Here is a 112559-nt window from a genome sequence, read left to right on the forward strand (position 1 = left end):
GCAACACGTCCGAGCACCTTGTCGGTGGCGTCAATCACAAACCACTCGTGCGTCACTTCGGCCGGCTTGGCGCTGAAGGTCTTCATGAGGTTCTTTCGAATGGCTGGTCCTTGGCGGACTCAGCAAGATGTGGCTCAATCGCTGAACTGGCCCCGAACTTTCGGTGCTGCTTGTTCCGGCAGCCTCTCAAGGCCTGGCAGTCGCGCGCGGCGCGATCGAAATCGACAGCCGCCTTTTCCCTGAGCCGAATGGGAAAGCCTTCTATTCTAGCTGAAGCGACGATTTTTGAGCGAACAACCTTGCGGGCGCCACAGCGCGGCCCTCACAGGCGAATCGCACGTGCGTCATAATCCTAGGGTTTTTACCTACACGAGATCCGCATGAATGGCACCGGCACGCCCCCCACACGCTCCGTTTCGGGTGAAGGCGCACGCCAGTCCTGGGTGCCGATTCGCACGCTGGCACCTCGCCATCGCGAGCGAATCTCAAGGCATTTGCTGGCACTTGGCGAGAGTGACCGCTATCTTCGATTCGGCTACCCCGCCACCGACGAGCAGATCGAACGCTACGTGGAAGGGCTGGATTTCGAGCGCGACGAGGTGTTCGGCATCTTCAACCGCCGGCTCGAACTGATCTCCATGGCGCATCTGGCCTACATGCCGGTGAGTGGCGCGCCGGGCGAAACCGCCACGGCCGAATTCGGCGTATCGGTCTCCAAACATGCCCGCGGCCGCGGCTACGGCGCACGGCTTTTCGATCGCTCGGTCCTGCATGCTCGCAACCGGGGCTGCGAGCGGCTCTTCATCCACGCCCTGAGCGAGAACGCCGCCATGCTCAAGATCGCGCGCAATGCCGGTGCGCTGGTCGAGCGCGACGGCTCCGAATCCGAGGCCTGGCTGAAGCTGCCCCCGGACACGATCTCGTCGCAGGTCGATGAGATGCTGGGCGAGCACTTCGCCGAGTTCGACTACCGCCTCAAGGTGCAGGCGCACTGGCTCAACGACTGGCTGAACACGGTGGCCGAGATCAAGGGGCGCATCGGAAACTCCGGCGGCGCGGCGTCGGAATAGCGCCAAACCGGCAAAACCGCACAGGCCAAGTGCCACGCCTTATCACCCCACACCCATGTCGGGGATGTGACGGCCGGAAGGCGGTCGTTAGCATCGATTTCAGTCCCTCTCGTCTGGCGTCTCGTTTGCGCCGTGCTGGCTTCTTCTGAGTTCGTGCCGTGACATCGCCCCTCCTCACCTGGCTCCCCTGGGCCGCACTTGCTGCGGTGGCGCTTCTGGCTTGCGTGCTCGGGGTGATGATCCTGCGCATCCGCAAGGCGGGCCCCAAGCCGCTGCCGATGGAATGGGCCCTGGCCGGCCGGCCGGTATTCAGCACCGATGAACGTCGCATTTATCGGCTGCTGCGCGAAGCACTTCCGCACCACATCGTCCTGTCCAAGCTGCCACTGGTTCGCTTCTGCCAGCCCACCGACCCGAGCAATGTGCGCTACTGGTACGACCTGCTCGGGAACATCCACGTGACCTTTGCGGTGTGCAGCGCGAACGGCCGCGTGCTGGCGGCCATCGACCTCGACTCCGAACGTGGCAGTTCCTCGCGCATCCAAAAAATCAAGCAGTCGGTGATGGAAACGTGCCGCGTGCGCTACCTGCGCTGCCCGCTGGACCACCTGCCCTCGGTGGCCGAGTTGCAGCTGCTCGTGCCGCACAGTGGCGCGGCTTCGCGTGCACCGCAACCGATGCCCACGCTGCACCAGGCGCGCGACACGTTGGCCAATACGGTGGCGCACCGCCGCGCCGAGCGCACGGCGCTCTGGCAAGACTCCACGCTCTTCCAGGATTCGTTCTTCGCACCCGACAGCCGCCTCGACGGGTTCGGCGCAAGCGAGTTCTCTTCGCTGTCGGAGCGGCCCTCGTCGCTCATCGGCGGCAACCCGGACGATCGCGATGACGTCGGTGGCGTCGTGGTCGACACGCCGGCAGCTTCCTCCGCTGCCAAGCGCTGACGCAGGCGCAGCGCAGGCGGCGCGTACGATGCGCCATGCACGCATCCGTTTCCAGCCAAGACGACGACACCCCCTATGCCGGGCTCACGCCCGAGGCTGTGCTCGATGCCCTGGATGGCGTCGGCCTGCGTGGTGACGGCCGCCTGATCCAGCTCAACTCGTACGAGAACCGCGTCTACCAGGTGTTCCTGGAAGACAGCCGCGTGGTCGTTCCGAAGTTCTATCGCCCCAAGCGCTGGACGGACGCGCAGATTCTCGAAGAGCACCGCTTTGCGGGCGAACTCGCTGCGGCCGAGATCCCGGTGGTGGCGCCTTGGGTGCTGGATGGCAGCACGCTGCCGACCGCTCACATCGCGGGCCACCCGTATCGCTTCAGCGTCAGCCCCCGCCAATCCGGCCGCGCGCCCGAACTCGAAGACCCCGCCACGCTCGAATGGCTGGGCCGCTTCATCGGGCGCATTCATGCGATCGGCGCGACGGCGTCGTTCGAGCACCGCCTCACGCTCGACATCGCCACCTACGGCGAGGCGCCGCGCGACTGGTTGCTCGCCTCCGGGGTGATCGCCGTCGAAGCGGTCGATGGTTGGAAGCGCGCCGTCGACCAGGTGCTCGACGAAGTGCGCCGCTGCTTCGACGCCGCCGGCGCGTTCCGCCCGATCCGCCTGCACGGCGACTGCCACCCCGGCAACGTGCTCTGGACCGACGCCGGCCCCCACTTTGTCGACCTGGACGACGCGCTGATGGGCCCGCCGATGCAAGACCTGTGGATGCTGCTCTCCGGCGATCGCCAGGCGATGCAAAGCCAGCTCTACGCGCTGCTGTCGGGCTACGAGGACTTCATGGAGTTCGACTGGCGGCAGCTTCAACTCGTCGAGGCGCTGCGCGCGCTGCGCATGATTCACTACAGCGCATGGATTGCGCGGCGCTGGGCGGACCCGGCCTTCCCCGTGGCCTTCCCGTGGTTTGGTGGGCGCTCCTACTGGAGCGAGCAGACCACCCGCATGCACGAACAGCTCGATGCGCTGCGGCAGCCTGCGCTGGGCGGGCTGCCGCTCTGAGACATCGCGGTCAGGCCGTCAGCAAAGCGTTGACGCGCTTCACGTAAGCCGCAGGGTCTTCGAGCTGGCCGCCTTCGGCGAGCAGCGCCTGGTCGAAGAGGATGTGGGCCAATTCGTCGAAGTGCGCACTGTCCTCCAGCCGCTTCACGAGCGTGTGCTCGGCGTTCACTTCCAGCGTAGGCAGCGACTTGGGCGCCGCTTGACCAGCCTGCTTGAGCATGCGCGCAAGGTGCCCGCTGATGTCGCCTTCGTCGACGACCAGGCAGGCAGGTGAGTCGACCAGGCGAGTGGTTACGCGCACGTCCTTCGCGCGGTCCTTCAACGCCTCCTTCAGGCGATCGAGCACCGGCTTGAACGCGGTAGCTGTCTCTTCGGCCTGCTTCTTCTCGGCCTCGTCCTGCAGCGTGCCCAGATCGACCGCGCCCTTGGCCACGCTTTGCAGCGCCTTGCCTTCGAACTCAAAGACGTGGCTGAGCATCCACTCGTCCACGCGGTCGGTCAGCAGCAGCACCTCGATGCCCTTCTTCCGGAAGATCTCGATCTGCGGGCTGCTCTTCGCGCCGGCCAGGGTGTCGGCCGTGACGTAGTAGATGGCGTCCTGGCCCTCCTTCATGCGCGATACGTAGTCGGCCAGTGCCACACCCTCGTCGGCGTGTGTCGACGCGAAGCGGAACAGCTTCACCAAGCGCTCCTGGTTCGAGTGGTCCTCACCGACGCCTTCCTTCAGCACGGCGCCGAAGTCCTTCCAGAACGCGGCGTACTTCGCGCGTTCGGCTTCGTCTTCGCTGTTGGCCAATGACTCCAGCATGCCGAGCACCCGCTTGGTCGATCCTTCGCGGATGGCCTTCACGTCGCGGCTTTCCTGCAGCAGCTCGCGGCTCACGTTGAGCGGCAGGTCGGCGCTGTCGATCACGCCCTTCACGAAGCGCAAGTACACCGGCATCAGTGCCTCGGCATCGTCCATGATGAAGACGCGCTTCACGTAGAGCTTCACGCCGCCGCGCTTGTCGCGGTTCCACAGGTCGAACGGCGCCTTGGCCGGCACGTACAGCAGCTGCGTGTATTCGCTCCGCCCTTCGACGCGGTTGTGCGTGTAGGCGAGCGGCGCTTCGGAGTCGTAACTGATCTGCTTGTAGAAGTCGTCGTACTGCTCGGGCGTGATGTCGCTCTTGCTGCGCGTCCACAGCGCCGCGGCCTTGTTCACGGGCGCCCATTCGTCGGGCTTGAGAGTCTGCTCGCTCTTTTCCGGGTCCCACTCTTCCTTCTGCATCAGGATGGGCAGCGAGATGTGGTCGGAGTACTTGCTGATGATGGACTTGAGCTTCCAGGTGCTCAGGAATTCGTCCTCGCCTTCGCGCAGGTGCAGGATGACGTCGGTGCCGCGCTGCGGCTTGGTGATGGTTTCGACCTCGAAGTCACCACTGCCGTCGGAGCTCCAGCGCACGCCCTCTTCGGGCGCGAGGCCGGCACGGCGAGACTCCACCGTGATGCGGTCGGCCACGATGAAGCCCGAGTAGAAGCCCACGCCGAACTGGCCGATGAGTTGAGCGTCCTTCTTCTGATCGCCTTCGAGTTTGCTCATGAACTCGCGCGTGCCGCTCTTGGCGATGGTGCCGAGGTTGGCCACAGCCTCTTCGGCCGACAGGCCGATGCCGTTGTCGCGGATGGTGATCGTGCGCGCGGCCTTGTCGTAGCTCACGCGCACTTCGAGGCTGGGCTGGTCTTCGTACAGCGCTGCGTTGTTCAGCGCCTCGAAACGCAGCTTGTCGCAGGCGTCTGATGCGTTCGAAACCAGTTCACGCAGGAAGATCTCCTTGTTGGAGTACAGCGAATGCGTGACGAGATGCAGGATCTGCTGGACCTCTGCCTGGAAGGAAAGTGTTTGCTTTTGCATGGTGTCTGGTAGGTCTGACAAGCTGGCTTTCAAAGCCGGGCGCGCAAGGACATGGGGGCCACCGCGATGATTTCAAGCGGGCCGCGTCCACGAGGGGCGGATCATAAAGATATGCCCCTCGGTCACACACGGGGACAGCCCGGCACGCCGGATGCCCTCGGCTACCATGCGCCGCTCTTTCACGGACCGGCGCATGCTCGAAACCACCTACATGCCCTTCATGACTGCGCTTGAGACTTGGTTCTCACCGGCATCCTCCGCCCCTGGCGCGGCCCCGCTGTGGACGCTCGACGGCTTGCGCGGCGCCGATCCCGTGCTGGGTTTCGCGCTCGTGATGCTGGTGGCCGTCGGCCTGGCCGAGTTGCTGCACCGCAAGCTGCGCCTGCCACGCATGGTGGGCCACATGATCACCGGCGCACTGGCCAGCCCGCTCGCGTTGCGCCTGCTCGAACGCACGGACCTCGACCCCTGGAAGCCCCTCATCGACCTCGCCATCGGCGTGCTCGTGTTTGAACTGGGTAGCCGCATTCGACCGCGCTGGTTGCTCGACAACCCCTGGCTCGCGCTCACGAGCGTGCTCGAAGGCGTACTGGCCGGCTTGTGCGTGACTGCCGGGCTGGCCTCGCTGGGTGTGCCGCTGACGTCGGCGTGGCTCGCGGGCGCGGTGGCGATGTCGACCTCGCCCGTCATCACCCTGGTGCTGGTGCATGAGCTGCGCCCACGCGGGCAGGTGACCGAACGTCTGCTGATCATCACGGCCGTCAACAGCGCCCTGACGATGATCGCGCTCAAGGTGTGGCGCGTGCTGGCCGCGGCCGACACCAACAGCATCAGCTCGGAGCTCCTGCCCGTGGCCGCCGATGCGGTGTTCGTGGTCGGCGGCTCGTTCCTGCTCGGCGTGGCCGCAGGCTGGGTGCTCGCCAAGTTGTCGCAGCCGCTGCGCGGTGTGGCGTCGGCCACGCCTGTGTTGCAGATCGCGTTGGTGATTCTCGCGGCGATGCTGGCCGCGCAATGGAAGCTCTCGCCACTGCTTGCGCTGCTCGTGGCCGGCATGGTGGCGCGCTCGCGCATGGGCCATGCGCTCACGGTCGAGCCTCAGCTCGGCTCGGCCGGTGCGGTGCTGACGGTGCTGCTCTTCATCGCGCTTGGCATGTTGTTCACGCTCGACGGCATGCTCGAACTCTGGCCGTGGGTGTTGATGATCCTGGTGGCACGTTTCGTCGGCAAGGGCATCGCCGTCGCCGTGCTCGCGCGCCTGAGCGCGTTGGGGTGGCGGCAGTCGATGGCGCTCACGCTGGCACTTCAGCCCATGAGCAGCCTTGCCGTACTGCTGGCGGCCGACACGTTCGGCTGGACGTCGCAACTGCCCGGCGTGACCGGCAGCATGCTGCAGGCGCTCTTGATCGCCACCACCGTGATGCACCTGATCGGTCCGCTGCTCACGCAGTGGTCGTTGACCTCGCTGGCCGGCGAGTGCCCGCCTCCGCTGGCCAAGGAAACCTGACATGTCACTGGCCGAGTTCACCTCTTCCGAAGCGCTGACCCTGGGGGTCGAGTTGGAGCTGCAGCTCGTCAGCATGCACGACCACGACCTCTCGCCGCAGGCGCAAGACCTGCTGCGCGAGCTCGACAAGCACCCGGGTGCGTGGGACGTCAAGCCCGAGATCACGCGCAGCATGATCGAGATCGGCACCTCCATCCAGCGCCAGCACGCCCCGCTGCTGGCCGAGCTCACCGACCTCAAGCAGCAGCTCTCGCGTGCCGCGCGAAAGCTCAACATCGGCATCGCCGGCGGTGGCACGCACGCCTACCAGCACTGGAGCGAGCAGCAGATCTACCCGACCGAGCGCTTTCACTACATCAGCGAGCTGTACGGCTACCTGGCCAAGCAGTTCACCGTGTTCGGCCAGCACGTCCACGTGGGCTGCGAGAACGGCGACACCGCGCTGTGGCTCCTGCATGCGCTGTCGCGCTATGTGCCGCACTTCATTGCGCTCAGCGCCTCGTCGCCCTACGTGCAAGGGGTGGACACCGGCTTTGATTCCGCGCGCCTGAACTCGGTGTTCGCCTTTCCGCTGTCGGGCCGCGCTCCCTTCGTCACCACCTGGGACGGCTTCGGCGAGTACTTCGACAAGATGACGAGCACCGGCGTCGTGCAGTCGATGAAAGACTTCTACTGGGACATCCGCCCCAAGCCCGAATTCGGCACCATCGAGCTTCGCGTGTGCGACACGCCGCTCAGTGTCGACAAGGCCGCGGCGCTTGCCTGCTACCTGCAGTGCATCTGCCGCTACCTGCGCGAAGAAAAGCCCTTCGAGCCCACCGAAGACGACTACCTCGTCTACACCTTCAACCGCTTCCAGGCCTGCCGATTCGGGCTCGATGGCGAGATCGTCGACCCCAAGACCAAGCAGCGCCTGAAGCTGCGCGACGACATCCTGCGCACACTTGCCCGCGTCGACGAGCACGCGCTCGATCTGCAGGCGCTCGAGGCCAGCAACCTGATCCGCGACACCCTCTTCGAGGGCAACGATGCGAGCTGGCTGCGCAGCCGCCGTCAGGTCGGCCTGCCGCTGTCGGCCGTGGTCGAAGACGCCACGAAGCGGTGGATGACCTGACCCGGCTGTTCCTTGCAAATAAAGTCGAAAACAGCCCCTCAGCAATCATGCGGCTTCGCAACGTGGCAGTTCGGCCACAGCAACACGCAAAGTCGACAACATGGTGAGAGCTCGACTGCTCAAGCAGATCGCAAGCTGGTGGGATGACCGCTCCGCAGCGGTTGCGGTAGTTCGGCGCCGAGCCTCGTAGGCGTAGTCAAGGTCACCTGCCAGTCATCCGCTCGCGCGGGCAGGTGCCAAGCGAGCAACCGGTTCCGAAGGGGTTGCTGACCTTCGTTTCGCGAGACGCGCTGCAGGCTCGATAGGCGCTCGAACGGCAGCTCTTGTCGGTCACCTACTCACGCACGCGACCCAAAGCGGACCTTCGCTGTTTTGAATACGCAGCGCTGGAGCGGCCGTCCAATTGGCGTGCCGAAGCACCCCTTGATCGACGATCGGACCCGCGGCGTCATCGCAGGGGCCAGCCTCGCAATCCGCTTCGAGGAGCGCGCGACAACCTGCCTCCGGCTTCACTATCCAGCAGGGCTTGGAGTTGCTTCCCCAGCCAGTTCATCCAGCACAGCAAAGACCCCATCGAGATCGTCACGATAGAAGGCTGTGTAACTAGGCATAAAGACGCATCGCCCGCTGTCTTTGAGGGCCAGCCCCCGAACGTGATCGCCATGCGTCAGCCAATACCTTCCCACAGCCTTCGGATCCAACCCGCCTGGTAGTCCAGACTTGGTTGCGACATAGCCCCCTTCGTCTCGCCCCGTATGGAACGGGCTGCTCAAGTGGGCGAGGCAATGGTCAATAAACAGCAGCGCGTTGTTAACGTCGACGGCCGGGCTAAAGCAGAAGCCAAAGACGTACTCGTTCATCAACATGGAGATGCCGCCGCCGTCTTCGGCACCGCTTTCATCGTAGTAACCGCATCCAACACCAGAGCCATTCGGGGGCAGCGAATTGCTGAGCTGATAGATGACGAACGACGCGGCAGCGGACCGTGCGGCCGCAATTCGACGGGCAATCGTTGTATCGCCGTGCTCGGATGCGGGGTCGAGCGAAGCCTGCTCATGAAGATTAACAAATGCCTGACCGAGGAACGCATCGACAGACACTTCACGCGCTTCAGCGAAGAAGTTCCGTCCGCTCTCAATGTAAGTGCGCTTGAAGTGCGCGAAGACCTGCTGAGACAACGTCCTCATCCCCATCAGCGCCAACTGACTGACCAACCCGGACCTTGGAGCAGACATGTCCTGGTGGACGATGAGCGCAGTGTGCAGGTTGTACAACTGGCCACCGCGATCCGCTGAGCACTGCAACCTGAAGAGCATAAGGTCGTTCCAACCCAGAACGCCGCGGTCTGGGCTAGCAAGCCGCTCCAGCAGGCCTCTTCCAACGAAGGCGTGCTCGCCAAAGATGCGCCACGCGATCTCGATGACGTTCTCCGGACTGTTCACGCGTCGCCGGCCCGCAGTACGGCCCCAGCCCGCGCGATCCATCAGCCGCAATAGCGAGTAGATAGACCTCGGCCGCAGTCCACGGTCATCGTTGTCAAACGACGAGTAGCGTGGCAGGTACTCAACGAGCGTTTCGATGGCGTCTTCTGCGGTAGAGCTGGTGAACTCGTGGGCCTGATTGACCAGTACCCGCCAGAACTGGTCGTGTGCGGTCTCTGCTCGCTCCAGGCCAAACTCAGCCTCCGCGAGAACCGAGACAATTGACCGACCCTTGCGAACCCGATCTACCGCTGTTTGGTAGAGAACAAAGGTCTCCTGCGGCTCCGGCGTGGCAAAGCGAACGATGAGCTTCAGAAAGCCCTCCAGGTTTCTGGTATCGCCCTTGTTGAAGCACGCCCGAGACCGAAGAACGGACTCTTCAATGTTGCGCCCGTCGCCCAGGTCCAAAACCTCCACGTCAAACAACTGCTCCAGCAAGAACCTGGCAGAACCTGGGTGCTCTTCCTTGACCTCTGCAAAACCATCGGCGTTCTTGAAATCTGGTTCGTCGTACTTGCGCCGAATCGAGAAAGTACCACTGCGCCCCTCTGTCTCCTCGGCGTATATGCGCCTGAACAACCCTGGATAGTTCAGGTGCAGCAGCATCAAATTGATGAGGTCACGCTTGTTGAAGTCGGTCCGGCCCAGATTGGTCTTCTCAATCTGCATGAGCAAGATCGCGTTGATGAAGCGCTTGACCTTGCGCAGATCACCGAGCAAAGGCAGGTACTTGGCGGCAAGATCACCGCTCAAGATTTCCGCTAGCACATTTAGAACGGCACCAAGCTTCAACATCGTGTCCGATGGCACGGACCCGAGCTGGCTTTCGCTCTTCTCCCAGTCGCGTTGCAAGAAGTTGCGGATGCTGGAGCTGTCCACGAACAGGCTCAGTTTGACTGTCACAAACTTCTCAAGGAACTCACGCGCCCTGGATCCTTCCTCTTTGCCACCGGCCAGTACCTCGGTGTCATAGCAAAGAACGTAGGTCGCTTGCGACAGCTTGAAGGTGCGTCGCGTTGCGAATAGGACGTTGTTGACGGTCTTCGCGTCGAGACGATCCAGGTCGTCGATGACTACGATCACACGTCGACCGATACGTCGAAGGACCTCGTCAATGTCGTCGAGCAACTCATCGACCGTTTCCTGGGAAGGCTCCAGCGAGAGCTTGAAGCCCAGGAACGAAACGTCAGCCTTACCCTTGATGAGCCGAGAGTATCGGGAGGCCGCGGGACGGAACTCGGGTGCAAAGACCTTGCTCTGAATCGCGGCGGACAGGTCGCGAATCAAGCGATCAGCGAGATCTGGCTCGGATGCGTATCGAAGGGGCTCAAACCGACAAACAATCACCTTGTCCGCGGCTTGCTCCCAGTAGCGTTCGGCAAGATTGATGAAGCTTGTCTTGCCTACGCCCCAGGGTCCATCCACACCGAACACCAATCCTGCGTGAGCGCCGCTCGCGATGACGGTTTCCGCGAACGACTTCGCTTGTGACTCGTTGGAGAGCAAGTCGTCCGTCTCGCGCCCGATTTCCTCGTCCGCAAGGAACTGGAGCTGCGAGGCGGTCTGCCGTTTCCTCGGCCAATGACGCTGAACGAGCGGCGACAACAGCACCGTGGAGAGCAGCAGAAGAGCAACTGGTGCCCAATGCGGATTTGCAGCCTTCAAGGCAGCGTGAAACTTGGAAGGCCAAGGCATGGTCAACTCGTTCGCCCAAGCCCCAAGACAAACTGCTATGAGTAGGTCGAGACGGATGCTCCGACCCATTTGTACGACGGCGGTGTGTGCGCCACGATTCACCGCGTAGACCACACAGATCGCCAGTCCGGCGAGAACCGCGCTGCCTCTTGCCCAGACATCCAGATCATCCACTGCCGGCGCGAATGCGGTCCCCAGGTAGTAGGCCGCCCTGCAGAACTCAGCGCCAACCAAGCCAACGACGAACGTCCTGGCGAAGACCAGGAGTTCGGGCATCTTCATCGTTGGCTTGGTATCCGCCATTCACCTTTCCTCCCTATGCAGCGTGCACGCTGTAGCCAACCTGCCATGTCGAGGCGCGTTCTGCGCCCCCTATTTACTCAGTGACTACCTAGCCTAAGTCGCGCGGCAAGCAGCAACGCGTTCAATCTGAGTCGCGACCTCTGCCGCTGCGACTAGTGCCAGGGTTCCGGGCGCGGCGGCACCGTGACTGATATACGTGCTCATCCAGAAAGTCGACCCATAGGTTCTCCAGGGCGTTCCTTATGAGGTGCCCGACCGCTTCTATGGGTTGCTGCGCTGCATGCTTTCGCCTCGGTTGGCGCTTCGGGTGGCTTCATACCCATAACAACTCTGCTCGGCCAACATGCCGCTTGCGCGCGGATTGACGAAAGTTTACGTTCTGTCGGAGGCCATGGCTGTGGCACGCTTCCGCCAGCGCATGATGGAGCAGACTCGACCGGATTGCGGTAGCGACAGGACGTTCCGTAGCTGCCGCTCGTCGATAGCCGTTAATGGCCGAAAGCGGGCGATCAGCACGGACTGCTGGCGACCTTGTTGGGTGCTCCGCGCCGCGCTTTCTCCGGGTCGACACCGTAGAGCCGTGCGAACCGCTCGTCGGAGACAACGCGGTCGTTGGGGACCTCCCAGCCTCAGGTCCCAATGCCGCGCCCGGAGGACAAGTCCAATTGCAAACGGCGCTCGCGTTCTTGCAGGCGTGCGAGCGCGTCGGAGTTTGTGTCCGCTGCGGCGCGGTCAGGAGCTGATGAACTGCCTTCGAACTTAAAAGCGGAACCCTCTAAGGCATTCAATGCAGTGGCGTTGTCGTCGAGCAAGGCCTGGTGCGTCCGAGCCATGTTTCGATGCACGCTGCATCTTGATGATGACCATGTTGCATCCCACGTCGCCCTCTGTACCTTCCGCTGGGGGGGTTTTCTGTCGCTCCAAGGCACCGCGGGCAAAGCACGGGCATTTCAACTCTGACTTGGCGGCGGACCAGTACCATGAGCCCTTCGCGCCGGACGCTATCGCTCTGGACAAAGCAGAATTGGCAAGCCATGTCGAAGCTCGAGAAGTATGAAGAAGGCCTCAGGGACCTCAAACGGGCTGTTGCAGCGGCCCGCGCAGGCGAATTCCTTCCGGCACGTGTCGCGATTCCGGGTGGCGGCGCACCAGACTCAACGACCTCGGCCTTCAATGTTTTCAGCAGCTTGTTGGAGACTGACGGCATTCGGTCCGCGCTGTACGCCGTGCTGCGTCGCTCCGAATATCGTTTCATCAGCATTTTTCGCTTCAAGGATGGCAAGGCCACGTCCGCGGTGCACATTGATCGCGAAGACTTAACGGTGACTCAAGCGGGGCAGGTGCCGGACACCGCGACCTATTGCTGCTACGTGCGTGAAAGTGGCGACTCGTTCGTCGCCGCGAACACGCTGTTGGACCCACGGACCATCTCCCACCCCGCGCGTGATGCGGTGCAGTCGTACTGCGGCATCCCAATCTTCGAGCCTGAAGGCGAATTGATCGGCACGCTATGCCACTATGACTTGGTGCCCAGGGACCCAGAGCAACTGAACCTCGAACTCCTGCTCCAAGTCTGTAGTGCGCTCGCGCGGTCTGGGTTGGTGCCTCCCTATCCGGATGTGGGTGGGGCTTCGAACTAGTGACTCCCTCCACAGGGCCGTAGGCACCCGTCTGAGCATTCAGCCCTGCGAGTGCCTGGGCAGCAGACGGTCGGTCTCGCGCTTCACCACCGCATAGCACTCGCAACACATCGACTCGAGCCTTGGGCGGTCCAGTAACGTGATGCGGCCTCGTTGGTTCCGGGTGACGCCTGCAGCCTGGAGGATTGCAGCCTCGACGGCGACGCCTGAGCGCCAGACCCCCAGCATGTTGCCAATCAACTGTTGCGTCATGAACATCTCGCGCGGTCGTCATGCAGCACAAGACACAACGGCCCGTGCAGCTTTGTCTCTCCGCGACTTCATTTGCAAGGAACAATGACCCGGCACGCTCGTCACCGAGGTGACAGCCACCCCAAGACGACTGGTCATATTCTTCGGCGCATGCCCCGCACCGCCGACCCGACCGACATTCCCGAGCGCCTTCTTGCCGCCGGGCTCGATCTGTTTCTGCGCCAGGGGTACCACGCCACCGGCGTGCAGCAACTGACCGACCACGCGGGTGTGCCCAAGGGATCGTTCTACAACCACTTCGCCAGCAAAGAGGCGTATGCCGCGGAGATCGTCACGCGCTACGCACAGCAGATGCAGGCGTCGTGGGAACGCATGATGGCCAGCGCCCCCGCGGAGCCCATGGCGGCCATCCGCCATGTGTTCACGCAGATGACGCGCCACCATGAGCGGGCCGATTGCCACGCCGGTTGCCTCATCGGCAATTTCGCCGCCGAACTCGCGCTCACCAGCGACGCCTGCCGGCAAGGCCTGCTGGTGGCGCAACTCGCCTGGCGTGAGCGCCTCGCCGGCTTGGTGGCGGCAGCACAAGCCAGCGGCGAGATCCGCTCCGACATCGATCCGACCGCCCTCTCCGCCCTGGCCTGGGCCGCGTGGGAAGGCGCCTTGCTGCGCATGAAGGTCGAGCACACCACCCAGCCGCTGCGCGATGCGATCGCACTCATCTTCGATCAGCTCGCGCGGCCTTCTTCGTTCAACCCCACCACGTCTCGCTGAGCACACACCATGGGCACACCCACCGATTCCTTCGTCACCGACGCCTTGTTCCAGCCCATCAAGCTGGGCCGCATCGAACTGGCCAACCGCATGGCGATGGCGCCGCTCACACGCAACCGCGCCGCCGCCGGCAACCTGCCTTCGCCGCTCGCCGCCGACTACTACAGCCAGCGCGCAAGCGTCGGCCTGGTGATCGCCGAGGCGACCCAGGTCTCGGCCACGGCGCAGGGCTACGACGCCACGCCCGGCCTGCACACGCCCGAGCAGATCGCCGGCTGGAAGAAGGTGACCGACGAGGTGCACGCCAAGGGCGGCAAGATCTTCGTGCAGCTGTGGCACACCGGCCGCATCGGCCACCACCGCTTCCAGCCCGACAACCAGCAGCCGGTCGCGCCCTCGGCCATCCTGGCCGCCGGCAAGACCTACATCATTGGTGAGGGCTTCGTGCCCACCACCGAGCCGCGCGCCCTCACGACCGAAGAAGTCGCCGGCGTGGTGAACGACTTCCGCACCGCTGCCGCCAATGCCATCAAGGCCGGCTTCGACGGCGTGGAGGTGCACGGCGCGCACGGCTACCTAGTCGATGCCTTCCTGCGCCGCGGCTCCAACCAGCGCACCGACCAGTACGGCGGCAGCATCGAGAACCGCGCACGCTTCCTGCTCGAAGTGATGGCCGCCGTTATCGGCGAGATCGGCGCCGACCGCTCGGCGATCCGCCTCTCGCCGGTGTCGCCGGTGAACGATTCGAACGAGCCCGATCCGCAGCCGCTGTTCGAGCACGTCGTGCGCGAGCTGGAGAAGCTGCACCCGGTGTACATCCACGTCGTCGAAGGCCACACCGGTGGCCCGCGCGACAACGCACCCTTCGACTACGAGGCGCTGCACCGCCTGTACTCAGGCGTGTGGATGCTCAACAACGGCTACACGAAAGAGATGGCGGACGAAGCCATCTCGAGAGGCCGCGCCGACATGGTCTCCTTCGGCCGCTGGATGATCACCAACCCCGATCTGCCGCGCCGCTTTCGCGAGAACCAGCCGCTGAACAAGCCGTATAAAGACGCCTCGCTCTACGGCGGCGAAGGCCCGCACGGCTACACCGACTACCCCGCTCTGGGCTGACCCAATGAGCGCCAAGCTGCACGGCAAGGTCGCGCTCGTCACGGGCGGCGCAGGCGGCATCGGCCGCGCCACCGCGCTCGCCTTCATGCGCGAGGGCGCTAAGGTCGCGGTGGTCGACATCCACACCGGCGCCGCACAGGCGGTGGCCGACGAGATCAAGGCCGCGGGTGGCGATGCCATCGCCATCGGCACCGACATCTCCAGCCCCGATCAGGTGGCCGCAATGGTGGCGCAGGTGGTGGCTCACTACGGCCGGCTGGACATCGCCTTCAACAACGCCGCGCTCGACCTCGAACACGAGCCGCTGCACAAGACCAGCGAAGAGATGTTCGACCGCCTGGTCAACGTGAACATCAAGGGCACGTGGCTGTGCATGAAGCACGAGATCGAGCAGATGCTCAAGCAGGGTGGTGGCGGCGCGATCGTCAACACCGCCTCCATCGGCGGTGTGGGCGCTGCACCGCGCCAGCCGATCTACGGTGCCACCAAGCACGCGGTGGTCGGCATGACGCAGTCGGCGGGTGTCGAGTACGGCCGCAAGGGCATCCGCGTGAATGCCGTGTGCCCGGGCGTCATTCGCACCGGCATGATGGAGCGCGCCATCGAGCGCGACCCGCGCCGTCAGCAGCACGTCGACCAGATTCACCCGATCGGGCGACTGGGTGAGGCCGAAGACATCGCGCGTGCGGTGGTGTTCCTGTGCTCGGACGAAGCCTCGTTCATCGTAGGCCACGCCTTGCCGGTTGATGGCGGCTACCTTGCACGCTGAAGCGCGAGCGAAGCAAGCGCACCATCAAGCAACGTCCGCGGAGCAGGCTTTGCCGGTCCGCCAGGCGGGCGCCCCTTGGGGGCAGGAGCGCAGCGACTGGGGGGCCGTCAATGAAGCTTGATCCGGGGTCGGTAGGTGCGGTCCAGCATCTCCGACAGCGTGATCAGCATCGTCTTGCGCACACCACCGAGCGCAAACTGGTGCTGCTTGTGCAGTGACCAGTACATGATCTGCGCGAGGCGGCCTTCGATGAAGAGGCTGCCGCGCGTCAGGCTGCCCATCAGGCTGCCGACCGACGAATACTCCGAGAGCGACACCAGCGAGCCCTGGTCCTTGAAGACAAAGGGCACCACCGGCTCGCCGCGCATCAGCTTCGGGAGCGCCTTCACGAGGTACATCGCCTGCTGATACGCCGCCTGCGCACGCGGCGGCACCCAGGTGCCGTCGGGTTGCTGGCAGGCCGCGCAGTCGCCGAAGGCGAAGATGTGCTCGTCGCGCGTGCTGCGCAGGTTGCCATCGACCACCAGCTGGTTGAGCTTGTTGGTTTCGAGCGGCGCATCACCGCCGATGCCCTTCAGGAAGTCGGCCGCCTTCACGCCGGCCGCCCACACCGTGATGTTCGATCCGATCACCTTGCCGCTGGCCATCCTCAGGCCCTCGGCCGTGACCTCGACCACCTTCTCGTTCGTGTGCACCTCGATGGCGAGCTTGCGCAGCTCGCGCACGGCCGATTCGCTGAGGCGATCGGGCAGTTGCGAGAGCAGGCGCGGCGCGGCTTCCACCAACACGATCTGCAGGTCTTTCTCAGGGTGGATGTGATCAAGGCCGAAGTTGGCCAGCATGCGCGCCGACGCGTGCAACTCGGCGGCCAGCTCCACGCCGGTCGCGCCACCGCCGACGATGGCCACCGTAAGGCGCCCACTGCCAGCCTGGCGCGGCACGCTCTGCGCACGGATGCAGGCATTGATGAGCCGCTCGTTGAACCGCTTGGCGGCCTTGGGGCTGTCGAGCTTGATGGTGTGCTGCGCCGCGCCGAGCGTTCCGAAATCGTTGGTCTGGCTGCCCACGGCAATCACCAGCGTGTCGTAGCCCAGCTCCTGCGCGGGCGTGATCTCCAGGCCGGCTTCGTCGTAGCTCGCGGCCAGCTGGATGGTCTTGGCCGCACGGTCCACACCCACCAGGCTGCCCAGGCGAAAGCGAAAGCCGTTCCAGCGTGCCTGCGCCAGGTACTCGATCTCTTCGGCGTGCGTGTCGAAGCTGCCCGCGGCCAGTTGGTGCAACAACGGCTTCCACACGTGGGTGCGGGCCGAATCGACCAGCGTCACCTGCGCCAGCTTCTTGCGGCCCAGGCGCTTGCCCAATTGCGTAGCGAGGGCCAGACCACCCGCCCCACCCCCCACGATCACGATGCGATGCATGTGGCTTGCTTCCCTTGTTCGAGTTGTGTCGTCGCTCCCGAGGCGGCGCGCGCAAACCTGACGCGCCGCTGACAGCGAGGCCATCATATCGGAGCGGTCGAACGACCGTGCTTTTCTCTCCGGCGACCGCCCGGGGCGGCCTGATTCGCTAAGCCGACTGTTGCCGGGCGACGGCGTCCAACCCGCCCAGGGCGAAAGCGTGAAGGTGCTCGACCAGGCTTTGAGCCGACATGCCCCCGAGCTTGCCCAAGGGGCCAGGGAACCCTCCGCCGGCCATGATCAGCATCAGGCAAGGCGCCACGGTGCTGATGAGGCATCGAACGAGCGCCGGGTCGCTCGGCGGTATGCCGGTGATCTGACTCAGGATCTTCACCACCACGGCGATCTTGGGTAGCGCCGCTTCCTTGAACGCCGCCTTGAGGTGAGACGAAGGCGACAGCAGTTCGCGCGCGAAGAGCCGCGCCTGCCAGGCCGAGCGGCTCTTCGCCGCCTCGATGAGCATGGTGAAGACACGCTCCAGCTTGTCGCGCGCAGGCAGGTCCTCGCGATCGAGCTGCAGCAACACGTCCAGGCTGATCAGGCGCCGATGGCCCTCGACGAGCACGGCCTGGTAGAGCCCGGCACGGCTGCCGAAGTGGTAGTTGATGGAGGCGAGATCGACACCGGCCTTGGCCGCGATCTCCTTGCCGGTGGCCTCGGCATAGCCCAGCTTGGCGAAGAGGCGGCCCGCGGCTTCGAGGATGCGCGCGCGGGTCTGCTCGCCATCGGAGCGCGTTGCACGTGTTGTACGCGGCGCACCGGCGCGGCGTGACCCTGTCTTTCGCGTGGGGGTGGCGGTTGAGTTTGCACGTGCCATACGTTAAAGTGAATTTAAACTAATTCGCGCTGTGCCGCCACATGCCGCACTGGGCGCCCGAGGGGTCTGCGCATGAAGAAGCCACTGATCGCCGCTGCTGTGCTCGCCGTTGCCGCCCTCGCCGGCGGCGCCTACTGGTGGAGCACGCGCGACACCGCCGACGCGAGCGGCCTCACGCTGTATGGCAACGTCGACATCCGCCAGGTATCGCTCGCCTTCGAAGGCAGCGGGCGGGTGGCGCAGATGCGCGTGGACGAAGGGGCGCAGGTCAAGGCCGGCGACGTGCTCGCCACGCTCGACACACGCACCCTCGCCCTGCAGGCCGATCAGGCCCGACACCAGATCGAGGCGCAACGGCAGACGCTGCTCAGCCTGAAGAACGGCGCGCGCCCCGAAGAAATCGCGCAGGCCCGCAGCAGGGTGTCGGCCGTGCAGGTGCAGGCCGATCAGGCGCGGCACGACCTCGCGCGGCTTGAAGACATCAACGCGAAGACGCAGGGGCGCGGCGTGAGCGCCCAGAGCCTGGACCAGGCGCGCAGCGCCATGAACGTGGCGCAGGCGCGCGTGGCCGAGCAGCGCGACGTGCTGCAACTGACTCAGCAAGGCGCCCGTGCCGAAGACGTCGCGCGCGCGCAGGCCCAGCTCGATGCCTCGCGCGCCCAGCTCGCCTTGCTGCAGCACCAGATCGCGCTCGGTGAACTGAAGGCGCCGAGCGACGCCGTCGTGCGCTCGCGCCTGCTGGAGCCCGGCGACATGGCCACGGCCCAGCGCCCCGCCTACGCGCTCGCGCTGACCCAGCCCAAGTGGGTGCGCGTGTACGTCACCGAGACGCGGCTCGGGCAGGTCAAACCGGGCATGGCGGCCCAGGTCTTCGTCGACAGCCAGGCCGGTCAATCGATCGCCGGCAAGGTGGGCTACATCTCCTCGGTCGCGGAGTTCACGCCCAAGACCGTGCAGACCGCGGAGCTGCGCACCCGGCTGGTCTACGAGGTGCGGGTGCTGGTCGACGACCCGGGCAACGCGTTGCGACTGGGCCAGCCGGCGACCGTGCGGCTCGCATTCGACCGGGCCTCATGAGCGAGGCCAGCGCGGCGGGCGAGGCCACCAGCCCGCTGGTGGCCGAGGGCCTGAGCAAGGCCTTCGCTTCACCTGGCGGTGGCACGCTGAAGGCCGTGGACGGCATCTCGCTCACCGCGCGCAGCGGGGCGCTCACCGCCATCGTCGGCCCCGACGGCGCCGGCAAGACCACGCTGCTGCGCATGGTCGCCGGCCTGCTGCCACCGGATGCGGGGCGCCTGCGCGTGCTCGGCATCGACGTCGCGGCCGACCCGCAGGCCGTGCAGGACCGCATCAGCTACATGCCGCAGCGCTTCGGCCTCTACGAAGACCTGAGCGTGCAGGAGAACCTCGACCTCTACGCCGACCTGCACGGCGTGCCGCAGGCGGTGCGCCGCGAACGCTTCGCGCGCATGCTCGAGATGACCGACATGCAACGCTTCACCGAGCGGCCGGCCGGCAAGCTCTCCGGCGGCATGAAGCAGAAGCTCGGCCTGGCCTGCACGCTGGTCCGCTCGCCCGACCTGCTGCTGCTCGACGAGCCCAGCGTGGGTGTCGATCCGCTGTCGCGGCGCGACCTGTGGCAGATCGTGCAGCAGCTGGTCGATGCGGAGCGGCTCAGCGTCATCGTCAGCACCTCCTACATGGACGAGGCCGAGCGCTGCGCCCAGGTCTACGTGATGCACCAGGGCCGCGTGCTCGACCAGGGCCCGCCCGACGCGCTGCGCGCGCGGGCGCGCGGCCTGACCTTCGTGGCCCGGCCGCCCGCGAACACCCCCGCGCGCGAACTGCAGGCGCGGTTGATCGATGCGGACGCGCTGGTGATCGACGCCGTGCCGCAGGGCGGCGCCGTGCGCTTCATCCGCCAGCCCGAGGCCGATGCCGGCTCGCTCGATGCGCTGCTCGCCGGAACCCCACCGCAGCCGCGTGCCGAAGAACTGGAAGACGCCTTCATGATGCTGCTCAAGCAGCACCACCCACAAGGCGCCAGCACGGCCCCGGAGGCGGCCCCTGCCGAAGCGAAGCCGGCGGACGACGAAGCGGTGATCAAGGTGAAAGACCTGGTGCGCACCTTCGGTGACTTCACCGCCGTCGCCAGCACCTCGTTCGAGGTTCGCCGCGGCGAGATCTTCGGGCTGCTCGGCCCGAACGGCGCCGGCAAGACCACCACCTTTCGCATGCTGTGCGGCCTGCTGCCGGCGAGCAGCGGCCACCTGGAGGTGGCAGGCCTCAACCTGCGCACCGCGCGGGCCGAGGCGCGCGGCCGCATCGGCTACGTGTCGCAGAAGTTCGCCCTCTACAGCAACCTGTCGGTGCGCGAGAACCTCGAGTTCTTCGGCGGGGCCTACGGCCTGCGCGGCCAGGCCCTGCGAGCCCGCATCGACGCCGTCGAGCAGGAGTTCGACCTCGACCCACGCGCACGCAGCGGCGAGCTGCCCGGCGGCTACAAGCAGCGCCTCGCGATGGCGGCCGGCCTGCTGCACGAGCCGGAGATCCTGTTTCTCGACGAACCCACCAGCGGCATCGACCCGCTGGCGCGGCGCGCCTTCTGGCGGCAGATCACCGCCCTGGCCCAGCGCGGCGTGACCATCATCATCACGACGCACTTCATGGAAGAGGCCGAGTACTGCGACCGCATCGCCATCCAGGACGCCGGCGAGCTGCTGGTGCTGGGCTCACCGCAGGAGGTGCGCGAGCAGGCGCAGAGTGACAACGAAAGAGAGGATGGCGGTGACATGAACAGCGCCTTCATCGCCATCGTCGAGCAGGCGCGCGCACGGCGCTCGCACACCACGGTGCGGGAGGCCGCATGAGCGGCACGCGCCAGCGCCTCGTCGCCCTGCTGCGCAAGGAGATGCGCCAGATGCTGCGCGACCGCAGCAACCTGGCGGTGGGTCTGCTGCTGCCGGTGGTGCTGATCCTGTTGTTCGGCTACGGCCTCTCGTTCGACGTGACCGATGCGCCAGTGGCCGTGGTGATGGAAGACAGCTCGCCCACGGCGCGCGACGTGGTCTCCAGCCTGCAGGGAACACCCTACCTCGCCCCGGTGTTCACGACCAGCGTGGCGCAGGCCGAGCAGTTGATGCGGCGGGGCGAGGTGGTGGCCATCCTGCGTGTGCCCATCGATTTCTCGAGCCGCCTCGCCGCGGGCGAGGCGCGCCTGGACCTCTGGGTCAACGGCATCGACTCCACCACCGCCTCCAGCGTCGAAGGCTACGTGGGTGGCGCCCTCGCCACATGGGCGGCACACCAGGCCGATCGCAGCGGGGCCGCGCCACCGCGTGCCGGTGTCACCGTGGTCCAGCGCATGTGGTTCAACGAATCGGGCACCAGCACCTGGTACCTCGTGCCGGGGCTGATCGTGCTGGTGATGACGCTGATCGGCGCATTCCTCACCTCCTTGCTCATCGCACGCGAATGGGAGCGCGGCACGCTCGAATCGCTCTTCGTGACGCCGGTGCGCCCGCTGGAGCTGGTGCTGGCCAAGGTGGCGCCGTACTTCGTGGTGGGCGCGATCGACCTGGTGTTCTGCCTGCTGGCGGCGAAGTTCCTGTTCGAGGTGCCGATGCGCGGCTCGCTCGCGGTCATCTTCTTCGCCTCGCTGCTCTACCTGGTGGTGTCGCTGCTGCTGGGCCTCTTGATCTCGGGTGTCACGCGCAGCCAGTTCGAGGCCAGCCAGATGGCCTTGCTCGCGAGCTTCATGCCGGCGCTGATGCTGTCGGGCTTCGTGTTCGACGTGCGCAACATGCCGGTGGTGGTGCAGGTCATCAGCCAGATCCTGCCCGCCACCCACTTCATGGCGCTGATCAAGAGCCTGTTCCTGGCCGGCAACGACTGGCCCCTGATCGCACGCGACTGCGCCATCCTCGGCGTGTACGTGGTGGTGCTGGCCTTCCTGACGCGCAACACCTTGCGCAAGCAGCTTCGCTGAAGCGACAACGAGACGCCGATGTCGAACCTGATCGCCACCCTGCTGCGCATCGCCTTCCTGTGCCGCAAGGAACTGCTGAGCATGCTCAAGGACCCATCGAGCCGCGCGATCCTGCTGGCGCCGGCGCTGGTGCAGTCGCTGCTCTTCGGCTACGCGGCGAGCTTCGATCTCAGCCACGTGCCCTATGCCGTGCTCGACCAGAGCCGCAGCCGGGCTTCGACCGAGCTGCTGGCGCGCCTGGACGGCACCGGCGTCTTCGAGCGCCGCGCCGACCTGCAGTCGCCACAGCAGATCCCCGACGCCGTCGAGCGCGACGGCGCGCTGCTGGTGCTCGGCATCCCGGCCGACTTCGAATCGCGGCTGGCCTCCGGCCAACCGGCGCCGCTGCAGGTGATCCTCGACGGGCGCAACTCCTCCACCGCCGCTGCCGCATCCGCCTACGTGGGCGCCATCGTCGGCGACTACAACCAGTCCATCGGCCTGCGAAGCCCCATCACGCTGGAGCGGCGTGCGCTCTACAACCCCAACCTCGAATCGCGCTGGAACCTGATGCCAGGGCTCATCGCCGCGCTGAGCATGCTGCAGACCCTCCTGCTGGCCGCCCTGTCGGTGGCGAGAGAGCGCGAGCAGGGGACCTTCGACCAGCTCCTCGTCACGCCGCTGACACCGATGCAGATCCTGGTCGGCAAGGCCTTGCCGGCCATGCTGGTCGGGTTGGTCCAGTCGACCATCATCTTCCTCATCATCCGCTTCTGGTTCGAGATCCCGATGAGCGGGTCGGTGGGGGTGATGTACCTGGGGCTGGTCGTCTTCACCGGCGCCTCGGTGGGCGTCGGGCTTTCGATCTCGGCGCTGTCGCTCAACATGCAGCAGGCCATGCTCTACACCTTCCTGCTGATCATGCCGCTGATGCTGCTGTCGGGCCTGCTCACGCCGGTGCGCAACATGCCGTGGGTCCTGCAGGTGGCCACCTACGCCAACCCGCTGCGCTTCGGCATGGACCTGGTGCGGCGTGTCTACCTCGAAGGCGCCACGCTGAACGAGGTGGCCTTCAACTTCGTGCCCATGCTGGCGATCGCAGCCGTGACGCTGCCGCTGGCCGCGTGGCTGTTCCGCAATCGTCTTTCCTGAGAGGAGCCCCCGATGAAGACCCGCTTCCTCCATGGGCCGCCCGTGGCCCTCGCCGTGTTGCTGCTGGCCGGCTGCGCGGTCGGCCCCAACTTCGAGAAGCCGACTCCCGAGAGCCCGAATGACTGGGCGGCTTGGCGAAGCAGCGATCCGAGCTTGAATGCACCGGTCTCGAGCGCCTCGGCGCTGCCGACGCCATGGTGGAGCCCGTTCAACGACCCCGTGCTCGACCAGCTCGAGCAGCGCGCCCTGCGCGCGAGCCCTGACCTCGCCACCGCCGCACTGCGCTTCGCGCAATCGCGCGTGCAGCGGGCCACCACCGAGGCGCAGCGTGGGCCGCAACTCAACGCCAATGGCGGCGTGTCACGCCGCGCCGACAGCGAGTGGGGCCCCGGCACGCGGCTCATCGACGCCATCACCCCCAACCGCCAACCGCTGATCGACATCCTCTCGGCGCCCTACACCGTGTACCAGCTCGGCTTCGATGCCTCGTGGGAGCTCGACCTGTGGGGACGCGTGGGTCGTTCCATCGAAGCGGCCGATGCGGACATCGCCAACCAGGCCGCCCTGCTGCGCCTGGCGCAACTGAGCGTGAGCAGCGAGGTCGCGCGCCACTACCTCGAGCTGCGCACCACGCAACGCCAGATCCGGTTGCTGCGTGAAGACATCGCCGCCATCGCCGACCGGCAGGGCTTGCTGAAGGCCAAGGTCGACGCCGGCACGCTGGATCACTTCGACCTGGATCGGCAGAGCGGCGAGCTCGATGGCGTGAAGGCGCAGCTGCCGGCCCTGCTGGCGCAGGAGTCGGTTGCCGCCAACCAGATCGCTTTGCTGCTGGGCGCGCGCCCCGGCGACTTGCGCGAACTGCTGGCAGCGCCGGCCGACACGGCGACCGCCGAGGCCGCACCCGAGCTGCCCGACCTGAGCCTGGGGCTGCCCGCCGAAGTCACCACGCGCCGGCCCGACATCCAGGCGGCGGAAGCCGCGTTGCGCCGGGCCACCGCGAGCATCGGCATCGCCACCGCCGAGCTCTACCCCAGCGTGCGCATCGGTGCGCGCTTCGGCTACGAGTCGTACCGCGAGAGCGAGTTCGCGACCGCGGCCGCCAACACCTGGTCGCTCAGCCCCAGCTTCGACCTGCCCCTCTTCGATCACGGCCGGCGCCGGAGCGTGGTGCAGTTGCGCGAGCTGCAGCAGAAGGAAGCGGCGATCAACTTCCAGCGCACCGTGCTCAAGGCCTGGCAGGAGATCGACGATGCCTTGAGCGGCTATGCCGCCGAACAGCAGCAGGCCAGCCTGCTCGAAGGCCGCATGCGCCATGCCCGCAGCGCCTACGAGCTGGCCCAGGCGCGCTACGACGGCGGCACGGTGGACTACACCGCCGTGCTCGACAGCCAGCGCAGCTACCTGCAGGCGCGCCGCGACCTGGTGAGCAGCCAGGGGCGCCTGGGCGGGCGCTACGTGGCGGTGAACAAGGCGCTGGGCAACGTGCCGGATGCACCAGCGGCCGCCAGCCAGCTGGGCATGAAGTAGCGCGGGCTCAGTTCGCGAACGCGGCGATGCCCGTCTGCGCGCGGCCGAGGATCAGCGCGTGCACGTCGTGCGTTCCCTCGTAGGTGTTCACCACCTCGAGGTTGACCAGGTGACGCGCCACGCCGAACTCGTCGCTGATGCCGTTGCCGCCCATCATGTCGCGCGCCAGGCGGGCGATGTCCAGCGCCTTGCCGCAGGAATTGCGCTTCATGATGGAGGTGATCTCCACCGCGGCCGTGCCTTCGTCCTTCATGCGGCCCAGGCGCAGGCAGCCTTGAAGGCCGAGCGTGATCTCGGTCTGCATGTCGGCCAGCTTCTTCTGGATCAGCTGGTTGGCGGCGAGCGGGCGACCGAACTGCTTGCGGTCGAGCACGTACTGGCGCGCACGGTGCCAGCAGTCTTCGGCCGCGCCGAGCGCGCCCCAGGCGATGCCGTAGCGCGCGCTGTTGAGGCAGGTGAACGGACCCTTCAGGCCACGTACCTCGGGGAAGGCGTTCTCCTCGGGGCAGAACACGTTGTCGAGCACGATCTCGCCGGTGATGCTGGCGCGCAGGCCGACCTTGCCGTGCACCGCGGGGGCCGAGAGGCCCTTGGCACCCTTCTCCAGCACGAAGCCGCGGATCGCGCCTTCATCGTCCTTGGCCCAGACCACGAACACGTCGGCGATGGGGCTGTTGCTGATCCACATCTTGGCGCCGGTGAGGCTGTAGCCGCCGGCCACCTTCTTGGCGCGCGTGACCATGCTGCCGGGGTCGGAGCCGTGGTCGGGCTCGGTCAGGCCGAAGCAGCCGATCCATTCGCCGGTGGCGAGCTTGGGCAGGTACTTCTGCTTGGTCGCTTCGTTGCCGAACTCGTTGATGGGCACCATCACGAGCGACGACTGCACGCTCATCATCGAGCGGTAGCCGGAGTCGACGCGCTCGACTTCGCGCGCGATCAAGCCGTAGCTCACGTAGTTGAGGCCGGCGCCGCCGTACTGCTCGGGGATGGTCGGGCCCAAGAGACCCAGTTCACCCATCTCGCGAAAGATCGCCGGGTCGGTCTTCTCGTGGCGGAAGGCCTCGAGCACGCGCGGTGCGAGCCGGCCTTGGGCATACGCGTGGGCGGCGTCGCGGATCGCGCGCTCGTCGCTGGTGAGTTGCTGGTCGAGCAGCAGGGGGTCGTCCCACTGGAAGGCGGCTTTGTTGGCCATGGTCTGTCTCCGAAATGTGTTCAGGCAGCGAGCGGGATGTCGCGCTGGGTAAGCGCAGCGAATCGCTGAAGGTGGGTGTCAGTGTCCCCGAAGCTGAGCTCGATCGCCATCAGCCGCTTGAAGAAGTGGCTGACGTTGAGCTCTTCGGTCATGCCCATGCCGCCGTGCAGCTGCACGGCCTGCTGGCTGATGAAGCGGCAGGCATTGCCGACCACCACCTTGGCGGCCGAGAGCGTCTTCAGGCGCTGGGTGTCGTCGGCCAGCTGGCAGTTCATCGCAGCCAGGTAGGCCATCGAGCGCGACTGCTCAAGGTGAAGCAGCATGTCGGCCGTGCGGTGCTGCAGGGCCTGGAATCGGCCGATGGGCTGGCCGAACTGCTGGCGCGTCTTGAGGTACTCGATGGTCGCGTTAACGGTGGCTTCCATCACGCCCAGCGCCTCCGCGCAGAGTGCGGCCAGGCCGATGTCGAGCGCGCGATCGATCGCAGACGCGGCGTTCGCGGTGGGCGCACCGAGCAGGGCGCCGGCCGGGAGCTTCACGTCGTTGAGCAACACGTCGGCGGCGCGGTGGCCGTCGAGCGTCTTGACCTCCCGCAGGCTCAGCCCGGCAGCGCCCTTGGGCACGCGGAACACGGCCACCCCTTCGGCATCGGCGGGCTGGCCGCTCAGGCGTGCCGAGACCAGCAGTTCGTCGGCCGCGGGAGCGAGCGTCACCATAGCCTTGTGGCCGTTGAGCACGTAGCCGTCGCCGGCCTGCCTGGCACTGGCCTCAACCCACACCGGCAGGCCACGCCCGGCCGCTTCGGTGTGCGCAAGCACGAGGATGCGCTTACCCGAACCCAGGGCCGGCAGCAGCTCGGCGCGCTGCTCGGGTGTGGCGAAGTCGCGCACCAGCGCGGTGGCCACCACGGCGCTCTCGAGCAACGGCTCGCACAGCAGCGCGGGGCCGGCCGACTGCAGGGCAAGCAGGGTCTCGATCGGGCCGTAGCCCAGGCCGCCGTCGGCCTCGGGGATGTTCATCGCCAACACACCCAGATCGGCCAGCCCCTGCCAGGCCTCGCGGCTCCAGCCTTCGGGGCTCTTCAGGATCTTGTTGCGGCGCTCGAAGCTGTAGTCGCCCTGCACGAAGCGGGTGATGGCGTCTTGCAGTTGTTGCTGCTCTTCGCTGAAGGAGAAGTCCATGTCGTTCGTCTCGCTGATCAAAGGCCCAGCAACTGCTGGGAGATGATGTTCTTCTGGATCTCGTTGGAGCCGCCGAAGATCGACAGCTTGCGCATGTTGCAGTAGTGCGCGCCGAGTCCGGCGGCGTAGCGCGGGCCGATGTCGCCCTCTTGGTCGCTCGCCGTTTCTTCCTTGTAGGGCAGCGCGTACGGGCCAACCGCCGCCACCAGCAGCTCGGTGATCGCCTGCTGGATCTCGGTGCCCTTGATCTTGAGGATTGATGCCGCCGGGCCGGGGGCCTTCTCGTTGGCTTCGTCCGACAAGACGCGCAGGTTGGTCATCTCCAGCGCCAGCAGGTCGACCTCGACCTGCGCGATGCGTGCGGAGAACAGCGCGTCTTCGAGCAGCGGTCGGCCGTTCTTCTGCTCGGCGGCGGCCACGCGCTTCACGCGCTCGATCTCGCGCTTGCTGATGCCGATGCCGGCGATGTTGCTTCGCTCGTGGCCGAGCAGGAACTTGGCATACGTCCAGCCCTTGTTCTCTTCGCCGATGAGGTTCTCGGCCGGCACGCGCACGTCTTCGAACCAGACCTCGTTCACCTCGTGCGCGCCGTCGAGCGTGATGATCGGGCGCACAGTGATGCCGGGCGTCTTCATGTCGATGAGCAGGAAGCTGATGCCTCGCTGCGCCTTGGCCTGCGGGTCGGTGCGCACCAGGCAGAAGATCCAGTCGGCGTGCTGGCCGAGCGTGGTCCAGGTCTTCTGGCCGTTGACGACGAAGTGATCGCCGTCCTTGTCGATCCCGCGCACGGCGCGCGTCTTGAGCGAGGCGAGGTCGGAGCCGGCGCCCGGCTCCGAGTAGCCCTGGCACCACCATTTGCGTGCGCTGCTGATGTCGGGCAGGAAGCGCTTTTGCTGCTCGGGTGAGCCGAAGGCCATGATCACCGGCGCCACCATCTTGATGCCGAAGGGAATCAGGCGCGGGGCACCCGCTGCGGCGCACTCTTCTTCGAAGATGTACTGCTGCACCGCGTTCCACCCCGGGCCGCCGTGCTCCTTGGGCCAGCCGGGGCCGCCCCAGCCGCGCTCGTGCAACGTGCGCTGCCAGGCGACGTGGTCATCGCGCGTGAGGCGTTGGCTGTTGAGCACCTTGTGGCGCAGCGCCTCGGGCAGCTTCTCGCGCAGGAAGGCGCGCACTTCCTCGCGGAAGGCTTGTTCGTCGGGGGTGAAGGTCAGGTCCATGACGATCTCTGAGGTGAGTCTCTGAGTGGAGGGGGCGCCCCAGGCTCGACGACCACGTCGACGAGCCCCCGGAACGCCTGACGGGTCGCTAGAAGTCTTGACATTTCGTACCGCAATGCAGAACAATATTCCGCACACGGAAACAAGAGCGGGATTGTTGATCCCCCCATTTGGGCTGTCAACTTGCGGTCTCCACCGAGGCTTCCCCGCATGGTTTTCCCAGGCATTTGTGCACGCGCGTACGAAAACAGTGCGTGAAATCGGGGAATGTCTCGAATGCCGAATTGCAGATTTATGTTCCACTTTGCGCATCACCGCAGGGACGGTAGGAGACGATGAACGCACTCAACAAGCACGCGGCCGCCGCGCGTCACGCCACCGCGGCGCGGCCGGCACCCAAGTCGAAGGAAGACCGCCACTTCGTCACCGCGCTCGCGCGCGGGCTCGACGTGCTCGCGTGCTATCGCTCGGGCGACAAGGCCCTGGGCAACCAGGAGATCGCCCAGCGCTGCCGCCTGCCCAAGAGCACGGTGTCGCGGCTCACGTCCACGCTGACCAAGCTCGGCTACCTGATCCAGGTCGAGGAAAGTGGCAAGTACCGCCTGGGCACGGCCACGCTCTCGCTGGGCAGCGCGATGCTGGCGCGCCTCGACGTGCGCCAGATCGCCCGCCCGATGATGCAAGAGCTGGCCGACGTGTCGCGCTCGATGGTGTCGCTGGGCACGCGCGACCGGCTCTCGATGATCTATGTGGAGAACTGCCGCAGCTCCGCCGCGCTCACCTTGAGCCTGGATGTGGGCTCACGCATCCCTGTAGCCACCTCGGCCATCGGACGCGCGTGGCTCGCGGCCATTTCCGAGCGCGAACGGCAAGACTTCATGGAGCGCGTGCAGGAGCTCGATGAAGTGGCGTGGCCCGACATCCGCGACGGTATCGACCACGCGCTCGACGAGTACGACCGCCTGGGCGTGACCTGCTCCTTCGGCGACTGGCAGAAAGACGTGAACGGCATCGCCCGCGCCTTCCAGCCCGGCGGCGGCCTGCCGCCCATGGCCATCAACTGCGGTGGCCCGTCGTTCAACTTGTCGCAGGACTTCCTGCTGAACGAAGTGCGGCCTCGCCTGATCGAGATGGTGTCGCGGCTCGAGACCTCGCTGCTGCGCTGATCTGCTGATCGGCCTCGGCTGACCTGTCGGCCGCTCAGTGCGCGGCGCTGCGGCCGCCCTGAGACCGCGCAGCCGGCCCGCCTGCGCGCTGCGCAGCGAATGCGCGGCGCACCCCCTGCTCCAGTTGCTCGACGCGGATGGGCTTCACCCAGTATTCGTAGGCGCCCAGGCTCATCGCCTTGATGATGTCGATGGAGAGGTGGTCGGCCGTTACCAGCGCCACCATCAGCCCCTCGGAAATCTCCACGTTCAGGGCACGCACCACCTCCAGCCCACCCATGTCGGGCAGGTGCATGTCGAGCAGGACGAGATCCGGCCGCTCGGCACGCACCATCTGCACGCCCTCGGCGCCGGTGCCGGCCGTGAGGAGCCGCACGTGCGGCAGCCTGGCGGCGAGCTGGGCCTCCACCAGCATCTGGTTCATCTCGACGTCTTCGATGTAGAGAACCGTGCCGTGCAGGTCTTCGAGGGGTGCAGAACTGTCGTTGGCCATGGGCTGATGAGTTTGTTGCACCGCACAAGCATAGGCCCCTCAACTCTGGGCACAAGGTATCTGGCGCCTGTAAGAGGGTCTTGCCGGTGGCGCTTGCCCTGCGCGCGGCGGTGGCAAACCCGGTGAAAACCCCGGCGACATCACGGCGCTTGCCCTCTTGTAATTATGAATTACGGGGTCTAGAGTGGCCTCGCCTCCCACCCGCCCAAGCGCTTCAGCCCATGGTCGAACCCACCCCCTTGCGCCCGGCCTCGCTGCACGAAGAAGTCGCCTCGCGGCTTCGCCACATGGTGTTCGAGCGGCAACTCGTGCCGGGCGAGTGGATCGACGAGCTGGCCCTGGCCGGTGAATGGCAGATCAGCCGCACCCCGCTGCGCGAGGCGCTCAAGGTGCTGGCCGCCGAGGGCCTGGTGCAACTGGTGCCGCGCCAGGGTTGCCGCGTGACCGAGATGTCGGAAGACGACGCCGACGAACTCTTCCCGGTGATGGCCCTGCTCGAAGGGCGCTGCGCCTACGAGGCCGTGCGCAAGGCCACGCCGGAGGGCATTGCCACGCTGCGCCGCCTGCATGACGAGCTGGAGCACCACGCCGCCGCCAACGACGTTGACGGCTACTACCGCGCCAACCACGCGTTCCACAGCACCGTGCAGTCGCTGGCCGGCAACCGCTGGCTCGACCGCGCCACCAACGAGCTGCGCAAGTTCCTGCGGCTGCTGCGCGGGCGGCAGCTCAATTGGCCCGGTCGCATTGCCGAGTCGATTGGCGAGCACCGCGCGTTGATCACCGCCATCGAGCAACGCAACGCCGAGCGCGCCGAACGGCTCATGCACGACCACCTGATCGCGCAACTTGCCGCTCTCAAGGCTTTGCGTGCTCATGAGGAAGCCTCTTCGGGAACCATAGGCAACCCAGAGCAGAACCCAGGAAAGGCAGGTCAGCAGCATGCTTGAAGAACTCCGCTCCGCGGCGCGGCGCGTGGGCAATGACAGGCAGCTGCGCAGCCTGCTGATCGACTGCAGGCGCCTGCTGTCCGAGCGCGGCGAAGCCAACAGCGTGGTGATTGCACGCCAGCTCGTCGCGCGCTTCAGCACGCTGCCCGACGAGCAGCAAGCAGGCTTCTTCGACCGCCTCTCGCGCGACTTCAGCCCCGACCCGGCCGCTGTGCTGTCTGTGGCGCAGGCCTATGCCGACGAGCCCACGGCCGAGAACCTGATCCGCTTGACCCACCTCACCGAGCCGCCGCGTCAGGAGCTGCTTCGCCGCATCAACCGCACGCCGGGAGGCACCGCGCAGATCGTGGCCATGCGCCGCAAGCTGCTCGGCCGGCTGAACGCACAACCCGAGCTGCGTGCGCTGGAGAACGACTTCCTGCACCTGCTCTCGTCGTGGTTCAACCCCGGCTTCCTGCAGATGCAGCGCGTGGACTGGAACTCGCCCGCGCAGCTGCTCGAGCAGATCATTCGCCATGAGGCCGTGCACGAGATCGACGGCTGGGACGACCTGCGCCGCCGGCTGCAGCCCGACCGCCGCTGCTTCGCGTTCTTTCACCCGCAGTTGCCCGGCGAGCCGCTCATCTTCGTGGAGGTGGCCCTGCTGCCCGAGATGCCGGCGGCGATCGCGCCGCTCATCGACAAGCGCGCCGAACCGCTCACGCCCGACCAGTTCAAGGTGGCGGCGTTCTACTCGATCAGCAACTGCCAGCCCGGTTTGCGCGGCGTGTCGCTCGGCAACTTCCTGATCAAGCGCGTGGCCGAACATCTGCACCGCGAATTGCCGCAGATCCGCCGCTACTGCACGCTCTCGCCGATCCCCGGCTTTGCCAAATGGCTGCAGGCCGAGCCCGCATGGCCGAGCGCGCTGCGCAAGAACACGCTCGATCGCCTGGGCGCCGCGCGCGAGCTGCTGCTCACGGCGACCGGCGGTGATCTCTCGGCGCTGGCCAACGCCGCGCAACTCCAGTCGCTCGACGAAGACCAGCAAGAAGCCCTGAGCCGCCTGTGCGCGGCCTACCTGGTGATGGCGAGCCCCACTGCACACGGCGACGCAGTGGCGCGCTTTCACCTCGACAACGGTGCGCGGCTGGAGCGGCTCAACCCGCTCGGCGATCTCTCGCGCAAGGGCTTGAAGCAATCCTTCGGGATGATGGTCAATTACCTCTACGACCTCGACAAGGTCGAAGCCAGCCACGAGCAATTCGTGAATGGCGAAGTTGCGCACTCGCGCGCCGTCGCCAACCTCATCTGATCCTGTCCACGCCAAACGACGACACACCACAACAACGGAGACAACCGACCATGCAACACACCACCACCCGCCGCCGTGCGCTCCAGTCCACCCTGCTCGCCGCCACGGCACTGGCTGCCCCCTGGGCTCTGGCCGAGCCTGGCTGGCCGAACCGGCCCGTGACGATCGTCGTGCCCTTCCCCGCCGGCGGGGGCACCGACGCGTTCGCCCGGCCGCTCACGGCGATCATGACCAGGAACGTGGGCAAGCAGTTCATCATCGACAACAAGGGTGGCGCCGGCGGCACCGTGGGCGCCACCGTGGCGGCGAAGTCGGCGCCCGACGGCTACACCTTCTTCATGGGCGCGGTGCATCACACCATCGCGCCGTGGATGTACCCGAAGCTCGAATACAACCTGGAGACCGACTTCATCCCCGTGGGCCTGATTTCGAGCGTGCCGCAGGTGATCGTCGTCAACCCGAAGAAGGTGCCTGTGAACGACCTCGCCGGCCTGCTGGAGTACGTGCGCAAGAACCCGGGCCAACTCAACTACGCCTCGGCAGGCAACGGCACCTCGCATCATCTGGCCGGCGAGTTGTTCAAGCTGCAGACCAAGACCTTCATCACGCACATCCCCTATCGCGGCGCGGGCCCGGCACTGCAAGACCTGATCGCCGGCCAGGTCGACATGATGTTCGACGGACTCGGTTCGTCGGCCGGGCACATCAAGGCCGGGCGCATCAAGGCACTGGCAGTCGCGGCCGACAAGCGCGCACCGGGCTTCGCCGACGTGCCCACCAGCATCGAGGCGGGCGTGCCCACCTACCAGGTGGCCACCTGGTATGGCCTGTGGGCACCCAAGGGCACGCCGAAGGAGGTGGTGGATGCAATGCGCACCGAAATGCAGAAGGCGCTCAACTCCGACGAGCTGCGCAAGAGCTGGAACGGCCTCGGCGCCGAGACGCCCAATCTCTATGGCGAGGCCTTCGGCAAGTTCGTCAGCAGCGAAACCAAGCGCTGGGGCGAGGTGGTGAAGCGCTCGGGCGCGGCGCTCGAATAAGCTGCACGCCGCTCCAACCGACTTCCTGCCCGACACACGATGAACCAGAGCCTTTTCGCCGCCCTGCGGGGCGGCTTTCCGCATGACCTCGACCGCGTCGCCATCGAATGTGCCGACGGCCCGCCGCTCACTTACACCTGGCGCGATCTCGACCGCGCGAGCGCCATGATGGCCAACCTGCTCGCCTCGCTCGACCTGCCGGAGGGCAGCCGCGTGGCGGTGCAGACCGAGAAGTCGGTCGAGGCGCTGATGCTCTACCTGGCCGTGCTGCGCGCCGGCTACGTGTACCTGCCGCTCAACACTGCCTACCAGGCGGCCGAGATCGAGTATTTCGTCGGCAATGCCGAGCCTGCCGTCGTGGTGTGCTCGGGCAAGAACTTCGGCTGGGTCAGCCAGATCGCGTTCAAGGCCGGCTGCGCGCATGTGTTCACGCTGAACGAAGACCGCAGCGGCAGCCTGCTCGAACGCGCCACCCACCATAGCGACCAGCACACGCCGGCCGTGAAGCAGGCCGACGACCTCGCCTGCATCCTCTACACCAGCGGCACCACCGGGCGCAGCAAGGGCGCGATGCTCACGCACGGCAACATCGCGAGCAACGCGCGCATGCTGCACGGCTACTGGGGCTGGCGCAGCGACGACGTGCTGGTTCATGTGCTGCCGCTGTTCCACGTGCACGGCCTGTTCGTCGCCGCGCAAGGTGCCTTGATCAGCGGCGCGACGATGATCTGGTTCAGCAAGTTCGAACCGCGCGCTGTCGTCGAGCGGCTGCCGCAGGCAACCGTGTTCATGGGCGTGCCCACGCTGTATGTGCGCATGCTGGCCGAGCGCGGGCTCACGCGTGCAAGCTGCAAGAACATGCGCCTCTTTCTCGCCGGCTCGGCGCCGCTCTTGATCGACACCTTCAACGCCTGGAGCGAGCGCACCGGCCACACCATCCTCGAACGCTACGGCATGAGCGAGACCGCCATGCTCACCTCCAACCCCTACGAGTCGAAAGACGGAGAACGGCGCGGCGGCACGGTGGGCTTCCCGTTGCCCGGCGTGGGCCTGCGCGTGCGCGACGACGCCGGTGCCGCCTGCCCGGCCGGTGAAGTCGGCGGCATCCAGGTGAAAGGCCCGAACGTGTTCGCCGGCTACTGGCGCATGCCCGAGAAGACGAAGGAAGAGTTCACCGCCGACGGCTGGTTCAAGACCGGTGACGTCGGGCGTGTGGATGCCGACGGCTACGTGACCATCGTCGGCCGCAGCAAGGACCTCATCATCTCCGGCGGCTACAACGTCTACCCGGCCGAGATCGAAGGCTTCATCAACGAGATGCCCGGCGTGGCAGAAAGCGCGGTGGTCGGCGTGCCACACCCCGACTTCGGCGAGGCCGGCGTGGCGATAGTCGTCGCTCACCCCGGTGCCGCATTCGATGGCGACTCGATCCTGCAAGCGCTCAAGCAGCGCATCGCCAACTTCAAGGTACCCAAGCGCGTGTTTGTGGTGAACGAACTCCCGCGCAACACGATGGGCAAGGTGCAGAAGAACCTTTTGCGCGAACAACACAAAGGACTGTTCACAAGCGCTTGAGTGGTAAGCAGACGCGTCGCCGCGCGCTGCGTCACACACGGCGTAACAACCTGGCGCGCGCGCGGGCGCCCGGCGCGATGAAATCGCGGCTTGACCTGCACGCCGCGCGCAATCGCCAGCCCTGCCATGAACCCATTCGAACGCATTCCCACCCGCTGGCTGCTCACCGCCGCCGCACTCGGCTGCCTGGCGCTGTGGGCCGCCCCCGGCTTCGCGCAGGTCAGCGGCGACCCGGTGCAAGGCAAGCGGCTGTTCGAGAACACGCCCGACGAATCCGGCAACAGCCAGCTCACCGCCTCGTGCAACGGGGGCTGCCACGGTGATGTCGCCAACCGCCGCGAGCGCATCGCCACCCGGCTCGGCCTGCCCGGTGGCGCCTTTGCCGACATCAGCATCGACGTGGCCAACACGCGCATCCTGAATGCAACCAACAACGTCTCGCCGATGAACCAGTTCAGGCCGCCTTCGGGCCTGAGCAACGAACAGATCGCCGACATCGCCGCCTACGTGGCCGACACGCCCAAGGTCACCTCGCCCGAGCTCGCCACGGGCAACGTGCTGGCGTTTGCGGCCTCGGCGTCTGGCGTGTCGGTCACGCAGAACCTGACGATCCAGCATTCCACGACATCCACCGAGAATTTGCGCATCACCGGCATCAACTTCGCCGCCGGTGCCACGGCCTTCACGCGCAGCACGAGCTGCGCGGCCAACATGCAGCTCACGCCCTCGGGCGGCTGCACCTTCTCGGTCACCTACCGCCCCACCAGCACCGCGGGCGAGAGCAAGGTTCTGACGGTCTCTCTCATGCAGGGCACCAACAGCTTCACCCGCACGGTGACGCTCAACGGCACGGTCGGTTCCAGCAGTGGCGGCGGCAGCAATGGCGGTGGGAGCACCCCGCCCCCGCTGGCCAGCAGCGGCAGCGAAGATTCGGGCGGCGGCGCGCTGGGCTGGGTGTGGCTGAGCGGCCTCGCCCTGGCAACCTGCGTGTTGGGCCGCCGGCGCCGCACGCGCTGACCCATTGACCTGTGACCCCTGACGACAACGCCGCCTGCCCACGCTGCGGCGGCACGTTCTACTGCGGCGTCCATGCGCCCGGCCCCTGCGCGTGCGGCCAATATGCTCTTGCGCCCCAGACCTTGCAGTTGCTGCGCGAGCACTACGACCGTTGCGTGTGCATGGCATGCCTCGCGCAATTGCAAGCCGACGCAGAACAAGCAGACATAAAAAAGCCGGCTCAGTCGTGAGACTGGCCGGCGGCGCCCGAAAGGCGCGCGTCGCGATTACATCGACGCGGCAGAAGCCGGGGCTGATGCAGGGGCTACAACAGACGAAGCAGCCGCAGAAGCCGGCATGGCAGACGGCTCCGAAGCGGCGGCCGGTGCATGCGAGGTGTCCATGCCGTGCTTCTCACCGCTCATGTCGATGTCACCGCCCTTGCTGAGCAGCCAGAGCGTGAGAGCAGCCACGACCACGAAACCTACGACGATCTTCCACATGCTGGTAATCCGTTATCCGAGAGTTGAAAGAAAAACGGAGCCCGCCTGCGCAGCGGGCTCCGTGGGCTGACCTTGGGAGGTCAGTCGCGGGCGTAGATGTCCACGTCCTTGGTTTCCTTGACGAACAGCACACCGATCACGAAGGTCATCAGCGCGATGATGATCGGGTACCACAAGCCGTTGTACATGTTGCCGGTGGCCGCCACGATCGCGAAGGCCGTGGTCGGCAGCAGGCCGCCGAACCAGCCGTTGCCGATGTGATACGGCAGGCTCATCGAGGTGTAGCGGATGCGGGTCGGGAACATCTCGACCAGCATCGCGGCGATCGGGCCGTAGACCATGGTCACGTAGATCACGAGCAGCGTCAGGATCGCCACCACCAGGACCTTGTCCACCTTGGCGGGGTCGGCCTTGGCCGGGTAGCCCGCGGCGCGCAGGGAGTCGGTGACTTCCTTCTTGAACGCAGCGATCGCTTTGGCGCTGGCCTCGTCGAACTTGTGGTTCGCAACCGTGGCGGCCGGCGACGTGATGACCTTGTCACCCACCGAGATGGTGGCCGGGCCGGTGCCAGGCTTGTTCTCGTAGCTGACCGAGCTTTGTGCGAGGTAACGCTTCGCGATGTCGCACGAGCTCTTGAAGTCGATCTCGCGGGCGATCGGGCTGCCCTGGAACGAGCAATCCTTCGGATCGGCAGTCACGACGACCTGGGTCTTGGCTTGCGCCGCAGCCAGATCCGGGTTGGCGGCCTTGGTCAGCGCGCCGAACAGCGGGAAGTACGTGAGTGCGGCGATCAGGCAGCCGGCCATGATGATGGGCTTGCGGCCGATCTTGTCCGACAGCGTGCCGAACACGATGAAGAACGGCGTGCCGATCAGCAGCGAGATGGCGATCATGATGTTCGCGGTGGCAGCATCGACCTTCAGCGCCTGCGTCAGGAAGAACAGCGCATAGAACTGGCCCGTGTACCAGACCACGGCCTGGCCGGCGGTCAGGCCGACGAGCGCCAGGATCACGATCTTCAGGTTCTTCCACTGGCCGAAGGATTCAGTCAGCGGCGCCTTGGAGGTGCGGCCCTCTTCCTTCATCTTCTTGAAGGCAGGCGATTCGTTCATCGAGAGTCGGATCCACACGCTGACACCCAGCAGGAAGATCGACACCAGGAACGGAATGCGCCAGCCCCAGTCGCCGAAGGCCTCTTCGCCCATGGCGGTGCGGGTGCCCAGGATCACGAGCAGCGACAGGAACAGGCCCAGCGTCGCGGTCGTCTGGATCCACGACGTGTAGGCGCCTCGCTTGCCGTGAGGCGCATGCTCGGCCACGTAGGTGGCGGCACCACCGTACTCACCACCCAGTGCCAGGCCTTGCAGCATGCGCAGGCCGATCAGGATGACCGGTGCGGCCACGCCGATGGTGGCGTAGGTGGGCAGCACGCCCACGATGAAGGTCGCCAGACCCATGATCAGGATGGTGACCAGGAAGGTGTACTTGCGGCCGATCATGTCGCCCAGGCGGCCGAACACCAGCGCGCCGAACGGGCGCACCAGGAAGCCGGCTGCAAACGCGAGCAGCGCGAAGATGAAGGCGGAGGTCGGGTCCAGGCCCGCGAAGAACTGCTTGGCGATGATCGGCGCCAACGAACCGTACAGATAGAAGTCATACCACTCGAACACCGTACCCAGACTGGAGGCGAAGATGACCTTCTTCTCTTCCCCAGTCATGGGCGCACTTGCTGCGCTTGCAGTTGCCATGAAGCTCTCTCCTCGATTGGACCCCACCCGATTGATAGGGATTGCGCATCTTCAAGGCAGGCTCTGACCGCGTGCTGACACGACGCTGATACGACGCTGACAAACTCAGTGGGAACCCTGTGGTTCCATTTCTCGATGCGAGATCTACAGGGCTTGCGAGATCAGGGTTTTCGCTGCGCACCCACCGGGATGCGTGCCGCTTCGTCCCACGCGGGGCTGTCGAACCAGGCGCCACTGCGCAGGTAATCGGACAGCATGTCGAGGCCGTCCAGGCCCCAGAACAGCCGGCCGTCGACCTCGATCGTCGGCACGCCGAAGACACCGAGCGATGCCGCCTGGGCGGTAGCGGCCTTGAGGTCGTCCTTCACCTCGGCACCGGCCGGGTCGCGCTTCGGTGCAAGCGTCCGGGCCAGGGCTTCGAGGCGCTGCGCGTCGCCCGCATCGGCGCCGCCACCACACCACACGTGGCGCAGCACCTGCTCGCAGGCCCAGCGGTTGGGCGTGCCGCCCGCCGGCGCGCAGGCCAGCAGCAGCCGCAGCAGGGCGAGCGAGTTGAACGGGTGCAGTGCGGGCATCTGCAAAGGGATCGCATGCCGCTGCGCGAGCCAGCCGATCTGGCGGTAGGTCCATTCGCGCTTGGGCGCGATCTCGGCCGGCCCCTTGCTGCCCCAGTGTTGCAGCAGGCCCGCGAGCAGCACGGGCTGGTAGCTCACTTCGACGCTCAAGCCCTCGAGCACATCGGGCAGCCGCTCGAAGGCGAGGTAGGCGTAAGGCGAGATGGGGTCGAAGCTGAAACGAAGGTGCTTCATCGCGTGGGTGCTCCGGTACCGGCCAGGGCCGGCATGCGTTGCTTGCGTTGCTCGATGCGCTGCCACAGCGCGCGCTTTGCATCGTCGCTCAGCGTGGCCCAGGCCGCGATCTCGTCGATGGCACGCCAGCAGCCCACGCACAGGCCGCTGGCGTCGTCCATGCGGCACACGCTGACGCAAGGGCTGGGCACGCGCGTGGTCGGTGGCAGGGCATCGCTCACGAGGCACCCCCCGGCGTCACGTCGGCCAAGGGCGCGCCAGTGAGCACCTGCAGTTGCGTGGGGCTCAGCTTGAACACGCCATTGGGGTGACCGGCGGCCGCCCAGATCTCGTCGAAGCGCAGCAGTTCGCGGTCGATCAGCGTGACGGGCGGCGTGAGGTGCCCGACCGGCGACACCCCACCGATCGTGAAGCCGGTGGCGGCCTTGACGAAATCCGCATCGGCGCGGCCGACGGGGCCCGTCAGCCCCGCGACCTTCTCGACGTCGACACGCAGGTCGCCCGAGGTCACGACGAGCACCGCCACGCCATCGTGCTTGCGCTTGAAGATCACGCTCTTGGCGATCTGGCCGAGCTGCACGCCCAACGCATCGGCCGCTTCCTGCGCGGTGCGCGCGGTGATCTCCAGGTACAGCGGGGCATGCGGGTGGCCTTTCTCTGCCAGCAGCGCCGTCACGCGGCGGAATCCTTCAGGCTTCTCGTTCAGAAGATATTGATCGCTCATGCGCTTGCCTTCTCGCGTTTGGCCAACAAGGCCTTGCCCACCCGCGAAGCCGGCGCTCGCCCGATCGCTTCGCAGATGTACGCACCGGCATCGACGAGCTTGTCGATGTCGATGCCCGTCTCGATGCCCAAGCCATTGAGCATGAAGAGCACGTCTTCGGTCGCCACGTTGCCGGTGGCGCCCTTCGCGTAGGGGCAGCCGCCAAGGCCGGCCACACTCGCGTCGAAGGTGTGGATGCCGAGCTCCAGGCAGGAGTAGATGTTGGACAGCGCCTGCCCGTACGTGTCGTGAAAATGCCCGCTCACCTCGGCCAGCGGGTAATGCTTCAACGCGCGCTCCATCGCGCGCTGCACCTTGCGCGGTGTGCCCACGCCGATGGTGTCGGCCACGCCGCAATGATCGACGCCGATCTGCTTCATCAGCAGCACCACGTGCTCGACTTCGTCCGCACTCACCTCACCCTGGTAGGGGCAACCGAGCGCACACGAGATCGCGCCACGCACCTTGATGCCGTGCGAATGTGCCGCGGCCACCACCGGCGCGAAACGCTCGAAGCTCTCGGCGATGCTGCAGTTGATGTTGCGCTGGCTGAATGCCTCGGTGGCGGCGCCGAACACCACGATCTCGTCGGGCTTGTCGGCGAGTGCGGCCTCCAGGCCTTTCATGTTGGGCGTGAGCACCGAGTAGCGCACACCGGCTCGGCGTGAGATGCCGCTCATCACCTGCGTGTTGTCGGCCATCTGCGGCACCCACTTGGGGCTCACGTAGCTGGTGACCTCGATCTCGCGCAGGCCGGCGTCCTGCAGGCGCTGCACCAGGCCGATCTTGTGCGCCGCATCGACGACCTGCTTCTCGTTTTGCAAACCGTCGCGCGGGCCCACGTCGACCAGCGTCACGTGGCTCGGGAAGGACACAGATGACACAACGGATGACGCGTGAACCATGACTTATTCCTCACTGTCGTTGACTGAAGTCACAGACCCCTTTGGTAAGGGATGTGCGGCTCCGGGTCAGAGTTTGAAGATACCCGAACTGCCAGGAGTTTCACGTGTCCACCCCCGTCCAACTGCGCATTGCCACGCGAATCCACTTTCTGCTCAAGCGCGACTTGGGCGAAGGGATCAACGTGGCCGCCATGCTGAGCGACGAGAACGAGGCGCGCGAGGTGCTGTACGTGTGCCAGGCGTCGGGCAATGTCGAACTCGGCGCCCTGGCGCGCCAGTTCGTGAACGCCGCCAAGCTGGCCAAGCCGGCTGCCGATGAAGAGCCCGAAGGCCCGCAGGACGCCGTCTGGGCGCGCAACTCGTCGGGCTTTGGCGTCGCTCCCCGCGCCGACGTGGCCGCGGCAGAGCCCTCCGAGCGAAGCTGGCGCAGCGCCACCCAGTGGCTGCGCCGAAGCGCCGGCCGCGTGGCGCGCTGAGCGCTACCCCCACCCACACCACGGCCCACCCACACCGCGGCCCGCATCACAACCCGGTCAGGCCACCGCCGCAAGGCGCAACAGCTCACCGCCCTCTGCCACCTGGTCACCGGGGGCGTACAGCAGTTCTTCGACCGTGCCATCGCGCGGTGAGGTGATGGTGTGCTCCATCTTCATCGCCTCCATCACGGCCAGTGCCTGGCCCTGCTTCACCGCCTGCCCGGGCTGCGCAAGAAAGGCGATCACCTTGCCCGGCATCGGCGCGGTCAGCCGGCCGCCTTCGGCCGCGCCCTCGCCGGCATGCGCGAGCACATCGACATGCAGCACCGTGGCCGAGCCATCGGGTGCGAACACGCTGACGCGTTCTCCTCGCGCGTACACGTTCAGCGGCACGCGGCGCTCGCCGAGTTGAACCTCGTGCAGAGCGCCGCCGCGCGTCGCTGCCGCGAACGGCCAGCGCTGCTCACCGATCACGAGCGTCATCGCATCGCCACGGTGATCGCGTTCCAGCGTGACGACTTCATGGCGGCCGTTGAGTTCGAGGTCGAAGCGTCGACGCGCACCGCCAAAGAGGCGCCAGCCATCGCGGCGCGACCAGGGGTCGTCACCCTGCTGCGCGAACTCGCTCGCCAGCACCTGGGCAACCACACCCGCCGCTGCGACTTCGGCTGGCAGCGGCGGCGCGCCGAACAGGGCGGCGCGTTCGCGCTCGATGAGCGCGGTATCGAGGTCGGCCTCGCTGAACGAGCGGCTGAGCACGACGCGCCGCAAGAAGGCCACGTTGGTGTGCAGCCCCACGATGTGCGTCTGTGCCAGTGCTGCATCGAGCCGCGCCAGCGCCTGCGCGCGGTCGGCACCCCAGACGATGAGTTTGGCGATCATCGAGTCGTAGAAGGGCGAGATGGCGTCGCCCTCGCGCACGCCGGCGTCGACGCGCACATCCGATCGCTCGAAGCTGCTGCATGTGGGCGTGCGATAGACCTGCAGGTTGCCGGTGGCGGGCATGAACTGCTTGTCGGGGTTTTCGGCGCAGATGCGCGCCTCGATGGCGTGGCCGTGGATGCGCAACTCGTCTTGCCTGAGTGGCAACGGCTCGCCGCTGGCCACGCGCAGTTGCCACTCGACGAGATCGAGCCCGGTGATGGCTTCCGTCACCGGGTGCTCCACCTGCAGCCGCGTGTTCATCTCCATGAAGTAGAAGCGCAGGTCGCCATCGGCCGTGGGCTCGGCGATGAACTCCACCGTGCCCGCACCGACGTAGCCCACCGCCTTGGCCGCCGCCACGGCGGCCGCGCCCATCTCGCGGCGGCGCGCCTCGCTCATGCCCGGCGCGGGCGCTTCCTCGAGCACCTTCTGGTGGCGGCGCTGCACCGAGCAGTCGCGCTCGAAGAGGTGGATGCAATTGCCCTGCGTGTCGCCGAAGACCTGGATCTCGATGTGCCGCGGCCGCGTCACGTAGCGCTCGATCAGCACCGCATCGTCGCCGAAGCTGTTGATCGCCTCGCGCTTGCACGAGCCCAGCGCCTGCGCGAACTCGCCCGCCGCGGTCACCACCCGCATGCCCTTGCCACCGCCACCCGCGCTGGCCTTGATGAGCACCGGGTAGCCGATCGCATCGGCCTCGCGCTGAAGCAGAGCCGGGTCTTGATCCGCACCGTGGTAGCCGGGCACCAGCGGCACGCCGGCCTTCGCCATCAGGCGCTTGCTCTCGGCCTTGAGGCCCATCGCCTGAATCGCCGAAGCCGGCGGGCCGATGAAGACGAGGCCGGCGTCGGCACAGGCCTGCGCGAACTCTTCGTTCTCACTCAGGAAGCCATAGCCCGGGTGGATGGCCTGCGCGCCGGTGGCCTTGGCCACTTCGATGATGCGGTCACCGCGCAGGTAGCTTTCCTTCGGCGCCGGGCCGCCGATGTGCACGGCTTCGTCACAGGCCTGCACATGCTTGGCCCGCGCATCGGCGTCGGAATAGACAGCCACCGTGCGAATGCCGAGGCGCCTTGCCGTCGCCGCGACGCGGCAGGCGATCTCACCTCGGTTGGCGATCAGGATCTTCTTGAACATGCAGACCTCAATTCAAGGGCTGAGCGGCACCGAGCCACACCGACACCCGGCGCGCCAGCTGGCGCAGAAACTTGGAGAGCAGCCACAGCGTGAAGCCCATCACCGCGAGGGCCACGCCGAGCAGCACGAAGAAGACGAGCGGGTGCTCCCACGAGAGCCACAGCATCACCGGCACCACGCTGTCGCCGATCAGCGAGAGCCCGATGTTGCTGAAGGGCTCGGGCGAGGTGTTGGCCGCCACGCGCGTGGTCGCCTTGGCAGCGTGGCTGGTGGCCGCGAGCGCACCGCCGAGCAGCGCGGCCACGGCAGTGGCCGTTGCGCCGTCGGCGCCGAACACGCCCGCCGCCAGCGCGGCACCGGCGGGTACGCGGATCACGGTGTGCAGCACGTCCCACACGGTGTCGATGCCGGGGATCTTGTCGGCGAAGAACTCGACGAAAAACATCAGCCCGCTGGCACCCAGCGTCAGCGGGTGCTGCAGCAGTTGCAGCCCCGAGGGCAGGTCGACCCAGCCCATGTAGCCCGCCGCGCCGGTGAGGAACACGACCGCGTAGAGCCGCAGGCCGCTGGCCCAGCCCAGCGCCGCCGCGATCGCCATCAGTTGGGTGGTGTCGAGGTTCACTTCTCTTGCAACCAGTTCGGCTTGCGCTTGTTCAGGAAGGCTTGCACACCTTCGCGCCCTTCGTCGCTGGCGCGGATGTCGGCGATGCGACGCGCGGTGTCGGCGCGCAGTTCATCCGTGATCGGCTCGCCGGCCACGTCCTGCACCAGGCGCTTGCAGGCCCGCACCGCCATCGGCCCGTTGTCGACCAGCGAGGCGACGATCTCGTCGACCTTGGCGTCGAGCGCGTCCAGCGCGCACACCTCGTGCACGAAGCCCAGCGCCTGCGCGCGCGCCGCGCTGAAGCGCTCGGCCGTCACGAAGTAACGCCGGGAAGCCTGCTCGCCCAAGGCGCGGATCACATAGGGGCTGATGGTGCCGGGCAGCAGGCCGAGCTTGGCTTCGCTCAGGCAGAAAGCGGCCACGTCGGCCGCGATGAGCACGTCGCACACCGCCGCCAGGCCCACACCGCCGGCATAGCAGTCGCCCTGGACGCGGCCCACCACCGGCACCGGGCAGCTGTAGATGGCCCACAGCATGTCGGCCAGCGCCTGCGCGTCGGCGCGGTTCTGCTCCCAGCTGTAGTCGGCCATCGCACGCATCCACGACAGATCGGCCCCGGCGCAGAAGGCCTTGCCGTGGCCGCCGAGCACGATGGCGCGCAGCGAGGGGTCGGCGCCGAGCTCGGTGAAGGCCTTCGTCAGTTCGGCGATCACCTCGTCGTTGAAGGCGTTGCGCACGTCGGGGCGGTTGAGGAAGACGCGGGCCACCGGGCCCTGGCGGGTGATTTCGATCGTCATGAGCGCGGCTCCCACTGGAAACCCTGCTCGCGCAGGAAAGACTCCACCTCGGGCTTCCACACGGCGGGGAAACGGGTGAACAGGCTGTGGCCGTCGTCGCCGTGCGGCGGGAACTGCACCATGCGCGCCGGTGCACCGCCGGCCTGGTAGGCGGCAAACCACTGCCGCGGGTACTCGGGGCCCATGAACATGTCGTTCTCGACGTAGATCCAGAGCGTGGGCACCTTGGCCGTGCGGCCGTAGCCGCGGAACATGTGTTCGAGCTGGGCGGTGCCGCAGGGCCGCTGCGGCTGCATGCTCGGGTTGCCGCCACCACCGCCCGCGAAGTTGATGCCTGCCACCACGCCGTCAAGGTTGAGCGAGGCCACCGTCAGCGCGACCGCGCCGCCGTACGACTGGCCAGCGACCACCGTGCGATCGCTGCGCGCGTCGGCGCGCGAGTCCTTGATCACCTGCAGCACGGCGCGCGTCTGCTCCGCCGCCGCCAGATAGCCTGCGGGGTAGCGCTTGCTCTGACAGGTGCCGCTGTCCTCCACGTCCTCCCCGCCGCTGACGCCGTAGCCCACGCGCGTGGGCACGGCCACCAGGAAGCCCAGGCCCGCGAAGTAGCGTGCGTTGTCGCTGTAGCGGGCGCGCCCGAGCTTGGCGCGCTCTTCCGGGGTGACGGCACGGCCGTGGTTGAGCACGAGGATGGGGTGCGGCGCGGGCGTCGCATCGTCGACGAACACGGTGACGCGGATGGGCTGCTCGATGGCCTTGCCGTAGGTGTCTTTCACCGACACCGGCACGTCGATCTGCGTTTCAACGAGCTTGGCCGACACCGGCAGCACGCAGGCCAGCGCCAGTGCGAACACCCAGAGCTTCATGCCGCTGCGCATCACATGCGGAACACGCCGAAGCGTGCGTCCGGGATCGGTGCGTTCAGGCTCGCGCTCAGGCCCAAGGCCAGCACGCGGCGCGTGTCGGCCGGGTCGATGAGACCGTCGTCCCACAGGCGTGCGCTGGCGTAATAGGGATGGGCCTGCTCTTCGAACTGATCGCGGATCGGCTTCTTGAATGCGGCTTCCTCTTCGGCGCTCCACTTGCCGCCCTTGGCCTCGATGCCATCGCGGCGCACGGTGGCGAGCACGCTCGCGGCCTGCTCGCCGCCCATCACCGAGATGCGCGCGTTGGGCCACATCCACAGGAAACGCGGGTCGTAGGCGCGGCCGCACATGCCGTAGTTGCCGGCACCGAAGCTGCCGCCGATGATGACGGTGAACTTGGGCACGTTGGCGGTCGCCACCGCCGTCACCATCTTGGCACCGTGCTTGGCAATGCCTTCGTTCTCGTACTTCTTGCCGACCATGAAGCCGGTGATGTTCTGCAGGAAGATCAGCGGCACCTTGCGCTGGCAGCACAGCTCGATGAAGTGCGCGCCCTTCTGTGCCGATTCGGAGAACAGCACGCCGTTGTTGGCGACGATGCCCACCGGCATGCCCTCGATGTGCGCGAATCCCGTCACGAGCGTTTGCCCATAGCGCGCCTTGAACTCCTCGAACTCGCTCGCATCGACGATGCGGGCGATGATCTCGCGCACGTCAAACGGCTTGCGCGTGTCGGTCGGGATCACGCCGTGCAGCTCGGCCGCATCGAACAGCGGCGCGCGCGGCGCGACGGTGGCCAGCGGCTGCGGCTTCTTCCAGTTGAGGTGCGCCACCGCATTGCGCGCAATGGCCAACGCGTGCGTGTCGTTCTGCGCCAGGTGGTCGGCCACGCCAGAGAGGCGCGTGTGCACGTCGCCGCCGCCCAGCTCCTCGGCGCTCACCACCTCGCCGATGGCGGCCTTCACCAGCGGCGGGCCGGCCAGGAAGATGGTGCCTTGCTCCTTCACGATGATGGATTCATCGCTCATCGCCGGCACATAAGCGCCGCCGGCGGTGCACGAGCCCATCACCACCGCGATCTGCGGGATGCCCTGCGCGCTCATCTGCGCCTGGTTGAAGAAGATGCGGCCGAAGTGGTCACGGTCGGGGAACACCTCATCCTGGTTGGGCAGGTTGGCGCCACCGCTGTCGACCAGGTAGATGCAAGGCAGCCGGTTGGCCTGTGCGATCTCCTGCGCGCGCAGGTGCTTCTTCACCGTCATCGGGTAGTAGGTGCCGCCCTTCACGGTGGCGTCGTTGCAGACGATCATGCAGTCGACACCACTCACGCGGCCGATGCCGGCGATCACGCCGGCGCCCGGCGCAGCGCCGTTGTACATGCCGTGCGCGGCGAGTGGCGCCACTTCGAGGAAAGGCGTGTCGGGGTCGAGCAGCATCTCCACGCGGTCGCGCGGCAGTAGCTTCCCGCGCGCGAGGTGCTTGGCCCGCGGGCCCTCGCCACCGCCTTGCGCCACCTGAGCGAGCTTGGCGTTGAGATCGTCGACCAGTGCCCGCATGGCGGCCGCATGGGCCTTGAAGTCGTCGGAACGCGGGCTGAGCTTGGAGCTGAGGACGGGCATGCGGTCTCCGGTCGGCTCGGGGGTCGAACCGCTCTGATTTACGTATACGTAAATTCTAGGGGCTAAATTGACGTATACGTCAATGGCCGCTCATTCGGTCGGCTTGGGCGGCCGCGCGGGCCGAGCCTGCACCGGGCCGCCGGCCTGCTTCCAGGCGGTGAAGCCGCCGTCGATGTGGGCCACGTGCGCCATGCCCATGTCCATCAGCGTCTGCGTGGCCAGTGCCGAGCGCCAGCCGAGCGCGCAGAACAGGATGTACTGCTTGTCCTGCGCGAGCTCCTGCTGGTGATAGGGCGACTCGGGGTCGGCCCAGAACTCGAGCATGCCGCGCGGGGCATGGAAGGCACCGGGGATGGCGCCCTCACGCTCCAGCTCGCGCACATCACGCACATCCACGAACTGCACGCCGGGCTGGCCGTGCAGTTCACGCGCCTGCTCCACGGTGTAGGTGGTGACGCGGCCCATGGCTTCGTCGACCAGGGACTTGGCGGTCTTCTTCATGGCGCGGCCTCCTGTTCAAGGCGTGGCTGCGGTCTCGGCCGTGGCGCGAGCAAATGCGTGGGCCCGGGGCCAGCGTCAGTACGGCCCCGACTGCAACCAACGCTCCATTTGTACACGCCTGTCATTGCCCCAGAAGGGCTCGTTGTCTATCAGGAAGAACGGCGCGCCGAACACGCCGGCGGCAATGGCGTGCTCGTTCGCCTGCTTGAGAGCTGCCTTCCAGGCCGGGTCGTTCCACACCGCCTCCGCCTCGTCGGCGGCGAGGCCGAACTCTGCCGCCGTGCGCTTGAGCGAGTCGACATCGCTCAGGTTCACGCCGCGCGTGAAGTACGCGCGCAAGCCGTGGCGCGCCCAGGCCGTGGCGCGCTGCGGCTCTTGCGCGTGCAGCCACCAGAAGACGCGCGCCGCATTCTGGGTGGCGATGGGGAAAGGCGTGGGCATGGTCAGCGGCACGCCGTCGAAGCGTGCGGAGCGCTCGAAGTCGAGCATCGCGTAGTCGCGCTTGATCGGGTACGACACCGGGCTCTTGAGCTCGGCCGCCTGGAAGGTCGCCCCCAGCAGGATCGCGTGCCAGCGCACGGTGCGCCCATGGCGCGCCGCCATCGCCTCCACCCATTCGGAGGCGATGTACGAGTACGGCGACGAGAAATCGAAGTAGAAGGCGATCGGTGCGCGATCTCGGCGGAGCTCGATCATTGCTTGGTCAGATTGCCCCGTCACTTGTAAAGAACCGCCGGCAACCACAGGCCAATGCTCGGGAACATGTACAGCAGCACGATAGCGAGCACCTGGATCGCCATGAAGGGCAGCATGCCGCCGAAGATCTGGTTCAGCGTGACGTGCGGCGGGCTCACGCCCTTCAGGTAGAACGCCGCCATCGCCACCGGCGGGCTCAGGAAGGCAGTCTGCAGGTTGAGCGCCACCAGCAGCCCGAAGAACAGCGGGTCGACGCCGAAGTTGTCGAGCAGGGGGATGAAGATCGGCATGAAGATCACGATGATCTCCGTCCATTCCAACGGCCAGCCGAGGATGAAGATGATGAACTGGCTGAGGATCAGGAACTCGACCTTGGTGAGGTTCATGCCGAGCACCCACTGCTCCACCAGTTCCTGACCACCGAGCAGCGCGAACGCCGCCGAGAAGATCGCCGAGCCGACGAAGAGCCAGCACACCATGGCCGAGGTCTTGGCGGTGAGGAAGACCGACTCCTTCACCATCGTGAAGTTGAGTTGCCGGTAGGCCGCCGCGAGGATGACGCCGCCAAAGGCGCCGACCGCAGCCGCCTCGGTGGGCGTGGCGAGGCCGAACACGATCGAGCCCAGCACCGACATGATGAGGATCACGAGCGGGAAGAAGCTCGCGAGCAGCATCTTGAAGATCTCGAGCCGCGCGAAGCTCAGCACCAGATAGAACGCAGCGAGTGCCACGGCGCCAGCGCCCACGCCGATCCAGTAGCCCACGGGTGCCGAGGTCGGAGCGGCCGCCGGGGCGGTCTCCGGCGGTGCCGCGGGCTCGGTCACAGCGGCGGCAGGCGCTTCGGCCGTCACCGAGGCAGCTTCTGACGCGGGCTCGGCAGGCGGCTCCGACAGGCTCTCGGGTTCGGCGGGGGGCTCGGAGAGGCCGCCTTGCTGTTCGTCCGCTGGTGGCTCCGCCAAGCCACCTTCGCTTTGCGGCTCTTGCAGCCCGCCAGGGGCTGATACGTTCTCAGGCTCGGCTGAACCCACCCCAATCTGCTGCAGCCCGGCCACCTCGTCGGATGGCGCCACGCGCGTGGCTAGGTGGTAGCTGCCGATCGACGCGAGCACGAACACCGCGAGCGGCAGCAGCGCAATGCCGAGCTGGCGCAGCAGGTAGCCGGTGGCCACGCCGTGGTTGCGCTGGCCCTTGATCGCACCGATCAGCGCGGGCACCGCGCGACGCTCGCCACTCGCGCCCGCCTGCACCAGCGGCGCAGGCAGGGGCACCGCACGCTCGGCCTCCGACAGGGGCGGCGCCCATTGGGGCTTGATCTTGGCGATCAGGATCACGTAGACGATGTACAGGCCCGCGAGCATCAGGCCCGGGAAGAACGCTCCTGCGTAGAGCTGCACCACCGACACCCCGGCGGTCGCGCCATAGACGATCAGCAGCACCGACGGCGGGATCATGATCCCCAGACAGCCACCGGCGGTGATGGCTCCTGCCGACAGCGAGACGTTGTAGCCCGCGCGCAGCATGGCCGGAAAGGCCAGCAACCCCATCAGCGTGACCACCGCGCCGACGATGCCGGTGGCGGTGGCGAACACCGCGCAGGTGACGAGCGTGGCCACCGCCAGGGAGCCCGGCACGCGAGCGAGCGAGAGGTGCAGGCTCTTGAACAGTTTCTCGATCAGGTTGGCGCGCTCGACCAGGTAGCCCATGAACACGAAGAGCGGCACCGAGATGAGCACATCATTGGCCATCACCTTGTAGGCCGACTGCACCATCAGGTCGAGCGTTCGGTGCCAGTCTTTTTCGTACGCGAGCCAGGTGAAGAGCATGCCCATGCCCATCAGCGTGAACGCCGTCGGGAAGCCCAGCATGATGGCCACCACCACCAGCGAGAGCATCAGGAGACCGATGTGGCCGTTGGTGATGACAGGCGCGCTCAGCAGCATGTAGAGCGCACAGGCGACGATGATCGCCATCAGGCCGAAGCCGAACCACAGTTCGCGGCGCAGCTTCATGCCTTGCCCTCTTGCCGCTGGGCGTAGGTGTCGAGCGCGGCGATGTCGGCGTCTTTCACGTGGACCATCTCCTTGAGCTTGTCGACGTCGACTTCTTCCACGTCTTCTTCACGCGAGGGCCACACGCCATCGCGCAGGCAGATCACGCAGCGCGCGATCTCGACGATGCCTTGCAGCAGCAGCACCGCACCGGCAACCGGAATCACGAACTTGAACGGGTAGAGCGGCAGCGGGTCGGCGTTGAAGGTCTGCTCGCGGATCGCAAGCGACTCCTGCGCGAACGTCCAGCCGGCCCACGTGAGCGCCACGATGCCGGGCAGGAAGAACACGATGTAGAGCACGAGATCGATGCTCGCCTGCGTGCGCGGGCGGAAGAAGCCGTAGAGAACGTCGCCGCGCACGTGCCCGTTCTTCGCGAGCGTGTAGGCGCCCGCGGTCATGAACAGCGCGCCGTAGAGCATGATCTGCGCGTCGAGCACCCAGCCGTGCGGCTTGTTGAGCACGTAGCGCGAGAACACCTCCCAGGTGATCAGCAGCGTGAGCACCACCGCCGACCACGCGAAGGCCTGGCCTACCCAGGTGGAGAACCGGTCCACCGCCAGCAGAAGCTTCTGCATCGTCTTCGTCGCCTCCGACACCTTCAAGTAAAAAGGGCGCCCAGCCCGGGCGCCCCTGAGACACGCGCAAATCAGGCCTTCTTGCCACCGCTCTTGAAGTAGCGGTTGTAGGCCATGTTGAAGTCGACCATGTAGTCGTTCTGCCAGCCCTTGGCCCGCTGCGCGAAAGCCTTTTGCGAATCGAGCACCTTCTGGAAGAGTGCGTTCTCGCTGCCCTTCTTCTTGATGATGGCGTCCCACGCGTCGAGCTGGGCCTTCAGGATGGCATCGGGCGTCTTGTAGAACTTCACGCCAGCCTTCTTGAGCTCGTCGTAGTCTTTCGAGTTGCGGTCGATGGCCTTCCAGCTCATGTCGGCGCTCGCGGCCTGCACGCCATAGTCGACCATTGCGCGCAGCTCGGCCGGCAGCGCGTTGAGCTTGCCCTTGTTGAAGAGGATCTCGAACTGCTCGCCGCTCTGGTGGAAGCTTTGCAGCATGCAGTTCTTGGCGACATCGGGGAAGCCCAGCACGCGGTCGCTCGATGCGTTGTTGAACTCGGCGCCGTCGATCAGGCCGCGATCGAGCGCGGGCACGATCTCGCCGCCGGGCAGCGGGTTCACCGCCGCGCCCATCGACGAGTACATGTCGACCGCCAGGCCGACGGTGCGGAACTTCATGCCCTTCACATCGGCCGCCTTGGCGATCGGCTTCTTGAACCAGCCGAAGGGCTGCGTGGGCATGGGGCCGTAGAGGTACGAGACCACGTCCATGTTGATGGACTTGTAGATCTCTTCGAGCAGCGCCTTGCCGCCACCGTAGTTGTGCCACGCGAGCACCATGTTCGGGTCCATGCCGAAGGCCGGGCCCGAGCCCCACAGCGCGAGCGCCGAGTTCTTGCCGTAGTGGTAGGCCACCACGCCGTGGCCGCCATCGAGCGTGCCCTTGTTGACGGCCTCGAGCAGCTGGAAGGCGGGCACCACCGAGCCGGCGGGCAGCACCTCGATCTTGAGGCGGCCACCGGCCATGTCGTTCACCTTCTTGGCGAAGTCGTTGGCGTACTCGTGGAAGATGTCCTTCGCGGGCCAGGTGCTCTGGAATCGCAGCGCGGTGGTCTGCGCGTTGGACACCATGGGCGTGGCGATGGCGCCTGCGCCGGCAGCGGCGGCGGTGGCGGACTTGAGGAAGCGGCGGCGTTGCGGTGCGGTCACGTTGTGTCTCCTACTGATGGGATCGATCAAACAGGACACACCCTTCCTTGCGTCGAGATGAATGGAAGGGCGATCACGCATCGTAGGCAGCGCGCGCCTGAACATGTCTGGCGGAAACCCGCGGAGTGCGCGTGTGGAAACTGCTTATGCGCGCCACCGCCATTGCGAAGGCGACGCACCCGCTCGCGCGATCTTCGCGTGCTTTAAGACGCGGGTGCTGTCGGCTCGGCCGGAGCGAGCGCATGCTCCAGGGCGTCGCGAAGGGGCTCACGCAGCGCCGAGGCCATGGCCTGCTGGTCGGCATCGCTTGGGCCACGCAGGTCCCAGGCATGCGCCCATTCCGAGCGGCGCGCCTCCACCGCTTCGGTCAGGGACTCTTGCGTCTCGGCCGGCAGGGGGCCGGTCAGCATCGCCGCCCCGCGCTGCAGCAGCGCGGTGGTGATGGCGCGCAGCGCGGTCTCGTCCCAGTTCACACGGCTGCCGCGCAGCACATTCAAACCACGCGCGGCACCGGCGGCGCTCAGCGCACCCAGCAAGCCACCGGCAAGCGCGCCGGCACCCATGGTGAGGCCGCCGCTCAGCACATCGGCCTTGAAACCGGCCGCCGCGCCGCTGAGCAGGCCGCCCACCATCGCCGCCTTGCGCTCGCCCACGCGGCCGCGCAAGGCCACCTCGGCACCCGGCACGGCGGCGCTCGCCGAGGCCTCGTGATCCGGCTGGACGCGGCCCATGATCGCAAGGAGCCGCGTACGGTGTGCGGTGAGTTCGCGATCGAGCGACGCCAGCAGCGCCACGCGGGCCGCCTCGCGGGCGCCTTCGGCCTCTGTGCGCGAGCCGCCGAGCAGGCCACCGGCGTCGGCGACCAGTTCGCGCATGGCCGCCACACGGGCCAGGGTCTGCGCGATCTCGTCGATGCCGGCTTCGACCAGGGCATGCTGCCGTTCGGCCCAGCTCGCGGCCAGGCGCGTGAGGCGCACATCGCCGTCGAGGCGCTGCCCAAGCGCCTTCAGCAGCAGGCCATCGGGAATATAACCATCGGCCAGGCGGCGCAGCGGCAGCGCGGGCGGCTCGGCGGTGTCGGCATCGCGCAGCACCAGCACAGGGGTGTGGGCCTGCAGGGCCGCAATGACGGCCGGCGGTTGCGCGGTCGAGGTGTCGCCCACCCAGAGCAGCGCATCGACCCGCGGTGCGGCGGTCGCCGCCGCGCTGCGCCAAGGCTTGCCCAGGCGCGACCACCAGCGCTGCCAGCCGGCGGGCAGGTCCGCTTGTGTCGCGGGAAGGCTGTCGGGCGTTGGCGCGAGTTGCAACTCGTCGCCTTCCTCGCTGCGCAGCAACGACAGCGGCGCCTTCAAGTCACCGTGCACGGTGTGGCCGAACAAGCTCAGTGGTGCCAGGTCAGGCGGCGCGACCCACGCGAGCTGCACGACACGCGACTCGCCCGGCCGCATCGCGGGGTGCAGCGCCTCGAAGTACGGCGTGTCGAGCGCGAGTGGAAACCTCTCGGCCAGCGCCTGCGCGCGCCAGGCCGCCCACCACGCGAGCAACAACCGCGGCAGCACCACCCACAAGGCCAGCGTCGCGGCGTACAGGTGGATCCATGGTGCGGCGCTCGCCTGCGCCGGCGCGCCCGGCCCCACGCGCAGCGGCACCACATCGGGCACGGCGATGCCGGTGAGCACGCTGGCCGGTGCCAGCAACGCGTTCAGCAGCGCCTGAACGGTGGCCGCATCGAGGAAGGTGCTCTGCCACCCGGCCCGATAGTCGAGCACCAGGCCACGCAGGTACATGCCGGTCATCAGCCCGAGCGCGAGTGCAGCCGCGCTCACATGCATGACAAGCGCAGCGCGCTTCATCGACAGCGGCGCGGCCTGCTGCGCCCACAGCAGCGAGGCCGACTGGGAGGCCCCACGCCCGCGCCGCGACAACCACGGCCCGAGTTGGCTGCCGAAACCGCCGCCCCAGGGCAGCAGGGCCGCGATGTAGACGCAGAGGTTCCAGAGCACCACCGCCCACACGGCGGGCGCGAGCAGGTTGACGTGAGCCGGATCGCCGAGCCGGTCGACCACCATGCCGGTGATGAAGGCCAGCAATGCGCCGAAGCCTACCCAGACCGGGTGCCAGGCACGGCGTTCGAGCCAGCGCCGCGCAGCAGCATCGCGCGGCAACAGGCGCTGCATGGCCACACTGGCCCGCGCCACCACGAAGCGCTCGGGCGAGGTCTTCTCGCCCACCAGCGCAGCGGCCTGGCGGGTAGCCCAGCGGCCGTCCTCGGTGGACCAATGCTTGCCGCGCTCAGCCTCCAGGGCTTGCAGCAGCAGGACCTGGCGTGCTTCCTGTTCTGTCATGCCGGCGGACTTTACGCGCGCACCGCCCACGCTGAGCCGCGTCAGGCCAGCGCACGCCCGATCAGGATCTTCTGCACATCGCTCGTGCCTTCGTAGATTTGGCACACGCGCACGTCGCGGTAGATGCGCTCCACCGGGAAGTCGCTCACGTAGCCGTAGCCGCCATGGATCTGGATGGCATCGGAACACACGCGCTCGGCCATCTCGCTGGCGAACAGCTTGGCCATGGCCGCCTCTTTCAGGCAGGGCTGTCCAGCATCACGCAGGCTCGCGGCATGGTGGATCAAATGGCGCGCCGCTTCGATGTGCGTGGCCATCTCGCCCAGGCGGAACTGCACCGCCTGGTGTTCGAAGATGGGCTGGCCGAAGGCGACGCGCTCTTTCGCATACTTCAGTGCCGCCTCGAAGGCCGCTCGCGCCATGCCCACCGATTGCGAGGCGATGCCGATGCGCCCGCCCTCCAGGCCCGAGAGCGCGATCTTCAGGCCCTGGCCTTCGTCGCCGATCAGGTTGGCGGCCGGCACGCGGCAGTTCTCGAACAGGATCTGCGCGGTGTCGCTCGCGTGCTGGCCCATCTTGTCTTCGAGGCGCGCCACGGTGTAACCGGGCGTGGACGTCGGCACGATGAAGGCGCTGATGCCCTTCTTGCCGGCACTCTTGTCGGTGACCGCCATCACGATCGCCACGTCGCCGTTCTGGCCGCTGGTGATGAACTGCTTGACGCCGTTGATCAGGTAGTCGCCACCCTCCTTCGTCGCCGTCGCCTTCAAGCCATCGGCCTGCGAGCCGACGTGCGGCTCGGTGAGGCAGAAGGCGCCCAGCATGTCGCCCCGCGCCAGCGGCGTCAGCCACTGTGCCTTTTGCGCCTCGTTGCCCCACGCCACGAGGATGGAACACACCGGGCAGTTGTTGACGCTCACGATGGTGGAGGTGGCGCCGTCGCCCGCGGCGATCTCTTCGAGGATCAGCGCGAGGCTCAGGTAGCCGAGCCCCGCCCCGCCCCACTCGGTGGGCACAGCCACGCCGTAGCAGCCGAGCGCGGCCAGGCCCTTGAGCTGCTCGGCCGGGAAGTGATGGCTCTTGTCCCACGCGGCCGCGTGCGGTGCGATCTGCTCCTGCACGTAAGCGCGCACGGCGTCTTGAATCGCGCGGTGGTCTTCAGACAGCAGCATGGCGGGTGATCTCCGTGAGGGCGTTCACGAGGGCGTCGCATTGCGCGTCGGTGCCCACGGTGATGCGCAGGTGGTCGGCGATGCGCGCAGGCTTGTCGAAGCGGCGCACGAGGATGTTGCGCTCGCGCAGGGCCGCGGCCAATGCCGCGCCGCCGTGCGAGGCGTGGCGGGCATAGACAAAGTTGGCCTGCGAGGGAAGCACCTCGAACTGCAGCGCACGCAGTTGCGCGGCCAGGCGCTCGCGCGTGGCGATCACCGCATGGCGGGTCTGCTCGAAGTAGGCGGTGTCGTCGAGCGCCGCGATGGCCCCCGCCGTGGCCAGCCGATCGAGCGGGTAGGAGTTGAAGCTGTCCTTCACCCGCATGAGCGCCTCGATCAGCGGCGCCTGCCCCATCGCATAGCCCACGCGCAGGCCGGCGAGCGAGCGTGACTTCGACATCGTGTGCACCACCAGCAGGTTCGGGTGGGTGTCGATGAGAGGCACGGCAGACTCGGCGCCGAAATCCACATACGCCTCGTCGATCACCACCACAGCATCGGGCCGCGCGCGCAGCAGTCGCTCGATCTCGGCGCGCGGCAGCGCACGACCGGTGGGCGCATTGGGGTTGGGGAAGATGATCGCGCCGGCATCGGGCTGCAGGTAGTCGTCGATGTTCAACGCGAGTTGCGCATCCAGCGGCACAGTGCGGTGCGTGATGCCGTACAGGCCGCAGTACACGGGGTAGAAGGCATAGCTGATGTCGGGGAAGAGCAGCGCGCGCGGTGCGTGGTTGAGCAGCCCCATGAACACATGCGCCAGCACCTCGTCGGAGCTGTTGCCCACGAACACCTGCTCGGGCTCGAGCGCCATCTGCCGCGCCACCGCCGCGCGCAAGGCCTTGCCCGTGGGCTCGGGGTAGAGGCGAAGTGCATCACCCGCCTCGGCGCGGATGGCCTCGATGGCACGCGGGCTCGGCGGGTACGGGTTCTCGTTGGTGTTGAGCTTGACGAGGCCTTCGACCTGCGGTTGCTCACCGGGCACGTAAGGCACCAGGCGATGGACAACCTCGCTCCAGTACTTCATGACAACCCCTCATCCGCTGAGTACATCGGCCGATCCCCCGTGGGGATCGCGGGCCGGCTCGGGGCGGCCCGGCGCTCGACCCGCTCGCGCTGTTGGAACATGGTCATGAGCGTCACCAGGGAAGGGGGCTGCCGTCGTGGTCGAAGAAGCCGCCGTGCTCGGCGGGGGTGAGACCGGCGATCGTGCGGCGCATCAGCGCCACGCTGTCGGCCACATCGAGCGTGGCCTCGGGCCCGCCCATGTCGGTGCGCACCCAGCCCGGGTGCATGCTCACGCAGATCGCACGCCCTTGCAGCGCGATGGACGCGTCTTTCAACACCGAGTTCGCCGCCGCCTTGGAGGCGCGGTACAACCAGCCGGCGTTGCTGCTGCGCTGGCCGAGCGACCCCATGCGAGACGACAGCACCACGAGCCTGGCGCCCGGCGCGAGCGCATCGGCGAGCTGCGGAATCACGCGCATCGGCCCGAGCACGTTGGTGCGCATCACCGCATCGAAATCAGGCTCGCTCGGTGTTTGCAGGCCGTCGCTGCGAGGGCCGTAGAGACCTGCGACCACGATGGCGACATCGAAGGCCGAACCGTCGATCTGCCAGGCCAGCCCGGATGCGCTGGCGGCACTGGCGACGTCGAGCGACAAGGCGGTGGCCCCCAGCTCGCGCAGCGCCTGCAGCGATGCCTCGCTGCGCGCGGTGGCGGTGACGGCCGCGCGCTCGGCGCGGTACTGGCGAACGAACTCGAGGCCGATGCCGCGCGAGGCGCCGATGATGAGGGTGTTCATGTGAGATGCGATGGCAATGGGTGGCGTGTTCCCCAGGCGTGCTGCTGGACGGTCTTCCAGTCGGCGCGCATCAGGGCTTCCTTCTTGGCGCGGGACCAGCCTTTGAGCTGGCGTTCGGCGGCGAAGGCTTCGTGGCGGCTTGGAAATTCTTGCGACCACACCAGCTCGACGGGACGGCGATGGCGGGTGTAGCCAGGGTAGGTGCCAACATGGTGTTGAGCCATGCGCTGCTCCAGGTCGTCGGTGTGTCCGACGTAGTAGGACTTGTCGGCGCAGCGAAGCATGTAGGTGAAGAAGCTCATGCGAGTTCGGAGTGGGCCTTCGATACCTCAGGCTGAGCGGGCTGAGTGTGTTCATGGGTATGTGCAAGCCACCAGCCGCTCAGCCTGAGGTATCGAAGGCCCGCACAAACACCCGCGCGCATCAAACCAACTCCACCCCCAACGCCGTCGCCTCCCCCCCACCAATGCACAAGGCCGCCACCCCGCGCTTCAACCCGCGCTTGCGCAGCGCCCCCAGCAGCGTGACCACGATGCGCGCCCCGCTCGCCCCGATCGGGTGGCCCAGCGCGCACGCCCCACCATGCACGTTGACGATCTCGTGCGGCAGCTTGAACTCGTGCATGGCCGCCATCGTGACCGCGGCGAAGGCTTCGTTCACCTCCCACAGGTCCACATCCTTCGCCGCCCAGCCGTTCTTCTTGAGCAGCTTCTCGATCGCGCCCGCCGGCGCCGTGCTGAACCACGCCGGCGCCTGCGCGTGGACCGCGTGACCGACGATGCGCGCCACGGGCGCGAGCTTCATCTGCCGCGCGGTGGATTCACGCATCAGCACCAGCGCCGCCGCGCCATCCGAGATGCTCGACGCATTGGCCGCGGTGATCGTGCCGTCCTTCTTGAACGCAGGCTTGAGCCCCGGGATCTTGTCGAGCCTGGCCTTGAACGGTTGCTCATCGAACTTCACGACCGTGTCGCCCGCCTTGCCCTTCAAGGTGACCGGTGCGATCTCCCAGTCGAAGCTGCCGTCTTCGTTGGCCGCCTTCGAGCGCTGGGTGGAGGCGATCGCGAACGCATCCTGCGCTTCGCGGGTGAACTGGTACTTGGCCACGCAGTCTTCGGCAAACACACCCATCGCGCGGCCACGGTCGTAGGCGTCCTCCAGCCCATCCATCGCCATGTGGTCGAACATCTGCGTCGCGCCATAGCGCACGCCCTTGCGTGCGAAGACGAGGTGCGGCGCGTTGGTCATGCTCTCCATGCCGCCGGCAACGACCACCTCGGCGCTCTCGGCCTGGAGCATGTCGTGCGCGAACATCATGGCGCGCATGCCCGAGCCGCACATCTTGGACAAGGTGACGGCCCCCGCCGATTGCGGCAGGCCGGCGCCGAGTGCCGCCTGCCTGGCTGGCGCCTGGCCCTGGCCGGCCATCAGGCAGTTGCCCATGAGCACCTCGTTCACGGCGTCGCCCGGCACGCCGGCGCGCTCGATGGCCGCCTTGATCGCCACCGCGCCGAGTTCATGCGCAGCCAGAGCGCTGAAATCGCCCAACATGCCGCCGATGGGCGTGCGAGCCGCGGAGACGATGACGATGGATTCAGAGGTCGACATGGCAGGGACTCCTTGCGAATGTTTGGGCAACGCTGTGCGGGCAATGAACGTGCTGGCAATGAATGAACGAGAAACCTCAGGCCAGGCTGTTGTCGGTGAATGATGTGTCGCCCGCGCCCGACTCGGCCGGTGGCTCGAACGCGGCGCGCGCATGCTGGCCGTCGCGCACGCGCCGCATGGTCTTGAAGCGCTTGGTGGTGTCGTAGGGGAACACGTCGTGCACGTGGCCGGCAAGGATGCGCTCCTTGTGGCCCTGCCAGAACGCGACGTCGAGCAGGTCGCCGTGGTACTTCATGAAGACCTCGCGCACGGCCGTGTTGCCCAGCAGGAACGGGCCGAAGGTCTCGGGGAACACATCGTGCTTGCCCACGCTGTACCAGACCTCGCCCGACATCTCTTCTTCTTCGTTGCGGGGCTCGGGCACCTTGCGGAAGTTGCAGTCGGTCAGGTACTCGATCTCGTCGTAGTCGTAGAACACGACCTTGCCGTTGCGGGTCACGCCGAAGTTCTTCCAGAGCATGTCGCCCGGGAAGATGTTGGCCGCCACCAGGTCCTTGATCGCATTGCCGTATTCGATCACCGCATGCGCCATCCGCTCGTGCTCGGCTTCGTGCAGGTAGATGTTGAGCGGGATCATGCGCCGCTCGATGTAGACGTGGCGGATGACCACGTCGTTGCCGTCTTCTTCGAGCAGGCTCGGGCAGAACTGCTTCAGCTCGGCGATGAGCTCGTCTTCGAAACGCGCCCGCGGAAACGCCACGTTGCTGTACTCCAGCGTGTCGGCCATGCGCCCGACGCGGTCGTGGGTCTTCACGAGCAGGTACTTGCTCTTGATGATCTCGCGCGTGGTGTCTTTCTGCGGCGGGTAGAAATCCTTGATCACCTTGAACACGAACGGGAACGAGGGCAGGTCGAACACCAGCATGACCATGCCCTTGATGCCGGGCGCGATGCGGAAGCGGTCGCTGCTGTAGCGCAGGTGCGCGAGAAAGTCGCGGTAAAAGATGTTCTTGCCCTGCTTTTGCAGGCCGAGCGCGTTGTAGATCTCCGAGCGCGGCTTGCGCGGCATCAGCGAGCGCAAGAACTGCACGTACGCCGCCGGTATCTCCATGTTCACCAGGAAGTAGGCGCGCGCAAAGCTGAAGAGCATCTGCAGTTCGTCTTCGCCGAAGAGCATGGCGTCGATCGTGAGTTGCCCGCCGCTGGATGACGACCCCAAGGCACCTTGGGTGCCGGCCCCCGAGGGGCTCTCCGCCGTCTTGGGGCGGCCCGGCGACGGCGGCGTGTGCAGGATCGGCAGCGCGAACGGCGTTTCCTTGAAGCCGTTGATGATCCGGCCGACGATGTAGGCCCCCTTGTTGCGGAAGAACAGCGAACTCAGCACATGGATCTGGAAGTTCGCGCGCGCGCGAAAGTCGCCGAGCTGCTTGTGCATCTCGCACAGCACGTGGTCCACGTCGCGCCCCAGGTCCTCGAACGCCATCTGCAGCTGGAAGTTGTCGATGAGCCGGATCCAGGTCTCGCGCAAGGTCTCCTTGGTGGGGTAGTAGGCGCGGTAGGTCGGCATGGACGCCGGTTCGGCGTTCTCGATGTACTCGGTGGAGACCGCGGGGCGCAGGAAGATGAAGTCGTTGTGGAAGTAGCTGCGGTGCAGGATTTTGGTCGTGACCGAGTTGAAGAAGGTCTCGGCGAGCTCGGGCTGGCTGTGGTTGGTGAGCAGGCCGATGTAGTGCAGCTTGATCTGCTGCCACACGTCCATCGACAGCGTGCTGGCCTTGAACTCGGTCTGCAGCCGCTCGGCGCATTCGTCCACGCGCAGGTCGTAGAACTCGATGCGCTCGCGCTGCGCGCGCTGCTGGCCGTGCCAGTCGGCCTCTTCGAAGCGCCTCTTGGCGTGCGCGCTGGTCTCGCGGAAAAGCGTGTAGTGGCGATCGAAGCCGTCTAGCATCGCGTTGGCGATGTCGAAGGCGCGCAGGTCGGTCAGCTCCTGCGGGAAGACGGCCATGCGCATCAGTTGGTCTCGCTCGCTGCGAGGCCCGGCGTGTAGCGCGCGCGGATCTGGTTGATGGCCGCCTCGTAGGCGGGGTGCAGCCCTTCGGCGCTGCACACGGTCATGTGCAGGTCTTGCAGCTGCCCGTTGTGCAGGCCATAGACCCAGCCGTGGATCACCAGCTCCTGGCCGCGTTGCCAGGCGTCTTGCACGATGGTGGTCTGGCACGCGTTGAGCGCCTGCTCGACCACGTTCAGTTCCACCAGCGCATTCACGCGCTGCGATGCGTCGACGGCCTCTAGCCACGCCTGATGCCGGTTGCGCACGTCCTGCACGTGGCGGATCCAGTTGTCAGCGAGGCCCACGCGCGTGTCATGCAGCGCCGCCGCCACGCCGCCGCAGTTGGAGTGGCCGACGATGATGATGTGCTTGACCTTCAGCATGTCGGTTGCGAACTGCATCACCGACAGGCAGTTGAGATCGGAGTGCACCACCACGTTGGCCACGTTGCGGTGCACGAACAGCTCGCCGGGCAGCAGGCCGACCAGGTCGTTGGCGGGCACGCGGCTGTCGGCACAGCCGATCCACAGGTACTGCGGCGCCTGCTGCTTGAGCAGGCTGGTGAAGAAGCCCGGCGAACGGGCCTCGGTGTCGCGCGCCCAGCGCAGGTTGTTTTCGAAGAGTTCTTTGAGGTCGGTTGTCATGGCGCAATTGAACCAGAGTCACATGGTTTCGGCGAACAGCTCACGGCCGATCAGCATGCGGCGGATCTCCGACGTGCCCGCCCCGATTTCGTAGAGCTTGGCGTCACGCCAGAGACGGCCCAGCGGGTACTCGTTGATGTAGCCGTTGCCACCGAAGATCTGCACACCTTCGCCAGCCATCCAGGTGGCCTTCTCGGCACACCAGAGGATGACGCTCGCGCAGTCCTTGCGCACCTGTCGCACGTGCTCGGCGCCCAGCATGTCGAGGTTCTTGGCGACCGTGTAGGCGAACGAGCGCGCCGCCTGCAGCACGGTGTACATGTCGGCCACCTTGCCCTGGATGAGCTGGAACTCGCCGATGCTCTGGCCGAACTGCTTGCGGTCGTGGATGTAGGGCACCACGTTGTCCATTACCGACTGCATGATGCCCAGCGGCCCGCCGGTGAGCACCGCGCGCTCGTAGTCCAGCCCGCTCATCAGCACCTTGGCGCCGCCATTCACGCCGCCCAGCACGTTGGCTGCGGGCACTTCGACGTTCTGGAACACCAGCTCGCCGGTGTGGCTGCCGCGCATGCCGAGCTTGTCGAGCTTTTGCGCGATGCTGAAGCCCTTCATGCCTTTCTCGATCAGGAAGGCCGTCACGCCGCGTGCACCCAGCTCGGGTTCGGTCTTGGCGTAGACGACCAGCGTGTCGGCATCAGGACCGTTGGTGATCCAGAATTTGCTGCCGTTGAGAACGTAGTAGCCGCCCTTGTCCTCTGCCTTGAGCTTCATGCTGATGACATCGGAGCCCGCATTCGGCTCGCTCATCGCCAGCGCCCCCACGTGCTCGCCGCTGATCAGCTTGGGCAGGTATTTCTTGCGCTGCGCCTCGCTGCCGTTGCGCTTGATCTGGTTCACACACAGGTTGCTGTGCGCGCCGTAGCTCAGGCCGACGCTCGCGCTGGCGCGGCTGATCTCCTCCATCGCGATCATGTGGGCCAGGTAGCCCATGTTGGCGCCGCCGTACTCCTCGGGCACCGTGATGCCGAGCACGCCGAGCGAACCCATCTTCAGCCACAGGCCCATCGGGAACTGGTCGCTCTTGTCGATCTCGGCCGCGCGTGGCGCGATCTCGGCCTGCGCGAACTCGCGCACCGTGTCGCGCAGCGCGTTGATGTCTTCACCGAGCTGGAAGTCGAGGCCGGGCAGATTCATGGTGTCTCCAATGTCGTCGTGTGGGGTCGGTTCAGGCAGACTTCTTTTCGGCCGCGGCCAGCAATCGCCGGGCTTCTTTCTCCTGGGCGCGCACCTCGTCGAGCGTGCCCTGCAGGTCGGCCATCTGGTGCTCGAGCTGCTCACGGTGAGCACCCAGCACGGCCAGGAACTTCTTCAGCTGCGGCAAGGTGTCGCGTGGCGATTCGTACATGTCGACGATCTCTTTCGCCTCGGCCAGCGTGAGCCCTAGGCGCTTGCCACGCAGCGTGAGGCGCAGCCGGGTGCGGTCGCGCGCGGTGTAGACGCGGTTGCGGCCCTTGCGCTGCGGGTGCAGCAGGCCGCAGTCTTCATAGAAGCGGATGGCGCGGGTCGTGAGATCGAACTCGCGTGCCAATTCACCGATGGTGAACGTGGCGCCTGACGCGGTTGATACCTGAGTGACAGCTTCGGGGGGCATGGCTACCTAGAATGGCCGATCAGTTGACGTTTACGTAAAGTGTAGCCAACCCGGGCGCCGCCATGAATACCCTCGAACACCAGTTGAGTTACCCGCTCGCTGACACCCTGCCTGAGCCGGGGCGCGCGATCGAAGTGGCACCGGGCGTGCGCTGGGTGCGCATGGGGCTGCCTTTCGCGCTGGACCACATCAACCTCTGGCTGCTGCGCGACGAGATCGAAGGCCCGAACGGCAAACAGGCGGGCTGGACGATCGTCGACTGCGGCATCGCCAACGAGGCCACACGCGCCGCCTGGGATCAGGTGTTCGCCACGCAACTCGACGGCCTGCCGGTCCTGCGCGTGATCGTCACCCACCTGCACCCCGACCACATCGGCCTGGCCGACTGGCTCACCGAGCGATGGACCACGCCCGAGCACGAGTGCCGCCTGTGGATCAGCGGCACCGACTACAACGGCGCGCGCATGTCGAGCAACCCGGCCACCAAGGCCAACGTGATCACCTCGGGCTTCGCCCGCCGCCATGGCATCACCGACAACACGGTGCTCGAGATGATCGACGCGCGCGGCGGCCACTACGCCGGCCTGGTGCCGAAGGTGCCGGATCAGTTCCGCCGCATGGTCGATGGCGATGTGATCCGCATTGGCGCGGGCGACAACAAGGCGGATTGGCGCTGCCACGTCGGCTACGGCCACGCACCCGAGCACATCTCGCTGCATTGCGCTGCGCTCGGCGTGCTGATCTCCGGCGACATGGTGCTGCCGCGCATCTCGACCAATGTGGGCGTGCACGAGAACGAGCCCGAAGGCGACCCGCTGCGCCGCTACCTCGATTCGATCGAGCGCATGCGCGCCTTGCCGGCCGACAGCCTGGTGCTGCCCTCGCACGGCCGGCCCTTCACCGGCCTGCACACGCGCATCGACCAGCTCCAGGCGCACCATGCCGAGCGACTGGCCGAGGTGATGCAGGCTTGCGCCGAATCACCGCAAAGCGCGGCCGACCTGCTGGCGGTGCTGTTCAAGCGCAAGCTCGATCTGCACCAGACGACGTTTGCGATGGGCGAGTCGATCGCCCACCTGCACACGCTGTGGCATGAGGGCAAGCTGCGCCGCCATCTGGACGCGGCCGGCGTGTACCGCTTCAGCCCCACTTGAGGTGCTGATTCACACGCCCAGGTAGCGCCCGGGCTTGTGGTTGAGCGTGAGGATGGCACCGATCGCCACCGCCCCCACCACAGACTGCAGCACCCGCATCGGCGACACGACGAAGAACGCCGCCAGCACGACCACGATGTCGACCGACATCTGGATCTTGCCGGCGCTGTAACCGCGCGTCTGCTGCAACCACTGCGCCACGATGTTGACGCCGCCCACGCTGGCTTGGTGGCGCAGCAGTGCCAGCAGACCGAAGCCGATCAGGAAGCCGCCGAGCACCGAGGCCACCCAGGGGTTGAGCAACTCGAAGCGCACCACCTGGGGCGCCACCGCCGTGCAGGTGGAGACCAGCACCACCGCAGCAAAACTTTTGATCGTGAACCCGCGGCCCAGGCGCTGCCACGACAGCCAAAAGAACGGCACGCTGAATGCAAAGAAGCACAGCGCGAGGCTCCAGCCGGTGGCGTAGCTCACAAGAAAGGCGACGCCCGCCACACCGCCGGTGAGCAAGCCGGCGTGCGAGAACATCGTGAGACCCAGGGCGACGAAGAGCGCACCGGCGATGAGTGCATGGGCGTCGTCGAGCCAGTTGTGGAATTGCGGCGCAGGGGTGGGGGAGTTCATGCGGAGGGGCAAGCAGGCGGCGTGCCGTCGGCCCGTCATGCCGAGGGCAGCGTATCAGCCCAGCGCCTGCCGGCGGCCAGCACCTGCTCGACCGCACCAGTGGCAGGCGGGTGGAAGGCGAGGCCGATGCTGCGGCGCAGGCCACGCAGTTCGGCGCAGTCGGCGCGCACCACCACGCCCGGCCGGGGCGTCACCGAGTGCAGCGGTGCGATCGTGAGGCCCACCCCGGCAGCGACCAGGCCCTGCGCCCACTCCTCGCTCTGCGCGCGGGCGCGCACCTCGGGCTGGGCGGTGTCGCGGCCGAGGGCTGCGCGCCAGCTGTCGTGCATCTCGCAGTGGCTGCGCTCGACGAAGGGCTGCTGGTGCAGGTCGGCCAGACCCACCTGCTCCTGCACCGCGAGCGGGTGCGCTTCGGGCACCAGCAGCACGTAGGGCTCGTCCCAGAGCGCGACGAACTCGGTGTCTTCGTCGGCGCAGGTGGAGGTCGTCAGCGCCAGGTCGCACGGCTCTCCCGGCCCGACCACGCTCAGCGCAAGCGACGGGATCTCGCGCCGCCATTCGCGCAGCAAGGCCTCGGTGCGCGAGAGGCTCAGCGAGGGAAGAACACGGAGCGCGAGCGGCACCGCCTCGGCCTGGCGGAAGCTCGCCGCGATGGCCTCGGTGTCGGCCAGCAGCTTGCGCGCCAGGCGATACAGGCGCTGCGCCGCCGGCGTGGGCTCGAGACCGCGGTGCTGGCGCAGGAAGAGCCGCACCTGCAGCTCTTCCTCGATCGCAGCGATGGCCGCCGAGATGGCGGGCTGCGTGACGAAGCTCACCCGCGCAGCACCCACGGTGCTGCGCTCTTCGAAGGCGGCGCAGAAGTAGCGCAGGTTGCGCAGGTTCAGCATGCGGAGCTCACTCCTGGAAGCGAGGGAATTGCGGCAAGGCCTTGGCCAGGCGCTCGTCGTGCGCCGGCACCACCACCAGCGCAGGGTGACGCTGCATCAGCCGATGGATCTGCACGATCACGCGCTCGTTGGCGGCGTTGTCGTCATCGACGTGGCCCACCGTGCGCGTGAGCCAGGGGCGAGTCGCCGGCCACTGCAGGCCTTCGAGCGTCCAGGTCGTGTCGCCGACGAAGAAGTAGCGCTGACCCGAAGGCAAGCTGAGGAAGAGCCCCACCTGCCCGACGGTGTGCCCTTGCAGCGGCACCAGCACCACGGAGCCGTCGCCAAACCAGTCGCGGCTGGCGGCAAAGCCGGCATACGGCCCGGCATCGAAGCGCAGGTCACGCCAGCGCGTCACGCGATCGAACTGCGAGGCGATGAACGCTGGCGGGTGGCTGTGCGCCGCACGCGCGCGCTCGGCGGGCTGCACCCAGACATCGACGTTCGGGAAGTCGTGCAGGCCGCTGATGTGGTCCCAGTGCATGTGGGTCGGGATGATCGCGGCGAGATGCTCCGGTGCGATGCCATGGCGCTGCAGCTGCGCCACCGCGGGCTCCTCGGCGCGATAGCCGAAGAGCTGCGCGTCGAGCGCGCTGTTGGCTGCGAACTGCTGCGCCACCTCGCGGCCGAGGCCGGTGTCGATCAACAACAAGCCGCGCGGATGACGCACCAGCACCGCGTTGTGTACCGGGCGGCGCGGGGTGAACCAGCTGCCGCCCGCCACCACCAGCGACTCGAGCGTGCCCGCCGACTCGCCGGTGCGCAGCACCGAGAAGCCCAGCCCCGCGGGCGGGCTCGCCGCCGGCCAGGTGCCGGGAACCTCGGGCAGATCGGGGTAGTTCGCGGCTTGCAGGCGCCGATCCGCCCATGCCAGCCCGACCACCGCCACCGCGATCAGCACCAACAGACCCGATGCCACTCGCCCCACCCAGCCTCTGCCTCTCATCGCCATGCCCCTCGTGAACTGAAGGTCGGCACGGTAGCGGGCCGACATCCATCAGGGAAATCATATTTCCAGAGAACTTGCCAAAGTTTTTCCAATATGAGGCTGAGTTCACGCCTCGCCGCGGTAGGCCTTGAATACATCGTTCAGCGCCGGTGCCACGCGCGCCGTGGGCTGCGAGAGCGACTTCTCGATCTCGTTGAGATGCCGCCGCATCTCGGTGCCAGCCGCCCCGGGCGAGCCGCCCTGGCCGATCACCTTCAGCAGCGAGCGGTGGCTGTGCGCGACGCACATCGGCTCGCCCGGCGCCTTGTAGAGCGCCATCAGCAGCGAGGTGGTGGGCAAGAGCTCTTCCAGCAACCTCACGAAGATGGGGTTGCCGCTCATCTGCGCCAGCTTGAGGTGGAACTCGCCCGAGAGGCGGATCGCCTCCTGCTTGTTCTGCAACCGTGTGGCGCGCGCTTCGGCCTCGACGATCTGCCGCAGCTCGGCCAGTTGGGCCGTGCTCAGATTGCCGGCCAGGCGGCGCGCGACCTCGCACTCGACCACGCGGCGCGCATCGAACACATGCTCGCCGTCTCGACGCGTGGGCTCGGGCACCTGCGCACCGCGGTTGGGGCGCAGCACGATCACGTTGTCTTGCGCCAGCCGGTGCAGGGCCTGGCGCACCAGGGTGCGCGAAACAGCGAAGGTCTCGGCCAGTTCTTCTTCGCGCAGGCGCGTGCCCGGCGCGAGGCGATGGTCGATCACGGCGGCGTAGATGGCCTCGTAGACGCGATCGGCGGGCATCACCGGACCACTGCCGACCTCACGTTCGGGCAGGTCGTCTGTCTTCTTGCGTGCAGGCATGCGGCATTGCCGTCAGCGCACCGGCTTGCGTTTGAGCAGCTTCATCAGGGCCAGCGTGCCGCCCATCACGGCAAACGACACCACCGTGGTCACGGTGCCCAGTGCATAGATGGCCGGCGTGGTGACGGTGCTGGTGAGGCCTTGCAGCTCCAGCGGCAGAGTGTTCACGTCGCCGATGGCCTGCGAGGTGCGGGCGATCTCGTCCCAGCTGAGCGTGAAGCCGAACATGCCCACGCCCACCAGGCTGGGGGCGATCAGCGGCAGCACCACGTGGCGGAACCTCTGCCACGGCGTGGCACCCAGGTCACTCGCCGCCTCCTCGAAAGCCGGGTTGAAGCGGTTGAAGACGGCCAGCATGATCAGCAGGCCGAAGGGCAGCGTCCAGGTCAGGTGGGCCCCCAGCGCCGAGGTATACAGCCCCATCGCGGTACCGTAGTCTTCGAGCCAGGACCCGAGGCCAATCGCTTCGAGACCGCTTTTCACCAGGGTGTCCACGAGGCGGAACTGCAGGCCGATGCCCAGCGACACCACGATGGACGGCATGATCAGGCTGGCCACCGCGGTGTAGAACAAGAGCCCGGAGCCGGCGAACTTCTTGCGAAACGCGAGGCCCGCACTCAGCGACAGCAGCACGGTGAAGAGCATCACCACCGTGCCCAGTGCCACCGAGCGGCGGAAGGCCGCAGCAACGTCGACCACGCCCATGCCTTCCCACAGCTTGCCGAACCAGTGCAGCGAGACGCCGCGCATCGGGAAGGTCAGCCCGCCTTCGGGCCCCTGGAAGCTGAGCACGAAGATGGTCAGCATCGGGCCGTAGAGAAACAGCACGAAGAGCGCGAACAGCAACGCCAGCGCGTAGAAGGAGGCGGGGCGCGTGCCTTCGTTCATCACAGCTCCTTGCGGATGTCGACGAGCCTTGTCAGGCCCCAGATCATCATGAGCGTGACGATCAAGAGGATCACCGCATTGGCCGCGGCCATCGGGAACTGCAGGTAGCTGGTCTGCACCTGAATGATCTTGCCGACGGAGGCGATCTGCTGCCCGCCCATCACGCCGATGGTGACGAAGTCGCCCATCACGATGGTGATGACGAAGATCGAGCCGATGACGATGCCGGTGCGGCACAGCGGCACGATCACGTTCCACACCGTCTGCCAGCCGCTCGCGCCGTTGTCGCGCGCAGCCTCGAGCAAAGCGCGGTCAATGCGCATCATCGAGTTGAAGATGGGCACGATCATGAACATCGTGTACAGGTGCACGAAGGCAAGCACCACCGAGAAGTCGCTGAAGAGCAGCCACTCGATGGGGCTGTCGATGATGTGGGCCCCCATCAGTGCCTGGTTGATCACGCCGTTGCGCCCGAGCAATGGCACCCACGAGATCATGCGGATGACGTTGGACGTCCAGAACGGCACGGTGCACAAGATGAAGAGCAGCGTCTGTGCGCCCACCGAGCGCACGTGAAACGCCAGGAAGTAGGCCACCATGAAGCCGATCACGAGCGTGATCAGCCAGACCAGGAAGCAGAACTTGAGCGTCGAGAGGTAAGTCTTGAGCGTGACGCACAGCTCGCCGGTGCTCGAGCAGCCGCTGAAGACATCGATGTAATTCTGGGCGGTGAAGGCCGGGATCAGCTCGTAGTCGGTGGCGCGCCACAAGCTCACCGCCGCCACCAGCACCAGCGGCAGCACGAGAAAGAGCACGAAGACCAGCGTGAACGGCGTGGCTTGCAGCCAGGCGCTCAGGCGGAGGGTCTTGGGGGTGCTCATGCTGGGTGGGTGAAGCGACAAACGAGTGGAACCCGCGAAGGAGGAAACCGCTCAGGCTGAGGTATCGAAGCCCGGTGCGGCCTGAGCGGGCCTTCGATACCTCAGGCCGAGCGGTTGGTGGTGCGCACAGGCCAACGCACCACCCGATTCGCGATCAAGCCGCGACGAACTCGTTCCACTTCTGCACCATGTACGCGTTCTCATCCATGATCGCGTTCCAGCACGCAATGCCGCCCATGCGTTGCTCATAGCTGCCGCCGTCGCGCACCGCGCCGGCCTTGGCCAAGAGATCGCCGTTGGGTGACTTGATGTCCTGTGTGGCGGGCTTGCCCTCCATCCAGTAGGCCCACTCGTAGGCTTCCATCTTGGCCTTGGCCGTGTCGAGCACGGCGCTGTAGTAGCCCTGGCGGTTGAGGTAGGCGCCGGCCCAGCCGTCGAGGAACCAGTTGATGAATTCGTACACCGCGTCGGCCTTCTTGCCGGTGACCGACTTCGGCACGCCGAAGCCCGCAGCCCAGGCACGGTAGCCCTCCTTCAGCGGCTGGAAGGTGCAGGCGATGCCCTTGGTGCGCACGGCCGTGACGGCCGGCGACCACATGGACTGGATCACCACCTCGCCCGAGGCCATCAGGTTCACGCTCTCGTTGAAGTCTTTCCACAGCGCGCGAAACTGGCCGGCCTTCTTGGCCTCGATCAGCGTCTTGATCGTGAGGTCGATCTCCTTCTTGGTCATGTTGCCCTTGTCGGGGTACTTGTAGAGACCCATGGCCTCCACGACCATCGCCGCGTCCATGATTCCGATGCTCGGGATGTTGAGGATGGCGGCCTTGCCCTTGAACTCGGGGTTGAGCAACTCCTTCCACGATTCGATGGGCCGCTTGATCAGGTCGGGGCGAATGCCCAGCGTGTCGGCGTTGTAGACGGTGGGGATCAGCGTCATGAACTGCGTGGGCGCCGCGCTGAAGGTCTTGCTGTCAGGCTTCTCCAGGTACATCACCTTTTTCGGGGCTGTGCCCTGGTCACCCACCTTCTTGCCACCCGCTTCGCCCTTGGTGAAGAGCGTGGTGATCCTGTCGGCGTTCTTGATGCGCTTGGTGTCGATGCCCAGCAGGTTGCCGGTCGGGATGATCTTCTTGAGCGAGAAGTACTCGGTGTCGATCAGGTCGAAGCTGTTGGGCGCCGTCACTGCGCGCTTGGTGACGTCGTCCGTCGTGACCGGGATGTACTGGATCTTGATGCCGGTGTCCTTCTCGAACTTCTCGGCGATGGCCTTGTCCTGGTTCACCGCGGTGCCCAGGTAGCGCAGCGTGATCTTCTCTTGCGCATGCACGAAGGGAAAGCCCATTGCCGTGCCACCGGCAACGGCACTCCCTACGGCCCCCTTGAGCAGCGTGCGGCGTGCCGTGTCGGGCGGGGCGGTCTTGTCGTGCGGGTCGGACATGGTCGGGCTCCTTCGTGAGGGCAGGTGATGGATGTGAACGCGAGGTGGGTCAGGCGCCGGCCTGCAACGCATGCGCGGCCTGCGGCAGCCAAGAGACATGCGCCGTGTCTCCCGGCTCCCAGGGCGAAGCGTCGAAGTCGGCATCAGGGAGCGTGGCCGTCCATTGCGCATCGGTGGCCTCGCCCTGGGGGGCCAAGCTGAGCTGCACGTAGGTGCCTTGGTATTCGATGGACTTCACCGCCGCAGGGCGCGTCGAGGCGCCGGCACTGCGGGCCAGTTGCATGCGGTCGGAGCGCACAGCGACCGCGCCGTGGGGCGAGGCAATCACGTTGTGTGCGCCCATGAAGCGCGCCACGAACTCGGAGCGTGGCGCGTTGAACACCTCGCGCGGCGAGCCGGTCTGCTCGATGCGGCCGTTGTTCATCACGACCACCTGGTCGGCAAGTGCCATCGCTTCTTCCTGAGAGTGGGTGACATGCACGAATGTGAAGCCCAGCTCCTGCTGCCATCGCTTCAACTCGGCACGCATCTGCACGCGCAGGAATGGATCGAGTGCCGACAGAGGCTCGTCGAGCAGCAGCACGCGCGGCTCCGTCATCAGCGCACGTGCCAAGGCCACGCGCTGCTGCTGCCCACCCGACAGTTCGCTCGGCAGGCGCTGCAGGTAGGGCGTCATCGAGACAAGGGCCAGCAACTCCTTGGCCCGCGCATGGCGGAGCGCGGGCGGCTTGCCGCGCATCTTCCAGCTGAAGGCCACGTTTTCGAGCACCGACAGGTGCGGGAACAGCGCGTAGCTCTGGAACATCATGGCCGTGCCGCGGTCGGCCGCGGCGGCGTGGGTGATGTACTTGCCACCGAGCAGGATCTGTCCATCGCTCGCCAGTTCATGGCCCGCAATCATGCGAAGCGTGGAGGTCTTGCCGCAGCCCGACGGCCCAAGCAGGCAGCAGTAGCTGCCGGACGCGATGCGAAGGTCGATGCCATCGACAGCCACTGTGTGGCCGTAGCGCTTGACGAGCGCGGTGAGCACCAGACTGGAGTCGGCGGCATTCATGTCGGCGCTTGTATGCAATGCATGTGCCATGTTCAGCACACAGAAAGAGGGCGCAGCGCGCCATCGGTCGCGCCCCGCCATGTCAGCAATGCGAAACGGCACGCCCGCGTTTGGGGCGGCTACAGGCCGCGATCTCTCGCGGCAATGGGCGCGCGACTTGCTCGCACGCAGGCCAACGCCCCTCACTTTGTATACAAACTGGTGCGCGGTGCACCGGAGAGCCACCATGAAGATCCAGGTGATCAACCCCAACACCAGCCACGCGATGACGGTCAAGATTGCCGAGGCAGCCCGCGCCGTGGCCGCGCCGGGCACGCAGATCGAAGCTGCGCAGCCGAGCTTCGGCCCGCCCTCGATCGAAGGCCACTACGACGATGTGTGGGCGGCCGCCGGGGTGTGCGAACAGGTGCTCGAAGGCGAGGCGGTGGGCATGCAGGCGCACGTGATCGCCTGCTTCGGCGACCCGGGCCTGCACGCCGCACGCGAGCTGGCGCGCGGCCCGGTCATCGGCATCGCCGAAGCGGCCTTCCACTTCGCATCGCTTCTGGCCACCGGGTTCTCGGTGGTGACCACGCTCACCCGAACCTGCGTCATCGCCGAGCACCTGGTGCAGTCCTACGGCTTCGAGCGGCACTGCCGCGGCATCCACGGCACGGACATCGCGGTGCTGGAGTTGGACGATCCGGCAAGCGATGCGTATGCCCGCATCCTGGCGAGTGCGCGGGAAGCTCTCTCACGAGACCGCTCCGGGGCGATCGTGCTGGGCTGTGCAGGGATGGCGGACCTGTGTTCGCGGCTGCAGTCCGAACTGGGTGTGCCCGTGGTGGACGGTGTCGCGGCCGGGGTGAAGTTGGCTGAGAGCCTGGTGGCGCTCGGCTTGGGCACCAGCAAGCTGGGTGACTACGCGGCGCCCTTGTCGAAGGTGTATGCGGGGGTGGCGGGGCGGTATTCGCCTTCGTGAAGGGAGTTTGTTGCGGTGCGTCCGGAGCGGGCCTTCGATACCTCAGGCTGAGCGGGTTGTGATTCGCGACCGCACCGTGTGATCGGGCACAAGCACGAGCAAGAACTCGGGCACCGGCACGGGCAACGTCACTCCCAAGGCAACATCAACGTCACCATCAACAACCTCTCAAACTCCGGACCGAATCGATCAACCACCAGCTGCGGATCTGCACACAGCTGCGCGTCCGTGATCAACCCGAACTGCACCGCGCCCCCATACGACAGGATCGACACCCCTACCCCGATCTCCCCCGACTGCGGCACCCAGAACATCACCTGCCGCAGCGTCGAGCCGCAGAGCTTGAGCGGCTCGGCAGGCCCCGGCACATTGGTCATGACCAGCGTGGTCTTGCGCGCAAAGAGGTTGAGCAGCGCATCCTGTGCGGGCTTGATCAGCAGGCCCGCCACCGCAAGCACTGCGAACGCCAGCAGCGGCTGGTAGCTGCCCTTGAGCTCGGCCATGCGAGCCTTCACCGCGTAGACGCGCTCCACCGGGTTCACGATGCCGATCGGCAGCACCAGTGGCACCAGGCCGAACTGGTTGCCGAGCTTGTAGGCCTTCTCCATCGGCCGCAGGTTCACCGGCACCATTGCGCGGATCTCCTTGCCGGCGGTGTCTTCGCCCGAATCGCGCAGGTAGCCTCCGATGGCACCGGCCACGCAGGCCAGCAGCACGTCGTTCACGGAACAGTCCAGCGCCTTGCCGATGGCCTTGACCGCATCGAGAGGCAGCGGTTCACCCCAGGCCACCCGCTTGGCACCGACGGGCTTGCCCTTGAGTCGCGTGGGCGAGTCATCGGGCATGAGCAGCATCGCGCTGGCGTCCGAGATCACCTGGTAGCCCACGCGCGCCGCGTCGAGCGTGCCGACAAGGGGCTGCTGCGGCCGGGCCAAGAGATCCACCGACTTGGCCATGCCGGTGCCGTAGAGCTGGATGGCCTTGAGCGCAACATCCGTCAGCGGTCGCATCACGGCGTCGCTCAGCCAGTCGGCATCTTCGTTGGCCGGCGCGTGTTGGCGGCGTCGGCCGCGCGAGGGCGGGTCGGTGCCGCCATCGGTGATGGACAGCACCACCGAGATCAGCGCAATGCCGTCGGCAATGCAGTGGTGGATGCGCGCGATCAACGCGCTGCCGCCTTCATAGTTGTCGATCAGGTGAAACTGCCACAGCGGGCGCGAGCTATCCAGCGGCGTCATCGAGAGCTCGCCCACGCGCGCCTGCAAGGCCGCCTGCGCACTCTGGCCCGGCCGGCGCGCGAGCTTCTCGCGGCGAACGTGGCGGCGGATGTCGAAGTCTTCGTCGTCGACCCAGCTCGCGCCCATCGCGTCTTCGACCACCTTCTGGCGAAAGCGGCCGTACTTGAGCAGCTTGCTCTGGACCCGCTCGCACAGCTCTGCATGGCCCAGGCGCGGCTCGATGAGCAGCACGCCCACGATCAGCATCAGGTTGACGTCGTTGTCCATGCGCAGCCAGGCGGTATCGACCCGCGACATGCGTTCGGCGCCAGCACTCATGTCAGAGTTCCTTCCCTAGTCTTTGCCGCAGGATGCTGGGTAACAATCCGCGCGTCCATTCCCAATTCCATCCACAACGGAGACAACACCATGGCCGACCTCCAAGCCAAGTTCGACCAAGCGCGGGCAGACTCGCTCAACCTGCCCGAGAAGCCCGACAACATGACGCTGCTGCGCCTGTACGCGCTGTACAAGCAAGGCAGCGAGGGCGATGTGGAGAGCAAGCGCCCCGGCTTCACCGACATGATCGCGCGCGCCAAGTGGGATGCCTGGAACATGGCGAAGGGCACGCCGAAGGAAGAGGCCATGCAGAGCTACATCGACCTGATCGAGGAGCTCAAGGAGGGCTGAGCCCGGCCTTGTCGTCCACCATGGCCGGCTACTTCTTGCCGGCCTTCTTCGCTGCGGCCTTGGGCTTGGCGCCCTGGGCCAGCAGCTGATCGAGGTTCTTCTCGATCTCGCCTTCGATCGATTTGGCAAAGGCCCCGAGCAGAAAGCCCAGCTTGGCATTCAGCTCGAAGTGATCCGCCGCGACCAGCAGCCGGCCATTCACGCCGCTGCGCTTGAACTCCACCGTGTCGCAGTCTTCGCCTTCGACGATGGTGCATTCCATCTCGAACTTCTTCTCCGCGTCTTCGGCCCATTTGTGGGCGATCTTGCGCGCCTTGGCCAAGCCGAACGCATGCTCGCGGTGGATGTGGATGTCGGGCATGTGGGGGTCTCCGTGCTCTTCTCAGGGGCCGAGTGTCGCGCGGCGCTCGGCCTGCGGCAATGCGGCCAAACGCCGCACCTCGGCATAGAAGCGCTCGTAGTCTCGTCCCTCGCGCTCGAACAGGCGCTCGAACTGAGGCACGAGTTCGTTGTAGGCCGCCAGCACGCCGAGCGACGCGTTGTTGGCCCGTTCGAACCAGGCGTCGTAGCCGGCAAAGCCGTTCCAGCGCTCGGCCTTCATCACCGCGTAGTCGGCGCGCAGGCGGGCAAAACGGTCGGCCTTGGCGCTGCGCTTGGCGTCGTCGCTGAGCGCCGGGTTGCGGTAGACGGCGTCGAGGTCGGCACGCGCCTGCAGGGTCAGGCGACGAAAATCGCTGCGGCGCGCTTCGAGCGCTTCGTACTCGGCGCGCGCCTCGGGGCTCGCGTGCTCGTGCAACCACTGCCGCCCGCCCAGGCGCTCCACGGTGGTTGCGAACGACTCGTTGAACATGGTGTCGCCGCTCGCGTACGCGACCTGATGCGCCAACTCGTGGAAGATCATTCGCGCGAGCTCGCCTTCGGGCCAGCGAATGAACGTGTTGAGCAGCGGGTCGCTGAAGTAGTCACCCGGCAGCTTGCCGAGCGTGGAGTAGGCCGGGATGGCTTGCACGATGGCCTCCAGCCCCTGCGTGCGCACCTCGGCGGCGAGCGCCTCGGCCGCCTCCTTGTCGTAGTAGCCGCGGTAGCCCACGCAGCCCACGACCGGGAAGCACCACGTCTTGAGCGTGAGGCTGAGTTCGGGGGCCGCGACCACGTTCCACACCGCGGCATTGCGCTGCAGGTCGGCGTAGCGGCGGTAGCTCGCGTTGTCGGGCAGCTTGAGTTCGGCCACGGCGAAGTCGCGCATGCGCTGGCTGAGCAGCAGCCGTTCACGCAAGGGCTCGGGAGCCGTCGGGTCGGCGATCCAGTCGTCGACCGGGCGCGCCTGGTTCAAGAGGCTCATGTGCCCGCCCACCGATTGCGCGTAATAGCGCATCGAGCTGCAGCCGCCCAGCCCGGCCCCGAGCCCACCGAGCACCAACGCACTTATCCACCAGATTCGCCGCTTGATCATGCGGCCCAGTCTAGAGCCTGCTCTGTCAGCGCCTGCTCAGAGGTAGGTGCGAATCTGGCGGTGCGAGGGCTGGGCCGAGTTCTCCAATTGCCCCACCGCGTTCGTGAAGAGCTGGTCGGCGCGCGTGGGCCCCAGGCAATCGGCCAGGGCCACGTAGATGACGTTGATGACCCGCGTACCGCCCGCCTGAGGCGGCCAGTTGCCGGCAAGCCCGGGAGCGGTGCCGCTCCACCACGACAGCACCGCACGCTGCAGCGGCTGCGGAAGCGCGCGTGCATGCTGCATTGCCACGCTGCGCAGCGAGTGCCCGTGCGCTTGGCGCGCCACCTGGCTCTCCACCGATTCGAAGAACGCCTCGATCACGCCCGCGCTGGAGGCGCTTTGCGGCACGACCCTCGGGCTCGGCGCCAGCGGCATCGGCGTGGACAGCGGATCGTCGGGCAGCTGGCTCGCGTCGGTTTGCAGCGCGCGGAAGATGCGCAAGTGCAGCTCGGCCTCCTTGCCCGGAAGGTCGAAGGAAGTCGCCACCTGGCGGCAGTAGCGGTTCAGGCCGACGAAGAGCGAACCCTGGCCTTCGAACTGCAGGCTCCACATGGCCACGGCTTCTTTCACACGCGCACTGTCGAGGTATTCGGACAGCGCATGGGCCAGCGCACGCCGCGCCGACACCGGGTCATCGATCGCAAAGGGCATCAAGGTCTCCGGAGTTCTCAGGCCGCGGCCTTGCCGCGGTGCACGGCTTCCTGCTGGAACTCGGGGTAGCCCACCTCGTAGTGTTCCGTGAAGTCGAGACCCCGCTGTTCGGCGAGCGTATCGACGCGCAAGCCGATGGTCCGGCCAATCACGGCGTACATCAGCAACGAGCTCCCGAAGGCCCAGACAAAGGCCACCGCGCAGCCCAGCGCCTGCACGCCCAACTGTGCCGGGCTGAACATGGCAGCGCTGTTGAACAGGCCCGCGGCCAGCGTGCCCCACACGCCCCCCACCGCGTGCACCGAGACCGCCCCCACCACGTCGTCGATGCGTGCGCGCTCCAGCACCCGGCCCGCAATCACACTCAGGCCGCCCGCCACGAAGCCGGTGAGCAGTGCATAGGCGGGTTCCATGACATGGCAGCCGGCGGTGATGCCCACCAGGCCGGCAATGGCGCCGTTGATCGCGCCGGTCATCAGCACCGGCTGGCGCGATACGCCCAGCCACAGCAGCGCGCCGATGGCACCGGCCGAGCCCGCGAGATGGGTGTTCAGCACGATCTTGCCGATGCCCACCTGCGCAGCCGCAGTGCTGCCGCCGTTGAAGCCGAACCAGCCGAGCCAGAGAATGAAGCCGCCCAGCGCGACCGACGTGAGGTTGTGGCCCAGGATGGGGCGAATCTCGCCCTTCGGCCCGAAGCGCCCGAGGCGCGGCCCCAGGACCAGCACGGCGGCGAGCGCGGCCCAGCCACCCACCGAGTGCACGACGGTGGAACCGGCAAAGTCGATGAAGCCGAGCTCCTTCAACCAGCCGGTGCCGCCATACAGCGAGCCCCAGGCCCAGGCGCCGAACACCGGGTAGATGAGCCCGGTGATGATGACCGAGCCGAAGATGTAGCCGGAGAAGCGCATGCGCTCGGCCACCGCACCGCTCACGATGGTGGCCGCCGTGGCAGCGAACATCATCTGGAAGAAGAGCATGCCGTAGTCGGATTCGGCCACCTGGTGCACGAAGAAGTGGCTGGCGCCGATCCAGCCGCTGGCGTTGCTGCCGAACATCAGCCCGAACCCGATGGCCCAGAACGCGACCGCGCCGAAGCACATGTCGCAGAAGTTCTTCATGATGACGTTGATCGCGTTCTTCGCTCGGCTCATGCCAGATTCGAGCAAGGCGAACCCGGCCTGCATGAAGAACACCAGCGCACCGGCTGCGATCAGCCAGAGCATGTCGGTGGCCGCCTGCAGCGCCTTCAGCGCATCGACCGGATCAGTGATTTCTGCGGCACGGGCGCTCGACGCGCAGGCCCACAGGGCCAGGCTGCCCGCACACACCATCGCGCCACGCAGCCCCTTGGCTGCGCGCCCCCCACAACGTCTTGTCATTCGTGTCCTCGTCAAAAACGAGGACAGACGTTGGCAAGAGCCGTGCCATCAGGCCCGAGGGTGCGCTCTCACGCGTCGGCGCGTGCGACCTCGACCAGGCAGTCGTAGAACGTTGGAGCGCGCCCGAGGTCCGTGAGCTGTTGATGCGTGAGTTCGTTCACGTTCCGGCCGTTCACGCCGAACTTTCGCCACCAGATGCCCAGCCCGTTGACCACCCCCGGCCGCGCGCGATCGTTGAGCCGAAGGCTGCACCAATACTGGCCGCGCTCGTTGAACACGCGCACCAGCTCACCGCCTTGCAGGCCGCGCACCGCGGCATCGCTCGGGTGCATCTCCAGCACGGGCTCGGCCTCGATGTCGCGCAGGCTCTTCACGTTGACGAAGCTGGAGTTGAGGAAGTTGCGTGCCGGCGGCGAGATCATCGCGAGCGGGAAGCGCCGCGCAAGGTCTGGCGCCGACTGCACCGATTCGTAGTTGGGCAGGTGGTCGGGCACACCCAGGCCCGGCGCATCGATCTGGCACTTGCCGCTGGCGCTCGGGAAGCCGCCTTGCGCGAACGGCGCTTCGGGCAACGGCAGCTTGACCCACCCGTGCTCGCGCAGCGCGTCGAAGCTCACCGGCTGCTTGAACGCGGCACGCGCCATGGCCTCGTCGCTGTCCTTGAAGCAAGGCTCGGTGAAACCCATCAGCGCTGCCAGCTCGCGGAACACCTGCGTGTTGGGCTTGGCCTCACCGACCGGCGCGATCGCCGGCTCGTTGATGAGCGCATAAGTGTGGCCGTAGCTGGTGTGCACGTCGAGGTGCTCGAGCTGCGTGGTGGCGGGCAGCACGTAATCGCCCAGATCGGCGGTGTCGGTCATGAAGTGTTCGAGCACCACGGTGAAGAGGTCGTCGCGCGCGAAGCCCTGCGCGACCTTGGGCGACTCGGGCGCCACCGCCACCGGGTTGCTGTTGTAGACGACGAGCGCCTCGATCTTGGGCCCGAAGGCAGGTGAACTGTCTCTCAACAAGTCGTCGCCGATGGTGCTCATGTTGATGGTGCGCGGCCTGCGCGCGCCGATCAGGTCCGGCCGCTGCAAGGCCTGTGCGTCCTTCGGGAACCAGCCCGATGCCGACAGCAGCAAGCCGCCCGCACGGTGCCGCCACGCACCCACCAGGCAGGGCAGGATCGCGATCAGCCGCACCGCGTTGCCACCACCGCGCACGCGCTGCATGCCGTAGTTGAGGCGGATGGAGGCGGGCTTCGTCGTCGCGTAGTCGCGCGCCAGTTGTCGCACCTCGTCAGCGGTGATGCCGCAGGTCTCGGCGGTGCGCTCGGGCGTCCATTGCATCGCGCGTTCGCGAAGCAGAGGCCAGCCTTCGGTGTGGCGCTCGACGTAGTCGTGGTCGAGCCAGTCGTTGGCGATCAGCTCGTGCATCAGGCCGAGCGCGAGCGCGCCGTCGGTGCCGGGCAGCAGCGCGATGTGCTGGTGGCATTTGTCGGCGGTCTCCGTCTTGCGCGGGTCGATGCAGATCAGCCTGGCGCCGTCGCGCTTGGCCTTTTGCGCGAACGTCCAGAAGTGGAGGTTCGAGGCGATCGAGTTGCTGCCCCAGATCAGGATCAGCCGGCTCTCGGCGAAATGCTCGAGGTGCATGCCCACGCGGTTGCCGTAGGTGGCAGTCAGCGCATCGGCCCCGGCTGAGGCACAGATGGTGCGGTCGAGCAGCGAGGCGCCGAGCTTGTGAAAGAAGCGCCGGTCCATGCTCTCGCCCTGCAGCAGCCCCATGGTGCCCGCGTAGCTGTACGGCACGACGGCCTCGGGGTTGCGCGATGCGATCTCGGCGAGCCGCGCGGCGATGTCGGCAAGCGCTTCCTGCCAGCTCACGCGCACGAACTGGCCACTTCCCTTGGGGCCGCTGCGCTTGAGCGGATGCAGCACACGCTCAGGGTGGTAGCTGCGCTCGGTGTAACGCGAAACCTTGGTACACAGCGCGCCATGGGTGGGCGGGTGATCGGGGTCGCCCTGCACGCGGATGGCCCGGCCGTCTTCGACCGTGACGCGGATGGCGCAGGTGTCGGGGCAGTCGTGCGGGCAGGCGGCACGGACGGTGTGGCTGGTCATTCGGGAACTATTGCACAGGGCCCTGGAACACGCGCCAGCCGGGGCTTGGGCCTCAAGAACCTAGGGTTTACACTGAGCCTCAATCGCACGGCCGTGCGAACCTCGATTTCTCCCGACGGCCAGGCCTCACAAGGGCTTGGCTCCCCTCCCCCAGCCTCATCCAAGACCATGAAACGCCGTACCCTGCTCCAGAACATGGTGGCCACCAGCGCTGCCTTGGCCCTGCCCTCGTTCGCACAAGCCGAACGCCGCATCGTCCTCGGCCAGTCGGCCGCCTTCAGCGGCCCGGCCGCGCAGCTGGGCATCCAGATGAACGAAGGCGCCAAGATCTACTTCGATGCGTTGAACGTGGCCGGTGGGGTGAACGGGAGCACGATCGAGCTGCGCACGCTGGACGACGGCTACGAGCCCGACCGCTGCAAGGCCAACACCGAGCGCTTCATCACCAAGGACAACGTGTTTGCGCTGTTCGGCTACGTGGGCACGCCCACCTGCCTGGCCGCGCTGCCCGTGGCCAACGAATCCAAGACGATCTTCTTCGGCCCCTTCACCGGCGCCGAATCGCTGCGCGAGCCGTTCAGCAAGAACGTGTTCCACATCCGCGCCTCGTATTTCGACGAGACGGCGTTGATCGTCAAGAACCTCACCTCGCTCGGCCTCACCAAGATCGCGGTGTTCCACCAGAACGACGCCTACGGCAAGGCGGGCCTGGACGGCGTGGTTCGCGCCCTCAAGCCCTCCAACCTGGCGCCGGTCGCCACCGGCACGGTGGAGCGCAATACGGTCGACGTCGCCCAGGCCGTGAAGAACATCGTGGCCGCCAAGCCCGAAGCAGTGGTGCAGATCAGCGCCTACAAGTCGTCGGCCGCGTTCATCCGCGAGGCCCGCAAGGCCGGCTACGGCGGCACCTTCTACAACGTGTCGTTCGTGGGCACGCAGGCGCTGGCTGATGAGCTGGGCCGCGAGGCGCGCGGCATCATGATCAGCCAGGTGATGCCCTCGCCCTTCTCGAGCACCACGCCGATCTCGCGCGAATACCAGGAGGCCGTCGCCAAGGTCGGCCGCGGCGCCACGCTCAACTATTCGAGCATGGAGGGCTACGTGGCTGCCAAGGTCTTCGCCGAAGGCCTCAAGCGCGCCGGCCGCAACCCGACACGCGAAGCGTTCATCACCGCCATGGAATCGGTGCAGGGCGCGAACCTCGGCGGCTTCAACGTGGGCTTCGGTGCTCGCGACCACGTGGCCTCGCACTTCGTCGAGCTGTCGATGCTGACGGAAGACGGCAAGGTCAAGCGCTGAAGCGAGCACTTGTCGTGTGATCGGCACATCCCCGGGCTCGCGGGGATGTACGCCGCCCCATCCGTTCGCCAAGATGCAGCGAAAGGGAGAAACCACACGATGGTCCGCAGATCGCGTCCGCGCACACGCGGCGGCTGGCATTGGTGTTTGCGGCAGTTTCGGCGCTCGCCTCGTGCGGCGGAGACGGGGGTGGAGATCCTCCTGCGCCCCCACCCTCGCCTCCGGCGAGTCCCGTGACCGTGCGAGCCCCACGGCTGGCCACAGACTTCGACTATTCACTCGCCGTGCGGGCCGATGGGCAGGTGCTCATGTGGGGCGCGCGCATGGAGGGTGCCACCGCGCGCACCCCGATTCCCGGCACAACGGTGAGCTTGTTATCGAACCTGAGTGGCGTAGCAGGCGTTGTAGCCGTCGCGGGTGCATTTGGCACCACCGCGATCGCCACCGACGGCAGCGTGCGCGCCTGGGGCAAGGACGGCAACGGCAGCTTCGGTGACGCGCCGCACGATGTGTACAGCGTGATCGACCTGCCCGTGCTGGTACCGCAGTTCGGCACCAGCGTACAGACAGCCCCGCTGAACTGCCAGACTCAGGACCAGGTCTGGCTCTCGCTGCGCAGCGACGGTACGGTCTGGGCCGTGCACGGCATCGCCGAACCCAACCATGGCACAGCGCTTCGCATGATCACTCCGACGCAAGTCAGCGGCCTGCCGCCGATCAGCGCATTGAGCACCGGCAGTTGCCCGGCGGCCATCGCCACCGACGGCCGCCTGTACCAACTAGCGCCAAGCCGGACCACGCGCGACACGCCCACCTTCGCCTTCGTGTTCACCGTGGTCGCAAACGAGGTGATGGGCCTGCCCCCGGTGGCCGATGCTTCATGCAATCACTTTCGCTGCTTTGCCGCCGGGCAGGACGGCTCGGTTTGGGCCTGGGGCGACAACAGCCGCGGCGAGTTCGGCGACAGCACCACCATCTCGCGAACCGCGCCCACCCAGGTACCCGGCCTGACGCAGATCCGCCGGGTGATCAGCAGCTGGGCGGGCGTGACCTATGCGATCGACGCCAGCGGTCAACTGTTCAGTTGGTCCGCACTGGGCGAGCACGCCGCCGTAGGGCGAGCATTCGACGCCACCGACCCCCACTTCGGCATGCCCCACCGCGTGACCACGCTGCCCCATCCGGTGCGCGACGTGGCAACGGCCATGAGCCACACGCTGGTCGAGCTGTCTGACGGCAGCGTGTGGGCCTGGGGCTACGGCGGTTCCGGCGCGCTAGGCAATGGCACAGGCAACTCTTCCGAGGTACCGGTCAGCGTCCCGGGCGTGAACCTCAATTAAGACCCTCGCCAACCCCGTCAGTCAGTAAACTGGCTCATTCTCTGCACCCCCTCGCCACCCGCGAGGCCGTGCGCCTTGAGGAGCCGAGACATGCAGTTGATCGAATCCATCCTGGCTGACGCGGCGGCCGCCACCGCGTTGCGACGCGAAATCCACGCCCACCCCGAGTTGTGCTTCGAAGAGAAGCGCACCTCCGACCTGATCGCCGCCAAGCTCACCGAATGGGGCATCCCCATTCACCGCGGCCTGGGCACGACCGGCGTGGTGGGCATCGTGAAGGGAACGCGCGGCCCGAGCGATCGCGCCGTCGGCCTGCGTGCCGACATCGATGCCCTGCCGATCACCGAGCGCAACAGCTTTCCGCATGCGAGCAAGTACCTCGGCCGCATGCATGCCTGCGGGCACGACGGCCACACCGCCATGCTGCTCGCGGCGGCCAAGCACTTCGCCAACGAGAAGAACCGCGACTTCGCCGGCACGGTCTACCTGATCTTCCAGCCCGCCGAAGAAGGCGGCGGCGGCGCGCGGGAGATGATCAAGGACGGGCTCTTCACGCTGTTCCCGATGGAAGCGGTGTTCGGCGCACACAACTGGCCGGGCATGAAGGCCGGGCAGTTCGCGCTCAAGAACGGGCCCTGCTTCGCGTCCAGCAACGAGTTCGTCATCACCATCCGCGGCAAGGGCTCGCACGCGGCCATGCCCGACCTCGGCACCGACCCCGTGCCGGTGGCCGCGCAACTGATCCTCGGCTTCCAGACGATCGTCTCGCGCAACAAGCGGCCGATCGACCCGGGTGTGATCTCGGTGACCATGGTCGAGGCTGGCGAAGCTACCAACGTGGTGCCCGACAGCGTCACGCTGCAAGGCACGGTGCGCACCTTCACGCTGGAGCTGCTCGATCTCTTCGAGCAGCGCATGAAAGAGATGGCCGAGCACACCTGCGCCGCGTTCGGTGCAACTTGCGAGTTCAAGTTCAATCGCAACTACCCACCGACCATCAACCACCCGGCCGAAACGGCCTTTGCGCGCAAGGTGATGGCCGAGGTGGTCGGTGCAGAGAACGTGCTCGAGTTCGAGCCCACCATGGGCGCCGAAGACTTCAGCTACTACCTGCTCGAAAAGCCCGGCTGCTACTTTCTCATCGGCAACGGTGACGGCGCGCACCGCATTGGCGGCCATGGTCTCGGCCCGTGCATGCTGCACAACCCGAGCTACGACTTCAATGACGAGCTGATCCCGCTCGGCGCCACGCTGTGGGTACGGCTTGCGCACAAGTGGCTGACCGAGCCGCGACCCTGAAAGCCTCGCCCCACGATTGCACGCCACGATCACGCCCGGAGAAACCGATGCTCGAACTGCGACCCATCTGCGAACACTGCGCGAAGGCCCTGCCACCCGCAGCCACCGACGCGATGATCTGCAGCTTCGAATGCACCTTCTGCCTTGCTTGCGCGACCACGATCTTGCGCAACGTGTGCTCCAACTGCGGCGGAGGCTTCACGGCCCGGCCGGTGCGGCCGGCGCAAGACCGCAAGGGCGGCAACTACCTCGGTGCGTACCCGGCATCCACCACGCCGAAACACCGGCCGGTGGATCTGGCGGCGCACGCGCGGCTCGTGGCGCAACTCGAAGGGGTGGCGCCGGAGCGGCGCTGAGCCAGGCCCGACGGCCTGCCCCAGCAGACTCTTTCTCAGGCGCGCAGCGCCTCCGGCTCGCCATCGCGCCAGCTAGCGCGCAGCGGGTTCGCTGCATTCGCTGCGAGTTGGTCGCGCACGCGCACGATGCTCTGCGGCTCGCTCAGCAGGCGCATGCGGTGCTCGGCACTCAATTGCTCGGCGCCCTGGTTGGCCAGCAAACCGCTCAACATCAGCTTGCGGGCCTTGCCGCGCGTGCCCCAGTTGGTGTTGCGCGGGCCCATGGCACCACGCACCACCTCGAACAGCCACGGGTCGGTGAGGGCATCGCGCCAACGCATCGTCGGGCCGGCCTGGCGCGCGTGCGCCCAGGCCCGGCGCAGCACGCGCGGTGCGTTGTGCTCTTCGGGCGTCAGCAGCAGGCGGCTCGCGAGCAGGCGCTGGCCCAGGGCAGAGCGGCTGGTGAGCACGATGAGCGGCACGGCCAGCAGCAGCGGCAGGCCCATGGGCATCAGCCACAGCGTGGCCTGCGGCTGCGCCCAGGCGAGCACGGCCGCCAGCGCGAGGACCGCCATGCTGATGGGGCCGAAGCGGCGCAGCGCATCGTCCCAGCCGATGTCGTTGGCTTCGCGCGGGGGTGACTTCCAGTCGAGCTTGAGACCGGTGAGCGCCACCACCACGAACAGCGTGTGCGCCATCATCCGGACCGGAGCCTGCAGCACCGACAGACCGCCTTCGATCGCCGCACCACGCACCAGCGCACCGGTGCCGCCGTAGCGACTTTGCTGCTTGTGCATCACGATCGAGATCACGCCCATCACGCGCGGCAGCGCGAGCATCACCGCGGTGGTGAACCACAGGCCCGCCACTTCGATCGGAACCGACTCGCTGGCATTGAAGAGCGTGCGCTCGCCGAACATCCACAGGCCTGCGCCGAGCAGCACGAAAGCCAGCCACAGCGGCGCCGACAGATAGGCCAGCGCGCCAGTGAGCAGCATGGCGCGGTGCACGCCGTGCAGGCCGGGCTCGGCGATCAGGCGCGCGTTCTGCAGGTTGCCCTGGCACCAGCGGCGGTCGCGCTGCAGTTCTTCGAGCAGGTTGGGCGGCTGCTGTTCGTAGCTGCCATGCAGGTCGTGCACCAGCCAGACGTGGTAGCCGGCGCGGCGCATCAGCGCCGCTTCGACGAAGTCGTGCGACAGGATCTCACCGGCCAGGCCGCCGTGCCCCGGCAAAGGGGCCAGGCCGCAGTGCTTCATGAAGGGCTCGACGCGGATGATCGCGTTGTGGCCCCAGTAGTGCGATTCACCGAGCTGCCAGTACTGCATGCCGGCGGTGAACAGCCGCCCGGCCACGCGGCCGGCAAATTGTTGCGAGCGGGCGTGCACGGTGTCGAGGCCGCAGGCCTGCGGTGCCGTCTGCATGATGCCGGCGCTGGGGTTCGCCTCCATCAGGCGCACCAGCTTCACCAGGCAATCGCCGCTCATCACGCTGTCCGCGTCGAGCACGACCATGTAGCGGTACTTGCGCCCGAAGCGGCGGCAGAAGTCGGCCACGTTGCCGGCCTTGCGCTTGGTGCGGCGCTGGCGCCAGCGGTAGTAGATGCGCGTGTCGCCGCCACACTCCGCCCGCAGCGCGCCCCAGGCAGCCAACTCGGCGGCGCGAATCTCGGGGTCGTTGGTGTCCGACAGCACGTAGACGTCGAACAGGCTCGATGCGCCGGTGGCCGAGAGCGATTCCCAGGTGGCCCGCAGACCCGCGAACACCGTGCTCACCTGCTCGTTGCAGATGGGCATGATGATCGCGGTGCGCGCGTCGCGGTGGATCGGATCGTGGCCGACCGAACTTGCCGACATCGCATGGCGGTCCCCGCGCCACAGCACCCAGAAGCCCATCATGGCGGTGAAGAAGCCGGCCGACACCCAGGCGAAGAGCAGCCCGTAGAGACCGATCTGTAAGCTACGCAGCCAAGTCGCCTCTTGCGCGGGCAGCACGTTGTCGAGCAAAGCCGTGGCGAGCGCGGCCGACATCGCCACCAAGGCGAGCAGCACGCGGCGGCGGCGCGTGGCGGCACGCTCCCAGTCGGCTTGCGGCCCGGCGGGGAGCGCAGGGCCGACGCTGTCGCGACGGCGACCGAGGATCAGGTCGACAACGCTGCGCGTGAATCCACGCCAGGGTTGCGCAACCATGCTGCCGCGAAGGATGGGGGGCGTGCTGGCGCCAGCTGGGTGTTGCATGGGGCTCACTCCGGTTGAATGACGGTGGTCCAGGTTTCGGTCAGAGCGCTCTCGCCGCTCTGCAAGAAGGCGCGCAACTCGGCGGGCTGCGCCGGTTGCGAACGGGTCGCGCGCACGGTCATGCGCCACGTTCCCGTGGTGGGGTTGCGATAGGCATTGCTTTCGACGATGCGGGCGTTGGCGCCAGCGCTCACGACGGCCTTCACCGTCGCGTCACTCTTGAGCGCGCGCAGCGCCGGGCCGTCGAAGTCGACGACGTACTGCACTTCGTTCGGGTCGCGCTTGGCGGTGCGTGCCACGAAGCCATGACCGAAGCGGCTCTGCACCGCCCAGCCCGCGGGCGGGCGCTGCTGCTGCTCGCCCTGCAGGTGCAGGCGGTACGCAAAGTCGAACGGCTGGCCGGGCGCAGGGAGCTTCTCGGGCACCCAGTAGGCGACCACGTTGTCGTCGGTCTCGTCGGGCGTGTGCAGGAGCATCAGCTCGACACGCCCCGGCCCCCAGTTGCCCACCGGTTCGACCCAGGCGCTCGGGCGCTTCTCGTACACCGCCTCGGTGTCTTCGTAGTTGGCCGCCGTGCGGTCGCGCTGCATCAGGCCGAAGCCCTTGGGCTCCTGCGAGGCGAACGAAGTCACGAGCGTGCGCTTGGGGTTGATCAGCGGGCGCCACAGCCACTCGACACCGCCCTTGCCGTCGCCGCTGGCGAGCATCAGGCCGTCGGAGTCGTGCACCTCGGGGCGGAAGTCGTTCACCGGTGGCGAGTTCTCGCCGTGGTGGAACATGCTCGTGAGCGGCGCCACGCCAAGCGTGGCCACACCGGCGCGCAGATAGACCCGCGCCTTCACGTCGGCCACCGTGTTTGCGCTGGTGTCATTGCCCGGGCGCAGCGTGAAGCGGTAGGCCCCCGTGGCGCGCGGCGAATCGAGCAGAGCGTGGATCACAAGCTCGGTGGCGCCCGCCGCGGGGCGCTCGATCCAGAACTCGGTGAAGCGCGGAAACTCTTCGCCCTGCCCGCCGACGGTGTCGATGGCCAGGCCACGCGCCGACAGCCCGTAGTGCTGGCCCTTGCCCAGCGCGCGGAAGTAGCTCGCGCCGAGAAAGACCACCAGCTCGTCCTTGTAGGCGTTGTTGTTCAGCGCGTAATGCACGCGAAAGCCCGCAAAGCCGAGGTCGCCCCACTTCTCGGGCGCGAGCTTGTTCTTGCCGTAGTCGAAATCCTTGCGGTCGAAGGCCACGTGCCGCACGCCCTGCGGGGTGATCTCGTGGATCTGCACCGGCAGCGTCTGGAACTTGCCGAGGTGGAAGAACATCAGCTCGAACGGCAGGGCCTCCTGGCGCCACAGCGCACGTTCGGGCTTGAAGCGGATGTCGCGGTAGCCGTCGTAGTCGAGCGCCTTCAGGTCGGCCGGCAGCGTGTCCTTGGGAGCCGCATAGGGCTTGGCGGCGATGGCCTGGGCGCGTTGGGCCACATCGTCGAAGCCGAAGGCGAACGCGCGGCCCGGCAGGGCTGCGCACAGAAGAAACAGGGGGAACAGGGCGAAGACAAGCCGTGTCGCTGATTCACGAAGGGCTTCGTGGATGGAGACACGCAATGAGGCGGTATTCGGCTGTTTGATGGGCAAAACGCTGGGCCTGTGTGAATTCGCGGCAGCCCGACATGGGCCACCTGACAGGTTCAGCGCAACGCCCGTGCCAAGAGCAAAAAAGCCCACGAATCAAGGACTTGCGCGAGTCGCGGCGAGCAACTCGCCGATCGGCCCGCGAAACGGGCCGAAACCCCCCGTTTCTGTCGCCGAGCAGCGACAGGCGGTCCAGTAAGAGTGACAAACCCCAGGAGATACGCGGCCTGGCGGCCTGTCTCTGCGCAGCGACAGGCTTGCTGCGCTGCGTCAACGACTGCGACCCGACTATTCAGACGGCGGATCGGCGCGGAACTGCCCCGGCGTCAGGCCGTGCCGCTGCAGCAGGCGGTAGAACTCGGTGCGGTTGCGGTCGGCCAGCCGGGCGGCGTCGGCCACGTTGCCGTCGGTGAGCTTGAGCAAGCCCACCAGGTAGTCGCGCTCGAAGCGCTCGCGCGCCTGAGCGTAGGTCTGCACCTCGACGGTCGGCACACGCAACGCGCGCTGCACGAGCGCGAGCGGAATCAGCGGCGTGGTGGTCAGCGCGCACACCTGCTCGACCACGTTGTGCAACTGGCGCACATTGCCGGGCCAGCTTGCGGTGGTCAGCGCCTTCATCGCGTCAGGCGCGAAGCCCGTGAGCCGCTTGCCGTACTTTTCGCTCAGCTGCGAAACGAAGTGATTGACGAGCAACGGGATGTCTTCGCGGCGCTCGGTGAGCGTCGGCAGATGCAGCGACACGACATTGAGCCGGTAGTACAGGTCTTCGCGGAATTCGCCCTGCGCCATGGCGGCGTCGAGGTCGCGGTGCGTGGCCGAGAGGATGCGCACATCCACCGGCACCGCCTGGCTCGCGCCCACCGGCCGGACGGTGCGCTCCTGGAGCACGCGCAGCAGCTTGACCTGAAGCGCGGGCGGCATGTCACCGATCTCGTCGAGAAAGAGCGTGCCGCCGTTGGCTGCGACGAAAAGCCCCCGGTGGTTGGCCACGGCGCCGGTGAAGGAGCCCTTCACGTGGCCGAAGAGCTCGGATTCGAGCAAGGCCTCGGGGATCGCGCTGCAGTTCACGGCCACGAAAGGCTTGCCGGCCCGCGGGCTCGCGCGGTGGATGGCCTGAGCCAGCAACTCCTTGCCGCTGCCGCTTTCGCCGCGGATCAGCACGCTGGCGTCCGAGGCAGCCACCATCTTGGCCTCGGTCAGCAGCTCGGACATGCCGTTGGAGCGGCTGACGATGCCCTGGCGCCAGGCCTCGTCGCCGTCGCTCGCCTCGCTTGCGGGCGACGCGAGCGCCAGCGCTTCGTTGACCTTGTCGAGCAGCGCCTTGCCGTCGTACGGCTTGGTGAGGTAGCTGAAGACGCCGCGCGCAGTGGCGTCGACCGCATCAGGGATGGTGCCGTGCGCCGTGAGCAGGATCACCGGCAGGCTCGGGTGGCGCTTGCGGATCTCGTCGTACAGCGCAAGCCCGTCGCGCCCGGGCAGTTGCACGTCGCTCACCACGAGCTGCGGGCGCGCCACGGCGAGTTGCGTGAGCGCCGCCTCGGCCGACTCGACCGACGTGACGTGGTGCCCGGCGGCGCTCAGCCGCATGGACAGCAGCTTGAGCAGGTCGGGGTCGTCGTCGACCAGCAGCACGTTGGCCATGGCGCTTGCCTGCCGTTGCTCAGGGCGCCCGCGGCGCAGAGGCCGCTGACGATGCGGCCGGTGTGCCCACCGGCCCGCTCGACGGTGGTCGCGCCGTCATGCTGCGCTCGATGGCCTTGAGCGCCTCGAGTTTTTCGCTGAGCTGCTGCAGGTTGCGCTGCTGTTCGCGGCGCTGCGCGGCCTCGCGCGACAGCAGGTCTTCGAGGCGGCGCTGCTCACTCACGCGACCGAGCAACAGGCGCACCAAGGGCTGCATGGGAGCGAGTTCGGGCGTGTTGGTGCGCGCCAGCTGCTCCAGCATGCCGAGCGAGCGCACCACATCGTTGCCGTTGTGCTGCATCGACAAGGCCAGGGCCAGATCGAGCACGCTCTCGGCCGGCGCGGCCGAGGCGTTGCTGGTGACGATGGCGTTCAGCCGTGTGATCTCGGCACCCAGGTCGTTGGGCGACATCTGCCGCAGTTGATCGTGATAGGCCAGAAAGCGGCGTGCAGCCAGATCGGCCGGCTCGGGTTGCGCAGGCGCGGGCAGCACGACCACCGCCGGCGCGGGTGCCGGTGCGGGCGGTGTCGGCGCCGGGGCGGCCTCGGGCTGCAGCGGAATGCATCCGGCCAGTGCGAGCCCCGCGGACAGCGCCACGCCGAGACGGAGAAGTGAGCTAACGGGCATGCGGCAACTCGATGTGAAAGTGAGCGCCAGGGCCGTCGTCCAGGAGTTCGATCTGCCCGCCATGGGCCGTGATGTACTCATGCACGATCGACAGGCCGATGCCACTGCCGCGCACGGCGTCGCTCGGTTGCCGCTCACCGCGGTAGAAAGGTTCGAACACACGGGCCCGGTCCGATGCGGCGACACCGGGGCCCTGGTCCACGATGTCGATGCAGGCTCGGCCCGGCACGCGCGTCACTGAAAAACGGATGGTAGCGCCCACCGGGCTGAACCGGATCGCGTTGGAGAGCAGGTTGCCGAGCGCAGTTCCCAACTTGTCGGGGTCGACCTCGGCGGTGAGCGCATCGCCCTCGACCCGCACCGCCAGCTGGCGGGCCTGCCATTGCAGCCGCTGCTGCGCGACCAGTTCCTTGATCAGCGACACCAGCTCGGTCTTGCGGCGCACCAGCCGGCGTGCCTCGAAGGCCGCGGCGTTGAAGCGCAGCAGGTCTTCGATCTGGCCCTGCAGCACGGCGGTGTTCTGGCGCAGGATGCGCGCCACCTCGCGCTGGTCGTCGCTGAGCGTGCCGGTCACGCCTTCTTCGAGCAGCGAGACGCCCTCGCGCAAGGCGGCCAGCGGCGTCTTCAGCTCGTGCGACACATGGCGCAGAAAGCGCGACTTGTCGGAATCGAGCTCGGCCAGGCGCAGGCGCAGCCACTCCAGGCGGCGCCCGAGCAGGCGCACGTCGGCCGGGCCCCGGATCTCGATCGGCGTGTCGAGCCGGTTCTCGCCCAGCGCGACCACCGCGCGCTCCAGGCGCTTGAGCGGGCGCGCGAGCCACACGCCGAAGCCGAGCGCCATCACGATCGCCACCACGATGGCACCCAGGATCTGGCGCCCCAGCTCGGCGCGCCCGGCCTCCAGCTCGTCCATCAGCACCTGGTTGCGCGCTTCGGTCGCCACGCGCACTTGTTCGGCGATCGCGCTGTTGATGCCCTCCAGCTCGCGAAAGGCCGCCGTGACCGCCGCCTCGCGCGTACGCACCTCGACCTGCGGGCCGCGCAGTTGCTCCTCGATGAAGGTCTCGGTGCTGCGCCAATCGGCCGCGAGCTTGGACGGCACGCGGCGGTCGGCCAGGCGGGCGAGCGCATCGACCGCGTCGCGCGTCGCTTCTTCGAACCGCTGGCGCAGCACCGGGTCGTCGAGCACCAGAAACTGGCGCGCCGCACGCTCCATTGCCACCGTTCGCTCGGCGAGCACCTGCGCGTCGGCGGTGTGTGCCACCGCCTGCCGCGCGCCCTCGCTGCTCTGGCGCAGCAGCGCTTCGAGCGAGTACAGCCCGCGCAGCGACGCCGCGCTGAGCAACACGGCAATCAGCAGGAAGGCGACCAGCAGGAGCTGACGGAAGGAGTAGCGATGCATGGCGCGGGGATTGTGCCCGCGGGACAGCAAAAGCGAAGCGAGGTGCCCTTCAAGCCTCGCCCGCGGAACCGCCTTTGCCGGCCGCTGGGCAGCCCCTTGGGGGCAGGAAGGCAGCGACTGGGGGCCTAATCAAACACCGGCAGGACGTCGTCTTTCAGGGTGCTGCGGACTTGTTCGTAGTCGGGCATGACCGAGCGCACCACGTCCCAGAAGCGCTGGCTGTGGTTCATCTCGCGCAAGTGCGCCAGTTCGTGCGCCACCACGTAGTCGATCTGCGGCATCGCGAAATGGATGAGGCGCCAGTTGAAGCGGATCGCGCCATCGGCGCCGGCGCTGCCCCAGCGCGTCTGGGCGGACGACAGGCTCAGCTTGGTGTAGCGCACGCCGAGTTGAGGCGCGAAGTGGCGGCAGCGCTCTTCGAAGATGCGGCGCGCCTGGCGCTGCAGCCAGCTCTGCACCACGTCTCGAATCTGCTCGGGCGTGGCTGTCTGGGGCAGGCCGATGTGCAGCGTGAGGCGCGGCACACCGGGCAGGGCCTGCGCGTCGGTATTGAGCACAGCGCCGCCCTTGGTGAGGCCGGCGCGCGCATCGATCACGATGATGACGGTCTCGCCCAGGAACGGGATGCCGGTGCCATCGCGCCAGTCGACCTTGGCGGCCTGCAGGCGTTGCGACCGCTCTTGCTGCTCGGCCAGCTTGCGCAGGATCCAGCCGCTCTTCTCGCGCAGGGCCGACTCGATCTCGCCAATGCCCACCCACTTGGGCGCGGCCACGCTGAGCCCGTCGAGGCCGACGACGAAGCCGATGCTCTTGCGGCGCGCGCGACGCAGCGCGTAGGCCACCACATGGTCATCGAGGCGGATCTCGCGCCGCGCCTGCGGGTGGCGAAACACGGCAGGCGCCAGCACATCGGCGATCGGGACGGCCGGCGCCGACGGCGGCGCCACATGCACCGGCGCGGGGGCCAGCACCGCCTGTGGCTCGGCCTGCGGCGGCGGCACGACCGGCTCATCGAACAACGAGAGCTGCGGGGTGGGGGCTGATAGCAGGCCGCGGTTCATGAGCCGCGATTCTATGTTTTGGCGTAGGCCTCGGGGTCGAGGCGGCGCATCTCGGCCTCGATCCAGGCCTCGACCTCGCGCATCAACTCGTCGGCCTCGCGGCCTTCGGAAGGGATCGGCTTGCCGATCGACACATCGACCACGCCCGGGCGCAGCAGGAAGGACTTGCGCGGCCAGCAACGCGCCGAGGTGACGGCAATCGGCACCACCGGGCGCCCGGTCGCACACGCCAGGCGCGTGCCACCGCCCTTGTAGGTGCCCTTCTGGCCCCGCGGCGAGCGCGTGCCCTCGGGAAACATGATGACCCAGTGGCCGTCGTTCATCAGCCGGCGACCCTGTTCGGCCACCTTGTTCCAGGCCTCGGCGCGGCGGCTGCGGTCGATGTGGATCATGTCCATGCGGGCCATGGCCCAGCCGAAGAACGGGATGTAGAGCAGCTCGCGCTTGAAGACGTAGGCCAGCGGGTGCGGCATCAGCGTCGGGAAGAAGAAGGTCTCCCAGGTCGACTGGTGCTTGGACAAGAGGATCGCGCCGCTGTCGGGCAGGTTCTCCATGCCCTGCACGCGCGGCTTGATGCCACACAGCAGGCGGCACATCCACATCGACTGCATGAGCCAGCCGGCGCAGGCCCAGTACATCTTGTCGCCGCGCACGAAGGCCGAGTAGATGATCACGACGATCGCCCACGGGATGACCGTCACTGCCATCCAGAGCACGAACAGCAGGGAACGCAAAGCGTAGAAGGCGGTCTGCATCAGTCGAGCCTCGCGAAGCCGGAATCACTCTTGCCCGAGGAGCCGCGCGCCTCACGCTCGCGCTGGATCATGCTTTCGGCAAAGGCAGCCAGGTCGGCATGCACCTGCACCTGCGGAATCTGCTGCTTGAGTTGCTGGATCTGCGCATCGGTCATCGCAGCCCCCTTTCCGGTGAGAACGAGGTGAGGCGGGCAACCCGCCGCGACGGCGGCCTCCAGGTCGCGCACCGAATCGCCCACCACCGGCACGTTGGCGAGCGGCACGGCGTAGCGCTCGCCGATCTGCTCGTACAGGCCAGGCAACGGCTTGCGGCAGCTGCAATGGTCTTCGGGCGCGTGGGGGCAGAAGAACACCGCACCCACTCGGCCGCCCACGCGCGCCAGCGCCGCGTTCATCTTGGCGTGCATGGCGGTCAGCGCCGCCATGTCGAACAGGCCGCGGCCGATGCCGGACTGGTTGGTCGCGACCACCGTGTGCCACCCCGCCTGGTTGAGGCGCGCGATGGCCTCCAGCGCACCGGGCAGCGGCACCCATTCGTCGGCCGACTTGACGAAGTCATCGCGGTCTTCGTTGATCGTGCCGTCGCGGTCGAGAATGATGAGGTTCACGATAGAAGCCCTCGGCCATCGCCCGGCCGCCCCACGGGAGAGCCGACACGAAGTGAAGTGGTGCCGGCGCGCATCACGCCGCCAGCTTGGAGAGGTCAGCGACGCGGTTCATCGCCGCATGGAGCGTGGCCAGCAGGCCGAGTCGATTGGCCCGGAGCGCGGGGTCTTCGGCGTTGACCATCACCTTGTCGAAGAAGGCATCCACCGGCTCCTTCAGCGCAGCCAGCGCCTGCAACGACGCGGCATAGTCGCCGCGCTCGAAGGCAGCATCGGCCTGCGGGGCGATACCGGCGAGCGCACCTTGCAAGGCCGCCTCGGCGGGCTCCTTGAGCAGGGCTGCATCCACCTTGGCCTCGACCGCGGTCTCGCTCTTCTTCAGGATGTTGCCCACCCGCTTGTTGGCCGCCGCGAGCGACGGCGCTTCGGGCATGGCGGCAAAGGCACGCACGGCGGCCAGTCGCTTGGGCACGTCGCCCAGGATCGGTCGCAGCTCCAGCACGGCTTCGACCTCCTGCGCGCTGTAGCCCTGCTCGCGCAGCATGCCGGCCAGGCGGTCGTAGAGGAACGACAGCAAGGGCTGGCTCGGGTCGGTGATCAACTCACCGAAGGCGGGCACGGCAGCGCGGATCATCTCGGCCGGGTCGAGCGCCATGTTCTTTTCGACCAGGATGCGCACCACGCCAAGCGCATGCCGGCGCAGCGCGAACGGGTCCTTGTCGCCGGTCGGCAGCTGGCCGATGCCGAACAGGCCCACCAGCGTCTCCAGCTTGTCGGCCAACGCCAGGATCAAGCCCGTGTGGTTGGACGGCAGCGCGTCACCCGCGAAGCGCGGCTTGTAGTGGTCCTCGATGGCGATGGCGACACCGTCGCGCAGTCCCTCGTGGCGCGCGTAGTAGCGGCCCATGGTGCCCTGCAGCTCGGGGAACTCACCGACCATGTCGGTCAGCAGGTCGGTCTTGGCCAGGCGCGCAGCCTCTTGCACCTTGCTCTCGAGCACGTCGAAGTGATCCTTGGCATCGACCGAGAACGGCACGGTGGCCATGCGCAACTGGTTGACGATGGCATGCCCGATGGCCGCCACACGCTTGGCCCGCGCCCCCTGGGTGCCGAGCTTGCCGTGGTAGACCACCTTGTCGAGCCCCTCGACCCGCGACGCGAGCGTCTTCTTGCGGTCCTGGTCGAAGAAGAACTTGGCGTCGGCCAGGCGCGGGCGCACCACGCGCTCGTTGCCGCCGACCACGCGGCTCGGGTCCTCGGGTCGGATGTTGCTGACGACCAGGAACTTGTTGGTCAACTTCGCCGAAGCGTCGAGCAGCGGGAAGTACTTCTGGTTGGCCTTCATCGTGAGGATGAGGCACTCCTGCGGCACGTCGAGAAACTCGGCTTCGAACTCGCACAACAGCACGTTGGGCCGCTCGACGAGGCCGGTGACTTCATCGAGCAGCGCGGCGTCGTCGATCGGCGTGAGGCCGAGCTTGGCGGCTTCGTGCTGCAGCTGACGCTGGATCTCGGCGTGGCGATGCGCAAAGCCCGCGATCACGGCGCCCTGCTCTTCGAGCTGCCTCGCGTAGTGGTCGGCATCCTGCAGCACGACCGGGTCGACGCGCGCTTCGAAGCGGTGACCATGCGTCTCGCGGCCCGCGGTCAAGCCCAGCACGGACACCGGCACCACGTCGGCGCCATGCAGTGCGACCAGCCCATGCGCCGGGCGAACGAAGTTCACGCTGCTCCAGCCATCAGCCAACTGGTACTGCATGACCTTGCGAATCGGCAACTGCGCCAACGCCTTGTCGAGCGCAATCTGCAGGCCTTCGGCCAGCGTCGCACCCTTGACCGTGCTGTCGTAGAACAGCGCCTCGGCCTTGCCATCGGGCTTGCGCTGCAGCTGCGGCACGGCGGACGCATCGGCACCCACGCTCGCCAGCTTCTTGAGCAAGGCCGGCGTGGGCTGGCCGTCGGCACCGAGGCCCACACTCACCGGCACCAGCTTGAGCGAAACCGCCTTGTCGTCCGCCTGCGTACGCACGCCGCTCACATGCACCGCGAGGCGGCGCGGCGTGGCATAGGGCGTCGCCACAGAGTTCTCGCCGATCAGGCCCTGCGCCTTGAGCGACTCGGCCAGCACCGAAGCGAACGCGGCCTCGAATTTCTTCAGGTCCTTCGGGGGCAGTTCCTCGACGAACAGCTCGACCAGCAGGTTCTTGCTTGTGGTTGTCATCACGCCGCCTTCTTGCTGTTCTTCTCGATCTGGGCCACCACCTCGTCGGCCCAGGCCTTGGGCGCCATCGGGAACCCGAGGCGCGCACGGCTTTCGAGATAGCTCTGCGCCACGCTGCGCGAGATGTTGCGGATGCGGCCGATGTAGGCAGCACGTTCGGTCACGCTGATGGCTCCGCGCGCATCGAGCAGGTTGAAGGTGTGCCCGGCCTTGAGTACCTGCTCGTACGCGGGCAACGCGAGCTGTTGCTCCATCAGGTACTTGGCCTGCTTCTCGTGCGCGGCGAAGGCGTTCAGCAGGAACTCCACGTCGCTGTGCTCGAAGTTGTACGTGCTCTGCTCGACCTCGTTTTGCAGATAGACGTCGCCATAGCTCAACGTGTCGGTCCATTTCAGGTTGTAGACGTTGTCCACACCCTGCAGGTACATGGCCAAACGCTCCAGACCGTAGGTGATCTCGCCCGTGATGGGCTTGCACTCGATGCCACCCACCTGCTGGAAGTAGGTGAACTGCGTAACTTCCATGCCGTTGAGCCACACCTCCCAGCCCAGGCCCCAGCATCCGAGCGTGGGGTTCTCCCAGTCGTCTTCGACGAAACGCACGTCGTTCGATTGGAGGTCGAAGCCCAGCGCTTCGAGCGACCCCAGGTACAGGTCAAGGATGTTGTCAGGTGCCGGCTTGAGCACCACCTGGTACTGGTAGTAGTGCTGCAGGCGGTTCGGGTTCTGGCCATAGCGGCCGTCTTTAGGGCGGCGGCTCGGCTGCACGTAAGCGGCCTTCCAGGGCTCGGGGCCCAGCGCGCGCAAGAAGGTGGCGGTGTGGCTTGTGCCGGCCCCCACCTCCATGTCGTAGGGCTGCAGCAAGGCGCAGCCCTGGCGGTCCCAATAGTCCTGGAGTCGCAGGATGATTTGCTGGAAGGTCAGCATGATGTGGCAAGCAGCGGAAACGCGCGATTTTAGGGGCCGCCCTGCCAAACAGGCAGGTCCGGGTCGGGGTCCTTGCAGCGATGCCGCGCGGCCTATTCCTTGCGTCTGAGCGGCAAGGTCGCCAGCATCACCAACAGCGCCACCGCCAACAGGGGCCACAGCCCGAAACGCGCAGCCCAGACCGAGAACGGCGTCAAGCCTTCACGGCCCTCGACCACGGCGTCGAGCGCTCCCTGCGTGAAGGCCGGCATCGCGGCCGTGACCACCCCGTGGTGGTCGATCACCGCCGTGGCCCCGGTGTTGGTGGCGCGCACCATGGGCCGCTGCAACTCGATCGAGCGCATGCGAGAAATGAGCAGGTGCTGGCGGACGGCGATGGTGTCGCCGAACCAGCCGATGTTGCTCACGTTCGCGAGGATGGTCGGTGCCTCGTCCATGTCGATGAAGCGCGCGGCAAGCTCCTCGCCGAACAGGTCTTCGTAGCAGATGTTGGGGGCGATGCGCTCGGTCTTGACGGCGAACGAGGGCGGCACGCGCACGCCGCGGCTGAAGTCTCCGAGCGGGATGTGCATCAGGTCGGTGAACCAGCGGAACCCCGGCGGGATGAACTCGCCGAAGGGCACGAGGTGATGCTTGTCGTAGCGGTAGTAGCCGCCCGGCCACTTGACGGTATCGCGCGACAAGCCGACGACCGAATTCGTGTAGCCCGCCTCGAAGCTGCCGAGCGGTCGCCCGATCAGCGCGGCACGGTCCCCCTGGAAATGCAGCGCCAGCGGCTTCCAGTAGTCGACCGGGAGCTGCTCGGGCAGCAGCGGCACGATGGTCTCGGGGCCGATCACCAGGTCGCCCTTGGCCTGCAGCAGTTGGGTGTGCGCCCACAGGAGCGTCTGCGGCAGCGTCTCTTCCGAGAACTTCTGGTCCTGCGGCACGTTGGACTGCAGCAGCGTCAGGCTGAGCTTGCCGGTGGGGCGCGTGAACGGCACCGGCTTGATCAGCGCCAGCAGGATCAGCACCGACAGGCTCACGCCCAACCCGAGCCCACCCCCGCCCGCGCGCAAGCCCGACACCCGCAGGCCCAACACCAGCCCGGCGCCCAACGCGGCGCTGACGAAGCCAATTCCATAAGCGCCGACCCAAGGCGCGAGGTTCGCCAGCGGGCTGTCCACATGTGCGTAGCCCGAAGCGGCCCACGGGAACCCGGTGAAGATCACACCCCGCGCCAGCTCGGCGACCAGCCAGCACGCGGCAAACACCAGCGCGTCGAGCCACGGCCGGTTGCGCCGCAGGCGAGCAAACAGGGCCATCGCCGCCGCAAGGTAGAGCGACAGAAAGAGGCTGAGCGCCAGCACGGCCAGCACGGCCAGCACCGACGACAAGCCGCCATAGAGGTGCATGCTGATGTAAAGCCACCAGGTGCCAGCCACCAGCCAGGCCGTGCCGAACGCCCAGCCCACCAGTGCGGCGCGCCCCGGGCTGGCCCGGCTCACCTGCCAGGCCAGACCGGCCACGCACAGGATCTGCAGCCACCACGTCACCGGGTAGGACATCGGCAGGCTGTGGAGCGCGCCGAGCACCAGGGCCAGCAGCAAGTCCATGCCGAGCAGGACGTCGTCCGACGCACTGCGCCGCGCGCCCCGGGGCCTGCGCAATGCCGCGGTCACCGGTGCGGCCGCCTTGCGGTCACGCCCCATCGGTGCCTACCGCCACTTCAGGGGTGCGCGTCACCTTGAACCACCGCACGGCGCCGCCGCGGGTGAGCATTACATTGAAGACAAGGCTGCCCAGCGGCACCGCCTCGCCCCGGCGCGGGACCCGCCCGAGCTCCTGGGCGACGAGGCCGCCGATGGTGTCGAATTCATCCACCGGCAGGTTCACCGCGAAGGCCTCGTTGACGGCGGCGATGTCGGTGTCGCCCGCCACGCGGTGGCTGCCGTCGGCCAAGGTGTAGATGCCGGTTTCGCCGTTCTTCTCGTCGAACTCGTCTTCGATCTCGCCGACGATCTCTTCGAGCACGTCTTCGATCGTGATGAGCCCGGCGGTATTGCCGAACTCGTCGATAACCATCGCCAAGTGGTTGCGATTGACGCGGAAATCTCGCAAAAGCTCGTTCAAGCCCTTCGATTCGGGCACGAACACCGCGGGTCGCAGCAGCGTGCGCAGATTCAGCTCGGGCGCGCGCTGCAGCTTGAGCAGGTCCTTGGCCATCAGCGTGCCGATGATGTTGTCGCGCTTTCCCTCGTACACAGGGAAACGCGAGTGCGCCGTCTCGATCACCACCGCCAGCAGTTCGTCGTAGGGCGACTCGATGTCGAGCACGTCCATGCGCGGGGCCGCGACCATGGCGTCGCCGGCCGTGAGGTCGGCCATGCGGATGACCCCTTCGAGCATGATGCGGGATTCAGGCGCGATGAGCTCGCGCTGTTCTGCATCCGCCAGCGTCTCCATCAGCTCGTCTTTCGAATCGAGGCCGGGCGAGATGAACTCGACCAGCCGTTCAAAGAGACTGCGCTTGTCGACGTGAGCAGGATGTCTGTCGGCCCCCCGTGGGGAGCGACTGGGGGAGGGGTCAGCCATCAGGCCGCAGGATGTGTGTGCACCCCAAAAGCTTAACTGAAGCCGCCGGCTTGACACATCTGGTACCTTGAACCAAATTCTTCCGGCCCCATTTGGCTCGTTTCTCCCTTGCACGAACAGGTTTCTTTATGAGTCTCATCCCCGCCACCATCCTCACCGGCTTTCTTGGTTCGGGCAAAACCACCCTGCTCAAGCGCGTGCTCACCGAGGCGCACGGCCAGAAGATCGCCGTGGTGGAGAACGAGTTCGGCTCGGAAAACATCGACAACGAGATCCTGGTGCAGGACAGCAACGAGCAGATCATCCAGCTCAACAACGGCTGTGTGTGCTGCACGATCCGTGAAGACCTGCGCACCACGCTGGCCGACCTGGCCGCCAAGCGTCGCAACGGCGAGCTGAGCTTCGACCGGGTCGTGATCGAGACCACCGGCCTGGCCGATCCCGGCCCCGTCGCCCAGACCTTTTTCATGGACGACGAGATCGCCGAGACCTACCTGCTCGACTCCATCCTGACCCTGGTCGACGCCGTTCACGGCAACGCCCAGCTCGACAGCCGCCAGGAGGCACGCCGCCAGATCGGCTTTGCCGACCAGATCTTCATCAGCAAGACCGACCTCGTCGATGCCGCGGCCGTGGAAGACCTCTCCCACCGAATCAAGCACATGAACCCGCGGGCGCCCCAGCGCAAGGTGCATTTCGGCGAGGTGCCGATCGCCGACGTATTCGATCTTCGCGGCTTCAATCTCAACGCCAAGCTCGACATCGACCCCGACTTCCTCAAGGCCGACGACCACGGGCACCACCACCATCATCACGACCATGACCATGACCACGAGCATGGCGAGCACTGCGACCATCCGCACCACCATGCGCACGACGATGATGTGAAGTCCTTCGTCTTCCGCTCCGACAAGGCCTTCAACCCCGCCAAACTCGAAGACTTTCTGGCCGCCATCGTCCAGGTCTACGGCCCCAAGCTGCTGCGCTACAAGGGCGTTCTATATATGAAGGGCTCGGACAAGAAGGTGATCTTCCAGGGCGTGCACCAGTTGATGGGCAGCGACCTGGGCCCTGCCTGGGCCAAGGGCGAGAAGAAAGGCAGCAAGATGGTCTTCATCGGGGTCGATCTGCCCCAGCAAATTCTCGAACAAGGCCTGGAACAGTGCCTGTCCTGAGGTATCGAAGGGACTCGCACAAGGGATCAAAGCAGCTCGTTAAATATGCACCTTTGCTCACAAACAACGTGGCTACAATCCGCGGCGCCTAAAACGGGCGGCGGGGCCCCTTCGGGCCGCGCGGAGCGGGTATAACCGCCGTAGCGAGGAGACCTCAGTGAGCAAGACCCCGGTTAAGCGACCCACTGCCACCAAGCCTGCGGCCAAGAAGGCAGCGCCGGCGGCAAAGAAGCCTGCTGCGAAGCCAGCGGCCAAGCCAGTTGCCACGCCAGTTGCAAAACCGACCGCCAAGCCCGCAACCAAGGCGCCCATCAAGCCGGCGGCCAAGGCCCCAGTCAAACCCGCTCCGAAACCCGCCGCAAGGACACCCGAGAAGACCACGGCCAAACCCGCTGCCAAGGCAGCCCCCGCCAAGCCCATTCCTCCAAAGCCGGCCACCAAGTCAGTGGCCGCCCCTGCTCCGCATCCTGCCGTGACCAAACCAGCCGTACCCGCACCCCAACCAGCAGCCGCAGCGCCCAAGCCCGCCAAGGTGGCCCAGCCGAAGCTCTCTGCTGCCGCCCGCGCCTCTGCTGCCGCGTCGACACCCGCTCCGATTCCGCCAGCCACGTCGCGTTTCGCCGACCGCTTTGCGCCGCCCCGCCCACCCGCTCGGCAGGTCGACACCTCGCTGGGCGACATCGCCAAGATCGCGCACAAGGCCGACCCCAAGCTCGTCAATGCCTGGAAGTCGAAAGCCGGCCGCGACATGACCGAAGCTGAAGTTCTGGCCATGCCAGAGAGCGAGTACATGAACGACAAGCAGCTGGAGTTCTTCCGCGTCAAGCTGCAAACGCTCAAGGACGATCTGCTCAGCAACGCCGGTGAAACCACCGAGCATTTGCGCGAAGACACCTCGATCGTCCCCGATCCTGCCGACCGAGCCACCATCGAGGAAGAGCATGCCCTCGAGCTGCGCACCCGCGACCGCGAGCGCAAGCTGTTGAAGAAGATTTCACAGTCTTTGGGTCGCATTGATGCCGGCGACTACGGTTTCTGCGACGAAACTGGCGAACCCATCGGCCTTGGCCGGTTGATCGCCCGACCCACCGCTACACTGTCCCTCGAAGCCCAGCAGAGGCGCGAGCTCAAGCAGAAGATGTTCGGCGACTGATCGGGTCGCCCGCAGGACCCCCCCGACATGTCGGACCCGAAAGACAGCAGCAGCTTCTTCCGAAAGGTAGTCAAGTTCGTGGCCAACCCGGCCACCGACTGGGCGCAGCTTGGCGTGCCCCCCGAGGACGCCCGCGAGAGCGAGTACGCCAAGTCCGAACTGAAGGCAATGATCGAGCGCAAGCGGCGCAACGATTTCGTCCGCAAGCGCGAGTTCGACATGCTGCGCAAGGTGCGCCGCGAAGGCCTCTCCGGCGAGCAACTGGCCGCACTCGGCAGCTCCTCGCGCCTCGACGACTCCGAGGCCCGCATGCAGGAAAGCGGCGCCAAGCCCGACAGCGGCGTCAAGGCCAAGATCGATGAGATCGAGCAGCAGATGGTCGGCGATGGCTTGGCCTCGCCCTCTCCCCGCCGCACGCCCGCTTTCTACGAAGCCACGACTCAGCCCGCTGCGATGGGCTATGCCCGCACGCAGCCCGCAGGCGACGGCATGTCAGCCAGCGACAGCGTGCCGCCCGACGCCTCGCGCATTCCGACCCTGCAGTCAGTGGCCGGTGAGTCCCCCGCATCCGCCGCACGCTCGCCGCAGCCTCCCGCGCAGCCATCGATGGCCCCGCTCGACATGGGCGGCGGAGCCGATGCTCTCGGCAGCCAGTTTGCCGAGTTGAGTGAAGTAGCGCACGACCCGGATCTCGACGAAGCCGTCATCGCCTTCGCCAACGCCGACTTCGAGCTCTGCGAGCAGTCGCTGGCGGCCCTCACCGGCTCCGGCGGCCCGCGCGCGCAGCACGCCGAGACGTGGCTTGCGCTCTTCGACCTGTATCGCGCCATCGGCCAGGCCCACAAGTTCGAGAGCCTCGCGATCGACTACGCGCAAGCCTTCGGTTGGTCCGCGCCGCAATGGTTCTCGATGCCCAAGATGGTGGCCGAAGCCGCCAGCGAAGAACGCCAACCGCGCGCACGCGTCGACGGGCAGGTTGGCTGGGTCTGCCCCGCCCACCTCGACGCCGAGGCCGTCGCCAAGCTTCGTTCGCAAACGCTGCAGATGCCGCTGCCCTGGGTGTTCGACTGGAGCGCGCTCAAGGGCATCGACGCCGAAGGCAGCGCCCGCCTGAGCGAACTCTTCCGCGGCTGGATGCCGCAGACGCTGGACATGCGCTGGCTCAGCGGCGAGCGCTTGCTCGAAGTGCTGCAAGATGCCGCGCCGACCGGTGTGCGCGATGCAGACCCAGTGTTCTGGCAGCTGCGCCTGGACGCGTTGCGCATCGTCAACCGCCCCGATCAATTCGACGAAGCGGCCATCGACTACTGCGTCACCTACGAGGTGTCGCCGCCGTCGTGGGAGCCCGCCGTCTGCCAGGCCCGCATCAGCGGTGCAAGTGTCAGCACGCAATCTCCACCGATGTCCGTGGTGAGCGATGTCTCGACGTCCTTCCAGGAGTCGCAGATCATCGACGAACCGGGCATGGTGCAGGTCGCGCGCGTCGAGTTGTCGGGCCAGTTGGTGGGCGACATCAGCGCCACACTGACCAAGATGAACGACGAACTCGGCACTGCGCCGATCGTCAACGTGTCTTGCGCACGGCTGATCCGCGTCGATTTCATTGCCGCCGGCGACCTGCTCAACTGGGTGCTCGCGCGCCGCAGCGAGAACCGCACCGTCACCTTCCACGATTCACACCGACTCGTGGCACTCTTCTTTGGTGCCATGGGCATCAATGAGCACGCGAAGGTCAAGGTTCGCGTCGTCTAGAGCCCACGCTCGCGGTCGCTCCTGCCGCGCACACGCACGGCCCGCCGGCATGCAATCCCGCCCCGTGGGCGTGGCTTGATCTCCGCCCCGCATCTGCGGCGCATTCTTCTGCTTGAATACGGGCGACTCGCCCGAACATGCAAACCCACATGGACCAATATCACGGCACCACCATCCTTAGCGTGCGCCGCGGCCCGATCGTCGCCCTCGGTGGCGATGGGCAGGTGACGCTCGGCAACGTCGTCGTCAAATCCACCGCCCGAAAAGTGCGCAAGCTTTACCGCGACCAGGTGCTCGCAGGCTTCGCGGGCGCAACGGCCGATGCCTTCACGCTCTTCGAGCGTTTCGAGGCCAAGCTGGAAAAGCACCAGGGCCACCTTGTGCGCGCAGCCATCGAGTTGACGAAGGACTGGCGAACCGACCGTGTGCTGCGCCGCCTGGAGGCGATGCTGGCGGTGGCCGACAAGGAGGCTTCGCTCATCATCACCGGCAACGGTGACGTACTGGAGCCCGAGCGTGGCATCGTCGCCATTGGCTCGGGCGGCTCGTACGCCCAGGCGGCTGCCCAGGCGCTGCTCGCGCACACCGAGATGGCGCCCAGGGACATCGTCAAGCGCTCGCTCGAGATCGCCGGCGACCTGTGCATCTACACGAACCAGAACCACATCATCGAAACCCTCGAGGGATGACCCCCCTTCGCTCGGCGAGCAGGCCGGGCGATCCCCCGAGGGGATGCGCGCCGGCGTGGGAGCGGCCCGGCGCTCGGCCCGCAAGGAACACTGCATGAGCTTCAACATGACGCCGTCGGAGATCGTCTCCGAACTTGATCGCCACATCGTGGGCCAGGCCGCCGCCAAGCGCGCGGTGGCCATTGCCCTTCGCAATCGCTGGCGCCGCCAGCAGGTCGACGAAGCCCTGCGCGGCGAGATCACGCCCAAGAACATCCTGATGATCGGCCCGACCGGCGTGGGCAAGACCGAGATCGCGCGTCGCTTGGCCAAGCTGGCCGACGCGCCCTTCATCAAGGTCGAGGCCACCAAGTTCACTGAAGTGGGCTACGTCGGCAAGGACGTGGACACCATCATTCGCGATCTGGTCGACATGGCCGTCAAGCAGGAGCGCGAACACGCCATGCGACGCCAGCGCACACACGCCGAAGACGCCGCTGAGGACCGCCTGCTCGACATCCTGGTCCCGCCGGCGCGCAGCGACTTCGGCCTCACCCCAACGCCCAGCCCCGACAACACCGCGCGTCAAGTGATGCGCAAGCGGCTGCGCGAGGGCAGCATGGACGACAAGGAAGTCGATATCGAGGTTGCCGACCCCAAGCCCACGCTGGAGATCATGGGCCCGCCGGGCATGGACGACATGGCCGAGCAGCTCAAGGGCATGTTCGCCAATCTCGGTGCCACCAAACGCAAGCCGCGCAAGGTGAAGATCACCGAGGCGCTGAAGCTGCTCACTGAGGAAGAGGCGGCCAAGCTCGTCAACGAGGACGAGATCAAGACCCGCGCGCTGACCAACACCGAACAGAACGGCATCGTCTTCCTGGACGAGATCGACAAGGTGACGGCGCGCGCCGAGGCACAAGGTGCAGACGTATCTCGCCAGGGCGTGCAGCGCGATCTGCTACCGCTGGTGGAGGGCACGACGGTCAACACCAAGTACGGCATGGTCAAGACCGACCACATCCTGTTCATCGCCTCGGGCGCGTTCCACCTGAGCAAGCCGAGCGACCTCATACCCGAGTTGCAAGGCCGCTTCCCGATCCGCGTGGAGCTCTCGTCGCTGAGCGTGGACGATTTCGAAGCCATCCTGACGCAGACGCATGCAAGCCTGGTCAAGCAGTACCAGGCCTTGCTCGCCACCGAGGGTGTGACACTCGAACTGCAATCGGACGGCATCCGCCGCTTGGCGCAGATTGCGTTCGACGTGAATGAGCGCACCGAGAACATCGGCGCGCGGCGGCTGTCCACGGTGATGGAGCGCCTGCTCGATGAAGTGAGTTTCGACGCGCCCAAGCTATCGGGCCAGACGGTCGCCATCGGTCAGACGGAGGTCGACGCAAAGCTGAGCGACCTGTCGAAGAACGAAGACCTGTCGCGCTACATCCTTTGATCGGGTAGGCGACCAGGTCCGGCGCCGCGCCGCCCCAAGCCGGACATTGCCCTTGGAGACAGGAGCGCAGCGACAGGGGGGCGACGATCAGAGCGCCAGGCGGTGTGACTGCATCGCCAGCAGCCCGTCGAAGATCAGGTGATCGACGGTCTCGAACCTCAGGTCGGTGACCGGCGCCAACTTGGGTGAGGCCCCGCCCGACATCAGCAGCACCGGCTCCTGTCCGGTGCGGGCGCGAAGCTTGCGGTACATGCGCTCGACCGCGCCGGCCATCGCGTTGACCCCGCCGCTCATCAGCGCATCGCTCGTGTTGGTCGGGAACTCGACCACCTCGCCGGTCGGTACCTTGAGGCCCGCGGTTCCCATCTCCAGCGCGCGCTGCATCACGCCAAAGCCAGGCAGGATCAGTCCACCCAGAAAGCGCCCGGTCTCGTCGAGCGCGTCGACCGTGACCGCCGTTCCCACCATGACCACCAGCGCCGGCCGCGCCGGGCCGCGCGCACAAACACGTTGGCGCGCACCGATCAATGCCACCCAGCGGTCTGCGCCAAGGCGCGCCGGATGCTCATAGCCGTTGGTCACGCCTGCGGCGTGAACGGTCGAAACCACCCAGCTCGGGTCGATGTCCCAGAGTTCGTCGATCTGCTCCTCGACGCGGCGCTTGATGCCGTCACCGGCGACCACGCAACCGAGCATGCTGGACGGCTCGGGCAGGTCCTTCCAGTCGGTCTCGCCGAGCTGGTCGATGGTTTCGAGAAACGCCGCGCCGTGCGAGAGCACGGCCGCCCCCGGTTGGGGCGAGGCGTAGAGAGCCCACTTGAGGCGCGTGTTACCGACGTCGATGGCCAGAAAACTCATCGACGCAGTATGTCAGGAACCCGGCAGGCTCATCGAGGTGTGGCTCGACAACAGCTCGCGCACGCGGGCCATCGTCTGAGAGGCCCAAAGCCCCTTGAAGGGCTTGAAGATGCGCGACTCGACCTCCTCGAGCAGGCTCTCCAGGTCTTCGCGGCTGCGGGCGCGGCGCAGGCGCAGCATGGTCAGCGACCCAGCCACCGGCGCTTCGGCGCGCACCGCGCGCAGCAGGATGGCGCGGGCTTCTTCGAGCGCCTCGTCGTGTGAGTCGTCGTGGTCGGCGAAATCGAAGATGTCGGCCGGCGACGGCTGGCCCGCAGTCTCTTGCGACACGGAGTCGAGGTGCGATTCCGACTGAAGGCTGAGCGCCGCAGGCAGCAGGCTGCTGACCACGGAATCTGCAGGAGACGCCGCCGACAGGAGCGGAGCCGGCGCAGACGGCTGCGCGTCCAGCGGCATCGGGCTGCTGTCGAGCGGCATGGCGGCCGACCTGCGCGAACCCGCGCGGCGCGGCTCGGGTTCGAGCGGCGCGGGGCGCGAGATCATGCCCAGGTCCATCAGTTCGTCGAAGGCCGTGTCGTGCGAGCCGGCCGCAGCGGCGAGTTGGCGCACCTCGTCTTCATCACGCCGGCCATCGACGAGCAGCAGCACGGTGCGGTGCTTCTGGCTGAGCTTGCGCTGGCGACTCGTCAGCTCCGCCACGGCTTCCGGCGTCTTGATGGGGGGGTTGGTCGTGGCCACGCTGGTACTCCTGGGGTCTGGCATCGGGCCTTGGCACACGGCGGCCGGCCCATGGTGGAAGCCATTCTGCCGTCAAAGGCGCCGCGCGAAATCGCGGAAACGCCTCTTGTGCACCCCCGTGCATAAGTGTTGGATGGCGTGGCGAATAGACTGCCTGCGCTCCCACCGACCCACCCCGCCTGGAGAAGAAGCCTTGGCCAAGACCCGTGATCCACTGAGTGCGTACCAGTTCGCCGGCGCCGGCCAAAAGGGCGCCACCTTCGATCTGGCGCGCGTTTCCCCGAAAGCCAAGCCTTACTCCAGCGGCGACAAGGAGGCCGACAAGTCCATGGTCGACAGCCTGGCGCGCGAGTTGGACACGCTTCAAAACCTGTTCTACGCCGACCGCCGCTTCAAGCTGCTGGTGGTGTTGCAGGGCACCGACACCGCCGGCAAGGACGGCACGCTGCGCGGCGTGTTCGGGCAGATGAGTGCGCTGGGTGTGCGCACCATCGGCTGGAAGGCCCCCACCGAGACCGAGCGGGCGCACGATTACCTGTGGCGCATCCACCAGCAGGTGCCCGGCGACGGCGAGGTGATGGTGTTCAATCGCAGCCACTACGAAGACGTGCTGGTGCCCGTGGTCAACCGCTGGATCACGCCTGCGCAGACGCGGCAGCGCTACGCGCACATCAATGACTTCGAGCGCATGCTCACCGAGACCGGCACGGTGGTGTGCAAGTTCATGCTGCACATCTCGAAGGATGAACAGCGGCAGCGCCTCCAAGACCGGCTGGACGACCCGACCAAGCGCTGGAAGTTCAGCCCGGCCGACCTGGATGCCCGCAAGCAGTGGCAGGACTACCAGCGGGCCTACAAGGCACTCATCAACGCGACCGGCACGCCCTGGGCGCCGTGGACGGTTGTCCCGGCCGATTCGAAGACACATCGCAACCTGATGATCGCGACGGTGATGAAGCAGGTGCTCCAGTCGCTGAAACTGCGCTACCCGCCCGATGCCCCCGAACTCGCGAGGATCAAGCGCGTCACCTGAGGCGTACGCGACCGCGGAGGACGAAGTGGGGCGAAAATGCGCGCCCATGACGCCGCCCGCCGAATCGCCTCACGCATCGCCCGCCTTGGGCATGGCGCGGCGCGCGTGGAAGTTGCTCTACCGCGACTCCAACCGCTGCCACGAGATGGCCAACCAGGCCTTGGCGCAGGCCCAGAAGCACGACGACATCGCGGCCCAAGGCTGGGCGCACCTGGTGCGCGGCTTTCACCTGATGTGGTACGCGACACCGGCCGAGTCCTCTGCGGAGCTGTCGCTTGCGCAAACGCGGTTTGCACAGGCGCAGGACCGCGCGGGTGCGCTCCTGTCCGAGGTCGGCATTGCGCGCTGCCTCTGGCGCGAAGCCCGTTACGTCGAATCGCTGGAACGCGTGCTGCCGCTGCGCGCCGAAGGGCTGAGCGTGCTCAAGCGCGACGAACTGGGCATGCTGCTCAACGTCATCGCGGGGTGCTACTCGTCATTGGGCGAATCCGAGCGGGCCTTCGCCTACATGTATCAGGCGCTGCACGAGGCGCGCCCGGTGCGCGGCAATGGGTTCGAGGTGGTGCTGTACTGCAACCTGGCACACGAGCTGATCCAGCTTGGCGAGCATCAGCAGGCGCTGAGTTACATCGAGGAGGGCATCGCCCGCGGTTCGGAGCTGAGCAACGCACGCCTCATGAGCGTGCTGCTGATCAACCGCGTGCACTGCCTGACCGATCTCGGCCGCTCGCAAGACGCATTGCCCGATATTCGCCGCTTGCTGGAGCTGCCGCCCGATTCCAGCGGGCGCGGCAGTACCAACGCCAACTTCGAGACCATGGGCCTGGCCGCCCTGCGCGCGAGTGAGTTGGCGCTCGGGCGTGAACTCGTGGCGCACGCGTCTGCACAGTCGCACCGCCTGCTCGTGCCCGACGAGCGCGTGACGCTGCTCGTGGCCCGCGCCGAGATCCTTCGTGCCGATGGGCAGCACCGCGAGGCGGCGGCGTTGCTCACGCAAGAAGGGGCGGCGCTTCAGTCGACCGCCCAGGAAGGGCTGAGCCTGCGCGCGCTGTGCATGTACCACCACGCGATGGCGGATCTGCACGAGCATCTGGGTGACGCGGCGGCCGCACTGGCCGCATTGCGTGCCTGGCAGCGCTGCCAGCTCGAACGCGGCAACCAGGCCTCGCGCGCACGCTATCAGGCGGCCTCGCTGCAGACCGAGTTGCGGCGGCTGCAGCACAACCTCGACGAGATCGAAGCGCGTCGCAGGGCCACCGAGCAGGCGCGCGCTGAGCTCGAGGCCGCCAACCAGCAGCTTTCGCAGAAGATCCTCGAGGTGCAGGCGCTGCAGGCCAAGCTGGAACAGCAGGCCACGCGCGACTTCCTCACCGGCCTGTTCAACCGCCGCCATCTCAATGACGTACTGCCGCAGATGCTGGCCTTGTCGCGCCGAGAGCGGCAGCCGCTGGCGCTGGCCATCGTCGACCTCGATCACTTCAAGTCGGTCAACGATCGCCACGGCCATGTGGCCGGGGACACGCTGCTCGCGGCCTTCGGCATGCTGCTCAACGCGAACACGCGGCAGAGCGACGTCGCCTTCCGTTTTGGCGGAGAGGAGTTCTGCCTGCTGATGCCCGGCTGCGATGCCAAGACCGCGCAGCGCAAGGTGCTCGGCCTGCTGCAGGAGTGGCGGCGCAAATCCTTCCACTTCGAGACCGGCTCGCTGGCCGCCAACACTTTCTCGGCCGGCGTGGCCGATTCGCACGCCGCCGCGCTGGACGAGCGCGATGCCGTGGAGCGCCTGCTCAAGGTGGCCGACGACCGGCTGTTGGGCGCCAAGCGCGCCGGGCGCAACCAGATCCTCTGGCAGGACAACCCGGCCGCCGAGGTCGAACCCGCAGCCTCCTGAGACAGGCCGCCGCGGCGCGCCCCAAACGGGCAAAAACAGGCACCCGCGCGGCCTATTCGGCGCCGGAAATCCTTTCCGCGGCAACGGTCGCGACCCGCACGGGGAATGAGAATCCTTCCGTGTAAGCACCAACTTTTGCACGGGTGTATTAAAAACCCCTCATTTGTCGCGGATTTTTACCTTTGCTCGCGTTTTCCCTCGCCGATTCGTCATCTTCTTGACTGATATTGGCACGGTCGTGCATATGCGCGACCTTTGTGCATAAAGGAGAACTCAATGATCAAACGTAGAGACCTGCTCGTCACCAGCGTGGCGGGCAGTACAGCACTGACGCTGGGAGGAAGCTTCGGCGTCATGGGCGCCGCCCAGGCGCAAGTCGTGCCGCCGGTGTCGGCCCTGGACGCAGACTCACTGGCCATCGTCCGCGTGTGGGTGCCGGTGATCCTGGGCGAGAGCGCATTGCCGACGGACCCCACGGCCCGCCAAGCGTCGATCGCCCTGACCGCCCAGCGCGCCGGTGAGATCGTCAGCAACTACCCGACCCTCAACCAGGCCGGAATCATCGGCCTGTTCAACACCCTGAAGAACGGCCCGCAAATCTTCAACCCGGCGTTCCCCGCCACCTGGGAAGCCATGCCGCCGGCCTACCTGGCCGCCCTGCTCAACGGTCTGCGCGTGAGCCAGGTCGCCAGCCAGCGCTCGATCTTCAGCGCCTTCATGGGCCTGATCCCGAACGCCTTCTATTCGAACCCGACCAACTGGCCAGCCATCGGCTACGCCGGCCCGCCGAAGCTCGCTTGATTTGAAGAGACACACACTCATGGCACTCATTCCCCAAATCATCCCGATGCCGTCCAAGAAACCCATCGACCCCTGGGTCGTTGGCAAGAAGGCCGGCTGGAAAGTCATTGACGCCTCCACCCTGAAGGCAGACCAGACCGTGACCTTCGACGTGGCCATCATCGGCACCGGCGCAGGCGGCGGCATCACCGCCGAAATGCTCGCAGCCAGCGGCCTGAAGGTCGTGCTGATCGAAGAAGGCCCGCTGAAGTCGTCGAGCGACTTCAACATGAAGGAGTCGGACGCCTACCCGCAGATGTACCAGGAGAACCTGGCCCGTCGCACGCTGGACGGCGGCGTCGGCATCCTGCAAGGCCGCACCGTCGGCGGTGGCACCACCGTCAACTGGGCGACCAGCTTCCGTACCGCACCGCAGGTGCTCGAGCACTGGCAGCGCGTCTATGGCCTGACCGAGTACACCAAGGCCAAGATGGACCCATGGTTCGCCGCAGTTGAAAAGCGCCTGGGCATCCAGCCCTGGGGCGGCCAGATCAACGCCAACAACGGCATCCTCTCGTCGGGCCTGTCGAAGCTGGGCCTGACCTGGGGCACGATCTCGCCGAACGTGCGCGGTTGCGCGGCTCTGGGCTATTGCGGCCTGGGCTGCCCGATCAACGCCAAGCAGTCGATGCTGGTCACCACCCTG

Annotated in this window: 101 protein-coding genes and 1 pseudogene (2 of these 102 running past the window's edge); 38 read left to right on the plus strand and 64 right to left on the minus strand. The window is 66.9% G+C overall.

All coding sequences use genetic code 11. The annotated features are described in order from the left end of the window. Positions 1-86: the 5' end (the start) of a 50S ribosomal protein L13 gene (gene rplM, locus AC1KAR_RS06755; RefSeq protein WP_480315792.1), read on the minus strand. Its footprint begins 343 nt before the window's first position; only the first 86 of its 429 coding nucleotides appear in the window; the start codon lies at positions 84-86; its stop codon lies beyond the left edge, outside the window. 294 nt (positions 87-380) lie between these two features. Here rplM and AC1KAR_RS06760 point away from each other — a divergent pair, with 294 nt between their 5' ends. From AC1KAR_RS06760 to AC1KAR_RS06770, 3 genes are all read left to right on the plus strand, one after another. Next, positions 381-1070, plus strand: coding sequence for a GNAT family N-acetyltransferase (locus AC1KAR_RS06760; protein WP_480315794.1), 690 nt, complete (start codon positions 381-383; stop codon positions 1068-1070). A 158-nt stretch (positions 1071-1228) separates the two neighbouring features. Continuing rightward, on the plus strand, positions 1229-2014 hold the full coding sequence (locus tag AC1KAR_RS06765; protein ID WP_480315796.1) for a DUF2726 domain-containing protein: 786 nt from the start codon (positions 1229-1231) through the stop codon (positions 2012-2014). A 35-nt stretch (positions 2015-2049) separates the two neighbouring features. Continuing rightward, a complete protein-coding gene (locus tag AC1KAR_RS06770) occupies positions 2050-3072 on the plus strand; it encodes a serine/threonine protein kinase (RefSeq protein WP_480315798.1) in 1023 nt (340 codons plus the stop codon). Positions 3073-3082: 10 nt separating this feature from the next. On the opposite strand, the gene htpG is transcribed toward AC1KAR_RS06770, so the two are convergent. Continuing rightward, complete coding sequence (gene htpG / locus AC1KAR_RS06775) at positions 3083-4966, minus strand: molecular chaperone HtpG (protein WP_480315800.1); 1884 nt, start codon at positions 4964-4966, stop codon at positions 3083-3085. Between the two features lie 193 nt (positions 4967-5159). Between htpG and AC1KAR_RS06780 the strand changes: the two genes are divergently transcribed. After that, on the plus strand, positions 5160-6470 hold the full coding sequence (locus tag AC1KAR_RS06780; protein WP_480315802.1) for a cation:proton antiporter: 1311 nt from the start codon (positions 5160-5162) through the stop codon (positions 6468-6470). Position 6471: 1 nt separating this feature from the next. Further along, on the plus strand, positions 6472-7584 hold the full coding sequence (locus tag AC1KAR_RS06785; protein ID WP_480315804.1) for a YbdK family carboxylate-amine ligase: 1113 nt from the start codon (positions 6472-6474) through the stop codon (positions 7582-7584). Between the two features lie 512 nt (positions 7585-8096). On the opposite strand, the gene AC1KAR_RS06790 is transcribed toward AC1KAR_RS06785, so the two are convergent. Beyond that, positions 8097-11063, minus strand: coding sequence for a KAP family NTPase (locus AC1KAR_RS06790; RefSeq protein WP_480315806.1), 2967 nt, complete (start codon positions 11061-11063; stop codon positions 8097-8099). 1034 nt (positions 11064-12097) lie between these two features. Between AC1KAR_RS06790 and AC1KAR_RS06795 the strand changes: the two genes are divergently transcribed. Beyond that, complete coding sequence (locus AC1KAR_RS06795) at positions 12098-12703, plus strand: GAF domain-containing protein (protein WP_480315808.1); 606 nt, start codon at positions 12098-12100, stop codon at positions 12701-12703. Positions 12704-12742: 39 nt separating this feature from the next. Here the strand turns inward: AC1KAR_RS06795 and AC1KAR_RS06800 are convergent. Continuing rightward, positions 12743-12964, minus strand: a pseudogene (locus AC1KAR_RS06800) (helix-turn-helix domain-containing protein); the annotation flags it as partial. Between the two features lie 141 nt (positions 12965-13105). On the opposite strand from AC1KAR_RS06800, the gene AC1KAR_RS06805 reads away from it, so the two are divergent. From AC1KAR_RS06805 to AC1KAR_RS06815, 3 genes are read left to right on the plus strand one after another with little or no spacing between them, the layout of a single operon-like run. Further along, positions 13106-13729, plus strand: a complete 624-nt coding sequence (locus AC1KAR_RS06805) for a TetR/AcrR family transcriptional regulator (RefSeq protein WP_480315810.1) — start codon at positions 13106-13108, stop codon at positions 13727-13729. Between the two features lie 9 nt (positions 13730-13738). Continuing rightward, positions 13739-14848 (plus strand): alkene reductase, encoded by a 1110-nt coding sequence (locus AC1KAR_RS06810; RefSeq protein ID WP_480315812.1) that lies wholly within the window; start codon positions 13739-13741, stop codon positions 14846-14848. A gap of 4 nt (positions 14849-14852) precedes the next feature. Beyond that, complete coding sequence (locus AC1KAR_RS06815) at positions 14853-15617, plus strand: SDR family oxidoreductase (RefSeq protein WP_480315813.1); 765 nt, start codon at positions 14853-14855, stop codon at positions 15615-15617. Positions 15618-15724: 107 nt separating this feature from the next. Here the strand turns inward: AC1KAR_RS06815 and AC1KAR_RS06820 are convergent, their stop codons facing one another. Together AC1KAR_RS06820 and AC1KAR_RS06825 are read right to left on the minus strand one after the other, a co-directional pair. Then, positions 15725-17035 carry an NAD(P)/FAD-dependent oxidoreductase gene (locus AC1KAR_RS06820; RefSeq protein ID WP_480315815.1) on the minus strand — a complete coding sequence of 437 codons (1311 nt, stop codon included), beginning with the start codon at positions 17033-17035 and terminating at the stop codon, positions 15725-15727. Between the two features lie 148 nt (positions 17036-17183). Next, complete coding sequence (locus AC1KAR_RS06825) at positions 17184-17891, minus strand: TetR/AcrR family transcriptional regulator (RefSeq protein ID WP_480315817.1); 708 nt, start codon at positions 17889-17891, stop codon at positions 17184-17186. Between the two features lie 72 nt (positions 17892-17963). Between AC1KAR_RS06825 and AC1KAR_RS06830 the strand changes: the two genes are divergently transcribed. The 5 genes from AC1KAR_RS06830 to AC1KAR_RS06850 are packed head-to-tail and all read left to right on the plus strand — an operon-like array spanning position 17964 to position 24540. Next, positions 17964-18968: an HlyD family secretion protein gene (locus tag AC1KAR_RS06830; protein ID WP_480315819.1), complete on the plus strand. Its 1005-nt coding sequence runs from the start codon at positions 17964-17966 to the stop codon at positions 18966-18968. Then, on the plus strand, positions 18965-20761 hold the full coding sequence (locus AC1KAR_RS06835; protein WP_480315821.1) for an ATP-binding cassette domain-containing protein: 1797 nt from the start codon (positions 18965-18967) through the stop codon (positions 20759-20761). Before AC1KAR_RS06830 ends, AC1KAR_RS06835 begins: the two co-directional genes overlap by 4 nt. Beyond that, a complete protein-coding gene (locus tag AC1KAR_RS06840) occupies positions 20758-21879 on the plus strand; it encodes an ABC transporter permease (protein ID WP_480315823.1) in 1122 nt (373 codons plus the stop codon). The genes AC1KAR_RS06835 and AC1KAR_RS06840 overlap by 4 nt, the downstream gene beginning before the upstream one ends. 18 nt (positions 21880-21897) lie before the next feature. Next, complete coding sequence (locus tag AC1KAR_RS06845) at positions 21898-23010, plus strand: ABC transporter permease (protein ID WP_480315825.1); 1113 nt, start codon at positions 21898-21900, stop codon at positions 23008-23010. A gap of 12 nt (positions 23011-23022) precedes the next feature. Next, positions 23023-24540: an efflux transporter outer membrane subunit gene (locus tag AC1KAR_RS06850; protein WP_480315827.1), complete on the plus strand. Its 1518-nt coding sequence runs from the start codon at positions 23023-23025 to the stop codon at positions 24538-24540. Positions 24541-24547: 7 nt separating this feature from the next. Here the strand turns inward: AC1KAR_RS06850 and AC1KAR_RS06855 are convergent, their stop codons facing one another. From AC1KAR_RS06855 to AC1KAR_RS06865, 3 genes are read right to left on the minus strand one after another with little or no spacing between them, the layout of a single operon-like run. Next, positions 24548-25732 (minus strand): acyl-CoA dehydrogenase, encoded by a 1185-nt coding sequence (locus AC1KAR_RS06855; protein WP_480315829.1) that lies wholly within the window; start codon positions 25730-25732, stop codon positions 24548-24550. Positions 25733-25752: 20 nt separating this feature from the next. Further along, the gene (locus AC1KAR_RS06860) at positions 25753-26913 is read right to left on the minus strand and encodes an acyl-CoA dehydrogenase family protein (protein WP_480315831.1); all 1161 of its coding nucleotides are present in this window, start codon (positions 26911-26913) and stop codon (positions 25753-25755) included. A gap of 17 nt (positions 26914-26930) precedes the next feature. Next, on the minus strand, positions 26931-28133 hold the full coding sequence (locus AC1KAR_RS06865; RefSeq protein ID WP_480315833.1) for an acyl-CoA dehydrogenase family protein: 1203 nt from the start codon (positions 28131-28133) through the stop codon (positions 26931-26933). A 335-nt stretch (positions 28134-28468) separates the two neighbouring features. Between AC1KAR_RS06865 and AC1KAR_RS06870 the strand changes: the two genes are divergently transcribed. Continuing rightward, positions 28469-29299 carry an IclR family transcriptional regulator gene (locus tag AC1KAR_RS06870; protein WP_480315835.1) on the plus strand — a complete coding sequence of 277 codons (831 nt, stop codon included), beginning with the start codon at positions 28469-28471 and terminating at the stop codon, positions 29297-29299. Positions 29300-29333: 34 nt separating this feature from the next. Here the strand turns inward: AC1KAR_RS06870 and AC1KAR_RS06875 are convergent, their stop codons facing one another. Beyond that, complete coding sequence (locus AC1KAR_RS06875) at positions 29334-29792, minus strand: response regulator (protein WP_480315837.1); 459 nt, start codon at positions 29790-29792, stop codon at positions 29334-29336. Positions 29793-30013: 221 nt separating this feature from the next. Between AC1KAR_RS06875 and AC1KAR_RS06880 the strand changes: the two genes are divergently transcribed. The 6 genes from AC1KAR_RS06880 (at position 30014) to AC1KAR_RS06905 (ending at position 35898) form a co-directional block, all read left to right on the plus strand. Beyond that, a complete protein-coding gene (locus AC1KAR_RS06880) occupies positions 30014-30742 on the plus strand; it encodes a GntR family transcriptional regulator (protein WP_480315839.1) in 729 nt (242 codons plus the stop codon). Beyond that, positions 30735-32036, plus strand: coding sequence for a malonyl-CoA decarboxylase (locus tag AC1KAR_RS06885; protein WP_480315841.1), 1302 nt, complete (start codon positions 30735-30737; stop codon positions 32034-32036). The genes AC1KAR_RS06880 and AC1KAR_RS06885 overlap by 8 nt, the downstream gene beginning before the upstream one ends. 50 nt (positions 32037-32086) lie before the next feature. Beyond that, a complete protein-coding gene (locus AC1KAR_RS06890; protein WP_480315843.1) occupies positions 32087-33076 on the plus strand; it encodes a Bug family tripartite tricarboxylate transporter substrate binding protein in 990 nt (329 codons plus the stop codon). A gap of 39 nt (positions 33077-33115) precedes the next feature. After that, complete coding sequence (locus tag AC1KAR_RS06895) at positions 33116-34651, plus strand: malonate--CoA ligase (RefSeq protein WP_480315845.1); 1536 nt, start codon at positions 33116-33118, stop codon at positions 34649-34651. A 126-nt stretch (positions 34652-34777) separates the two neighbouring features. Then, positions 34778-35668 carry a hypothetical protein gene (locus AC1KAR_RS06900; RefSeq protein ID WP_480315847.1) on the plus strand — a complete coding sequence of 297 codons (891 nt, stop codon included), beginning with the start codon at positions 34778-34780 and terminating at the stop codon, positions 35666-35668. Positions 35669-35679: 11 nt separating this feature from the next. After that, complete coding sequence (locus AC1KAR_RS06905) at positions 35680-35898, plus strand: cysteine-rich CWC family protein (protein WP_480315849.1); 219 nt, start codon at positions 35680-35682, stop codon at positions 35896-35898. A 36-nt stretch (positions 35899-35934) separates the two neighbouring features. Here the strand turns inward: AC1KAR_RS06905 and AC1KAR_RS06910 are convergent, their stop codons facing one another. The 6 genes from AC1KAR_RS06910 to AC1KAR_RS06935 all read right to left on the minus strand — a co-directional run bounded on the left by AC1KAR_RS06910 (position 35935) and on the right by AC1KAR_RS06935 (position 40375). Next, entirely contained in the window at positions 35935-36150 is a 216-nt protein-coding gene (locus AC1KAR_RS06910; protein WP_480315851.1) for a hypothetical protein, read from the minus strand. An 80-nt stretch (positions 36151-36230) separates the two neighbouring features. After that, the gene (locus tag AC1KAR_RS06915) at positions 36231-37898 is read right to left on the minus strand and encodes an MFS transporter (RefSeq protein ID WP_480315853.1); all 1668 of its coding nucleotides are present in this window, start codon (positions 37896-37898) and stop codon (positions 36231-36233) included. 161 nt (positions 37899-38059) lie between these two features. Beyond that, the gene (locus tag AC1KAR_RS06920) at positions 38060-38707 is read right to left on the minus strand and encodes a DsbA family protein (RefSeq protein WP_480315855.1); all 648 of its coding nucleotides are present in this window, start codon (positions 38705-38707) and stop codon (positions 38060-38062) included. Next, positions 38704-38928 (minus strand): DUF1289 domain-containing protein, encoded by a 225-nt coding sequence (locus tag AC1KAR_RS06925; RefSeq protein ID WP_480315856.1) that lies wholly within the window; start codon positions 38926-38928, stop codon positions 38704-38706. The genes AC1KAR_RS06920 and AC1KAR_RS06925 overlap by 4 nt, the downstream gene beginning before the upstream one ends. Then, a complete protein-coding gene (locus AC1KAR_RS06930; protein ID WP_480315858.1) occupies positions 38925-39431 on the minus strand; it encodes a YbaK/EbsC family protein in 507 nt (168 codons plus the stop codon). Before AC1KAR_RS06930 ends, AC1KAR_RS06925 begins: the two co-directional genes overlap by 4 nt. Beyond that, positions 39428-40375, minus strand: a complete 948-nt coding sequence (locus tag AC1KAR_RS06935) for a hydroxymethylglutaryl-CoA lyase (RefSeq protein WP_480315860.1) — start codon at positions 40373-40375, stop codon at positions 39428-39430. The genes AC1KAR_RS06930 and AC1KAR_RS06935 overlap by 4 nt, the downstream gene beginning before the upstream one ends. A 104-nt stretch (positions 40376-40479) precedes the next feature. On the opposite strand from AC1KAR_RS06935, the gene AC1KAR_RS06940 reads away from it, so the two are divergent. Then, the gene (locus tag AC1KAR_RS06940; protein WP_480315862.1) at positions 40480-40851 is read left to right on the plus strand and encodes a hypothetical protein; all 372 of its coding nucleotides are present in this window, start codon (positions 40480-40482) and stop codon (positions 40849-40851) included. Positions 40852-40908: 57 nt separating this feature from the next. On the opposite strand, the gene AC1KAR_RS06945 is transcribed toward AC1KAR_RS06940, so the two are convergent. The 20 genes from AC1KAR_RS06945 to AC1KAR_RS07040 form a co-directional block, all read right to left on the minus strand. Further along, positions 40909-42912 (minus strand): acetyl/propionyl/methylcrotonyl-CoA carboxylase subunit alpha, encoded by a 2004-nt coding sequence (locus AC1KAR_RS06945; RefSeq protein WP_480315863.1) that lies wholly within the window; start codon positions 42910-42912, stop codon positions 40909-40911. A 7-nt stretch (positions 42913-42919) separates the two neighbouring features. Further along, positions 42920-43510: a DUF4126 domain-containing protein gene (locus tag AC1KAR_RS06950; protein WP_480317791.1), complete on the minus strand. Its 591-nt coding sequence runs from the start codon at positions 43508-43510 to the stop codon at positions 42920-42922. Between the two features lie 20 nt (positions 43511-43530). Beyond that, positions 43531-44313 (minus strand): enoyl-CoA hydratase/isomerase family protein, encoded by a 783-nt coding sequence (locus tag AC1KAR_RS06955; RefSeq protein WP_480315865.1) that lies wholly within the window; start codon positions 44311-44313, stop codon positions 43531-43533. After that, positions 44310-45179 (minus strand): alpha/beta hydrolase family protein, encoded by an 870-nt coding sequence (locus AC1KAR_RS06960; protein WP_480315867.1) that lies wholly within the window; start codon positions 45177-45179, stop codon positions 44310-44312. The genes AC1KAR_RS06955 and AC1KAR_RS06960 overlap by 4 nt, the downstream gene beginning before the upstream one ends. Before the next feature lie 11 nt (positions 45180-45190). Then, positions 45191-46798, minus strand: a complete 1608-nt coding sequence (locus AC1KAR_RS06965; protein WP_480315869.1) for a carboxyl transferase domain-containing protein — start codon at positions 46796-46798, stop codon at positions 45191-45193. 90 nt (positions 46799-46888) lie between these two features. Next, positions 46889-47299 (minus strand): rhodanese-like domain-containing protein, encoded by a 411-nt coding sequence (locus AC1KAR_RS06970; RefSeq protein WP_480315871.1) that lies wholly within the window; start codon positions 47297-47299, stop codon positions 46889-46891. Between the two features lie 75 nt (positions 47300-47374). Next, positions 47375-47995 carry a DsbA family protein gene (locus AC1KAR_RS06975; RefSeq protein ID WP_480315873.1) on the minus strand — a complete coding sequence of 207 codons (621 nt, stop codon included), beginning with the start codon at positions 47993-47995 and terminating at the stop codon, positions 47375-47377. A gap of 20 nt (positions 47996-48015) precedes the next feature. Next, positions 48016-50004, minus strand: a complete 1989-nt coding sequence (locus tag AC1KAR_RS06980) for a TRAP transporter large permease (RefSeq protein WP_480315875.1) — start codon at positions 50002-50004, stop codon at positions 48016-48018. Beyond that, positions 50001-50621 (minus strand): TRAP transporter small permease subunit, encoded by a 621-nt coding sequence (locus AC1KAR_RS06985; protein ID WP_480315877.1) that lies wholly within the window; start codon positions 50619-50621, stop codon positions 50001-50003. The genes AC1KAR_RS06980 and AC1KAR_RS06985 overlap by 4 nt, the downstream gene beginning before the upstream one ends. Positions 50622-50692: 71 nt before the next feature. Beyond that, the gene (locus tag AC1KAR_RS06990) at positions 50693-51808 is read right to left on the minus strand and encodes a TRAP transporter substrate-binding protein (protein WP_480315879.1); all 1116 of its coding nucleotides are present in this window, start codon (positions 51806-51808) and stop codon (positions 50693-50695) included. Positions 51809-52011: 203 nt separating this feature from the next. Continuing rightward, a complete protein-coding gene (locus AC1KAR_RS06995; RefSeq protein ID WP_480315881.1) occupies positions 52012-54153 on the minus strand; it encodes a DUF2868 domain-containing protein in 2142 nt (713 codons plus the stop codon). 41 nt (positions 54154-54194) lie between these two features. Continuing rightward, positions 54195-55325 (minus strand): acyl-CoA dehydrogenase family protein, encoded by a 1131-nt coding sequence (locus AC1KAR_RS07000; RefSeq protein WP_480315883.1) that lies wholly within the window; start codon positions 55323-55325, stop codon positions 54195-54197. Beyond that, positions 55312-56388 (minus strand): histidinol-phosphate transaminase, encoded by a 1077-nt coding sequence (gene hisC / locus AC1KAR_RS07005; RefSeq protein WP_480315885.1) that lies wholly within the window; start codon positions 56386-56388, stop codon positions 55312-55314. Before hisC ends, AC1KAR_RS07000 begins: the two co-directional genes overlap by 14 nt. A 112-nt stretch (positions 56389-56500) precedes the next feature. Beyond that, complete coding sequence (locus tag AC1KAR_RS07010; protein WP_480315887.1) at positions 56501-57166, minus strand: SDR family oxidoreductase; 666 nt, start codon at positions 57164-57166, stop codon at positions 56501-56503. After that, positions 57163-57468 carry a GIY-YIG nuclease family protein gene (locus tag AC1KAR_RS07015; protein ID WP_480315889.1) on the minus strand — a complete coding sequence of 102 codons (306 nt, stop codon included), beginning with the start codon at positions 57466-57468 and terminating at the stop codon, positions 57163-57165. Before AC1KAR_RS07015 ends, AC1KAR_RS07010 begins: the two co-directional genes overlap by 4 nt. A 121-nt stretch (positions 57469-57589) precedes the next feature. After that, complete coding sequence (locus AC1KAR_RS07020) at positions 57590-58774, minus strand: acetyl-CoA C-acyltransferase (RefSeq protein ID WP_480315891.1); 1185 nt, start codon at positions 58772-58774, stop codon at positions 57590-57592. A gap of 76 nt (positions 58775-58850) precedes the next feature. Continuing rightward, the gene (gene aceK, locus AC1KAR_RS07025; RefSeq protein ID WP_480315893.1) at positions 58851-60779 is read right to left on the minus strand and encodes a bifunctional isocitrate dehydrogenase kinase/phosphatase; all 1929 of its coding nucleotides are present in this window, start codon (positions 60777-60779) and stop codon (positions 58851-58853) included. 5 nt (positions 60780-60784) lie between these two features. After that, positions 60785-61468: a carbonate dehydratase gene (gene can, locus AC1KAR_RS07030; protein ID WP_480315895.1), complete on the minus strand. Its 684-nt coding sequence runs from the start codon at positions 61466-61468 to the stop codon at positions 60785-60787. Between the two features lie 18 nt (positions 61469-61486). After that, complete coding sequence (locus tag AC1KAR_RS07035) at positions 61487-62665, minus strand: isovaleryl-CoA dehydrogenase (RefSeq protein ID WP_480315897.1); 1179 nt, start codon at positions 62663-62665, stop codon at positions 61487-61489. 31 nt (positions 62666-62696) lie between these two features. Continuing rightward, on the minus strand, positions 62697-63122 hold the full coding sequence (locus AC1KAR_RS07040; protein ID WP_480315899.1) for a MerR family transcriptional regulator: 426 nt from the start codon (positions 63120-63122) through the stop codon (positions 62697-62699). Positions 63123-63184: 62 nt separating this feature from the next. Between AC1KAR_RS07040 and AC1KAR_RS07045 the strand changes: the two genes are divergently transcribed. Beyond that, complete coding sequence (locus tag AC1KAR_RS07045; RefSeq protein WP_480315901.1) at positions 63185-64276, plus strand: MBL fold metallo-hydrolase; 1092 nt, start codon at positions 63185-63187, stop codon at positions 64274-64276. Between the two features lie 9 nt (positions 64277-64285). On the opposite strand, the gene AC1KAR_RS07050 is transcribed toward AC1KAR_RS07045, so the two are convergent. From AC1KAR_RS07050 to AC1KAR_RS07085, 8 genes are all read right to left on the minus strand, one after another. After that, positions 64286-64900 carry a YitT family protein gene (locus tag AC1KAR_RS07050; RefSeq protein ID WP_480315903.1) on the minus strand — a complete coding sequence of 205 codons (615 nt, stop codon included), beginning with the start codon at positions 64898-64900 and terminating at the stop codon, positions 64286-64288. A 35-nt stretch (positions 64901-64935) separates the two neighbouring features. Then, complete coding sequence (locus tag AC1KAR_RS07055) at positions 64936-65787, minus strand: LysR family transcriptional regulator (RefSeq protein WP_480315905.1); 852 nt, start codon at positions 65785-65787, stop codon at positions 64936-64938. Between the two features lie 7 nt (positions 65788-65794). Beyond that, positions 65795-66772, minus strand: coding sequence for an MBL fold metallo-hydrolase (locus AC1KAR_RS07060; RefSeq protein ID WP_480315907.1), 978 nt, complete (start codon positions 66770-66772; stop codon positions 65795-65797). 108 nt (positions 66773-66880) lie between these two features. Next, positions 66881-67618: a GntR family transcriptional regulator gene (locus AC1KAR_RS07065; RefSeq protein ID WP_480315909.1), complete on the minus strand. Its 738-nt coding sequence runs from the start codon at positions 67616-67618 to the stop codon at positions 66881-66883. A gap of 12 nt (positions 67619-67630) precedes the next feature. Further along, positions 67631-68506 (minus strand): ABC transporter permease, encoded by an 876-nt coding sequence (locus AC1KAR_RS07070; protein ID WP_480315911.1) that lies wholly within the window; start codon positions 68504-68506, stop codon positions 67631-67633. After that, positions 68506-69387, minus strand: coding sequence for an ABC transporter permease (locus AC1KAR_RS07075; protein WP_480315913.1), 882 nt, complete (start codon positions 69385-69387; stop codon positions 68506-68508). The genes AC1KAR_RS07070 and AC1KAR_RS07075 overlap by 1 nt, the downstream gene beginning before the upstream one ends. Positions 69388-69541: 154 nt before the next feature. After that, positions 69542-70828: an ABC transporter substrate-binding protein gene (locus tag AC1KAR_RS07080; RefSeq protein WP_480315915.1), complete on the minus strand. Its 1287-nt coding sequence runs from the start codon at positions 70826-70828 to the stop codon at positions 69542-69544. Positions 70829-70877: 49 nt separating this feature from the next. Next, complete coding sequence (locus AC1KAR_RS07085) at positions 70878-71882, minus strand: ABC transporter ATP-binding protein (RefSeq protein ID WP_480315917.1); 1005 nt, start codon at positions 71880-71882, stop codon at positions 70878-70880. A 226-nt stretch (positions 71883-72108) separates the two neighbouring features. Here AC1KAR_RS07085 and AC1KAR_RS07090 point away from each other — a divergent pair, with 226 nt between their 5' ends. Further along, on the plus strand, positions 72109-72843 hold the full coding sequence (locus AC1KAR_RS07090; RefSeq protein ID WP_480315919.1) for an aspartate/glutamate racemase family protein: 735 nt from the start codon (positions 72109-72111) through the stop codon (positions 72841-72843). A 128-nt stretch (positions 72844-72971) separates the two neighbouring features. Here the strand turns inward: AC1KAR_RS07090 and AC1KAR_RS07095 are convergent, their stop codons facing one another. Next, positions 72972-74399 (minus strand): wax ester/triacylglycerol synthase family O-acyltransferase, encoded by a 1428-nt coding sequence (locus AC1KAR_RS07095; protein WP_480315921.1) that lies wholly within the window; start codon positions 74397-74399, stop codon positions 72972-72974. Positions 74400-74489: 90 nt separating this feature from the next. Between AC1KAR_RS07095 and AC1KAR_RS07100 the strand changes: the two genes are divergently transcribed. After that, a complete protein-coding gene (locus tag AC1KAR_RS07100; RefSeq protein WP_480315923.1) occupies positions 74490-74750 on the plus strand; it encodes an acyl-CoA-binding protein in 261 nt (86 codons plus the stop codon). Positions 74751-74778: 28 nt separating this feature from the next. Here AC1KAR_RS07100 and AC1KAR_RS07105 read toward each other — a convergent pair whose 3' ends face one another. From AC1KAR_RS07105 to AC1KAR_RS07125, 5 genes are all read right to left on the minus strand, one after another. Beyond that, positions 74779-75111, minus strand: coding sequence for a polyhydroxyalkanoic acid system family protein (locus AC1KAR_RS07105; protein WP_480315925.1), 333 nt, complete (start codon positions 75109-75111; stop codon positions 74779-74781). Positions 75112-75132: 21 nt separating this feature from the next. Next, positions 75133-76203 carry an aminopeptidase gene (locus tag AC1KAR_RS07110; protein ID WP_480315927.1) on the minus strand — a complete coding sequence of 357 codons (1071 nt, stop codon included), beginning with the start codon at positions 76201-76203 and terminating at the stop codon, positions 75133-75135. A gap of 36 nt (positions 76204-76239) precedes the next feature. Further along, complete coding sequence (locus AC1KAR_RS07115) at positions 76240-76896, minus strand: hypothetical protein (RefSeq protein ID WP_480315929.1); 657 nt, start codon at positions 76894-76896, stop codon at positions 76240-76242. 17 nt (positions 76897-76913) lie between these two features. Further along, complete coding sequence (locus AC1KAR_RS07120; protein WP_480315931.1) at positions 76914-78278, minus strand: ammonium transporter; 1365 nt, start codon at positions 78276-78278, stop codon at positions 76914-76916. Between the two features lie 68 nt (positions 78279-78346). Next, a complete protein-coding gene (locus AC1KAR_RS07125; RefSeq protein ID WP_480315933.1) occupies positions 78347-80380 on the minus strand; it encodes a molybdopterin-containing oxidoreductase family protein in 2034 nt (677 codons plus the stop codon). A 168-nt stretch (positions 80381-80548) separates the two neighbouring features. On the opposite strand from AC1KAR_RS07125, the gene AC1KAR_RS07130 reads away from it, so the two are divergent. From AC1KAR_RS07130 to AC1KAR_RS07145, 4 genes are all read left to right on the plus strand, one after another. Then, positions 80549-81679 (plus strand): ABC transporter substrate-binding protein, encoded by a 1131-nt coding sequence (locus AC1KAR_RS07130; RefSeq protein ID WP_480315935.1) that lies wholly within the window; start codon positions 80549-80551, stop codon positions 81677-81679. Between the two features lie 233 nt (positions 81680-81912). Next, on the plus strand, positions 81913-83019 hold the full coding sequence (locus AC1KAR_RS07135; protein ID WP_480315937.1) for an RCC1 domain-containing protein: 1107 nt from the start codon (positions 81913-81915) through the stop codon (positions 83017-83019). Between the two features lie 90 nt (positions 83020-83109). After that, positions 83110-84318, plus strand: coding sequence for a M20 aminoacylase family protein (locus AC1KAR_RS07140; protein WP_480315939.1), 1209 nt, complete (start codon positions 83110-83112; stop codon positions 84316-84318). A 47-nt stretch (positions 84319-84365) separates the two neighbouring features. After that, entirely contained in the window at positions 84366-84674 is a 309-nt protein-coding gene (locus tag AC1KAR_RS07145) for a DUF1272 domain-containing protein (protein ID WP_480315941.1), read from the plus strand. A gap of 35 nt (positions 84675-84709) precedes the next feature. Here the strand turns inward: AC1KAR_RS07145 and mdoH are convergent, their stop codons facing one another. From mdoH to AC1KAR_RS07205, 12 genes are all read right to left on the minus strand, one after another. Then, positions 84710-86887 carry a glucans biosynthesis glucosyltransferase MdoH gene (gene mdoH, locus AC1KAR_RS07150; protein ID WP_480315943.1) on the minus strand — a complete coding sequence of 726 codons (2178 nt, stop codon included), beginning with the start codon at positions 86885-86887 and terminating at the stop codon, positions 84710-84712. 5 nt (positions 86888-86892) lie between these two features. Then, on the minus strand, positions 86893-88410 hold the full coding sequence (locus tag AC1KAR_RS07155; protein ID WP_480317793.1) for a glucan biosynthesis protein G: 1518 nt from the start codon (positions 88408-88410) through the stop codon (positions 86893-86895). Positions 88411-88791: 381 nt separating this feature from the next. Next, positions 88792-90144, minus strand: coding sequence for a sigma 54-interacting transcriptional regulator (locus AC1KAR_RS07160; RefSeq protein WP_480315945.1), 1353 nt, complete (start codon positions 90142-90144; stop codon positions 88792-88794). A 19-nt stretch (positions 90145-90163) separates the two neighbouring features. Further along, positions 90164-90811: a hypothetical protein gene (locus AC1KAR_RS07165; RefSeq protein WP_480315947.1), complete on the minus strand. Its 648-nt coding sequence runs from the start codon at positions 90809-90811 to the stop codon at positions 90164-90166. Beyond that, positions 90801-92213, minus strand: coding sequence for a sensor histidine kinase (locus tag AC1KAR_RS07170; RefSeq protein ID WP_480315949.1), 1413 nt, complete (start codon positions 92211-92213; stop codon positions 90801-90803). The genes AC1KAR_RS07165 and AC1KAR_RS07170 overlap by 11 nt, the downstream gene beginning before the upstream one ends. Before the next feature lie 125 nt (positions 92214-92338). Further along, positions 92339-93274: a M48 family metallopeptidase gene (locus AC1KAR_RS07175; protein ID WP_480315951.1), complete on the minus strand. Its 936-nt coding sequence runs from the start codon at positions 93272-93274 to the stop codon at positions 92339-92341. Positions 93275-93285: 11 nt separating this feature from the next. Beyond that, complete coding sequence (locus tag AC1KAR_RS07180; protein ID WP_480315953.1) at positions 93286-94029, minus strand: lysophospholipid acyltransferase family protein; 744 nt, start codon at positions 94027-94029, stop codon at positions 93286-93288. Then, a complete protein-coding gene (gene gmhB, locus AC1KAR_RS07185; protein WP_480315955.1) occupies positions 94029-94637 on the minus strand; it encodes a D-glycero-beta-D-manno-heptose 1,7-bisphosphate 7-phosphatase in 609 nt (202 codons plus the stop codon). Before gmhB ends, AC1KAR_RS07180 begins: the two co-directional genes overlap by 1 nt. A 73-nt stretch (positions 94638-94710) precedes the next feature. Continuing rightward, a complete protein-coding gene (gene glyS, locus AC1KAR_RS07190; protein ID WP_480315957.1) occupies positions 94711-96855 on the minus strand; it encodes a glycine--tRNA ligase subunit beta in 2145 nt (714 codons plus the stop codon). Next, positions 96855-97781 carry a glycine--tRNA ligase subunit alpha gene (gene glyQ, locus AC1KAR_RS07195; RefSeq protein ID WP_480315958.1) on the minus strand — a complete coding sequence of 309 codons (927 nt, stop codon included), beginning with the start codon at positions 97779-97781 and terminating at the stop codon, positions 96855-96857. Before glyQ ends, glyS begins: the two co-directional genes overlap by 1 nt. Positions 97782-97873: 92 nt before the next feature. Next, the gene (lnt, locus tag AC1KAR_RS07200) at positions 97874-99472 is read right to left on the minus strand and encodes an apolipoprotein N-acyltransferase (RefSeq protein ID WP_480315960.1); all 1599 of its coding nucleotides are present in this window, start codon (positions 99470-99472) and stop codon (positions 97874-97876) included. Continuing rightward, the gene (locus AC1KAR_RS07205; RefSeq protein ID WP_480315962.1) at positions 99462-100355 is read right to left on the minus strand and encodes an HlyC/CorC family transporter; all 894 of its coding nucleotides are present in this window, start codon (positions 100353-100355) and stop codon (positions 99462-99464) included. Before AC1KAR_RS07205 ends, lnt begins: the two co-directional genes overlap by 11 nt. A 128-nt stretch (positions 100356-100483) precedes the next feature. Here AC1KAR_RS07205 and AC1KAR_RS07210 point away from each other — a divergent pair, with 128 nt between their 5' ends. From AC1KAR_RS07210 to hslU, 5 genes are all read left to right on the plus strand, one after another. Further along, entirely contained in the window at positions 100484-101530 is a 1047-nt protein-coding gene (locus AC1KAR_RS07210) for a CobW family GTP-binding protein (RefSeq protein ID WP_480315964.1), read from the plus strand. A 157-nt stretch (positions 101531-101687) separates the two neighbouring features. After that, positions 101688-102683 (plus strand): RNA polymerase-binding protein DksA, encoded by a 996-nt coding sequence (gene dksA / locus AC1KAR_RS07215; protein ID WP_480315966.1) that lies wholly within the window; start codon positions 101688-101690, stop codon positions 102681-102683. 27 nt (positions 102684-102710) lie between these two features. Beyond that, on the plus strand, positions 102711-104435 hold the full coding sequence (locus AC1KAR_RS07220; protein WP_480315968.1) for a hypothetical protein: 1725 nt from the start codon (positions 102711-102713) through the stop codon (positions 104433-104435). 149 nt (positions 104436-104584) lie between these two features. Next, on the plus strand, positions 104585-105124 hold the full coding sequence (hslV, locus tag AC1KAR_RS07225; RefSeq protein ID WP_480315970.1) for an ATP-dependent protease subunit HslV: 540 nt from the start codon (positions 104585-104587) through the stop codon (positions 105122-105124). A gap of 94 nt (positions 105125-105218) precedes the next feature. Continuing rightward, positions 105219-106553, plus strand: coding sequence for an ATP-dependent protease ATPase subunit HslU (hslU, locus tag AC1KAR_RS07230; protein ID WP_480315972.1), 1335 nt, complete (start codon positions 105219-105221; stop codon positions 106551-106553). Between the two features lie 87 nt (positions 106554-106640). Here the strand turns inward: hslU and AC1KAR_RS07235 are convergent, their stop codons facing one another. Together AC1KAR_RS07235 and AC1KAR_RS07240 are read right to left on the minus strand one after the other, a co-directional pair. Further along, positions 106641-107411 carry a type III pantothenate kinase gene (locus AC1KAR_RS07235; RefSeq protein WP_480315974.1) on the minus strand — a complete coding sequence of 257 codons (771 nt, stop codon included), beginning with the start codon at positions 107409-107411 and terminating at the stop codon, positions 106641-106643. Between the two features lie 12 nt (positions 107412-107423). Continuing rightward, the gene (locus AC1KAR_RS07240) at positions 107424-108149 is read right to left on the minus strand and encodes a hypothetical protein (protein WP_480315976.1); all 726 of its coding nucleotides are present in this window, start codon (positions 108147-108149) and stop codon (positions 107424-107426) included. A 193-nt stretch (positions 108150-108342) separates the two neighbouring features. On the opposite strand from AC1KAR_RS07240, the gene AC1KAR_RS07245 reads away from it, so the two are divergent. The 4 genes from AC1KAR_RS07245 to AC1KAR_RS07260 form a co-directional block, all read left to right on the plus strand. Further along, the gene (locus AC1KAR_RS07245) at positions 108343-109182 is read left to right on the plus strand and encodes a PPK2 family polyphosphate kinase (protein WP_480315978.1); all 840 of its coding nucleotides are present in this window, start codon (positions 108343-108345) and stop codon (positions 109180-109182) included. Between the two features lie 46 nt (positions 109183-109228). After that, a complete protein-coding gene (locus AC1KAR_RS07250; protein WP_480315980.1) occupies positions 109229-111073 on the plus strand; it encodes a GGDEF domain-containing protein in 1845 nt (614 codons plus the stop codon). A 276-nt stretch (positions 111074-111349) separates the two neighbouring features. Further along, a complete protein-coding gene (locus AC1KAR_RS07255; protein ID WP_480315982.1) occupies positions 111350-111874 on the plus strand; it encodes a hypothetical protein in 525 nt (174 codons plus the stop codon). 46 nt (positions 111875-111920) lie between these two features. Continuing rightward, on the plus strand, positions 111921-112559 hold the 5' portion of the coding sequence (locus AC1KAR_RS07260) for a GMC family oxidoreductase N-terminal domain-containing protein (RefSeq protein WP_480315984.1). Its footprint extends 999 nt past the window's final position; the window shows 639 of its 1638 coding nt (coding positions 1-639); the start codon lies at positions 111921-111923; its stop codon lies off the right edge, out of view.

This window comes from Piscinibacter sp. PDB1-1 (assembly GCF_056675995.1).

Excerpts from the sequence above, each read along its gene's own strand:
- hslU (WP_480315972.1), top strand. The coding sequence starts at position 105,219 with ATGAGCTTCAACATGACGCCGTCGGAGATCGTCTCCGAACTTGATCGC.
- AC1KAR_RS07040 (WP_480315899.1), bottom strand. The coding sequence starts at position 63,122 with ATGCCCCCCGAAGCTGTCACTCAGGTATCAACCGCGTCAGGCGCCACG.
- AC1KAR_RS06850 (WP_480315827.1), top strand. The coding sequence starts at position 23,023 with ATGAAGACCCGCTTCCTCCATGGGCCGCCCGTGGCCCTCGCCGTGTTG.
- AC1KAR_RS06950 (WP_480317791.1), bottom strand. The coding sequence starts at position 43,510 with ATGGCGATCGCGGCGGCGCTGGGCTGGGCCAGCGGCCTGCGGCTCTAC.
- AC1KAR_RS07180 (WP_480315953.1), bottom strand. The coding sequence starts at position 94,029 with ATGCAGACCGCCTTCTACGCTTTGCGTTCCCTGCTGTTCGTGCTCTGG.
- AC1KAR_RS07020 (WP_480315891.1), bottom strand. The coding sequence starts at position 58,774 with ATGTCGACCTCTGAATCCATCGTCATCGTCTCCGCGGCTCGCACGCCC.
- AC1KAR_RS06965 (WP_480315869.1), bottom strand. The coding sequence starts at position 46,798 with ATGCCCGTCCTCAGCTCCAAGCTCAGCCCGCGTTCCGACGACTTCAAG.
- AC1KAR_RS07050 (WP_480315903.1), bottom strand. The coding sequence starts at position 64,900 with ATGAACTCCCCCACCCCTGCGCCGCAATTCCACAACTGGCTCGACGAC.
- AC1KAR_RS07110 (WP_480315927.1), bottom strand. The coding sequence starts at position 76,203 with ATGATCAAGCGGCGAATCTGGTGGATAAGTGCGTTGGTGCTCGGTGGG.
- hisC (WP_480315885.1), bottom strand. The coding sequence starts at position 56,388 with ATGAAGTACTGGAGCGAGGTTGTCCATCGCCTGGTGCCTTACGTGCCC.
- AC1KAR_RS06910 (WP_480315851.1), bottom strand. The coding sequence starts at position 36,150 with ATGTGGAAGATCGTCGTAGGTTTCGTGGTCGTGGCTGCTCTCACGCTC.
- AC1KAR_RS06930 (WP_480315858.1), bottom strand. The coding sequence starts at position 39,431 with ATGAGCGATCAATATCTTCTGAACGAGAAGCCTGAAGGATTCCGCCGC.
- AC1KAR_RS06770 (WP_480315798.1), top strand. The coding sequence starts at position 2,050 with ATGCACGCATCCGTTTCCAGCCAAGACGACGACACCCCCTATGCCGGG.
- AC1KAR_RS07175 (WP_480315951.1), bottom strand. The coding sequence starts at position 93,274 with ATGAACCGCGGCCTGCTATCAGCCCCCACCCCGCAGCTCTCGTTGTTC.
- AC1KAR_RS07035 (WP_480315897.1), bottom strand. The coding sequence starts at position 62,665 with ATGAATCTGCCCGGCCTCGACTTCCAGCTCGGTGAAGACATCAACGCG.
- AC1KAR_RS06825 (WP_480315817.1), bottom strand. The coding sequence starts at position 17,891 with ATGGCACGTGCAAACTCAACCGCCACCCCCACGCGAAAGACAGGGTCA.
- AC1KAR_RS06900 (WP_480315847.1), top strand. The coding sequence starts at position 34,778 with ATGAACCCATTCGAACGCATTCCCACCCGCTGGCTGCTCACCGCCGCC.
- AC1KAR_RS07095 (WP_480315921.1), bottom strand. The coding sequence starts at position 74,399 with ATGAGTGCTGGCGCCGAACGCATGTCGCGGGTCGATACCGCCTGGCTG.
- can (WP_480315895.1), bottom strand. The coding sequence starts at position 61,468 with ATGACAACCGACCTCAAAGAACTCTTCGAAAACAACCTGCGCTGGGCG.
- AC1KAR_RS06845 (WP_480315825.1), top strand. The coding sequence starts at position 21,898 with ATGTCGAACCTGATCGCCACCCTGCTGCGCATCGCCTTCCTGTGCCGC.
- AC1KAR_RS06865 (WP_480315833.1), bottom strand. The coding sequence starts at position 28,133 with ATGGACCTGACCTTCACCCCCGACGAACAAGCCTTCCGCGAGGAAGTG.
- AC1KAR_RS07160 (WP_480315945.1), bottom strand. The coding sequence starts at position 90,144 with ATGGCCAACGTGCTGCTGGTCGACGACGACCCCGACCTGCTCAAGCTG.
- aceK (WP_480315893.1), bottom strand. The coding sequence starts at position 60,779 with ATGGCCGTCTTCCCGCAGGAGCTGACCGACCTGCGCGCCTTCGACATC.
- AC1KAR_RS07220 (WP_480315968.1), top strand. The coding sequence starts at position 102,711 with ATGTCGGACCCGAAAGACAGCAGCAGCTTCTTCCGAAAGGTAGTCAAG.
- AC1KAR_RS06875 (WP_480315837.1), bottom strand. The coding sequence starts at position 29,792 with ATGGCCAACGACAGTTCTGCACCCCTCGAAGACCTGCACGGCACGGTT.
- AC1KAR_RS06855 (WP_480315829.1), bottom strand. The coding sequence starts at position 25,732 with ATGGCCAACAAAGCCGCCTTCCAGTGGGACGACCCCCTGCTGCTCGAC.
- AC1KAR_RS06970 (WP_480315871.1), bottom strand. The coding sequence starts at position 47,299 with ATGAAGAAGACCGCCAAGTCCCTGGTCGACGAAGCCATGGGCCGCGTC.
- AC1KAR_RS07045 (WP_480315901.1), top strand. The coding sequence starts at position 63,185 with ATGAATACCCTCGAACACCAGTTGAGTTACCCGCTCGCTGACACCCTG.
- AC1KAR_RS06935 (WP_480315860.1), bottom strand. The coding sequence starts at position 40,375 with ATGGTTCACGCGTCATCCGTTGTGTCATCTGTGTCCTTCCCGAGCCAC.
- AC1KAR_RS06790 (WP_480315806.1), bottom strand. The coding sequence starts at position 11,063 with ATGGCGGATACCAAGCCAACGATGAAGATGCCCGAACTCCTGGTCTTC.
- AC1KAR_RS07120 (WP_480315931.1), bottom strand. The coding sequence starts at position 78,278 with ATGACAAGACGTTGTGGGGGGCGCGCAGCCAAGGGGCTGCGTGGCGCG.
- AC1KAR_RS07080 (WP_480315915.1), bottom strand. The coding sequence starts at position 70,828 with ATGTCCGACCCGCACGACAAGACCGCCCCGCCCGACACGGCACGCCGC.
- AC1KAR_RS06860 (WP_480315831.1), bottom strand. The coding sequence starts at position 26,913 with ATGGACTTCTCCTTCAGCGAAGAGCAGCAACAACTGCAAGACGCCATC.
- AC1KAR_RS06985 (WP_480315877.1), bottom strand. The coding sequence starts at position 50,621 with ATGCAGAAGCTTCTGCTGGCGGTGGACCGGTTCTCCACCTGGGTAGGC.
- hslV (WP_480315970.1), top strand. The coding sequence starts at position 104,585 with ATGGACCAATATCACGGCACCACCATCCTTAGCGTGCGCCGCGGCCCG.
- AC1KAR_RS06815 (WP_480315813.1), top strand. The coding sequence starts at position 14,853 with ATGAGCGCCAAGCTGCACGGCAAGGTCGCGCTCGTCACGGGCGGCGCA.
- AC1KAR_RS06945 (WP_480315863.1), bottom strand. The coding sequence starts at position 42,912 with ATGTTCAAGAAGATCCTGATCGCCAACCGAGGTGAGATCGCCTGCCGC.
- AC1KAR_RS07075 (WP_480315913.1), bottom strand. The coding sequence starts at position 69,387 with ATGAGCACCCCCAAGACCCTCCGCCTGAGCGCCTGGCTGCAAGCCACG.
- AC1KAR_RS06880 (WP_480315839.1), top strand. The coding sequence starts at position 30,014 with ATGGTCGAACCCACCCCCTTGCGCCCGGCCTCGCTGCACGAAGAAGTC.
- AC1KAR_RS06890 (WP_480315843.1), top strand. The coding sequence starts at position 32,087 with ATGCAACACACCACCACCCGCCGCCGTGCGCTCCAGTCCACCCTGCTC.
- AC1KAR_RS06760 (WP_480315794.1), top strand. The coding sequence starts at position 381 with ATGAATGGCACCGGCACGCCCCCCACACGCTCCGTTTCGGGTGAAGGC.
- AC1KAR_RS07130 (WP_480315935.1), top strand. The coding sequence starts at position 80,549 with ATGAAACGCCGTACCCTGCTCCAGAACATGGTGGCCACCAGCGCTGCC.
- AC1KAR_RS06795 (WP_480315808.1), top strand. The coding sequence starts at position 12,098 with ATGTCGAAGCTCGAGAAGTATGAAGAAGGCCTCAGGGACCTCAAACGG.
- AC1KAR_RS07065 (WP_480315909.1), bottom strand. The coding sequence starts at position 67,618 with ATGCCTGCACGCAAGAAGACAGACGACCTGCCCGAACGTGAGGTCGGC.
- AC1KAR_RS06835 (WP_480315821.1), top strand. The coding sequence starts at position 18,965 with ATGAGCGAGGCCAGCGCGGCGGGCGAGGCCACCAGCCCGCTGGTGGCC.
- AC1KAR_RS06995 (WP_480315881.1), bottom strand. The coding sequence starts at position 54,153 with ATGACAGAACAGGAAGCACGCCAGGTCCTGCTGCTGCAAGCCCTGGAG.
- AC1KAR_RS07170 (WP_480315949.1), bottom strand. The coding sequence starts at position 92,213 with ATGCATCGCTACTCCTTCCGTCAGCTCCTGCTGGTCGCCTTCCTGCTG.
- AC1KAR_RS07055 (WP_480315905.1), bottom strand. The coding sequence starts at position 65,787 with ATGCTGAACCTGCGCAACCTGCGCTACTTCTGCGCCGCCTTCGAAGAG.
- lnt (WP_480315960.1), bottom strand. The coding sequence starts at position 99,472 with ATGGGGCGTGACCGCAAGGCGGCCGCACCGGTGACCGCGGCATTGCGC.
- AC1KAR_RS06885 (WP_480315841.1), top strand. The coding sequence starts at position 30,735 with ATGCTTGAAGAACTCCGCTCCGCGGCGCGGCGCGTGGGCAATGACAGG.
- glyQ (WP_480315958.1), bottom strand. The coding sequence starts at position 97,781 with ATGCTGACCTTCCAGCAAATCATCCTGCGACTCCAGGACTATTGGGAC.
- AC1KAR_RS06785 (WP_480315804.1), top strand. The coding sequence starts at position 6,472 with ATGTCACTGGCCGAGTTCACCTCTTCCGAAGCGCTGACCCTGGGGGTC.
- AC1KAR_RS07165 (WP_480315947.1), bottom strand. The coding sequence starts at position 90,811 with ATGCCCGTTAGCTCACTTCTCCGTCTCGGCGTGGCGCTGTCCGCGGGG.
- AC1KAR_RS06975 (WP_480315873.1), bottom strand. The coding sequence starts at position 47,995 with ATGATCGAGCTCCGCCGAGATCGCGCACCGATCGCCTTCTACTTCGAT.
- AC1KAR_RS06895 (WP_480315845.1), top strand. The coding sequence starts at position 33,116 with ATGAACCAGAGCCTTTTCGCCGCCCTGCGGGGCGGCTTTCCGCATGAC.
- AC1KAR_RS07205 (WP_480315962.1), bottom strand. The coding sequence starts at position 100,355 with ATGGCTGACCCCTCCCCCAGTCGCTCCCCACGGGGGGCCGACAGACAT.
- AC1KAR_RS07090 (WP_480315919.1), top strand. The coding sequence starts at position 72,109 with ATGAAGATCCAGGTGATCAACCCCAACACCAGCCACGCGATGACGGTC.
- AC1KAR_RS06810 (WP_480315812.1), top strand. The coding sequence starts at position 13,739 with ATGGGCACACCCACCGATTCCTTCGTCACCGACGCCTTGTTCCAGCCC.
- AC1KAR_RS07125 (WP_480315933.1), bottom strand. The coding sequence starts at position 80,380 with ATGACCAGCCACACCGTCCGTGCCGCCTGCCCGCACGACTGCCCCGAC.
- AC1KAR_RS07235 (WP_480315974.1), bottom strand. The coding sequence starts at position 107,411 with ATGAGTTTTCTGGCCATCGACGTCGGTAACACGCGCCTCAAGTGGGCT.
- AC1KAR_RS07010 (WP_480315887.1), bottom strand. The coding sequence starts at position 57,166 with ATGAACACCCTCATCATCGGCGCCTCGCGCGGCATCGGCCTCGAGTTC.
- mdoH (WP_480315943.1), bottom strand. The coding sequence starts at position 86,887 with ATGCAACACCCAGCTGGCGCCAGCACGCCCCCCATCCTTCGCGGCAGC.
- AC1KAR_RS06955 (WP_480315865.1), bottom strand. The coding sequence starts at position 44,313 with ATGACGATCGAAATCACCCGCCAGGGCCCGGTGGCCCGCGTCTTCCTC.
- AC1KAR_RS07250 (WP_480315980.1), top strand. The coding sequence starts at position 109,229 with ATGACGCCGCCCGCCGAATCGCCTCACGCATCGCCCGCCTTGGGCATG.
- AC1KAR_RS07115 (WP_480315929.1), bottom strand. The coding sequence starts at position 76,896 with ATGCCCTTTGCGATCGATGACCCGGTGTCGGCGCGGCGTGCGCTGGCC.
- AC1KAR_RS06960 (WP_480315867.1), bottom strand. The coding sequence starts at position 45,179 with ATGAAGCTCTGGGTGTTCGCACTGGCGCTGGCCTGCGTGCTGCCGGTG.
- AC1KAR_RS07060 (WP_480315907.1), bottom strand. The coding sequence starts at position 66,772 with ATGAGAGGCAGAGGCTGGGTGGGGCGAGTGGCATCGGGTCTGTTGGTG.
- AC1KAR_RS06870 (WP_480315835.1), top strand. The coding sequence starts at position 28,469 with ATGAACGCACTCAACAAGCACGCGGCCGCCGCGCGTCACGCCACCGCG.
- AC1KAR_RS07210 (WP_480315964.1), top strand. The coding sequence starts at position 100,484 with ATGAGTCTCATCCCCGCCACCATCCTCACCGGCTTTCTTGGTTCGGGC.
- AC1KAR_RS06830 (WP_480315819.1), top strand. The coding sequence starts at position 17,964 with ATGAAGAAGCCACTGATCGCCGCTGCTGTGCTCGCCGTTGCCGCCCTC.
- AC1KAR_RS06780 (WP_480315802.1), top strand. The coding sequence starts at position 5,160 with ATGCTCGAAACCACCTACATGCCCTTCATGACTGCGCTTGAGACTTGG.
- AC1KAR_RS06980 (WP_480315875.1), bottom strand. The coding sequence starts at position 50,004 with ATGAAGCTGCGCCGCGAACTGTGGTTCGGCTTCGGCCTGATGGCGATC.
- AC1KAR_RS07085 (WP_480315917.1), bottom strand. The coding sequence starts at position 71,882 with ATGAATGCCGCCGACTCCAGTCTGGTGCTCACCGCGCTCGTCAAGCGC.
- AC1KAR_RS07100 (WP_480315923.1), top strand. The coding sequence starts at position 74,490 with ATGGCCGACCTCCAAGCCAAGTTCGACCAAGCGCGGGCAGACTCGCTC.
- AC1KAR_RS06820 (WP_480315815.1), bottom strand. The coding sequence starts at position 17,035 with ATGCATCGCATCGTGATCGTGGGGGGTGGGGCGGGTGGTCTGGCCCTC.
- AC1KAR_RS07015 (WP_480315889.1), bottom strand. The coding sequence starts at position 57,468 with ATGAGCTTCTTCACCTACATGCTTCGCTGCGCCGACAAGTCCTACTAC.
- AC1KAR_RS07000 (WP_480315883.1), bottom strand. The coding sequence starts at position 55,325 with ATGCTGCTGTCTGAAGACCACCGCGCGATTCAAGACGCCGTGCGCGCT.
- AC1KAR_RS07105 (WP_480315925.1), bottom strand. The coding sequence starts at position 75,111 with ATGCCCGACATCCACATCCACCGCGAGCATGCGTTCGGCTTGGCCAAG.
- AC1KAR_RS07255 (WP_480315982.1), top strand. The coding sequence starts at position 111,350 with ATGATCAAACGTAGAGACCTGCTCGTCACCAGCGTGGCGGGCAGTACA.
- AC1KAR_RS07140 (WP_480315939.1), top strand. The coding sequence starts at position 83,110 with ATGCAGTTGATCGAATCCATCCTGGCTGACGCGGCGGCCGCCACCGCG.
- AC1KAR_RS07070 (WP_480315911.1), bottom strand. The coding sequence starts at position 68,506 with ATGAACGAAGGCACGCGCCCCGCCTCCTTCTACGCGCTGGCGTTGCTG.
- AC1KAR_RS06915 (WP_480315853.1), bottom strand. The coding sequence starts at position 37,898 with ATGGCAACTGCAAGCGCAGCAAGTGCGCCCATGACTGGGGAAGAGAAG.
- AC1KAR_RS07145 (WP_480315941.1), top strand. The coding sequence starts at position 84,366 with ATGCTCGAACTGCGACCCATCTGCGAACACTGCGCGAAGGCCCTGCCA.
- htpG (WP_480315800.1), bottom strand. The coding sequence starts at position 4,966 with ATGCAAAAGCAAACACTTTCCTTCCAGGCAGAGGTCCAGCAGATCCTG.
- glyS (WP_480315957.1), bottom strand. The coding sequence starts at position 96,855 with ATGACAACCACAAGCAAGAACCTGCTGGTCGAGCTGTTCGTCGAGGAA.
- AC1KAR_RS06805 (WP_480315810.1), top strand. The coding sequence starts at position 13,106 with ATGCCCCGCACCGCCGACCCGACCGACATTCCCGAGCGCCTTCTTGCC.
- AC1KAR_RS06920 (WP_480315855.1), bottom strand. The coding sequence starts at position 38,707 with ATGAAGCACCTTCGTTTCAGCTTCGACCCCATCTCGCCTTACGCCTAC.
- AC1KAR_RS06840 (WP_480315823.1), top strand. The coding sequence starts at position 20,758 with ATGAGCGGCACGCGCCAGCGCCTCGTCGCCCTGCTGCGCAAGGAGATG.